The organism is Mesorhizobium sp. M0626 (genome assembly GCF_040320665.1).
In the GTDB taxonomy this organism is placed as follows: Bacteria; Pseudomonadota; Alphaproteobacteria; order Rhizobiales; family Rhizobiaceae; genus Mesorhizobium.
On record NZ_JAMYQD010000023.1, the window covers coordinates 1 to 98,494 of the forward strand.

Annotated in this window: 87 protein-coding genes and 5 pseudogenes; 25 read left to right on the forward strand and 67 right to left on the reverse strand. The window is 60.7% G+C overall.

All coding sequences use genetic code 11. The features are described from left to right. A pseudogene (locus tag NKI37_RS26470) lies at window positions 1–94 on the forward strand (transposase); the annotation flags it as partial. Between the two features lie 581 nt (window positions 95–675). Here the strand turns inward: NKI37_RS26470 and NKI37_RS26475 are convergent. The 3 genes and pseudogenes from NKI37_RS26475 to NKI37_RS26485 form a co-directional block, all read right to left on the reverse strand. After that, window positions 676–942 (reverse strand): annotated as a pseudogene (locus tag NKI37_RS26475) (Crp/Fnr family transcriptional regulator); the annotation flags it as partial. Next, window positions 911–1,111 carry a DUF1515 family protein gene (locus NKI37_RS26480; protein ID WP_023835548.1) on the reverse strand — a complete coding sequence of 67 codons (201 nt, stop codon included), beginning with the start codon at window positions 1,109–1,111 and terminating at the stop codon, window positions 911–913. The gene NKI37_RS26480 and the pseudogene NKI37_RS26475, both read right to left, overlap by 32 nt. A gap of 163 nt (window positions 1,112–1,274) precedes the next feature. Then, window positions 1,275–1,490, reverse strand: coding sequence for a glycosyl hydrolase 108 family protein (locus tag NKI37_RS26485; protein WP_348524287.1), 216 nt, complete (start codon window positions 1,488–1,490; stop codon window positions 1,275–1,277). Here NKI37_RS26485 and NKI37_RS26490 point away from each other — a divergent pair. Then, window positions 1,433–1,669, forward strand: coding sequence for a hypothetical protein (locus NKI37_RS26490; RefSeq protein WP_023835549.1), 237 nt, complete (start codon window positions 1,433–1,435; stop codon window positions 1,667–1,669). The two genes, NKI37_RS26485 and NKI37_RS26490, sit on opposite strands and share 58 nt — an antisense overlap. A 667-nt stretch (window positions 1,670–2,336) precedes the next feature. On the opposite strand, the gene NKI37_RS26495 is transcribed toward NKI37_RS26490, so the two are convergent. The 3 genes from NKI37_RS26495 to NKI37_RS26505 form a co-directional block, all read right to left on the reverse strand. Continuing rightward, window positions 2,337–2,711 carry a VanZ family protein gene (locus tag NKI37_RS26495; protein WP_245261419.1) on the reverse strand — a complete coding sequence of 125 codons (375 nt, stop codon included), beginning with the start codon at window positions 2,709–2,711 and terminating at the stop codon, window positions 2,337–2,339. Between the two features lie 711 nt (window positions 2,712–3,422). Beyond that, window positions 3,423–3,668, reverse strand: coding sequence for a hypothetical protein (locus NKI37_RS26500; RefSeq protein WP_352794605.1), 246 nt, complete (start codon window positions 3,666–3,668; stop codon window positions 3,423–3,425). 662 nt (window positions 3,669–4,330) lie between these two features. Next, on the reverse strand, window positions 4,331–4,564 hold the full coding sequence (locus NKI37_RS26505) for a hypothetical protein (protein ID WP_081726126.1): 234 nt from the start codon (window positions 4,562–4,564) through the stop codon (window positions 4,331–4,333). 753 nt (window positions 4,565–5,317) lie between these two features. Between NKI37_RS26505 and NKI37_RS26510 the strand changes: the two genes are divergently transcribed. Next, on the forward strand, window positions 5,318–5,503 hold the full coding sequence (locus NKI37_RS26510; RefSeq protein WP_023695045.1) for a nuclear transport factor 2 family protein: 186 nt from the start codon (window positions 5,318–5,320) through the stop codon (window positions 5,501–5,503). 68 nt (window positions 5,504–5,571) lie between these two features. Here NKI37_RS26510 and NKI37_RS26515 read toward each other — a convergent pair whose 3' ends face one another. After that, window positions 5,572–5,781 carry a DUF3072 domain-containing protein gene (locus NKI37_RS26515; RefSeq protein WP_023834287.1) on the reverse strand — a complete coding sequence of 70 codons (210 nt, stop codon included), beginning with the start codon at window positions 5,779–5,781 and terminating at the stop codon, window positions 5,572–5,574. Between the two features lie 245 nt (window positions 5,782–6,026). Between NKI37_RS26515 and NKI37_RS26520 the strand changes: the two genes are divergently transcribed. From NKI37_RS26520 to NKI37_RS26535, 4 genes are all read left to right on the forward strand, one after another. Continuing rightward, window positions 6,027–6,944 (forward strand): NADP-dependent oxidoreductase, encoded by a 918-nt coding sequence (locus tag NKI37_RS26520; protein ID WP_023834288.1) that lies wholly within the window; start codon window positions 6,027–6,029, stop codon window positions 6,942–6,944. Window positions 6,945–7,151: 207 nt separating this feature from the next. Beyond that, window positions 7,152–7,382 (forward strand): hypothetical protein, encoded by a 231-nt coding sequence (locus NKI37_RS26525; protein ID WP_023669678.1) that lies wholly within the window; start codon window positions 7,152–7,154, stop codon window positions 7,380–7,382. Beyond that, a complete protein-coding gene (locus tag NKI37_RS26530; RefSeq protein WP_031204261.1) occupies window positions 7,382–7,624 on the forward strand; it encodes a DUF982 domain-containing protein in 243 nt (80 codons plus the stop codon). Before NKI37_RS26525 ends, NKI37_RS26530 begins: the two co-directional genes overlap by 1 nt. A gap of 185 nt (window positions 7,625–7,809) precedes the next feature. Then, complete coding sequence (locus NKI37_RS26535; protein ID WP_023834289.1) at window positions 7,810–8,094, forward strand: PilZ domain-containing protein; 285 nt, start codon at window positions 7,810–7,812, stop codon at window positions 8,092–8,094. A gap of 397 nt (window positions 8,095–8,491) precedes the next feature. Here NKI37_RS26535 and NKI37_RS26540 read toward each other — a convergent pair whose 3' ends face one another. Next, window positions 8,492–9,238: a Crp/Fnr family transcriptional regulator gene (locus NKI37_RS26540; RefSeq protein WP_023699539.1), complete on the reverse strand. Its 747-nt coding sequence runs from the start codon at window positions 9,236–9,238 to the stop codon at window positions 8,492–8,494. 502 nt (window positions 9,239–9,740) lie between these two features. Between NKI37_RS26540 and NKI37_RS26545 the strand changes: the two genes are divergently transcribed. After that, a complete protein-coding gene (locus NKI37_RS26545) occupies window positions 9,741–10,130 on the forward strand; it encodes a patatin-like phospholipase domain-containing protein (RefSeq protein WP_155923573.1) in 390 nt (129 codons plus the stop codon). A 542-nt stretch (window positions 10,131–10,672) separates the two neighbouring features. Next, complete coding sequence (locus NKI37_RS26550) at window positions 10,673–11,983, forward strand: tyrosine-type recombinase/integrase (protein WP_023729047.1); 1,311 nt, start codon at window positions 10,673–10,675, stop codon at window positions 11,981–11,983. A 265-nt stretch (window positions 11,984–12,248) separates the two neighbouring features. Here the strand turns inward: NKI37_RS26550 and NKI37_RS26555 are convergent, their stop codons facing one another. The 24 genes and pseudogenes from NKI37_RS26555 to NKI37_RS26670 all read right to left on the reverse strand — a co-directional run bounded on the left by NKI37_RS26555 (window position 12,249) and on the right by NKI37_RS26670 (window position 41,502). Next, on the reverse strand, window positions 12,249–13,559 hold the full coding sequence (locus NKI37_RS26555; protein ID WP_352611462.1) for a type II toxin-antitoxin system HipA family toxin: 1,311 nt from the start codon (window positions 13,557–13,559) through the stop codon (window positions 12,249–12,251). 12 nt (window positions 13,560–13,571) lie between these two features. After that, window positions 13,572–13,865, reverse strand: coding sequence for a helix-turn-helix domain-containing protein (locus NKI37_RS26560; RefSeq protein WP_023689355.1), 294 nt, complete (start codon window positions 13,863–13,865; stop codon window positions 13,572–13,574). Between the two features lie 403 nt (window positions 13,866–14,268). Beyond that, window positions 14,269–14,547: a DUF2274 domain-containing protein gene (locus tag NKI37_RS26565; RefSeq protein WP_023689356.1), complete on the reverse strand. Its 279-nt coding sequence runs from the start codon at window positions 14,545–14,547 to the stop codon at window positions 14,269–14,271. A 13-nt stretch (window positions 14,548–14,560) separates the two neighbouring features. Next, a complete protein-coding gene (locus NKI37_RS26570) occupies window positions 14,561–15,778 on the reverse strand; it encodes a TraB/TrbI/VirB10 family type IV secretion system protein (protein ID WP_023729046.1) in 1,218 nt (405 codons plus the stop codon). A gap of 10 nt (window positions 15,779–15,788) precedes the next feature. Then, complete coding sequence (trbG, locus tag NKI37_RS26575; RefSeq protein ID WP_031245469.1) at window positions 15,789–16,817, reverse strand: P-type conjugative transfer protein TrbG; 1,029 nt, start codon at window positions 16,815–16,817, stop codon at window positions 15,789–15,791. Then, a complete protein-coding gene (trbF, locus tag NKI37_RS26580) occupies window positions 16,807–17,538 on the reverse strand; it encodes a conjugal transfer protein TrbF (RefSeq protein ID WP_023685994.1) in 732 nt (243 codons plus the stop codon). Before trbF ends, trbG begins: the two co-directional genes overlap by 11 nt. Continuing rightward, complete coding sequence (gene trbL / locus NKI37_RS26585; RefSeq protein WP_023776467.1) at window positions 17,539–18,861, reverse strand: P-type conjugative transfer protein TrbL; 1,323 nt, start codon at window positions 18,859–18,861, stop codon at window positions 17,539–17,541. A gap of 36 nt (window positions 18,862–18,897) precedes the next feature. Next, window positions 18,898–19,623 (reverse strand): P-type conjugative transfer protein TrbJ, encoded by a 726-nt coding sequence (trbJ, locus tag NKI37_RS26590; RefSeq protein WP_023669263.1) that lies wholly within the window; start codon window positions 19,621–19,623, stop codon window positions 18,898–18,900. Beyond that, a complete protein-coding gene (gene trbE, locus NKI37_RS26595) occupies window positions 19,620–22,070 on the reverse strand; it encodes a conjugal transfer protein TrbE (protein ID WP_023711817.1) in 2,451 nt (816 codons plus the stop codon). Before trbE ends, trbJ begins: the two co-directional genes overlap by 4 nt. After that, the gene (locus NKI37_RS26600; RefSeq protein WP_352789948.1) at window positions 22,064–22,336 is read right to left on the reverse strand and encodes a VirB3 family type IV secretion system protein; all 273 of its coding nucleotides are present in this window, start codon (window positions 22,334–22,336) and stop codon (window positions 22,064–22,066) included. Before NKI37_RS26600 ends, trbE begins: the two co-directional genes overlap by 7 nt. Further along, on the reverse strand, window positions 22,336–22,644 hold the full coding sequence (locus tag NKI37_RS26605) for a TrbC/VirB2 family type IV secretion system protein (protein WP_023689362.1): 309 nt from the start codon (window positions 22,642–22,644) through the stop codon (window positions 22,336–22,338). The genes NKI37_RS26600 and NKI37_RS26605 overlap by 1 nt, the downstream gene beginning before the upstream one ends. Before the next feature lie 11 nt (window positions 22,645–22,655). Continuing rightward, on the reverse strand, window positions 22,656–23,624 hold the full coding sequence (trbB, locus tag NKI37_RS26610) for a P-type conjugative transfer ATPase TrbB (RefSeq protein WP_023692455.1): 969 nt from the start codon (window positions 23,622–23,624) through the stop codon (window positions 22,656–22,658). Further along, entirely contained in the window at window positions 23,621–24,034 is a 414-nt protein-coding gene (locus NKI37_RS26615) for a CopG family transcriptional regulator (RefSeq protein WP_352789945.1), read from the reverse strand. The genes trbB and NKI37_RS26615 overlap by 4 nt, the downstream gene beginning before the upstream one ends. A 119-nt stretch (window positions 24,035–24,153) precedes the next feature. After that, the gene (locus NKI37_RS26620; protein ID WP_352789962.1) at window positions 24,154–26,184 is read right to left on the reverse strand and encodes a conjugal transfer protein TraG; all 2,031 of its coding nucleotides are present in this window, start codon (window positions 26,182–26,184) and stop codon (window positions 24,154–24,156) included. Between the two features lie 441 nt (window positions 26,185–26,625). Then, a pseudogene (locus NKI37_RS26625) lies at window positions 26,626–27,649 on the reverse strand (IS110 family RNA-guided transposase). 271 nt (window positions 27,650–27,920) lie between these two features. Continuing rightward, the gene (locus NKI37_RS26630) at window positions 27,921–28,985 is read right to left on the reverse strand and encodes a caspase family protein (RefSeq protein ID WP_352789943.1); all 1,065 of its coding nucleotides are present in this window, start codon (window positions 28,983–28,985) and stop codon (window positions 27,921–27,923) included. Window positions 28,986–29,018: 33 nt separating this feature from the next. Then, a complete protein-coding gene (locus NKI37_RS26635; RefSeq protein WP_352789941.1) occupies window positions 29,019–31,493 on the reverse strand; it encodes a GAP1-N1 domain-containing protein in 2,475 nt (824 codons plus the stop codon). 18 nt (window positions 31,494–31,511) lie between these two features. Then, a complete protein-coding gene (locus NKI37_RS26640) occupies window positions 31,512–32,342 on the reverse strand; it encodes a TRAFAC clade GTPase domain-containing protein (protein ID WP_352576259.1) in 831 nt (276 codons plus the stop codon). Continuing rightward, window positions 32,339–33,307: a TRAFAC clade GTPase domain-containing protein gene (locus NKI37_RS26645; RefSeq protein WP_352576257.1), complete on the reverse strand. Its 969-nt coding sequence runs from the start codon at window positions 33,305–33,307 to the stop codon at window positions 32,339–32,341. The genes NKI37_RS26640 and NKI37_RS26645 overlap by 4 nt, the downstream gene beginning before the upstream one ends. A 3-nt stretch (window positions 33,308–33,310) precedes the next feature. Then, window positions 33,311–34,651, reverse strand: coding sequence for a GTPase-associated system all-helical protein GASH (locus tag NKI37_RS26650; protein WP_352576256.1), 1,341 nt, complete (start codon window positions 34,649–34,651; stop codon window positions 33,311–33,313). Window positions 34,652–35,619: 968 nt separating this feature from the next. Further along, a complete protein-coding gene (locus tag NKI37_RS26655) occupies window positions 35,620–37,950 on the reverse strand; it encodes a UvrD-helicase domain-containing protein (RefSeq protein WP_352576255.1) in 2,331 nt (776 codons plus the stop codon). Beyond that, a complete protein-coding gene (locus NKI37_RS26660) occupies window positions 37,950–38,846 on the reverse strand; it encodes a hypothetical protein (protein ID WP_352776153.1) in 897 nt (298 codons plus the stop codon). The genes NKI37_RS26655 and NKI37_RS26660 overlap by 1 nt, the downstream gene beginning before the upstream one ends. 564 nt (window positions 38,847–39,410) lie before the next feature. Beyond that, window positions 39,411–40,625 carry an IS91 family transposase gene (locus NKI37_RS26665; protein ID WP_352789935.1) on the reverse strand — a complete coding sequence of 405 codons (1,215 nt, stop codon included), beginning with the start codon at window positions 40,623–40,625 and terminating at the stop codon, window positions 39,411–39,413. A gap of 10 nt (window positions 40,626–40,635) precedes the next feature. Next, window positions 40,636–41,502 carry a tyrosine-type recombinase/integrase gene (locus NKI37_RS26670; protein WP_352789932.1) on the reverse strand — a complete coding sequence of 289 codons (867 nt, stop codon included), beginning with the start codon at window positions 41,500–41,502 and terminating at the stop codon, window positions 40,636–40,638. Between the two features lie 331 nt (window positions 41,503–41,833). Here NKI37_RS26670 and NKI37_RS26675 point away from each other — a divergent pair, with 331 nt between their 5' ends. Then, window positions 41,834–42,247: a hypothetical protein gene (locus NKI37_RS26675; RefSeq protein WP_352789929.1), complete on the forward strand. Its 414-nt coding sequence runs from the start codon at window positions 41,834–41,836 to the stop codon at window positions 42,245–42,247. Between the two features lie 95 nt (window positions 42,248–42,342). Here the strand turns inward: NKI37_RS26675 and NKI37_RS26680 are convergent, their stop codons facing one another. Both NKI37_RS26680 and NKI37_RS26685 read right to left on the reverse strand, forming a co-directional pair. Next, window positions 42,343–43,758 (reverse strand): mannose-1-phosphate guanylyltransferase/mannose-6-phosphate isomerase, encoded by a 1,416-nt coding sequence (locus NKI37_RS26680; RefSeq protein WP_352776176.1) that lies wholly within the window; start codon window positions 43,756–43,758, stop codon window positions 42,343–42,345. 240 nt (window positions 43,759–43,998) lie between these two features. Next, complete coding sequence (locus tag NKI37_RS26685) at window positions 43,999–44,985, reverse strand: nodulation protein NodZ (protein WP_352789926.1); 987 nt, start codon at window positions 44,983–44,985, stop codon at window positions 43,999–44,001. Between the two features lie 974 nt (window positions 44,986–45,959). Here NKI37_RS26685 and gmd point away from each other — a divergent pair. From gmd to NKI37_RS26700, 3 genes are all read left to right on the forward strand, one after another. Then, window positions 45,960–47,030: a GDP-mannose 4,6-dehydratase gene (gmd, locus tag NKI37_RS26690; protein ID WP_023692482.1), complete on the forward strand. Its 1,071-nt coding sequence runs from the start codon at window positions 45,960–45,962 to the stop codon at window positions 47,028–47,030. Continuing rightward, on the forward strand, window positions 47,030–47,974 hold the full coding sequence (gene fcl, locus NKI37_RS26695; RefSeq protein ID WP_023689384.1) for a GDP-L-fucose synthase: 945 nt from the start codon (window positions 47,030–47,032) through the stop codon (window positions 47,972–47,974). Before gmd ends, fcl begins: the two co-directional genes overlap by 1 nt. 352 nt (window positions 47,975–48,326) lie before the next feature. Beyond that, the gene (locus tag NKI37_RS26700) at window positions 48,327–49,748 is read left to right on the forward strand and encodes a phosphomannomutase (RefSeq protein WP_352760256.1); all 1,422 of its coding nucleotides are present in this window, start codon (window positions 48,327–48,329) and stop codon (window positions 49,746–49,748) included. Between the two features lie 169 nt (window positions 49,749–49,917). On the opposite strand, the gene NKI37_RS26705 is transcribed toward NKI37_RS26700, so the two are convergent. The 4 genes from NKI37_RS26705 to pdxR form a co-directional block, all read right to left on the reverse strand. After that, entirely contained in the window at window positions 49,918–52,314 is a 2,397-nt protein-coding gene (locus NKI37_RS26705; RefSeq protein ID WP_352776163.1) for a transketolase, read from the reverse strand. 51 nt (window positions 52,315–52,365) lie between these two features. Then, window positions 52,366–53,316 carry a PDR/VanB family oxidoreductase gene (locus tag NKI37_RS26710; protein WP_023697831.1) on the reverse strand — a complete coding sequence of 317 codons (951 nt, stop codon included), beginning with the start codon at window positions 53,314–53,316 and terminating at the stop codon, window positions 52,366–52,368. A gap of 6 nt (window positions 53,317–53,322) precedes the next feature. Then, entirely contained in the window at window positions 53,323–53,814 is a 492-nt protein-coding gene (locus tag NKI37_RS26715) for an MOSC domain-containing protein (protein WP_352789959.1), read from the reverse strand. Between the two features lie 159 nt (window positions 53,815–53,973). After that, a complete protein-coding gene (pdxR, locus tag NKI37_RS26720; RefSeq protein ID WP_502896373.1) occupies window positions 53,974–55,470 on the reverse strand; it encodes a MocR-like pyridoxine biosynthesis transcription factor PdxR in 1,497 nt (498 codons plus the stop codon). A gap of 83 nt (window positions 55,471–55,553) precedes the next feature. On the opposite strand from pdxR, the gene NKI37_RS26725 reads away from it, so the two are divergent. From NKI37_RS26725 to NKI37_RS26750, 6 genes are all read left to right on the forward strand, one after another. Continuing rightward, a complete protein-coding gene (locus NKI37_RS26725) occupies window positions 55,554–56,786 on the forward strand; it encodes a trans-sulfuration enzyme family protein (protein ID WP_023697828.1) in 1,233 nt (410 codons plus the stop codon). A gap of 52 nt (window positions 56,787–56,838) precedes the next feature. Then, on the forward strand, window positions 56,839–57,741 hold the full coding sequence (locus NKI37_RS26730) for a dihydrodipicolinate synthase family protein (protein WP_352789923.1): 903 nt from the start codon (window positions 56,839–56,841) through the stop codon (window positions 57,739–57,741). A gap of 1,159 nt (window positions 57,742–58,900) precedes the next feature. Next, window positions 58,901–59,359, forward strand: coding sequence for a (2Fe-2S)-binding protein (locus NKI37_RS26735; protein ID WP_023689394.1), 459 nt, complete (start codon window positions 58,901–58,903; stop codon window positions 59,357–59,359). A gap of 3 nt (window positions 59,360–59,362) precedes the next feature. Further along, on the forward strand, window positions 59,363–61,573 hold the full coding sequence (locus NKI37_RS26740; protein ID WP_352546072.1) for a xanthine dehydrogenase family protein molybdopterin-binding subunit: 2,211 nt from the start codon (window positions 59,363–59,365) through the stop codon (window positions 61,571–61,573). A 357-nt stretch (window positions 61,574–61,930) separates the two neighbouring features. After that, entirely contained in the window at window positions 61,931–62,383 is a 453-nt protein-coding gene (locus NKI37_RS26745) for a hypothetical protein (RefSeq protein ID WP_352546071.1), read from the forward strand. 328 nt (window positions 62,384–62,711) lie between these two features. Continuing rightward, complete coding sequence (locus NKI37_RS26750; protein WP_352546088.1) at window positions 62,712–64,775, forward strand: carbamoyltransferase family protein; 2,064 nt, start codon at window positions 62,712–62,714, stop codon at window positions 64,773–64,775. Between the two features lie 181 nt (window positions 64,776–64,956). Here NKI37_RS26750 and NKI37_RS26755 read toward each other — a convergent pair. From NKI37_RS26755 to NKI37_RS26765, 3 genes and pseudogenes are all read right to left on the reverse strand, one after another. Then, window positions 64,957–65,625 (reverse strand): annotated as a pseudogene (locus NKI37_RS26755) (transposase); the annotation flags it as partial. A gap of 816 nt (window positions 65,626–66,441) precedes the next feature. Then, complete coding sequence (locus NKI37_RS26760) at window positions 66,442–67,080, reverse strand: FMN-binding negative transcriptional regulator (protein WP_023729033.1); 639 nt, start codon at window positions 67,078–67,080, stop codon at window positions 66,442–66,444. A 48-nt stretch (window positions 67,081–67,128) separates the two neighbouring features. Then, window positions 67,129–67,773: a helix-turn-helix domain-containing protein gene (locus NKI37_RS26765; RefSeq protein ID WP_023735791.1), complete on the reverse strand. Its 645-nt coding sequence runs from the start codon at window positions 67,771–67,773 to the stop codon at window positions 67,129–67,131. A gap of 89 nt (window positions 67,774–67,862) precedes the next feature. Here NKI37_RS26765 and NKI37_RS26770 point away from each other — a divergent pair, with 89 nt between their 5' ends. Further along, window positions 67,863–69,008 carry a trans-sulfuration enzyme family protein gene (locus tag NKI37_RS26770; RefSeq protein WP_023735792.1) on the forward strand — a complete coding sequence of 382 codons (1,146 nt, stop codon included), beginning with the start codon at window positions 67,863–67,865 and terminating at the stop codon, window positions 69,006–69,008. A gap of 549 nt (window positions 69,009–69,557) precedes the next feature. Then, complete coding sequence (locus NKI37_RS26775) at window positions 69,558–71,204, forward strand: MFS transporter (protein WP_023735793.1); 1,647 nt, start codon at window positions 69,558–69,560, stop codon at window positions 71,202–71,204. A 159-nt stretch (window positions 71,205–71,363) separates the two neighbouring features. On the opposite strand, the gene rlxS is transcribed toward NKI37_RS26775, so the two are convergent. The 8 genes from rlxS to NKI37_RS26815 all read right to left on the reverse strand — a co-directional run bounded on the left by rlxS (window position 71,364) and on the right by NKI37_RS26815 (window position 78,225). Further along, window positions 71,364–73,334: a relaxase/mobilization nuclease RlxS gene (gene rlxS, locus NKI37_RS26780; RefSeq protein ID WP_352789918.1), complete on the reverse strand. Its 1,971-nt coding sequence runs from the start codon at window positions 73,332–73,334 to the stop codon at window positions 71,364–71,366. Between the two features lie 184 nt (window positions 73,335–73,518). Beyond that, the gene (locus NKI37_RS26785; protein WP_352794607.1) at window positions 73,519–74,205 is read right to left on the reverse strand and encodes a lytic transglycosylase domain-containing protein; all 687 of its coding nucleotides are present in this window, start codon (window positions 74,203–74,205) and stop codon (window positions 73,519–73,521) included. Further along, on the reverse strand, window positions 74,193–74,741 hold the full coding sequence (gene lepB / locus NKI37_RS26790) for a signal peptidase I (protein WP_352789916.1): 549 nt from the start codon (window positions 74,739–74,741) through the stop codon (window positions 74,193–74,195). Before lepB ends, NKI37_RS26785 begins: the two co-directional genes overlap by 13 nt. Continuing rightward, the gene (locus NKI37_RS26795; protein WP_352789913.1) at window positions 74,738–75,007 is read right to left on the reverse strand and encodes a helix-turn-helix transcriptional regulator; all 270 of its coding nucleotides are present in this window, start codon (window positions 75,005–75,007) and stop codon (window positions 74,738–74,740) included. The genes lepB and NKI37_RS26795 overlap by 4 nt, the downstream gene beginning before the upstream one ends. 166 nt (window positions 75,008–75,173) lie before the next feature. Further along, complete coding sequence (locus tag NKI37_RS26800; protein ID WP_352789911.1) at window positions 75,174–75,497, reverse strand: DUF736 domain-containing protein; 324 nt, start codon at window positions 75,495–75,497, stop codon at window positions 75,174–75,176. Between the two features lie 429 nt (window positions 75,498–75,926). Next, window positions 75,927–76,190, reverse strand: coding sequence for a hypothetical protein (locus tag NKI37_RS26805; protein WP_352789909.1), 264 nt, complete (start codon window positions 76,188–76,190; stop codon window positions 75,927–75,929). A gap of 301 nt (window positions 76,191–76,491) precedes the next feature. After that, the gene (locus NKI37_RS26810) at window positions 76,492–77,454 is read right to left on the reverse strand and encodes an ArdC family protein (RefSeq protein ID WP_352789907.1); all 963 of its coding nucleotides are present in this window, start codon (window positions 77,452–77,454) and stop codon (window positions 76,492–76,494) included. 537 nt (window positions 77,455–77,991) lie between these two features. Next, the gene (locus tag NKI37_RS26815; protein WP_352544204.1) at window positions 77,992–78,225 is read right to left on the reverse strand and encodes a helix-turn-helix domain-containing protein; all 234 of its coding nucleotides are present in this window, start codon (window positions 78,223–78,225) and stop codon (window positions 77,992–77,994) included. Between the two features lie 104 nt (window positions 78,226–78,329). Here NKI37_RS26815 and NKI37_RS26820 point away from each other — a divergent pair, with 104 nt between their 5' ends. Then, the gene (locus NKI37_RS26820; protein ID WP_081731646.1) at window positions 78,330–78,611 is read left to right on the forward strand and encodes a DNA -binding domain-containing protein; all 282 of its coding nucleotides are present in this window, start codon (window positions 78,330–78,332) and stop codon (window positions 78,609–78,611) included. Window positions 78,612–78,705: 94 nt separating this feature from the next. Here the strand turns inward: NKI37_RS26820 and NKI37_RS26825 are convergent, their stop codons facing one another. The 13 genes from NKI37_RS26825 to NKI37_RS26885 all read right to left on the reverse strand — a co-directional run bounded on the left by NKI37_RS26825 (window position 78,706) and on the right by NKI37_RS26885 (window position 92,830). Continuing rightward, window positions 78,706–80,616: a putative bifunctional diguanylate cyclase/phosphodiesterase gene (locus tag NKI37_RS26825; RefSeq protein ID WP_352789905.1), complete on the reverse strand. Its 1,911-nt coding sequence runs from the start codon at window positions 80,614–80,616 to the stop codon at window positions 78,706–78,708. A gap of 289 nt (window positions 80,617–80,905) precedes the next feature. Next, window positions 80,906–82,087: a 5-demethoxyubiquinol-8 5-hydroxylase UbiM gene (gene ubiM / locus NKI37_RS26830; protein WP_352789954.1), complete on the reverse strand. Its 1,182-nt coding sequence runs from the start codon at window positions 82,085–82,087 to the stop codon at window positions 80,906–80,908. Window positions 82,088–82,502: 415 nt separating this feature from the next. Further along, entirely contained in the window at window positions 82,503–82,619 is a 117-nt protein-coding gene (gene ccoS, locus NKI37_RS26835) for a cbb3-type cytochrome oxidase assembly protein CcoS (RefSeq protein WP_352886926.1), read from the reverse strand. A 61-nt stretch (window positions 82,620–82,680) separates the two neighbouring features. Then, entirely contained in the window at window positions 82,681–83,448 is a 768-nt protein-coding gene (locus NKI37_RS26840; protein WP_352789904.1) for a CBS domain-containing protein, read from the reverse strand. A 66-nt stretch (window positions 83,449–83,514) separates the two neighbouring features. Then, entirely contained in the window at window positions 83,515–83,685 is a 171-nt protein-coding gene (ccoS, locus tag NKI37_RS26845; protein WP_023697810.1) for a cbb3-type cytochrome oxidase assembly protein CcoS, read from the reverse strand. Beyond that, on the reverse strand, window positions 83,682–85,970 hold the full coding sequence (locus NKI37_RS26850) for a cation-translocating P-type ATPase (RefSeq protein ID WP_352789902.1): 2,289 nt from the start codon (window positions 85,968–85,970) through the stop codon (window positions 83,682–83,684). The genes ccoS (NKI37_RS26845) and NKI37_RS26850 overlap by 4 nt, the downstream gene beginning before the upstream one ends. After that, on the reverse strand, window positions 85,967–86,464 hold the full coding sequence (locus NKI37_RS26855) for a FixH family protein (RefSeq protein ID WP_023750568.1): 498 nt from the start codon (window positions 86,462–86,464) through the stop codon (window positions 85,967–85,969). The genes NKI37_RS26850 and NKI37_RS26855 overlap by 4 nt, the downstream gene beginning before the upstream one ends. Next, the gene (ccoG, locus tag NKI37_RS26860; RefSeq protein WP_352789900.1) at window positions 86,461–88,020 is read right to left on the reverse strand and encodes a cytochrome c oxidase accessory protein CcoG; all 1,560 of its coding nucleotides are present in this window, start codon (window positions 88,018–88,020) and stop codon (window positions 86,461–86,463) included. The genes NKI37_RS26855 and ccoG overlap by 4 nt, the downstream gene beginning before the upstream one ends. A gap of 128 nt (window positions 88,021–88,148) precedes the next feature. Then, complete coding sequence (ccoP, locus tag NKI37_RS26865) at window positions 88,149–89,012, reverse strand: cytochrome-c oxidase, cbb3-type subunit III (RefSeq protein ID WP_023707014.1); 864 nt, start codon at window positions 89,010–89,012, stop codon at window positions 88,149–88,151. A gap of 2 nt (window positions 89,013–89,014) precedes the next feature. Then, a complete protein-coding gene (locus NKI37_RS26870) occupies window positions 89,015–89,164 on the reverse strand; it encodes a CcoQ/FixQ family Cbb3-type cytochrome c oxidase assembly chaperone (RefSeq protein WP_023707015.1) in 150 nt (49 codons plus the stop codon). An 11-nt stretch (window positions 89,165–89,175) separates the two neighbouring features. Continuing rightward, window positions 89,176–89,907 carry a cytochrome-c oxidase, cbb3-type subunit II gene (gene ccoO, locus NKI37_RS26875; RefSeq protein WP_023716338.1) on the reverse strand — a complete coding sequence of 244 codons (732 nt, stop codon included), beginning with the start codon at window positions 89,905–89,907 and terminating at the stop codon, window positions 89,176–89,178. Window positions 89,908–89,918: 11 nt separating this feature from the next. Beyond that, a complete protein-coding gene (gene ccoN / locus NKI37_RS26880; RefSeq protein WP_023750566.1) occupies window positions 89,919–91,529 on the reverse strand; it encodes a cytochrome-c oxidase, cbb3-type subunit I in 1,611 nt (536 codons plus the stop codon). Window positions 91,530–92,083: 554 nt separating this feature from the next. Beyond that, window positions 92,084–92,830, reverse strand: coding sequence for a Crp/Fnr family transcriptional regulator (locus NKI37_RS26885; protein WP_023708062.1), 747 nt, complete (start codon window positions 92,828–92,830; stop codon window positions 92,084–92,086). Between the two features lie 152 nt (window positions 92,831–92,982). On the opposite strand from NKI37_RS26885, the gene hemN reads away from it, so the two are divergent. Beyond that, complete coding sequence (gene hemN, locus NKI37_RS26890; RefSeq protein ID WP_023750565.1) at window positions 92,983–94,332, forward strand: oxygen-independent coproporphyrinogen III oxidase; 1,350 nt, start codon at window positions 92,983–92,985, stop codon at window positions 94,330–94,332. 236 nt (window positions 94,333–94,568) lie between these two features. Here hemN and queE read toward each other — a convergent pair whose 3' ends face one another. Genes queE through NKI37_RS26910 form a run of 4 tightly spaced genes read right to left on the reverse strand, consistent with a single transcriptional unit; the run spans window position 94,569 to window position 96,615 of the window. Beyond that, window positions 94,569–95,303, reverse strand: coding sequence for a 7-carboxy-7-deazaguanine synthase QueE (queE, locus tag NKI37_RS26895; protein ID WP_023708064.1), 735 nt, complete (start codon window positions 95,301–95,303; stop codon window positions 94,569–94,571). Beyond that, window positions 95,300–95,656 (reverse strand): 6-carboxytetrahydropterin synthase QueD, encoded by a 357-nt coding sequence (gene queD / locus NKI37_RS26900; RefSeq protein WP_023673552.1) that lies wholly within the window; start codon window positions 95,654–95,656, stop codon window positions 95,300–95,302. The genes queE and queD overlap by 4 nt, the downstream gene beginning before the upstream one ends. Further along, a complete protein-coding gene (queC, locus tag NKI37_RS26905) occupies window positions 95,656–96,354 on the reverse strand; it encodes a 7-cyano-7-deazaguanine synthase QueC (RefSeq protein WP_352515443.1) in 699 nt (232 codons plus the stop codon). Before queC ends, queD begins: the two co-directional genes overlap by 1 nt. A 15-nt stretch (window positions 96,355–96,369) precedes the next feature. Further along, window positions 96,370–96,615 carry a hypothetical protein gene (locus tag NKI37_RS26910; RefSeq protein WP_352544213.1) on the reverse strand — a complete coding sequence of 82 codons (246 nt, stop codon included), beginning with the start codon at window positions 96,613–96,615 and terminating at the stop codon, window positions 96,370–96,372. A gap of 300 nt (window positions 96,616–96,915) precedes the next feature. On the opposite strand from NKI37_RS26910, the gene NKI37_RS26915 reads away from it, so the two are divergent. Further along, window positions 96,916–97,305 carry a hypothetical protein gene (locus NKI37_RS26915; protein WP_352544214.1) on the forward strand — a complete coding sequence of 130 codons (390 nt, stop codon included), beginning with the start codon at window positions 96,916–96,918 and terminating at the stop codon, window positions 97,303–97,305. Between the two features lie 56 nt (window positions 97,306–97,361). Further along, window positions 97,362–97,526 (forward strand): hypothetical protein, encoded by a 165-nt coding sequence (locus NKI37_RS26920; protein ID WP_352544215.1) that lies wholly within the window; start codon window positions 97,362–97,364, stop codon window positions 97,524–97,526. A 235-nt stretch (window positions 97,527–97,761) separates the two neighbouring features. Here the strand turns inward: NKI37_RS26920 and NKI37_RS26925 are convergent. After that, window positions 97,762–98,494, reverse strand: a pseudogene (locus tag NKI37_RS26925) (IS1380 family transposase); the annotation flags it as partial.

The following is a 98,494-nucleotide window of genomic DNA, read 5'->3' on the forward strand; positions in this document are numbered from 1 at the left end:
CTTCCCCAAGGAACATCGCGCCAAGCTCCACTCGACGAATCCGATCGAACGTCTCAACGGCGAGATCAAGCGGCGCACCGAGGTCGTCGGAATCTCAGGCCGAAACGATTGTCAACCAGAGGCGCTGAGGGAGCTATACCTCACGTTTGGGTGTTGCTCTTGCGCAATAGCTAAGTCGCCAAACGAAAGAAGTCGCTCGGTTTTCAATAGCCGGGCGCTCTTGCTCATGGAACAATCAGACTCAGCGCGAGTTTGAATGCGACGATGAGCAAAGATTACGCAATAGAATCATCCGTTTGTATCGAAATGGCTCGGTCGCTCCGATCATGTTTGGCGGAAGAGCGAGCGCTCATGCACCATTTCCGGGAGGAACTCGCCTCGGCACGGAGTGACAGTGATTACTCCCGCCAGGACCGCATCAGATCCGAACAGCAAAAAGCCCCTGCCGTGGGCTAGGGCTTGATGGGATGGCCCGCGCCTGCTTCCGAGGCTGCGCGGGCCATCCCATGACGAGTGAGGGACGCATCTTGGTCACCGGCACGGACCGCTGAAGAACGCGCCGGCTGTAGCGAAACAGCCTCAGAGCGGGAATGTTCCCGCCTGGCGCAAAAACACCCGTGGCTCAGCCGGCGGGCTCTGTTGCAGGGGAACTGTGCACGGGGGCGGCGTCTGTCGTCAATGCAGTTTGCCGACTAGCCGAGCGTATTCGGCTTCAGCCCTGCCATATGACCCATCAGCCAGCGCAATTAGACGCGCGCGATCAAGAATGACTACCTCTCCTCGCATTGAGCGTATCAGACCTTGGCCCTCCAAGGTTTGCAGCGCTATGGTGACGCCGGGCCGCCTGACACCGAGCATAACTGATAAGAACTCGTGCGTAATCGCAAAGCTGTTCCCGTCGACGCGATCATCACACATCATCAGCCATCTTGAGAGCCTGTCGACTATGCCGCCTGCTCGTCATCCGCCGCGCAGCACGCGCCAGATAGACCAACAGGGCGTAACTAAGCGAGGCGAGCGCCGCCGCTGCCATGCCAGTGACGCCCAATGCGCCGAGGCCCATCAACTTCCACCGGGTCACCTCGGCAGAGACCGCCTCCACCTCGGTCATGTCTTCGCTGAGCGATTCACCGCGTCTTCAGTCTCGGCAAAACGCTCCGCCAGCTTATCGGTCTTGGCGTACATCTTCGATTGGCTGGCGGCTGGGCGCTGCTCGGATTGCTCGTAAGAGAGCGCGGCTGAAGCATCGCCGTCCTTTAATGTCGCGCCGAATCTCAGTTGCGTCTCGCTGAACGCCCTCCATGGACGCCCTTCATCGTTGGGCCACCAGGGTCTTTCTTGTTGTTTGAATAGCCGCCTTCGTGCGCGAGCACTTTGGCAGGCGCTTTCTTTTCGCGCGAAATTGCCACCGTTTTAAAGCGGGAGGGTCGGGATGCAGGTTTTCGATGACATCGAGGCGCTGCTGGATGCGGGTGAAGCCTCGACGGCACTTAAGGAAGTGCTGGCGCTGGTGCATCAATTTGGGCGCGGGTCCAGTGTCTTGGCGGGCGCGATCGACGACCTCATTATCGACCTGTCGACGCTATCATTGGCGCGCATGCTGGCTCGAAAAAGACTATTGAAGATCAAGTTGCTCGCACCTCGTCAGAGCGTCGGAGCGGCCAGCTAGAGATTGGTGGTCGCTATGAAAAACGTGTCGACCTGCTCGGTGCTCCGAGCGCATCGAAACCTCTCGCCATCATCGGTTCCGTACGGACGAAAGAGCCGCCTGACCCTGCGACCAGATGAAAGCTTGGACTTGCGGCAGACCGCAAGCAGTTGGAGCTTGAATTGCCGACACACTCTCAGGAACCGTTGCCGGGATCGCACTCCATTGGTCGTCGGCCCAGATCCGGCGCGCGTCGCTTAAGGTGCCGGTCGAATATGGCCAGCTTCGCTTCGTAGCCGATCCGCACTCTGGACCTGCAGCTATCGCAGCTGAAACCGGCAATCGTTTTCATCCAGGATCCCCTTCTCACCATTGGGCACGAACAGGAGGGGCATTGGAATTCTATCGGTACGTCGCGCAGTTCATTTGATAGAGGCACTGTGCATGTTCTCCTCAGCGGCATGGCCACTGCAACAAAGTAGAAGGAGAAATGTTTCCGGCTTCGGCCATTTGCGCGAAAGAATCGGACCTAAGTCTAAATGGTGAGCGGCCCAGAAACCTATTTCCCTTGCTATCGGCCTTTGCGTCGGAAATTGAACGGCAATAGCGAGGGTGATCGAAGGCGGCCCCGGGCGTGAGGCTGGCAAGTGGGGCCAAGACGGCGGCGGTAAAGCGGAGCCTGTGGCGATCAAATAACCGGTTCGCCTAGAATCTCGTTCACCCAGCTCATAGTTCTCAGCCCGTATGCCATTCCGGCGCAGTCGGCAAACCAGTCGAAGACACTCATGTCACGCCCTGTGACGCATTGAAGGATTTCAATCGCTGCGCCCGTTAAAGCAAGTAGAACCGCCAGCCGGACCACCTGTTGGGGCCAGCCGAGGCTACCCAAAGCTGACAAGGTGGCGAACGCGGCGGCGTGGTTGAGCTTGTCGTGATGAGACGTAAAGGCCAATCCGAGGGCGTGCAGCAGGTGGTCTGGCAATAGCGCGAGCAGCAGGACGACTGCCAACGTGGAGAGAAAGGCAGCCCTTGCCATGCTCTGATGAAAGCTGGACTGCGGCAATCTATTCGCAGCACTCCCGGTTCCTAGTTCTCGCTTCTCATACTGGTGCACTAGGAAGGGCTCCAACCTGCATCTGAGCTATGAGCGCGAACAACTGGCATGCTTAACAGGCCTCCTGATGTCATCAGGAAGTTCCATGAACAGCCTATGTCACTCTGGATGGTTCCATAGGGCGCTGCGAATGTCGCCCTCCATTGTGATGAGGCCGAGGGTTTCCTGCCGAAAAGGCGCGGCGGAATAGGCGAGCCGTTGGTACCGCTTGCGCCCAGGTGCGATGCGTATCGTGCTGGGCACGGCTGGGCGGGAGCGGAACTCTTCCAGCCTTGGCCCGGCTGTGCAGCCGGGCCGACGCCCTTCTGAATTCAATTATCGCCGGCGTCGCGGCGAACAGACGAAACCGCTGTTTAGTCTGGTCATTCCTGCCTTGGTGATCTCGCCTCTACATATTCCAATCCTAGACGCTAGGCCAGCAGCGGCCACTCGCGGCTGTCCATCAACAATCCCAAACATCAGGTCGCGGTTATATACAAAAAAGCCGGCCACCTTTCAGCAGCCGGCCAGTGCAAACAAGGAAGGGAACGTTGCACTGATGGGGCAGTGCACCGTCCGAAGCGTTTCCAGGCGACAATGTTCCCCCGATGAGAGAACAAAGAAGGCTTCACCGCCAGCGCACATTCCCCTTAGCCGCGCTGTATTGCCATCGGCTAGTCTCTAAAGGCCTTTAACCAGCCACGGATTGGTGTCGTATCCGAGGCGCGGCTTTTCCGGCGTTCGATCGGCCGGCAATTTGGCGGTTCCGGTCGGCCTGCAGTCCAGCTCGAGCACCTGCTTCTTGGCCGACTGCTTCGTAGAGCAAAGGTCCGTGGCGTCACTCACCACCACCTTCTTCTCCTTGGCAACAGCGACACCAGTCCCAGCGATCACGATCGCCGCACAAAACGCAGCAACTCTCATCATACTTCCCCACCGTTGCGCCTCCGCAAAAGGCTGAGCATGACGTTACGGCACTTTTAAATTAGCGCAAGCGAATATTAGCTGCCTAGTCCCTTCACATCGGCTCTGGTCGCCTCCCCTTGCTGCCGGCGCCTTGCGATACCGGCAGCGCGACATGCTAGGATGGGCGCATGCCTGCTCATGACCGGGCGGCCGCTGTTAATGACTTGAGCTTGACATGGCAGAAGGCTGCAACCGTCAAGTTTCCCAAGTCGTCGTGGCGATGAACGATCGCGTCGAGGATCGCTTACCAAGCGGCGTTTACTAAGTTCCGCTGGTCTAGCCCTACGCGATCACACCATAACCACGTGATGACAAATCAGCCATGTGTGTGGCGCGGCGGGCCTGTTCCGCTTGTGGCCGGCGCCTACCCACCCGGGTTCCCCAACCATGGCGTCGGCCATTTTCGCTCTCTCAGCGATTATAGACCCCTTGCTATAGGCCTATGTGTTGGCTGGATGGGGAGATCGCTGTTAGATCGCCTCGTTCGTTTGGATGTTTCGCTGGCGTTGGGAGGAGGCGCATATGTTCGCCAGCCGGCGGATACCACACCGCCCCACCGGTCAGGCCCAGCGCGCCCGCTGCAAAGTCCCGCAGACGGCTGCTGGGCCGCTGGCGGGCAGCGGCTACTTGCTGACGATCCAATCCACCAAGCCAGTTTCGATCAGCTCGAACCAATCGTGCACCAGGGCCTTGGCTAAATCGCGCCATTGACACTCAGGCGCACGGGAGACGGCAACAGTAGAAGGGTCGGCATCTTCCCAGCCTCGCGCCACGTCATCGCGATGACGTTGACGAAGGCGCATCAGCAAGGTGGCCGTAGTGGCCGCTTGAGCGATATCTATGGGCGTTGCAACCATCGCAGCCTCCCTCAAAGCGATGGCAAACCCCTCACTAGTAAGCCCGCTCAGACTCTCTCTGCAATCAAAAAAAGAGTTGTCCTCGCTCCCTGTTCTGTCATCGCAATGAAGGACGACATCTTCGAGCACCCGCAGCACACCTGTCGCATGGAAAAAGCTGTAGGCGTTTATAGGTGCTTGGGGAATCCGCCGTTTGTTTGCGTTGTGGAGCGGGACAAAGCAAGTTACTCACTCAGGCTGGCTACCGTGAAGCGGGGCACCAGCCCGACTTCCACGCGCTGCCGTGGGAAGCTGAACATCAGGGCCGTCAAAGAAAGGCAAGGTGGACGCGACGGCGCTCGCTGAACGCATTCGGGCGCCGGCTGCGTTCGCGTTCACACCCGGCGCTATGTCGCTTCTAGGCCCGCTCTGTCGCTATTTTGTGCGCAGCATATTGTGGGAACTCTGCCTCGGCCCACGCACTCAGTGGCTGACCAGAACGAGCGCATCATCGGCCTAACCGTTTAGGCTGTAGAATTTGTGTGTGCGCTCGTATCGAGATGCGGGTGATGTCGCAGCCGAAACGCGCTGCTTCCTTCTCGATCGCCCCATCAGTTTGGCGCCGATACCAGCACTGCGCATCTCGGCGTCGACAACCACATGGTCGGCCTACGCCCACTTTCCGCCCATACCCGGTTTGCTGATGGAGCGGGTAGATAGCCGCGATCTCTTCGAGCTCCATGGCTGAGTGTCGATGCCTATGTCGGCGAGGTGATGAGTGCGGCCTTGCCGCCGAACACCAGCCCCAACTGGGCAGTCGCATCGCTCGACATTACGGGCGATGCAGCCACTGCGAAGGTCGAGGACGAATTTGGAACCACAAGGTTCACCGACTATCTTTCTCTGCTCAAAATCGCAGGAGAAATGAAGATCCTTAGCAAACTCTACCACCTTCACTAATACGACCGTCCAGATCAGAGGCCAAATACCGCAAAACTGGCCAACCTGTCGTAGGTCTCCCAGCGCCTTTAGAGCTTGAGCTCAGTCCTTAGCGCGTCGATTCGCTTCGAGGCCTCGGCTTTGCTTAGATCTTCGGCGTAGCTTCTGTCGTCGCCCGCCTGCTCACATAATGTTTTCAAGTAGGAAGCTTGCGACGGAGTCATTGGCTCGTCTCCCGTCGTCCATTCGTCAGGATCCTTGCTGATAGTTTCGCTTTTGGCTCGGGGTGAAGTTTGCATGACGCTCTCCGTGTTGGGAACGGCACAACGTATTTGATCTGCTTTTGTTCCACATGCTTGAAGTGTGTGAAATTGCGAGGGCATAGGTGTTCACAACTGCAAGTTTACCCGTGCTGGAAGAATCCGACGAGATTGCTTAGCTTCCGCTCGCGGTCGCCAACGATGAACCCGACGCCAACTCTGCGCGAGACATCGAAAGATCCTCCGCGCCCGCAATTTACCCCAACGGTGAGGAGACAATCCCCATGAAAGCAATCGTAGCGACGGACCAGACTGCAGGAACGGCCGGGATGAAGTTGGTGGAGCTGCCCGAGCCTCAGGCGGCAATTAACGACGTGGTCGTACAGGTTCATGCGGCAGGATTCGTCAACACCGAACTGGAGTGGCCCTCGACGTGGGCCGACCGAGCCTTCCGTGACCGGACCTCTTCGATCCTGGGCCACGAACTGGCTGGTGTGGTCACTGCGCTCGGCTACGGCACCAGAGGGCTTTCTATCGGTCAGCGGGTGTTCGGCCTCGCGGACTGGCATCGCGACGGCACCCTCGCCGAGTATGTTGCCATGGAGGCCCGTAACCTCGCGCCGCTGCCCGGCGATGTCGACTTTACGGTGGGCGCTAGCCTGCCGATCTCCGGCCTAACCGCATGGCAGGGGCTGTTTCAGCATGGCCGCATCAAGGCCGGGCAGAGCGTTCTCGCGCATGGCGCTGCCGGTGCCGTCGGTTCGATGGTGGCGCAGCTTGCAAGGGAGGCCGGAGCCTATGTGATCGGCACCGGGCGGGCCGCCGACCGCCAGAAAGCGCTCGACTTCGGTGCAAATGAATTCCTCGACCTCGCAAAAGACACCCTTGAAGATGTAGGCAGCGTCGATCTGGTGTTCGATGTCATCGGCGGCGATATCCAGAAGCGATCCGCAACGCTCGTCCGCGCCGGAGGTATCCTTGTCACAGTCGTTGGACCAACGGACATTCGAGCTGCCGATGGCCTGACCGTTGACTTCGTCGTCGAGGCTGATCGCCCTCAGCTCTCTGAGATAGTGCAGCGGATCCGCGATGGACGACTGCGGACGAACATTGGCAAGGTTTCGAGCTTGGATGATGCCATCGGCACCTTCAACTCAACGGACCGACGCGCAGGAAAGACGGTTGTCCGCGTTCGTCCGTGAGAACTTGGGCGAGGAGGCCGGTCCTCTCTCCGTATGGCCGCCTCTGGCAGCTGACACGGTGAGGTGCAAATCAGCGCCTGTCGCGGGATTTAGCCATCGTAGGGCGGTGTTTGCGGGAACCTACTTTGTACGTTTCCGATTCTTGCCTTTTTCGGAAAGTGACCCACAGAATAGCTGATTGAGGTTCTATCTCTCTGGGAGGATGGGATGGACATTCAAGCACCTGTTCGGCCTACGCAGCAAACGGCCAAGGAGCTGGTCCGCGAGGTCCTGTTGGGCTCTCAACCCGGCGACATTATTTCCGTCAAAGCGACCATTGTAGCGGTCCGTGAGCGCGGCGGCGATCTTCTCGAAACTGACTGCCAGTTAGTCGAAATGATCGTCAAATCAGCCTCCGTTTGGGGACTGTTCATCGCCTTTGACGTTCGAGAGGCGTGATGCCCCACCGTTGGTTCAACCCTCCGGTTTATGTGAAGACTGAGCGCCCGGGGCTTCGCCTTGGTGTCAACCGGGTTGATGCCGCCGCCGAGGAGCTCCTAAAGTGGTCCAGTCGTGGCCCCAAGTGGCGGCTGGCGGCCGAAGCTTGCCTATCTGCGATGGATGGCAAAATGCCGGGTAATGACTTCCGGCTGCTGTTCGAAGCCGCGGCCGATGAAGAGGAGATGCTGCTGCCGGATTAACAACGCTATACGACGAGCCCATTCGGGTCTGTTCGCGTTGCGAATTCACCGGCGCAACGGGCATTTATGCTGTCCGTCTCCGTCGTCAAACTTTAAAGTGAGACACTAACGAGCGACGACCTAGATGGACAGTTATTCGCCGGTGCGCGTACCATATAGGGCCGCGGGTGACCGATGGAGGTCACATGGTTGATGAAGAGCATCGCCGCGAACGGAGGCAGCGGGTGCTGAAAGGCGCCTCAATCATCAGCGGAATCACAAACTCCGAGATCAGTTGCACCATTCGGAACCAAAACAGTGGCGGAGCTGAGCTCAAAGTCCCGGTGGAATCGCGTGTCCCTGAGCGGTTCGTGGTTTACGTGCCGACCGACGGCGTTGCCTACCAGGCAGTCCTGCGGTGGCGCAGGAACGACCGAATTGGGGTTCAATTTATAGGAACGTTGCCAAAGCCGCGTCTCCACTATGGCTGAGCTTGTGCCCGGGATGCACAGACCGGGGAATTGGACACTCTCCGGCGCTCGGCACGTGTTCCATGGCAGTCGCACTTTAGAGATTACCCCCCGGCGAAACTTCGCTTCAGGTCGACACGGTCAGAAGGCTTACAAAATCGCGGGAATATTCCTCGTCCAGATATTTAGCCGGAGCGCCCCACGCCTCGGCTGGTTGGCCAGTGAACGCGTCAAACACCGCTCAGGTTTCGTCGAGTCCCTCCTGAGGTCGTATCTTTGAGAAGCCATGCCGTCGCTAGGTAAGTCTGCGGTCCAGTTCTCAAGCGGTGATCGACATTCCTGTTGGAGTGCGGGTTCTACAGGAGATTCGGTTTTGAGGATCGCGAGGGCTCAACGGATCATGAGCGACCCAGCAGGATCAGAAACCGGCACCCGTCTGCGCAGCCCTTTGATGAAGATAGGTAGAGTCAAAATCTGCGGCGCGAACGAGCCCTGCCCAGTCGGTCGCATGAAAACGCGAGCCAACGGTGGATATCAGACCGTCGCGTCTAAGGTCCTGAAGCACTCGGTTCACGTGCACGGTAGAGAGGCCAAGTGCGTCGCCAAGTGCAGCCTGCGTTATGGGGAGATAGGCCACATGATCTTCAATGCGGCCTACCGAGCGAAGGCGAACAATGAGTTCGCAAAGAATGTGGGCCATACGCGAGTAGGCGTCGCGCCTACCGACGTTGGTGACCCACTCTCGATAGATCGCCGCATCGATCACCGTCGAGCGCCAAAACACTCTCGTTATCGAAGAGTGCTGGTCGCAAACGGCGCGAAGTTCGTCGTGCCGCATGAAGCCCACCCTAGCGGGCATGAGAGGGGTGAAAGTGCAATCCATGACCGACAAATGCAAACCATGCAGGTCGGGAATGTCGCCCGGAACAAAAAAGGAGGAGATTTGACGCTTCCCCTCCCCGGTTAGTTTGATCGACCCTATTAAGCCTTCAAGAACGACGAACGAAAGGCTCGGCTTATCGCCCTCGCGCAGAATGTCTTCGTTGGCCTGATATCTCTTCTCCTGAATCGAGATGTTCCCCAAGGTCGCAATGTCTGATTCTGCGAGTTCCGAGATGGCTTGGAGCTTGCGGATCAACATTTTGAAAGAATGATCATGTGCCATCAAGAACCTGTTCGTGTATGCTCCCAACTTTTAGTTGGCGCTAATGTTCCCGCTGCCTAGAGGAGACGAAGGCCAATGGTCAGTGCGTCGATGATGCGCGCAAAGTTCAGCTGTCCTCAATCCTTTTCGCCTGCCGCAACCTGTTCGAAACGGCTGGATCACAACCTGCTTTCCACCGGATTAACGAGTGCTATTGCGCGCCAGGAACCTTAAGAGTTCGCAGCCGTTCAACTGTTGGGGCGCACGAAGCAGGCTTTCAATGTCATCGGGTTTCGTGCTGATCGTGGAGACGTCGAGAACTCTCTCCGGGAGGCCGGGTTCGAGGTAGTCGCCGGCTTAAAGGGCCTTCAAGCGATTGCGACTTTCGATCGTGAGCCGGAGCGAGTTGTGGCTCTCCTGACAGATATCAGACTTGGGGACGGCCCAAGCGGGTGGATGTGGCCCGGCACCTCCGAGGCGCCGATCCTACTATGCCAGTTATTTGACAGCGTTGGTCGATGCCATGGCCTGCTACGCAATTGACCGACATCAAATCGACATCCTGTCTCTCGGCTGCGTTGAATTGGAGTTCGCCTTCACCAAGGGCCAAATCGCCAAGGGCGGTATCAGGCACTGGCGCGAGATCATTTCTGCCGCCATGCGCCTGCAAAGCCAGAATGCACCGGGCCAAGCTGGGCTGCTGGTAGGACGAGACCGTCTACTACGCATCGACGGAGCACCTATGAAGTCTAATCCGATCGACCTCGACGACTACACCGGTCCGCCGCAGAGTTACCTGTTATTGCTGCCTCACTGGTCAAGCAACATGAGGAACGGCTGGCCGCGCTTTTCGCTGCGCCGCGTCCACCCTACAAAGCGGTGTATGGGCCAAGGTCTCAGGACCCGTAAATAGCCACCTGTTCTTCGCACGATGTCGGCTTTCAGAAACCGCCTAAAGCGATCCCGATATTTGGGGCAATGGCCATCCGTTCTGATTAAGTCGTCTTGGCCAGCCGTGGTCTTCACTCGACCCCGCATGATGAGGTATGACCAAGAAGGATGTAGACTAAACCGGAAGAGACAAGGTGCAGGTGCAAGGCATTGAGAGAAATAGCAGGAACCGAACCAATCCACAGGAATATTTTGTTGGTATTTATGTTGGTAGCAGATGCGGCTAACATTGCCCTAAGTATCTGAAAGCAAAACGGGATTTTCTTCACTTGAATTCCGCCTCTGGGCACCATCCCCTCTTCTCCCGACACTCCGTTTAGCCGAACCGTCTACGCTGCAGCTTCTGCAAGCGACTGGAATTATTGATCTTTTGCTGTCGCATTGCGCAATTAGGCGTGACAGAGAGCGCTTCGGGCGCATTTGATCCAACGAGGCGGGGGGATGGTATTTCCGTTGGTATTCGACATCCTGATGGTATCGAAACAGCCAAGGGAGACCTGACGAATGGCCCTATCCGACGTGAAATGTCGAAACGCCCGCCCTGCTTCCAAACTCGCGAAATTGTCTGACGGGGGCGGGCTGCAGCTATGGGTACAGCCCACGGGCTCTCGCCTCTGGCGGCTCGCCTACCGCTTTGACGGCAAGCAGAAACTGCTCGCGCTGGGCAGCTATCCCCTTATCTCTCTCGCCGAGGCACGGGAGGCGCGCGATGATGCTAAAAGGCTCCTGCTAGCTGGCGTCGACCCTGGAAAGGAACGCAGCTTGCGGAAGGCCGATTCGGCAAAGGACTCCTTTCGCTCAATCGCGGACGAATATGTTGACAAGCTGAAGAAGGAGGGACGTGCCGACCGGACGATCAGCAAGGTCAAATGGCTGCTCGACTTTGCCTATCCGATAATCGGCGACAAGTGCATTCGGGAGATCGAGCCGGCCAGCATCCTTACCGCCCTCCGTCGCGTGGAGGTTCGCGGTCGATATGAGTCGGCCAGGCGACTGCGCTCCACCATCGGCAGCGTGTTTCGATACGCGATCGCGACCGCACGCGCCGAGACAGATCCGACCTTCGCCCTCAGAGGCGCACTCATCAGTCCGAAGGTAACGTCTCGCGCCGCGATTACCGATCCGAAGGCCTTGGGCGGTTTGCTGAGGGCGATCCATGCATTTGACGGACAGCCTACAACGCGAGCCGGTCTGAAGCTGATAGCGCTGCTGTTTCCCCGCCCAGGCGAGCTTCGCGCCGCTGAATGGGAAGAGTTCGATTTTGAAAGCTCGGTGTGGACGATCCCTGAAGCACGCATGAAAATGCGACGGCCGCACCGCATACCCCTATCAAAGCAAGCGATCAGCGTCCTGACTTCACTGAGAGAAATCTCTGGTGATGGATCGCTGCTGTTTCCTAGTGTTCGATCGGCTTCGCGTCCGATTTCCGACAATACCCTTAACGCCGCACTGCGTCGTATGGGTTACAGCAAGGAAGAAGCTACCGCGCATGGTTTTCGAGCAACGGCATCAACTCTGCTGAACGAATGCGGCAAGTGGCATCCGGACGCGATAGAGCGGCAGCTGGCCCACATTGAGAACAACGACGTTCGGCGCGCCTACGCCCGGGCAGAGCACTGGGACGAGCGCGTCGAGATGATGCAGTGGTGGGCCGATTATCTGGATGAACTCAAGAGCAAAAACCTGCGGGTGATCTCAATCGAGGGACGCCGCAAGCCTGCTGTCCACACACCAACGCGACCATCCACTTTGAAACCAACAGAGGCCGTTCATCAAACGCCGATACAAATCTCCAACCGCCGGAAATCATACTGACCGTCGAAAAACGCCACAACTCGACGCCAAATCGTAGGCCCGCATTTGTCAGATTTTCCGGAGAGAAAGTTGACCGCGTTCGGCGGGAAGCTGCCGTTCTGCAGCCGACCCCATTTCCGTCATTCAAGCTGCCGATGGCCGGTTCCGAAACCGGCCATCTACCCGGCCCGGGGCCGCGCGCTATTAGAGCGAGAATCCCGTGGGCAGTGTGCGGTCCGTCCGTTTCGCCGGCATTAGTCCGTGGATCCGCTATCCCCGCCCGACTTTAACCTCCACAACCTTCCTCTCCATAGATCCGGGACAAGCCCTTGATGCGCGTCGCGATCGCGTCGACGAGGCGACCAACGATCTCATGGATGATCCCCTCCTGGCGAAGCTCTTGGGCGCACTCCGATGCCATATCGGGCATCACCGCGAGCTGATGGCGGATCGTCCGCACCGTGTACTCGCCGCCAACCTTTGCTGAGGACGCACAGCGCCCCCAGTGGCGCGGCATGATCTCCTCGATGGGATAGACTCTGTCGATCTTCATCGCCAGTTTAAGGTCGCGCATCTCAGATTGGATCTCTCCCCCGAGGTGCGGCAGAATGGAGGAGATGTCGTAGAGCGGAGCTAGGCGGGCCTCGCCCTGGGCTCCGAGCAGCATCGAGTAGTTCTTTGCATGCGCGTCCGTGCCGGCGATGATCCAGTTGAAGACGTTCGCGGCCATGAAGATCTGACGGTCTTGGACGGGGTCGAGGGAGGCCGACAGCACCTTTCTGGAGATCGTCGTGATACCTGGCCCACCCTGGTTCTCGTACTTGAGCGTCGGCATCACCGACAGGGCCTGGCACATGTCCTCCTGATGGATGCGGATGGTCTTGCCCTCGTTGTTGCGGCGGTCGTAGCGCTCGATAACGATTGCCTTTTCGCCTGCGAAGTCGAGAACCTGGCTATGTGCAGCGTCCATGCCGAGCTTGGATGCAAGCTGCAGGCAGAAATGCTCGTTCTCGGTATGCCCGTGCAAGTGCGGCAAAGGCGGCTTGAAGATGTGTGTCGTGGGTGTGTCGCCTAGAGGGATCCCCCAGCGATTGCTGCCCTTATCGAAATGGAACGCCGTCTTTGCCTGCGCACCAGCGAGACTGAACTGACCAGGATCGCCGATTCGCCGGGTCGCTGCACCATCTTTGCGCAGATCGCGCAGGCGGTCGCCGATCTGCGCCTCGGTGAGCAACTCCACGTTCTCGCCGCGGGAAATCTGGTCGCCACGCGAAAGGAACTGGACGGCGCCGGCGCAGTCGCGGCCGACATTCTTGAGCAGGGCAAACGGGTTTCGGGCGGAGACCTGGAACCTCTGCGCCCATCTGGCGAGGGTCTGCTCATTATCCGGCAGTAGGCCCCAGAGGAATGCCTCGACGACCTTGCCCTCGTAGGTCCTGGTGATCGTCGGCATGGACAGGGAGAGCGGGATCGCCACCGGGCCTTCCATCCATGCCTCGTGATAGGAGAACGAAAGCTTGCCGCCCTGCAGGTGGTGGAGCCCCCCAACCGGTCTGCCAGCGATATAGACGTCGAGGGTGTCGATCGGGTTCATCATGATCATCGTCATCTAGAGCTTGTAGGGAATCTCGTCGTCGTCATCGTCGACATGCCGTTCATCGGCATTATGATGATGATCAGCCGACGTCGGCGCCGGCGGGATCTGAAAGTCCATCTCCACACCAAGCGTGGTCAGCGCCAGCAGCACGTTGCCGATCTCGGCGCTGGGCTTGCCGTTCTCGATCCACGACACCCACGTCTGCGTCGTGGTGATCATTTTGGCCAAGGCAGCCTGTGACAGGCCGCGCCGGGTGCGGGCCTCCTTGATCAGGATTCCAATGTCGCGAGCTGTTCTGATCTTCATGGCGTATACGATTTCTGTATGAGCTAGCCTGATATAGGCTCATATATGACGGGTGTCAATATACGTTACTATATCAATTTAACGCTATATAGGTTCACATATGGCAACCTTAATATACCAACCTATATAAAATCATTGCGCCACGCAACAATGTGCGCCGCTGGGAATTAGACATGCCTTCAGGCTCGTTTCAACACCGCGTGTGGCAATGGATTGTCGCGTGCTTTCCGACGCCGGCTCACCTCGATGTACAGGAGCGCAATCATCGCTTCCTTGAAGAGGCGCTCGAACTCGCTCAGGCGAATTCCTGCACAAAGGAGGAGGCACTCGAACTGGTGGAGTACGGACCGGCGGCAACGCGGTCAGGATCAAGAACTAGCGTGCTCCAAAACGACACCAAGCGCTAACCGTTGTCCAGTGTGGAAGATGATTGCCTTCGTGGTTTCTCCGACGCGCCGGCGCCCGGCAGACCTTCCTTTCTGGCCTTGGCAAACGCCCGGTCGCCTTCCAGGAACCCGACCAGCATAAAGGGGATCAGTTCCGCCACCGTTTCGGACTCGCCATAGGTCTCACGGTAAAGTGCGGCATAGTCGTTGAGTGCTTGGCTCAAGTCGGCGCCAACGGTGATGGTGATCTTCGAAGGTGTCCGGTCCGGAAGTTTTCCGAGTTTCAGGTTAGCCATGAAGTCCTCCTGTTCACCCCGTGTATGGCCGCAACACGAGGTCCTTGTGCACGATGACGCGCAACGGCCAACCAGGGCGCACGGTGATCGTGGGTTGGACGTTCAGGTTCTTTTCAGTGATCCGTTGGCCCGCTTGACTGACGTTCTGCTGGGTGGATTCACGAATTGCCTTGACCAAGTCGCTTTCATTTTCCCCAAAGCTCAACTCGGTACCAACCCCCAGCAATGTGGCTACCGCGACGCCCTTGATCAACTGCCAAGTATGGAAATCCACCTTGTCCTCGAGCCCGGCATAGCCGGCCGCGTCGGTCACGGGCAGATTGTCGATTTCGGTAGAGGAGCCGTCCGGCATCACGATGCGTTGCCACACCAACAGAGCGCGCCTTTGCCCAAAGGCTACAACGCTGTCGTAGGTGCCGATCAGCCGTGAGCCCTGCGGGATGAGCAGGATGCTGCCGGTGACGCTGTCGTGCACATTCTCGGTGATCTGGGCGACGACAAGGCCGGGCAGATCGGAATTGATGCCGGTGATCAGGCTTGCAGCGATCACGCTACCGGCCATGATCTGATAGGGCGAAGCCGGCGTCTGCAGTGCATGCGGGTTGTAGATCCCGCCGGTGTTCCGTTGATCGATGAAATCGAGCTTGCGCTGTTGATTGTTCTGGTCGCCCTCGGCCGGCGCGACGGAAGCTCGCTGGCCTTCGGTATCTGGCTGCGGAGACGCCGTCTCGAAAGGCGAACGTCCGCCCTGCCCATTGCCAAAAGCTTCCGTCTGCTGGGGCCGGTTTTCGATGCGGAAGAGGACTTGCGACTCGCGCGCCTCAATCGCTTGTTGTGCAAGCCGCTGCGCCTCGGCGGAAACGTCTTGCCCAGGTGCGATGCCAAGCTGGCGCTGGTGCTCGAGAATAGGACGGCCGAGATCCCCGGGCAGCGGCGGTCCAAGCACCGGAGCCTTCGGCTTGCTCCCGGAATAGTCCTTGGGCAGCGATTCAAGTCCCTCGGCGGTCGGGTTGCGGTCGGTGCTGTAAAGCTCTTCAGCCTGCTGCTTCAGGCGCAGTGCCGGCCCCTGCAGCGCCATCATCGTGACGCCAAAGATGGTGGCGGAGCCAACAGCTGCGATCGCGACGATTATGCCGCGCTTGAAGCGCACGGCCCGGCGCGGTGAGGCCCGCAGCTGCAGCTGTTCGGGATCGAGTTTGGGCGGAACATTGGGGCGGGACGTGTCGGTCATGAGCCTCCCCTCACCTGCCAAAACGCGAAAAGAGCGATATCCGCCGCGGCAGTTGCCGTCCGTCGGTCCTGGTGATGCGCACCACCTGCTGCTGCTTGGCGCCGAGACGGAGTTCAGCCGCGGCAAAGAGGCGCTCGACGATGTAGTAGTTGCCGTGCATCCGATAGTTGACGAGCTGGTTGTCCCCGTCAGCACCGACGATGAAGAGCGGTGGCGCCTCGCCCTGATCAATGCGCTTCGGGAACTCTATGTAGACCTTGCTGCCATCATCGAAGGCGCGCGTCGGTCTCCACGGCGGCGTGTCGCCGGTGATCGAATAGCGGAAGCGGATGTTTTCGAGTGCTACGTTCGAGGCCGCGGGCATTTCAGCCTCTGCCTGAGCGTTGCGCCGCCGAAGCGCCACGAGTTGGTCTTCGCTGTAAATCCAGGAGAGCGCCGCCATGGCAGTTTTCTCAGTGCTTTGAAGCTGCAGGTGATAGGATCGCCTGTCGGTCGTGATGACCAGATTGGTGGCAAGCCCCGGCGCGAATGGCTTCACCAGCACATGAGTGCGCTGGTCATCGCCTGAGCCACTAACGGTGTCACCGATCACCCAACGGACCGTATCGCCGGCTGAGACCGAGGTCAGCTTCTCGCCCCGCTGCAATGAGATATCGGTGACGCGCTCCGGCGCGGCGTAGAGCTGGTAGAGCGCGCCGTCGGCAAAGGGGTAAACCTGCACCGCATTGACATAGCCAAACTTGGTGGGTTGTTGCGTCGCCGCCTTGTTGGCATCGGCGACCTGTTCTTCCGGCGAGCGCTTATCTGGGGCGGGCTTGCCGGGTGCGGGCATCAACTGACCAGGCAACGGTAACGGTTTCGGCACTTCCACGACCTTGACCGGCTTCTCCGGCGCCTTCTCGATCGCGGCTGGTTTGAAGTCCTCGTGGTCATAGGAAATCTGAGGCGGCGGCACTGGCTTCGAGGCACAGGCCGAAAGAACCGCAACAGACGCCGACAGGATCAAGGCAGCACGAAGCAATGGGGCTCTATTTGTCATTGGCGGGCTCCTTAGGGGAAACGGGGGTTGGCGCGGCGCTGTCGAGCTCGCGCGACCAGTCGATGGCGTTGATGAAGACGCCGAGCGGGTTCTTGCGCAGCTGCTCGGTTGTCCTAGGCGGGCGGATGAGGATGGTGAGGATCCCGATCCAGCGCGTCGTGCTGGCGAGGCTGCCGCGCTCGAACACCTGCTCGGTCCATTTGACCTGGAACGAGCTGTCGGAAGCCCTGACCACGCTGGTCACCTGTACTGACACGCTGCGCGTGCCGATTTGGCCGAAAGGGTCGTTCGCCTTGGCATATTCGTTGAGGAAGAGCGCCGCTCGGTCGGTGGCAAAGTCGTAGGCCGACAGCCAATTCTGCCGCACCAGAACCGCATCGGTGGAAACCGAACGAACATTCTGGATGAAGCGGCTGAGATGCCAGGCGATCTGGGCATCGTCGGGCTGGTAGTTTTGGACTGCCGGCCCGACCGCGTGCGCCTCGCCAAAGCGGTCGACCTCGACGACATAAGGCACGACGCGGCCCTGCATCGACTGCCACAGAAGCCCACCGGAAAGCCCCGTCGTCAGAGCCAGGCAGCCAAAGGCCATGAAGCGCCAGTTCTTGGCCTGGACGCGCGCCGTGCCGATGCGCTCATCCCAGAGTTGGCTGGCCTTCTGGTAGGGTGTTACGGGTTCGGGCGTCTTTCCATAACGCTGAACGGGTCGCTTGAAGAGCATCTAGTCTTCCTTGTCATTGAGGGAGGGATTGGCGCCGCTTCCGCCCCGATCTCCATCGCGCACCGCCTGCGTGGCAGCATTGCGATGGGCGCGTGCGGTCTGTTCGGAACGCAGACGCCTTGCCCAGACCGGCGCGGGGTCAGAGGCTGCAGCGGGCGAGGTTCCTGTCTTTGACGCGGTCGGCATGCCGCCGGTCGCGGTCCAGCCGGCATCGCGACCGGCGTCGGCACTACGGCGGAATGGTTCTGCTGCGGATCGCATTCCCCGCATCGCGGCGCCGCTAGCGGCACTCGCAACCCCATGCAGCCCAGCAGCTACCCCGGACAGCCCGGACTCGGGCGATGTCGCGCGCCCCGTTTGCCAAGCGACGGTGGCAGCGGACCCCATGGCGGCGCCGGCACGGACTGCGGCGAGGCCGCCGCCTGTTGCCATGCGCGCGCCGGCAAACGCAGCGCCTCCGGCAACGAGCGTTGATCCAGCTGCGGCCGCCGTTGTTCCAAGTGCCGCGCCGGCGCCAAGCTGCGGCGCGCCGGAAACAAGACCCGAGGCAATCCCGGGGCCGAAAATGCCGAGCCCAAGCAGCGCCAGCGCACCCAGCACCTGAGACATTGCCGCCGCCAGGTCCGGCTCCTGGCCCTGCAGGGCGGAAGCGAACTCGCCAAAGAGCGTGGAGCCGATGCCGACGATGACGGCAAGCACCATCACCTTGATGCCCGACGAAATCACATTGCCGAGCACGCGCTCGGCCAGGAACGCCGAACGGTTCCAGAGCGCGAAGGGCACCAGGACGAAGCCGGCCAGCGTGGTGAGCTTGAACTCGAGGATGGTGATGAAGAGCTGGATGGAAAGAATGAAGAAGGCGATGAGGACCAGGAACCAGGCCAGAAGCAGCACGAAGATGGTGAGCGCGTTACCGAAGATCTCGGGGAAGCCTACTAGCTGGCTCGCTTGATTGAGGAGCGGCCAGGCGCCCTCGAAGCCGGCCGCGGCAATGCGGCCTGGCCGCAGGAGACTGTCGGCGGACAGGTTGCCGGCCGATGCGTTGATGCCGAGACCGGCAAAGGAGCGGTAAATTATGTCGGCGAGGTTCTTGAAATTGTTCAGGACGAAGGCGAAGGCGCCGACATAGAGCACTTTGCGAACAAGCCGGCCGAGAATGTTGGGCTCGCCGCCGAACGCCCAGACCAAGCCCGCGAGCGTGATGTCAATGCCGATCAGAATGGTGGTGAGAAAGGCGACGTCGCCCGAAAGCAGACCGAACCCACTGTCAATGTAGCGGGTAAAGGTCTCCATGAAGCGATCGATGACTCCGAGGTCGTTCATGTCGCCGCCTTCCTCGTTGTCTTGAAGAACTGCCGCTCAGTTTCCGGGATAAGCCGTGCCGGTGCCCAGGAAACGCTTCGTCGTCTCGCGAGCGGCTTCCTCAGACTGCGCTTTGCGCGCCGCATCCTCGGCTTCGGCCCGGAACTGGGTCGCAAGCAGCGTCTGGATCTGCATCTGCTGCTTGGTCGAAAGCGCGATCAGCTGATTGGTAGCCTGGCTTGCCTCGAGGGCACCTGCCGCGCCCTGACTGCGATTGACGAGATCGGTAAGCAGGTCGCCATCGGCCTGCACGTTCTCGACGATCTGCGACTGCGCGCTCATGGTCTGGCGGAACGCCTGCATGGCGCTCTGCCAGCGCTCGCGCGCGGCGCTCGCCACATCGCTGACCTTGATGGTGGCGTCGTAGCTTTCCGGATATTGCTGGCGCCACTGGTCCTGCAGCTTGTCGAGATCGAAGCTCAGGCCGCTCGCCTGGGTCATCAGACCGTCAATCCGTTGGAGCGAGCCGGTAAGCTGGCCCACGGAAGAGAAATCCAGGCGCTGAAGGTTGCGCGCCATGTTCTGCAGCATGGTCGCCTGGTTCTGAAGCGACTGGATTTGGTTGTTGATCTGCTCCAATGCGCGTGCTGCCGACAGCACATTCTGCGTATAGTTGGACGGGTCAAACACGATGAGCGCATAGGCCGGCTGGACGTAGTCAGCCATCGGTTTGGCAATCAGGGAAACGGTGACCAGGCTAGTAAAAAGGCGGCGTCCGATCATGACGATTGCTCCTTGTTAGGTTGAGGAAATTGCTGGAGAAGCTCGGCAGCCCAATCCAGGCCGCGCGCACTGAAGAAACGGGCGGCAAAGCTGCCCTGCCCTTCTTCGGAAAGAATATTGTCGATCAGGGTCTGCGCGGCCGGGTCGGAGGCGCCGCAAAGCGCAAGAGCGATCGGGCCTAGCCCGAGCTCGAAGAGGCGATTGCCGCGGCGCGACTGCAGATAGTAGTGGCGCTTCGGCGTGGCGCGGGCGACCAATTCGATCTGTCGCTCATTAAGACCGAAGCGCTCATAGGCTGCCCGTGCCTGCGGCTCCACCGCACGATCATTGGGGAGAAAAATGCGCTGCGGGCAGCTCTCGATGATTGCGGGTGCGATAGAAGAGCCGGCGATGTCGGCAAGCGACTGCGTCGCGAAGATGACGGAGACGTTTTTCTTACGCAGCACCTTAAGCCATTCGCGGATGCGGGCGGCAAAGAGCGGGTTGTCGAGATAGACCCAGGCCTCGTCGAGCATGAGCAGCGTCGGCCGCCCGTCAAACCGGTCCTCAAGACGATGGAACAGATAGGTGAGCACAGGCAGCACAGCGCCTTGGCTGTGCATCAGCTCCTGGGTTTCGAAACACTGCACATCCGAGATGGCCAGCCGGTCGTCATCGGCATCGAGCAGTCGGCCGAATGGTCCGTCGAGCGTGTAGGGCATCAATGCCGATTTGAGCGCATTGGACTGAAGCAGGACCGACAGGCCAGTCAGCGTGCGTTCCTGCGCCGGCGCGGTGGCGAGGCTGGTGAGCGCCGACCAGATTGCCTCCTTCACCTCCGGGGTGACGGTGACATTCTCGTGGGCAATGAGGCCGGCGATCCATTCGGCCGCCCAGCTCTGTGTGGCCGGGTCGTCGATGTGGCGCAGCGGCTGGAAAGCAAGCGCACCATTCGCACCCAACGCATGGTGGTCGCCGCCCATGGCAAGCGCGGCGGCGCGGGCCGAATTGCCTTTGTCGAAGACATAGATTTGCGCGCCAGCGTAGCGCCGGAACTGCAAAGCGATCAGGGCAAGCAGAACCGACTTGCCGGCACCGGTCGGCCCGACAATCAGCATGTGGCCGACATCGCCGATATGGGTCGAAAGCCGAAACGGCGTCGAGCCGCTGGTTTCGGCGAAAAGAAGCGGCGGAGCGTGATCGCCGGTGACCTCGGCAAGGTGCTCGTTCTCCGCTGGACCTGCCCACACGGACGACAGCGGCACGAGATGGGCAAGGTTAAGCGTGTGAACGAGCGGCTGGCGAACGTTGGCGTAGACATGACCCGGCAATGAACCAAGCCACGCTTCGACGGCATTGATGCTTTCGCGAATGGTGGTGAAGCCGAGCCCGTTGACGATCCGTTCGACGGCGCGAAGCTTTTCCGCGGCGGCTTTACGGTTCTGATCCCACACCGTCACCGTTGTGGTGAGATAGCCGAAGCCGACATGATCGCCGCCCAATGCCTGCAGTGCTGCATCGGCATCGAGCGCCTTGTTGTCGGCGTCGCTGTCGACGAGAGGCACCGGTTCGTTGGTCACCACCTCGCGCAGAATAGCCGCGATCGATTTGCGCTTGGCAAACCACTGCCGCCGGAGCCGAGTCAGCGTCTTCGTGGCTTCCGCCTTGTCGAGTGGAATGAAGCGCGTCACCCAGCGATAGGCGAAATCCTGGTTATTGAGCGCATCGAGGATTCCTGGCCGGGTGACGTTCGGAAAGCCGAGAACTGTGAGCGTGCGCAGATGCTGCTCGCCCAGCATCGGCTCTAGGCCGCCGGTCAGCGGCGCGTCAACCAGGACGCCGTCGAGATACATTGGCGTTTCCGGCACGGCGACCGGATGACGGCGTGTCGAGATCGTGCCGTGCAGGTACGTCAGGGTCTCGGCATCGTCGAGCGCGCGCACCTCGGGCACGAAGCCCGAAAGAAGATCAAGAACGCGGTCAGTCTCGTCTCGGAACCGGGCAAGCTCCTGGCGCCAGTCTCTTTCCCCTCCCAAGTCATGCGAGTCGACGAGAGCACTTTCCGCGCGCGCTTGGCCATCGGGCCCAGGCATGAAGACCAAGGTCAGATGATAGATGCTCTCGAAATGCGCGACCTTGCCCTCGAAGGCCGCGCGCCGTTCCTCATCGATCAGCCATGAGGCAGCATCGGGAAGGGCCGAGCTCGCATAGCCCAGCGCTTCGATGCGCTCGGCCTCGAAGAATAATGCCCAGCCAGAGCCGAGCCTTCTCAGCGCATTGTTTGCCCGCGCGCATATGCCGATGAGTTCGGCCTCCGTCGCGCTTTCAAGGTCGGGGCCACGAAACCGCAATGTCCGTTGGAAGCTGCCATCCTTATTGAGCACGATGCCGGGCGCGACGAGTGCTGCCCACGGCAGATGGTCGGCAAGCCGGTCGGCTTTGCCGCGGTATTCGGAAAGCTTCAGCATGCAAGCCAGCCCTTTTGACGAAGATGACGGACAAGCACGCTGGCAAAATCCGGATCACGCCGTGCGGCAAAGACCGCGAGCGTGTGGCCGGCGATCCAGAGGATCAGACCGGCAATCCACTGCTGCAGGCCTAGGCCGACGGCCGCGGCCACCGTGCCATTGAGGATCGCCACCGCCCGCGGCGCGCCGCCGAGCAGGATCGGCTCGGTGAGCGCCCGATGGACCAGAACCTCGAAGCCTTCGATATGCTGCTCTCCGGTGCTCATCAGACGACTGCCCCGCCGCCAAAGGAGAAGAAGGAAAGAAAGAAGCTCGAGGCCGCGAAGGCGATCGACAGGCCGAAGACGATCTGGATCAGCCGGCGGAAACCGCCCGCCGTGTCGCCGAAGGCAAGGGTCAGGCCGGTGGTGATGATGATGATCACCGCGATGATCTTGGCGACCGGCCCCTGCACCGATTCCAGAATCTGCTGCAGCGGCTGTTCCCACGGCATGCCGGAGCCGGCAGCGTGGGCCTGGGCCGTGAGAAGAAGCGCGACGGCGGCGAACGAAAGAAAGCGAAGCTTCTTGCGCATGAGGTGACCTTTCAGAGCTGCTGGAGTTGCGGAAGTGTGAGCGGGGTGACGGCGTAATCGCCGCTGCCGTCGAGACCCGTGACCTCGGCGATCGCGTCAACGCGGCGCGCGGGTCCTCTTCCGGCAATAAAGATGACCAAGTCGACGGCATCGGCGATCAGCCGGCGGGGAACGGTGACAACGGCTTCCTGGGCGAGCTGCTCAATACGATAGAGTGCGGAGCGTGCCGAATTGGCGTGAACCGTGGCAATGCCGCCGGGATGTCCGGTGTTCCATGCCTTCAGCATGTCGAGGGCTTCCGCGCCCCGCACTTCGCCGACGATGATGCGGTCGGGTCTAAGTCGCAGCGTCGAGCGCACGAGATCACCAAGCGTGACCGACCCCCGCCTCGTCCTCAAGGCAACACAGTCCTCGGCTGCGCATTGCAGCTCGCGGGTGTCCTCAATCAGGATCACCCGCTCATCGCATTCGGCGACTTCTGCCAACAGCGCATTCGCAAGCGTGGTCTTGCCCGACGACGTGCCGCCGGCGACCAGGATGTTGCGCCGCTCACGCACTGCCTTCCTCAGGGCATCAGCCTGCAGCGGGAGGATGATGCGATCGGCGACATAGTTGGCCAGCGTGTAGAGTTTTGCTGCCGGCTTGCGGATGGCAAAGCATGGCGCCAGCACGACCGGCGGTAGCAGACCCTCGAAGCGCTCGCCTGATGGCAATTCGGCACTGACAATCGGACTATCTGCATGCGCCTCGGCGCGTACATGGGAGGCGACGAGCCGGATGATGCGTTCCGCCTCGGAAGGATGCATATGCACGCCTGTATCGACCCGGCCTTCTCCCAACCGATCGAGCCTCAGCGCGCCGTCGGGATTGACCATCACCTCGATGACGGTCGAATCGGAAAGGGCCTCGGTGATCGCGGCGCCCATGGCTGTGCGCAGCATGGCTCGGCGGCGGTGGTCGGCTGCGGGATGAGAGCTCATCCTTCGCCTCCATTGCCATTGCCGTTGCCAAGCGAGCGCTTCCCGGAGGCGATCTGGCGACCGACCTGCTCGACGAATTTGTCAAAGCGCTCTTGGGCAATCGCCTGTGTCGCCCGATCCGGGACCGGCGTGTGGGAATGAAGCGTGATCGAAAAGCGTATGAAGAGTGCGAGGCTCTCCAGGATCACCTCGACATCGGTTCGGATATGGTCGAGGTCGCGGGAAAGACGGTCGAGCCGCATGCCATAACGATTGTCGAGTTCGTTCTCGCCACGCCGCTCGATGAAGGCCTCGACCGCTTTCGCGACGATCGCCGATTTTGTGGTCGACGGGTTGCGGCTGAGCGTTTCCAGCTTCTCGCTCAATTCGTGTTCGAGCAGAAACTGGTGGCGAATGCGATGGGGCTTCATGGGGCTCGTTCCGACTGGCCGGCGCTGATGCGCCGGCGGTGCGAACGAACATCGCCGATATCTGAAAAATCGCTTATGGGCGTTATCTACGCTGAGATACGCCTGAGCTGCCAAAGCGCTTAGAAGCCGGGGATGATGTCCTTGTCGTCGCCCCTTCCCTCGTTGATACCGTAGGCGTTGGCTGCGGTGGAAACCCGGTCCATGACGCGCTTGTCTGCGAGTGCCTCGGCGTCATCGTCCGCCAGATTGAAGAGGTCGTCTTGATCAGGCTCCTGAGAGACGACGACGTGTTCTTCAGGCAGGCCTGGATGACGCTGCTGTTGCACGCCGCCCTCTTCTTCGATTGCCTCGCCGGCGTTTTCGTCATCGGCAGCGAGACGGCGGTCAACACTGCGGACTTGTCCGCTCCAATCGTCGGGGCGCGACGCAGGACAGTCCGCGTACAGACCCTCCCGCAACACCGGCGCCGGCAGCACCCGTTCGGTGAAATTCGGATCCTGGTAATAGCGCAACTTCTGGGCGCGGATCGGCGGCAACCCGGAAACAAGGATTAATTCGTCAGCTTGCGGCAACTGCATCACTTCGCCAGGCGTCAGCAGCGGGCGAGCAGTCTCCTGGCGACTGACCATGACGTGCGAAAGCCAGGGAGCCAGCCGGTGGCCGGCGTAGTTGCGCATGGACCTGAGTTCCGTCGCCGTACCGAGCGCATCCGATATGCGTTTGGCCGTGCGCTCGTCGTTGGAGGAAAAGGCAATGCGCACATGGCAATTGTCGAGAATGGCGTTGTTCTCGCCATAGGCTTTGGAGATCTGGTTCAAGGATTGCGCGATCAGATAGGCGCGGATGCCGTAACCCGCCATGAAGGCGAGCGCGGTCTCGAAGAAGTCGAGGCGACCAAGAGCCGGAAATTCGTCTAGCATCATGAGCAGTTGGTACTTGCGGCTTTTCTTCGGGTCACCTTCCAGCCGCTCCGTCAGTCGCCTGCCGATCTGATTGAGCACCAGTCGCACCAGCGGCTTGGTGCGCGAGATATCCGATGGCGGCACCACTAGATAGAGCGACATCGGTCGTTCCGCATCCATGAGGTCGGCAATGCGCCAGTCGCAGGCCGATGTTGCCGAGGCAACCGTCGGATCACGATAGAGCCCGAGAAACGACATTGCTGTCGAGAGAACGCCAGAACGCTCGTTCTCTGACTTGTTCAGCACCTCGCGAGCCGCCGAGGCCACGACGGGATGGACCCGAGGTTTGTCCGCCGTGCCGAGGTGGTTGGTGGTCATCATCCGCAGCAGTGTCGCGGCAAACGAGCGTTGCGGATCCGACAGGAAAGTGGCGACGCGCGCGAGCGTCTTTTCTTCTTCCGCGTAGAGCACGTGCAAGATGGCCCCGACCAAGAGTGAATGACTAGTCTTCTCCCAATGATTCCGCCGCTCCAGCGCGCCTTCCGGATCGACGAGAATGTCCGCGATGTTCTGAACGTCGCGGACCTCATCTGAACCCCTGCGCACTTCCAGCAGCGGGTTATAGCGCGCCGATCTCGAGTCGGTCGGATTGAACAGGAGGCAGAAAGAGAACTTCGACCGCCAGCCGGAAGTCAGCTGCCAGTTCTCGCCTTTGATGTCGTGAATGACGGCCGAGCCGGTCCAGGAAAGAAGCGTTGGAACGACCAATCCCACGCCCTTGCCCGAACGTGTCGGCGCAAAGGCCATGACATGTTCCGGCCCGTCATGTCGCAGATAGTGATCCTTCAGTTTGCCAAGGAAAACGCCGGCCGGCTCAAACAGGCCTGCCTTCTCGGTTTCCCGAGCCGCGGCCCATCGTGAGGAACCGTAGGTGGTGACCAACCCCCTCTGCCGCGCGCGCCAGAGGGAGCCAGCTATTGCGGCCGCACACCCCAAGAATCCGCTGGCTCCGGCAAGCATGCCGGCCTTGTCGAAGACCTCAGGCGCATAGGCGTCGAAGTGAAACCACCATTCGAACAGTTTCCACGGCTTGTAGATCGGCCGGGCCGCCGCGGCAAACCATGGCGCGCCAAGCTGCGGCTGATAGTCCAGCATGTGGGCGCACCATTGCGTTGCCGCCCATACGCCAACGATGACGATGGCGAACACAACTACGATCTGGCCGACAAGGAGCTTCGTCGGTGTCACGGGCACAGCCTCCACTGTTTGGTAGTAGATGGAAGCAGCATGACGTGACGTTTCAGAATATCGAAGATACCCAATATACGCGCCCGTGCGATGCAGTGAACGTTGCAGACTTGGAAAACTGGGGCGCCAAGAAGTGTCATCGCGAAGGGCGACGAGCGAATGACTTGTATGGGGCCGTGTATGGACGGCTCTCCGTTGGCAAGGGATTTGTGAGCTTTTGCAGTTGCTGGTTGGTGTGGCCATGTATCCGACCTGTAGGTGCGGCCTTTCATGTGCCGCTGGCCATAATGCCATTCGCGCGTTTCAGGTGCCGATCGAAAGCTCGCACTTATAGTGCACGGCCCCAGTGGGTTTTCCTGATCCGGCGGTTTCAACCGGCTTTGTGCATTAGCTCCTGTCCGCCCTTTCCAACCTCGTTGGCGATCCCGCGCCTTGTTTCGTCTATGCGATGACCGGCTCCCTGTAGCGCTCGCCGCCGGTCATCAATGCCCAGACCATGCGGGCTGTCTTGTTAGCCAGCGCAACCGCCGCGACCTTGGTTGTTCGCCGCGCCATCAGTTGCACCAGCCATGGCCGCCTGGTCCCGTTCCGGTTCGGCATAGCGGATGACCGCCATGGCGCCGACCACGAGCAACTGTCGCAGGTAGCGATTGCCGGCCTTGGAGATGCTGCCGAGCTTCTCCTTGCCCCCGCTAAAGTTCTGCTTCGGCACGAGCCCGATCCAAGCCGAGAGGCATCGCCCCGACTTGAACGCGTGCGGATCGGCGACGGTCGCAACGAACGCACTCGCCAGCAGCGGGCCAACGCCCGGAATCTCCATCAACCTGCGACCCAGTTAGGTCTCTCGCGCACTCGCACGGACCCGGCGATCGTTTTCGAGGATCTGTTCCTTCACGACACGAAGCTGTGCTTCCAGCATCCTCAGGCAAAGCGGTGCGTCGGCCGGTATCCTGGCATCGTTCTCGTCGTTGATGACCACGAGAAGTTGCTCAATTCCATTACGCCCGATCGGCGCCACGACCCCGAACTCGGATAGGTGCGCCCGCAACGCGTTCGATATCTGTCTCCGCCGGCGGTTGAGCATCAATCGAACCCGGTGCAGCATCATCACACTCTGCTGCTCGGGCGACTTCACGGGCACGAAGCGCATCGTCGGTCTTGTCACGGCCTCGCAGATCGCCTCTGCATCTGCAGCATCATTCTTCTGCCGCTTCAGATAAGGCTTCACATACTGTGCCGGCAGCAGCCGCACATCATGGCCACGTGCAGTCAGTTCTCTCGCCCAATAATGCGACGAACTGCAGGCTTCGATTCCGACCAGGCAACGCGGCAGGCTCTCAAAGAACGGCAGCACACGCCCACGCGTCAACTTCCTGCGAACTGCAACCTCACCAGCCGCATCCACGCCGTGGACTTGAAACACGGACTTCGCAATATCCAGACCGATTGTGGTAACGTTGCTCATCATAGCGCTCCTCCAGCTCTAATCCCGCGATCATACCGCAGTAAGGGAGGAGAGCCGTCCACCGCATCAACTGCGGACTGTCCTCTTTCGGCTGTGAATTCGCGAATAGCTGCCATTAGATGCGGGGACCACCGCTTTTTGACCCACGTCGAATGGACGTGATCCTGCTCGTGGTATTCCCGCCAAGCTGCGCCATTTGCTTGAGCATGTCTGAAGCTGGACTTCTGTCACCCTGCCGATGGTATGCGACATTGGGTCTGGGCTGAGCGAATTAGCGCAACGCCTTGAGCTCGCGGTGGGCGGGGAATTCGTCCAGCGCCGCGTCGATCAGGCCCTGGCGCGAAATGCTGCCGCCGCCGCCCAGGGAGATAAGGCGGAGCGCGGCGAACCACTGCGCTCGTCCGTTGCCGCTCAGCCTGAGGCGCGAGACGTCGCCGCCCGCCCGCAGCCAGACGTCCTGGTCCGTCGGGCCGAGCGGGAAGAGGTCAGGCATGATCTGCTCAAGGTCTCTGTGGCGCTGATTGACGCCCGGAGAGACCGACTTGGTGCCTCCGAGCGCGAGTGCGACGGGGAAGTTCTCCTCAAGGTCGCTAGCCTTGAACACTGGGTGCTGTCTTCCGGGGACGGACTGCCTGACCGTTTCGGACACGTGGTTGAACAGGTCAAATACTCGAATGGTTCCGTCGCTGGCGGCGGTGGCGGCGCCCTTGAGGCCGGAGAGCATCGCGGTCGTGAACACGCTGTTCCGCTCGCGTCTGAGCACCAGAGACGTCTCGGTCGCTCGCGACGAAGCGAGCACAACCCGGCCGGTCCCCCGCGCCAGTTGCCGCAGCGACTTCTCGTCGAACCCTTCGCCGATCCCGTCCTCCCCATCCTCGCCCAGGCCGGACTTGAGCGTGGCGGTGCCGGCGGCATGGCACGCGTCGACGACGAGGATGACCCGCGGCGCCTTGATGGCGGCGATCGCGGCGGACAGCTCGGCCTCGCCGAGAGACGTTCCTGCGAGGTCCGTGAGCTTGCAATCGTAGGGGACGAGCGCGCTCTTCGCGTCGGCGCCACTGCCGATGCGCGCCCCGTGGCCCGAGAAGAAGATTGCGACGGTGTCGTCCACGGTCGCGGTCGCCGCGAGGTCGGCAAGCGATTTGCGGATGTTTTGGAGCGTAGACGCGTCGTCGGTGAGAACAGTGACGTTCGCCTCCGGATAGCCGCAGTACGCGGACGACTTGAGGGTCTCGGCGGTGTCGAGCGCGTCATTGAGCACGGCGGCGGGAAGACCCCCGACCGCCTCATAGTTGGCAACGCCAATAATTAGCGCTCGGCCTTGGTCGAATTTCATCAAGGACTCCATCGGGTGTCTTCCGCCGCCGACTCAGTTCCGGAACAGCGGGTCGTTGGCCATTAGCCTAAGGTTTGGATTCTCGGGGAAGTCAGCCCGCATCTGCTGGATCAGCCACGAGACGCGGGGTTGCCTTCCGTTTTGGATGTCGCGGATCGCACCACGCCAACGCTCCTTACCGGTACCGTGGTGACGAAGGTCGGCGTCCCGTCCGCCGGACCGCTCCCACAGCGCGTCCTGGTCTGGCCCGTTCGGAAAGAGCTCGGCGGCCAGCTCGGTAAGCACGTCCCACTTCTCACTGGCGCTGACGGGCGAGAGCCCGAGGAACCAGCGCTCGACGAGGCCTATCAGGCCGAGGCAGTGGCGGAGCACCGGTGCGACGTCGTTCCGGCCGGCCCGGTAGATCGAGATTAAGTCGTCGACGATGTCGCTTCGTCCGCGCGATGCGAGTGCCCGTCCGAGCAGGTCGGCATCGCGAGGGGTGATCGACCGAACCGCGCGGACCGCGGTCGAGACCCAATGCCGGAAGCGAGCGTGGTCGAGCCCGCCAAGTCCGTCGATCACGTGGAGACCTTCCGCGAGCGTCCCGGCTGCGAGGCGCGTAAGGAGCTGGTCGAGCCGCGGATCGCGGACGATCCGTTCAACCAGTTCAGGCTCGATCGTGGTGTTCTGCTGACCAGTTCCCGCGTTCGCGAACCAGGCGTCAGTCGTCGCCGCGAGTAAACGGTCCCGGGTGGTCGTCGGCACCTTATCCCAGATCTTGCTCCTCCGCGGGTAAGTCGTCAGGTCTGCAAGCGGCGATGCGGAAAGGAGGTGGAGGAGTTCCACCGGCGGCCTGACACCATCGATCTGCTCGTCGAGAAGCTGGTTGAACGCTTTCCGCGGGTCCTCAGGCCCCCGCCACGCTCCCATGTCAGCCTTGAGTGCTGCTAGCCAGATGCGCCGGTTAGGGGCGGTCGACATGTCCCGTGTTCCCAGGAGCGTCGGGTCCTTCGCCACCGCCTCGCCAGCGATCGTGAGCAACCGTGCGTCGGGAACGCTGTCCACCGCGTCGAGGATCTCGCCGGGCTTCGCGCGGCGCATCGCGAGCCGCATCGCGGTGACATCGGCACCCGGCTCCACGGCGCTCTGAGCGCTCGCCGCGTCCGTGGGCTTCATGCTCGCGCCGGCGGCGATGGCATGCAGCCGAAAGAGCTTATGCTTCGCTGCAGCAGCTATGATCGGCTTCGCGGTGGCGGTATCCAGGTCTGCAGGGGCCGCAGCCTCGAGCGCGTCCAGTCCCTTCCGGTCGCTCGCGATCAACGCGACGATCGGCGCGGAGACGCGGGGCTCGGACTTCGCCCAGCGCCAGAACCCAACGACAAACTGGCCACCCGTCGCAACGGCCGAGCGGTCCAGACCTCGCCTCGCGGCCTCGCGCCAGGGTAAAATGGCATCGTCGCCAATCAGCGCGTCGGCGACGATGGCCACTATGACGGCATCGTCTGAAGGAAGATAGTTGTTTTGTTCGAACCATAGCTCGAGCGCCTGCCAGACGACGACGCTCGTCTCGAGACCTGGGAGCGCGAGGTTGCGCAGCGTCAGGATCTCCGATGGCTGAGCCGTCGGGAGTACTTTGACGAGACGCTCGATGATTGCGCGTTTCTCGACCTGACCCTGCTTGGGATCCGGCGAGAGCCGCTCGATCAACCGGGCGGCGGAGACAAGCTGCGCGACGGTCTCGGGCGTCGCGGATGCGATGGCGTGCGCCTGCTCGAGCAGCTGGAGCTCCTGGAAATCGTCAAGGTTCGCGCCGATCCTGTCGCCGAACTCCCGCAGCTCGGCGCCGTCGGCCGAGCCGTCGATCATTCCAGCGGCCTGGGGCCGCTCGGCGCCGCTCCGGCCAACGATACGCTGCTGTTGCCACCGCCCGACGAGGGAGGCTGGCGTGCAGACGATCGTCGGCTCCGGCTTTTCCACCACGTCCTTCGGTCCGAAGCTCAGCCGGAAGTAGAGCTTGCGCCGTAGGGCGGGCCACAGGCATCCCCACAGCGCGACCATGAGCTTCTCGAAGCCGTCCGATCCGATGCGCACCACCGGGCCGGAGCCGCGGGTGACGAGCGCCTGCGCCGTGTCCGCAAGATCGGATGTCGCGGGCGGCATTCCCGGTACCGGAGTCACCTCAAGCGCCTCGACGGCTGCCGGTGCCGCGTCGAACGACGTGATAAGGTGCGCGAGCAGCGGGCGGAGGTCATCTAACGCGGCGATCTCATCCAGGTCGCAGATCAGCGCGTGGGTGACTACCATGCCCGACCGGCCAACCGACGGATCGCTGAACGTCCGAGCGACAACGTACCAGTCGCGAACGGGGAATCCCGACGTGACAGGCGACCAGTCGGCGCCTTGGGGCTCCGTGTCCGGCAGGTCTAGGCGCTGCGCCAGTTCGCCCGCGAGCTTGCGGTCGCCGCTCGCGTACCTGAGGGCGTGCCCAAGTCTGACGGTGCCGTAGATCGCTTGGTCAACGCGCATCCTCCGCTTCCCGTCCGCTCAGGCGCCAGCGTCGAGCAGGCGGTAGATAGGCAAGGCAAGGTCGCCGCTCTTCGTGCCGCTCGCCTCGACGACGTAGCCGAAGTGCTCGGGACCCTTACTGGCGTATTCCATGTCGCGAGTCGTGGGGCTGAGCGGGCGTTCGAGCGCGGAAAGGCCCATGATCAGCGGCTGCCGCCAGTTCGATTGCACGAACGCCGAGACGAGCGGCAGTCGCGCTTTCAGAGCCTCCGGAGGGGTCTGTGCGATCCCCGCCTCATCCCAGCAGGTGAGGAGCACGCCGAGGCGCGGGAGGCTGCGCGACCTGGACGTGGACCGATGGGAGAAGATGAGCATTTGGAGCAGCTCCACCAGCCTGGCCTGGTCGGAGGGATGGATCTCCCTGTTCTCGACCGAGACGCCCTTCAGACCGGCCAGTGGCTTGGAGAACATGTCGTCGCCGACACTCGTCTGCTGGAGCCGGATAAGCAGCAGCCACGCGTCGGCCTCGTCGATGCGCTTTTGCCAAGCGTCGGGGAGTCGCCGGTTCTCGATCACGGACTTGATCTGCTCGCCGCCATATTCAGGCCAGACCAGGTCGGCCTCGCGGCCGTTGGCATCAACTACCGGCCAGACGCTGTCGACGTTGACGGACCGTGCGGTGTGACCCGCGGCCCGTCCCTCATCGAGGCTCTCGAGCGCGGCCTCGAATGCCTCAAGGTTGGTGGCCGCGCCATTCATGCGCAGCGCTCCCGGGATCCGCATGAGGCGGCGGAGCAGCTGTGCCCCGTAGTGCGTCTTGCCGACGCCACTTTCGCCGACGAGGAGGATCGAGTTGGACGTCTGGCTCACGGCTTCCTATTCCCGTAGATGAACAGGGGGTCGTCGGATGTTGATGCCGGCGGCGGCAGCCGTACGCCGGGCCGTCTGACGCCAATCGCCCACTGGAGGAGCTCGACCAGCCCGGCGCCCTTATTCAGCAGCGGATCGCCGTCGGGCGCCCCAACCACGCTGACCGAGTGCTCGACCGCGTCGGACATCGCGTCGGTTACGGCACCGCGGACGGCCTCCTCCATCTCCGGAGAAATGTAGACGTCGGACTTGGTCCAGACGAGAGCGACGGGGCGGCCGTCTCGTTCCGCGCCAAGGCGCTTCGCGATGCGCTGCAGCGAGCCGCGCGCCGTGCCCATCGATTCGCCGGCGAGCGCATCGCGGTCGGCCACGATCATGAAGGCGTCGGCGTTATCCGACACCCAGCGCGCACCTGCCCCCTCGTCAGAATCCCTGTTGATAGCCCATCGCTGGAACCATTCGCCCGGCGCGTCCGTGAAGAGGTAGTCGATCGGCCGGTCGCCGTTCTCGTCGCGAAAGGTCACGTGCAGCAGTCCCGGCGCCCTTCCGCCGCGACTGGTCGTGTGGGCGGGAAAGCGCGGCGGCTGCCCCGGCGCCCACCGCATCGAACCCGCGACCGCCTCCCACCCGGAGAGCGTGTAGGATCCGGCGAACAGCTGGCCCTTGGTACCGGCCAGGCCTCGACCGAGCAGGAGGTACCATGCCGCGAGCAGGGTCGTCTTGCCAGCGTTCTGCGGCCCCACGACGCCGATGACGATGGGCTTGCCGCGCCCCGACACGAATCCTAGGTCCGCGAGGCCCAACGCGCTGCCGGACCACGGCATCAGCATCTCGCCCGAGAGGTCTTCGTCGGCTGTGTCGGTTACCTTGGCGCCATGCCAGATCGGGCACTTCGACAGGTTCGTGTGGCCAAGGTCGCAGCCGGTGTCGGGGACGAAGCACGTCGCCTGCGCGCACTTCTCCACGGGTCAGCCCTTCTTCGCGGAGCGACGCTTGGCAGGCGAGGCGTCTGTCGCCGCCTTCGAGGCCTGGAGCTCCCGGAAGAGCCATCCTGCCCACGCCACTGCGTCGAGCTCGGAACTGGCCGGGACGCCGGTGAGCCGCTGGAAGTCGTCCGCGTTCCGTGCGCCGGTGTGCGCAGGGTGGCCGATCAGGGCAAGCAGTGGCCCGCGCCCGTCCGGCGCCGCCGCGAGGTTACCGGCGGCGGCTCGGAGCGAGGCGAGTCCGTCGTGGTCCTGGGCCTCAGCGACGAGGTCCCTCACGGGCCGCCTCCCGCCATCCGCTGTACCCTTCAGGCGGAGGACCGTCTCGCCCAGGAACGCCGACACGCTCGCGGGCGAGAACAGCGGGACCGTTTCGAACAGGTCGAGCGCCATGAGCGCGGCGGCGACCGAGGGTGGGAGTTCACGGTAGCTCTTACCGGCCGAGGGCGAGTACAGCGCCTCGCGCCACCAGAGAAGATTGGTGCGCCGCTGGAGCCCGGCGGTGGCGGCGCTGATCAACTTTAGCGTGTCGTCAACGTAGCCGGAAACCGCTGTGGCCAACTTGCTGAAAGGCTCGGCCAAGTCCGGCTGGCTGACTTCAATCTCGGACACGGCGGCGTTGATCGCAGCGGCGATCGCCGTCCCGGACCGCTTCCCGAATTCATAGACCCACTGCTGTTGCTGTTGCGGGAAGTGCGGATTGCCACCTGTCGCGATGCCACCTTGCTGAGGGTGGTGATACGATGGGCCAGCGGCGGCGATCATTCCGTTCTGCAGGTCGGTCTGGGACGCCTCGCCGATCTTGACATCTGGTACGGTGAGGGTCGGTACAAGGTACTTCATAGGCTGGACAGAGATCGTCTCCGGCGTCGCCCACTCTTCTTCCGCCCGGGCATCGACGCGACGCTCGACCTGCTCGACGAGCCCGATCCAAATGTCGCGCTCGTTATCAACGGGCAAAAGCGGGAGCGCGTTGCGCGCCGACGCGATGAAGCACACGCCGACGCGGTCGTCCTCTGCGGCGGCATTGACCAGCGCGTCGAGCAGAATCGCGCGGATCACCGCGATCGGCGTCGCCGCGAAAGTGTTCCGGTAGGTTGTCCACCTGTTCTGGAGCGCCGCCAGCGCCTCTTGGACCACCGGATCGTCCTCGGGCGCATTAGGGTCGAACGCGATGAGGGAGTAGCTCAGCGCTTTTGCCGGGTTCTTTTTCAGCGCGTCGCCAAGGTCCTTTGCGGCCTGCGAGAGCTTCCCTAGCTTGGTATCATCCCCTCCTACGTCGATCAGCCCCTTGTTTAGGAACCCTTGAAGTGTGGCGTTGTCCACGCACTCATCCCCCTGTACCGATCTCACTTTCTTTTAGCGGACCGAGCGACCAAACCAATACGAAAATTATCTTCATTTCCAAACTAAAAGAGAGGAGCGACTCGTTCCGGGTCGCTTATTCGGATTAACGTCGTCTAGCATACTGCCAGCGTGGGCCGGTAGCGAAACGTCTACGGTGAAGTGACCAAATTAGTCGAGCATGAGCGAGTCAAGTCAACTCACAATCTATAGACTTGTTGAATCCGATATCACGAAATCATCTGAGCACGTGTTCGCGATCAATCACCCAATTGCCGACGGTCAAGCGTGACCTAGGTTAGCGACAGCTTTCGTCGGCGATCAATTGACAGCTGAACGGCCGCAATTGGGCGCGAACCTGACATCGACCCCTCGAGGTCAGACGTTGCGCGACATTGCGATGTCCGGCAATCGACCGTTTTCCGCACCTCGGCAAACAGGGTAGTCGTTTCGCTCCTTTTGCGCGAAAATATGGGGTCCCGATTCCGTGATCATTGACAAAATTGGGTTTTCACACTTAACCACCCTCCCCTGCGGACTTGACCTGACGCAATCGATGGCAGTTGTACCATTTGCCCAATAGCTCCCGTGGTTGGTAATCCAGCGGATGACCGGGTTTGGGGCCGCATGCGGACTGGCAGCTTCGAGGCTCGATTTTGAGAAGCGGACACTCCCGGCAGCCGCAGGCGTCGACGTGATCTGACCCGTTCCGGACCTTCTGTCACGCAAGGGCGTCTCCGAAGCCAGCGTTCAGCGGAACCGGAGATCCTGACCCTTTTAGCTTACCTTGAATATGTTCGCGCTGGGTACGGGACACGGTTTCACCTCAGCGTTCGGCTCTCGCCATCCGAATTGGCCAGCCTCGGTGTGATGCATTCGGAAAACTTTTTCTTTGCCTCTGACATCCCGTTCAGGTGGCGATCAGTCCGGAAGGGGCAGTTCGTAGGCCCCTAAACTATCGCACCAGGCGATATGAGACCTGCCGACTGAGCCGCCGCCATTATTGAGTTTGGTGAAGAGTTTTCGTTAAGTGCAATAACGACCCGAAAACGCGCGCGTGAAATGCTCAAATACGTCTCTCGCAACACCTGTTGCTCCAGCGCTGCTGCAAGTGGCGGGTTGTCTATTACACGGGGTGGTACTACGCCCTGTTCAAGGCCGACAAGCACGACCGCGTCAAACTCCTGTCCGCCTATGAATGCTGGGCGGCTAAGGACAACGAGTGGCTGGTCAGGGGTGATCTTCTCTCCGCGTTGTGTAATGACATGCAAAGGAAGTTGGGATTCCTGAAAGCTAGCCACCAGGTCGTTCCAATACCCTTCAGAATGACAAATGACAGCGATTTGACGAACGTTCCGGGAACGCAACTTCTGAACTGCCTTGACAATAAACCGGCCAAGGCTCCTCTGCTCGGGGTTCCTCACAATCAGCACAGGAGGACTGGCAAGCGCATGGCTAGAGTCTACGGTTGCTTTAGGGTTTCCTGTGAAGTCGGGGAACTCCGTGCCAAAAAGATCAGTGGTCTTTTGAATGATGAAAAAGGCGAACGAGATAATCTCCTTCGTAGACCTGTGATTTGAAGGAAGCTTTTCATTCTCGACATCTGAAATGCCTAGTGACGCTAGCCCGGCGGCAGACAGGCCAAAGGGCTCTTGAGCCTCGTCCAGGGCCAGGGCGATTGGAACGTGCCGCGTGGCACCCGTAGGAAGAAGTGAAAAAATTCTTCGCTCGTTTTCATTGAAAAGCTGGGCTTCATCGACGAGAACGATATCGAAGCCTTCGGAACGTCGCTTAAGTTCCCAGACTGGCGTTCTCAACCGACCAGCGAGTGAAAGAGCGATGTCGTCGGAGTCGAGCATCCCAAACTCCTCAAAAACCACCCTGTGATATGCTCGGAAACAGTCAAATACGACAGCGCGCTCGGCTGGTGTCAGAAGCCGGTGGAAACGGCTAAAAGGGACCTCTGCACCAACGTATCGCTCCTTCTCGTCCGTGAGGCCACGCCCTTTTATCACCGAGGATATCTCGGACATGGTCAGTACTGCAAACGCATTAAATAGTTCCTCTTGCTCCCAGACCTGCCGTAGCAGTGTACCGTCAGAGAAGAGTTGAGGCTGGGCGTCAAGTACCTCTCTCAGAGAATTCTTTATTTGCCCTAGCTGAAACAACTTTGTCTTCTGAGCGTCGCGATCAATGACCATGCGATCATCTATTTCGATCCTCTTTCGACCGTACTCGGATAGAGTCGTGACTACCAGTTGCCGGTCTACTCCGGTTAGGTACTCTTCACCGCCCAGTACTTTGAAACGGTCTGTGACCGACTGAGCCATCGCGGCGTTGTGTACGATGTAGGCTGCTTTGATAGCTCGGCTCGTTCGCTCAGCATCTCGGAGGTACCGCATTGCGAGTAGCTGCATCAGAAGTGTCTTACCCGATCCTGCAGGGCCTATTATCCGAACCGGATGGCCGTGAAGAACGTCACTTGCTAAGGCCCGACGCTGAGCTTCATTGAGTGCTCCGCTTGATATCCATTGCTCATAGTTCCAGTGAATCGTCTCATATGGGTTTACCGCAATGTCAGCAGATACTCCGTTGGTACTTACCGTTATCTCGCTGAGAAAATCCTGATCGACTTGAGCTGGTTGGACAGAAGCCCGAAGTTCATTAAACGCAGGGTCTTCCAAAGCAGGTCTTCTATTCTGCTTCTCCACGAGCGAATTGCACAATGTCACGAGAACTGCGATGCGGTTTATCTCAGACTCAATCCCACCCGTCAGCTCGTCAAAAGCATGTTCTGGCCCAATGCCGATGAGGCTTCTGGCGCTCAGGTCTTCGAATCCCGGCGATGCTTCATAATAGCAAATGGAATAATATCGCGCGTTCGAGCCTCGTCCGGCTAAGCAAGTATGCGAGCCATTGGCCTGAGTACGATGAATATAGTCTCCCTCAATGATGAGGCCCTGCAGACGCTGGCTTATCACATAGATGAATCTTTCGATCACCTGGGGAGCGATTTGCTCGTGGCGCGCGATAGACATCGGGCCGTTTAGTCGGAAAATTCCCCAACTCTCTCCTCCAGTATTAGAGAGATAGTCGGCATTCCAGACTGCTAGGATGCGATGGTCTTCACTAGCCGAGAGGCGCAGGGGACCGGCGTTAAAGTCGGCTTTTGAAAGTCCCGTCAGATCATTCTTAAGGAGGACGGTAGAGAGCGAGGACAGCGCAGTTGGGTGGGTTAGTAGCCACGAACAAGTCTCGCGTGTTAAACCAACATATTCCATCAGGCATCAACCTCGATTTCGAAGCGTCGTAAGGTGTCAGGGGAGAAGTCTGGCGAGCCCACTCTGTTATAGAGGCTAGAGAATCGGGTCAGGAGATCAGACAGAAAAGCAGGTCGCAACGATAGAAGCTTTATAGGATGGGCGCTGCTCAGAGCTGTTGTGAGATGCTCCGGAAAGCCGACTCGACGGATGCGATCTGGCCAACTGCCTGCTGGAGACTCCTGCGCAACTGTTAACACACTAACTGGCAGAGTGATCGGATAACGGAATAGTATAACAGAGTGCGCAGAAACACCGCTGAAGGTCACGTTTTGCTCATCGCAAGGGATAAAGTGCAAGGACGGAGAGTAGCTGTTGGAGATGATCCGCTGCTTTATCTTCGGCCACTCAGATCCGAATAGTTTCGAGAGGGAGTCTACGTTGACCTCGCCACCCGGATTGCTTCTCATAACACGTAATATCTCAAGCCCAGCCAGGGCGCGATCAACTGCGCCTCGTGCTTTTTCGCTCCGCTGTTTTTCTGACAGGAACATTCTTAGAGTTGCATCAGCGCCCAACAAGTCCTCTTCGGCTGGGGGAATGTACGTTTCAGCTGACCATATTGGGGTGACTTCGGCTCCGGTCGCCCTTAACGCACCGAGTAGCTTCTCGAGCACAGCCGGAAGAGCAGACCCCAGCGAGAAATAAGAGCGGATCGATACTATCGGCAGGTAGGTAACGGTTTCGGACTTATGCCAGCTGAGATCACAAGCCGGAGTGATGACAATCCCGCAGCAGCTCTCGCAGCCAAGTGAGCCGAATGTTGGAAGCCCGCGCCATATGTCACCACATTCGTGCGCGCTGTTAGGTAAGTAACTGTAGTAGCTTTGAGCGTTAATCCTGACTGTCGATAACATCCCGCTCCCCCACCTGTTGGAACGCTATGCCATGATCCTTCGGGAACAGGAAGAGAGGGATGACCACAATCTGCGTGGGCATCGGCGCGCAGCTGTCGCGAAATGCTGGGCCACCCATCGTACAGCGAGCATCTGGCTTAGGGGAACGGGTCATGAAGGCTCTGGGTCCGAGTCAGGCCGCAACGCAAAGGTCGGCTTTGGATAAGCGCCAGGAATGTCCGGAACTGTGTAGGGTTACGGATGCCGGCCAACAACGTGTTGGCTTGGCGACGGGCCGGCGTCCGAAAGCCTCCAGGGAAAGAACTCGCGGGATGGAGGCTCGGTTTCGGCGCTATGGGGATTTGACGGTTTCGCTTGGTCCGCGGTGGGTGCACTGATGCGCCTGACAGGTGGGACTGCTCAGGTTGACGGGCGCGCGCGGCCGGCCGAGGCGGCGCATGATGCGGTGTGGCGGTTGAAGAGCGGGCGATTTCGGTGCGGTTGGGCGGCGGCGCGTGAAGCCGTTCATCCGGGGACGATAAGGTCCCTCGGCAGAGATGATGCGCGGTGATGAGCGGGGCCCGGTCATGATGCTCGGGCTCCGCTTGTCGAGCTGCCGGACGGGGGTGCTCTGGCATCGCTGCCGCGCTCGAAGGTTTCGATGATGATCATGCGACCGCCGCAGCACGGACATGGCGGCCGCCAGTCGGTTGGGGCGGTCGCATCGGCGCTATTGGATCCGCCGCATTCGTCCTTGGGCTGGCGTGCGGCGAGCAGTTCGCGAGCGCGCGCGATGTTGGCCTTGCGGTTGGCGCTGGCAAGCAGCCCATGGTGGCGGATGCGGTGGAAGCGCTTGGGCAGGACATGGAGCAGGAAGCGGCGCATGAACTCGGCCGGCTCGAGCGTCATGGTCCGGTAGCGCTCCTCCCCGTTGCGGCGGTAGTCCTTGTATCGGAACGTCACGCTGGCCTCGTCGAGCGCGATCAGCCGGCTGTTGGCGATGGCGACGCGGTGGGTATAGCGCGACAGGTATGCCAGCACGGCCTCGGGTCCGGCGAAGGGTGGCTTGGCATAGACGAACCAGTTCTTCCGTCTGAGCGGTGCCAGGAAGGCAGCAAAAGCGCGGTGGTCGCAAAGGCCAGCATTGTCGCCGAAGAACCTCAGCCGGCCGGCGGCATGGGCATCAGTAAGCTTCGCCAGCAAGAGCCGCCGGAACAGTTTTGAGAGCACGCGCACGGGCAGGAGGAAGCCGGGCCGGCAGGACACCCAACGCTCACCATCGAGCGCGATGCCGCCGCCGGGCACGATCATATGGACATGCGGATGATGGGTCATTGCCGAGCCCCAGCTATGCAGCACGGCGGTGGTGCCGATGCGGGCGCCGAGATGTTTTGGATCGGCCGCGATGGTGAGCATCGCTTCCGAGGCGGCGCGAAACAACAGGTCGTAGATCACCGCCTTGTTGGGATAGGCGATATCGGCGATCTCGGCCGGCAGGGTGAAGACGACGTGGAAGTAGCCGACGGGCAGCAGCTCGGCCTCGCGCGCGGCAAGCCATTCCCTGGCCGCCGCGCCCTGGCATTTGGGGCAATGTCTGTCGCGACAACTATTAAAGGCGATCCGTCTGTGGCCGCAGTCCTCGCAGGCCTCGACATGACCGCCGAGGGCTGCGGTGCGGCAGGTCTCGATCGTCGACATCACCTTCAGCTGGCCGAGGCTCAAGTGGCCGGCCTGGGCTGCGCGCCAGGCGGCGCCGTGGCGAAGGAAGATGTCGGCGACCTCCAGGGACGGGCGGCGCACCGCCGCCGCGTCAGCCGTCCGGTCTCGTCTCCTCGTCTGCCTCTGCCTGCAGCGTGATCCGGTCGAGCGGGCTTATCACGGTGTGGATCGTCTTGGTGGCCACGTGGGCATAGAGCGCGGTGGTATTGAGCCGGGCATGTCCGAGCAGGACCTGGATGACGCGGATGTCGACGTCCTGCTCCAAAAGATGGGTGGCAAAGGAATGTCTCAGCGTGTGCGGCGTCACCCGCTTCTTGATCTCGGCGGCCTCGGCTGCGGCATGAACCGCGCGGTTCATCTGCCGCGTGGAGAGCGGCGTGATCGGGTTGCGGCCCGGAAACAGCCAGCCCCGCGGCAACATCACGCCGCGGCGTTTGCCCTCACGCCACCAGGTGCGCAGCAGGCCGAGCAGTTGCGGCGACAGCATGGCGTGGCGGTCCTTGCGGCCCTTGCCTTGTTCGACGCGGATCAGCATGCGTGTGCTATCGATGTCGGTCACCTTGAGCGCCACGATCTCCGACACCCGCAACCCGGCGCCGTAGGCCGTGCCGAGGGCGGCCTTGTACTTCGGACCCGGTGCGGCTTCGAGCAGCCGCGCCACCTCCTCGACGCTCAGCACCAGCGGCAGCTTGCGCGGCTCGTGGATGATCGTGAGAGGGCGGGAAAGATCGGGCCGGTCGAGCGTCACGGTGAAGAAGAAGCGCAGCGCCGAGACCGAGCTGTTGATGCCGGGCGGCCGCATGCCGGCTTGCGTCTGGTGCAGTTGGAAACGGCGAAGATCCTCAGTCGTTGCCGTGTCGGGCGAGCGCCCGATGAAGGCTGCAAACGCCTTCACGCAACGGATATAGTCACGGCGCGTATCCTCGGTGAAGCCGCGCATGGACATGTCTTCGATCATGCGCTCGCGAAGCGCGCTGCTGGATGGATGCGTAGGGACGGTCAAGCTGAAGGTTGACACTTCATGCTCGGAGGCCGATGGCCGTCCGTCACCCCTGATCGATCAAAGCCTCACCGACGCTGCCGACGAAGCACACACCCCAAAGCCCGCGCCCCTCCCGCGAGCGGGTTCGTTCTCTGGCGCAACTGCGACCTCCAGGTTGGCCGCTTGCAACATCCGCTTTCAGGCGGTGGCGAAGCTGACTTCAACGGCCGAAATAGGGCGGTGGGTTCAACCGGTCGCCGCAACACCTTTAATCTGAGAGGATTGGGAGGTGTCGCATGGTGCGGCGATGGCTGTGCCGTTTGAGCCGCTCGCCGCGTTTGTTGGCCAGCCCCTCCGTTCCTTTTATCAGCAGGTTATCTGCGGCGGCCTGGTGTTCCAGCTTAGCGATGGAAGTCGTCTCCTTCGAACCGTGGTTCCGATGGCCTTTCAATCAGCGCTTGCCGGGATCATGCTTGCCGCAGACCTGGTCAAGCATAGTGCGGGTTTTCCGATGAGTCCGACAACCAGCACTCGCGTGAATCTACTGCGCCCCCTTGGTTCTCACCTCCATGATCCGAAAGCCAAAGATTCCAGCGGCCGCTGCATCTGCAGCGATGAGGATTTCGTTGCCGCCTTACCGCGGACGGCGCGCTGTCAAGCAATCACCGATGTTTTCGACCACGATCGAGTGCCTGATGAGAGTGCGGGGCGGATACTATGACACGCTCGGCCCGCTGCTTGCCAATGTCAGGCCCAGAACCCACGACAGAGATCCTTGAGCGACGGCTCGCCGTTTAACGTTTTTTGTACTGTTATCTACGTTCGACCATATTCGTCGTCGAAGCGAACGATATCATCCTCGGCGAGATAATCGCCGCTCTGCACTTCAATGATCACCAGGTCAATTCTGCCTGGGTTTTCCAGCCGGTGTTTATGGCCGCAGGGGATGTAGGTCGATTCGTTTGTCGCCAGGAACAACTCCTGCTCGCCATTGACGATTTTGGCGGAGCCGCTGACCACGACCCAGTGCTCCGAACGATGATAGTGCATCTGCAGGCTCAACTGGCGACCGGGCTTCACCTCGATGCGTTTGATCTTGAAGCGCTCGCCTTCCTCCAGAACCGTATAGGTACCCCAGGGCCGGTGTACCGTGCTATGGACCAGATGAGCTTCATGTCCCGAAGCCTTGAGGCCCTCGAAGAGCTTCTTAACGTCCTGAACGCGGTCGCGGGATGTGACAAGCAAAGCGTCCGGGGAATCCACGATCACCAGATCGCTTACGCCCACCGTGCCGATGACGCGCTTGTCGGAGCTCACATAGGTGCCGGTCGTGTCGACCATGTGCACATCGCCGCGTATCCTGTTCCCGCTTTCGTCGGGGGCGATCAAATCGGCCATTGCGTTCCAAGATCCGATGTCGTTCCAATCCATGTGGCAGGGAATCACGGCAAGTCTGTTAGTCTTCTCCATGACAGCGTGGTCGAGCGAGATTCGCGGCGCGGAACCGAAATGCTCAGGCGCGAGTTCGATTTTGGCAAAGCCTTGGCATTGACTGGCGCGGCCGTTCTCGTAGCTGTCGGCGACCGCCTGGAGCACCTCGGGACAATGCAAAACCATCTCGTCGAGCATGGTTTGCGCACTGAAGCAGAAGATGCCGGCGTTCCAGAAGAAGCGTTGAGACGCGACATAGGCTTTGGCTGTATCCAGATCCGGTTTTTCAACGAAACGGACGACGTTCTCACCATCTGCTTCGATGTAGCCGAATGCTGTGTCCGGTCTGGTTGGGGTGATGCCCAATGTGGCGATCCGCCCGAGCTTGGCATGTTCCATGGCCAGGCCCATGGCGTCTAGAAACGCAGGCAGGTTGCTAATCAGGTGATCGGCCGGGAAGACGCACAGGATCGCGTCAGGGCCTTGCGTTGCCCTCGCATGGATCGCGGCTGCAGCCACGGCGGCGGCCGTATCCCGGCCTTCGGGCTCGAGCAGAAAGGTGCGTGGCAGGACCACGGAATCCAGCTCGTCAAATTCGTCCTTGGTCAGGAAGAGGTGTTCCCCGGATGTCACAGCGACGAGTTCCACGACACCTTCTATCGAAGCGGCGCGCAGCACAGTGTGCTGAATGAGAGAATATCCATCCGCTACTTTGAGGAAAGGTTTGGGGTGCGATTGCCTTGAGGCGGGCCATAGCCGCGATCCGGCTCCGCCGCTGATGATCACGGGAATCACTTTCATAACCAACCTCAATTTCGTCTCTGGAGTGATCGCCCGCGTTCTTTCGAGCGTCAGCGTCACGATCGCCGTCGCTCTGGCGTGTCTGCGGCCCCCGCGTAACAGCGAAGTTCTGGCGCGTTGCAGGCGGCGTCAGATGACGACGCTATCGGTAATGTACGACGCCTCCACTGGCGTCGGTGAGAAATGCGCATTCAATTATGCCTGTTGGTTGCGTCTGCCGAATTGCGCAGGTGGCGGGTCTTAACTGAGATCAGAGACTTGGCTGCCTTCTATCAAAGTCAAACGACTTGGCTCTTTCAGATCGAATTCAATTACCCGTGGTGCTAAAAGGCGTGCATATCGTGTAAAGGCGCTCGTCGGGGGAAACCGAATTACGGTATCGCAGCGCCCGAGAAGATACATCTCAACGAGGGCGGAAATTCCGCCGTCAATCCCGAGTGCTGCAGTGTGTAAGGGGCCACCTTGATTGGATCCGAAGTGCTTCGGGACAGTGAGCAGATCGGGAAACCTGGCCGACAGAAGATCCAGTATACGCGCGCTGTCCGTGCATAAGAACAGCCGCACAGGCCTAGGGTGCGGTAACGCCTTAGCCTTGTCAATTGCAGCGCACACTTGCCGAACGGCGAGCTCCGGATCGGCCCAGTAGGGCGCATGCTCCATGATGTCTTCACCGTTACCGTGCCGAACATGAATCCCGATGATGCTGTGCCCCTCAAAACATTCCTGATAAATGGCATCTATGCGGGCTTGAATTTCTGGCCGAGGCTGGACACTCTGGAACACCTGCCGCTCTGCATCCTCATCGCACCGCCACATCAGACAAGCGTCACACACTACTGTGTTCGCTTCGACATCGTGTTCGGCCTGAAAGAGCTCGCCCAACTCATCGCGCTCTTGGAAAATCTGCTCATCTGGCCGGTAAAGGCACTCGATCGCCGGCCTGTTCCACCACTCCGGGAAGAATGGACCAGGGAAGGAAACGTCGTTGATCCGGTCGTCGGAAATAGCCGGCACGCCAGCGATGTCATTGATCGGCTGGAAGAACACCGGAAACGCATTTGTGAAGGGTTGGTCGAGGTAGCAGGCCCCCCGCCAGTCGATGACTAGAGTTCGTCCCGACCGCTGCGCGTAGCGCCAAGCGGCCGCCAATGACCACAGACAATCACCGAACCCCGTACGCCTCCGAGAGACGACGAACCGGCGCTTTTCCAATCCACTAACATGCATTTTCGGAAATCTCGTTTCGGAGAGGAGGTTGCATCCGGCTTGGAATCCTTAGTCGACACTAGTAGACCCTGACGCCGGGCGCTTGGCAGAGGCCGGGCCGTAGGGCAGAAGAGCTCCCTCAGCACTGCCCACTTATCCCTCTCGCACAGCTTGAAGCCGATGCCCTCGCTTCCGGTTCAGCCTTCTCTAATGGGCTTCCGCGGCATATGTAAAATCTATTGAGTGGATGCCGGCCATCCATGTGTTGGATGCCATGATGAAGGGGCTCGGCTGACGCGGGCCCGGCCAATAGAGCCGAAACAGCCGGGAAACGCTGCGACACTGCCTGCCGAAGCAAATCATTCCGTCGACGCCAGACGCCAAGGGTGCAAGGCTGCATACAGCAACCGGTACCGGGCGAGATGAGGTCGACAGCTCGACGCGCCTGGAACCAGCTGATCGACAGAATCTGCAGTCTGCTCCCAAAGTTCTGCACGACCTGTGCCGGATGCTGTGGTGAGGGCTCGCGGCCACGAACTTTGTCCTCGCCCCGAACGGAAGCTCGGGACCTACGACTCCGGGCCGGCGATGCGCCCCGGCTGCTCGGTCAGACCATCCATTCTGTGGATGCACTTTATCCAAACAATCGATTTCACTGATCCAAACAATTCCCATTAGAAGACGCTGAAGCAAGAAAGAAGGGCGTCCTCACTCGCTGATAGATGAGCAAATCAGCTGCAAGGTGCTTGGAGTACAGTCGCTCGCGGCGTGAGCTGAGCGGCACTCTGACCGCATGTACGAATCCCAGTTAGCGGCGCAACTCTATTTTGCTGTGACTCCAAGCAAGAGCAGGTGTGCTCGGCTGGCAGACTGTCAATGACGAGCTTCGCGCCGCATCTGTCGAAGTGCTCCATAGGGCACGGGGCGGGCCGCACATTGTGTCGGCGTGGCGAGCCGGAGCCGAAACTTTAAACTTTAGATAGAGCAGGAATAGAATGGGCGATAGCAGAAAAGTTGCTCTTATTACGGGCATAACTGGACAGGATGGTGCCTATCTTGCCCGTCTTCTTCTCAAAAAAGGCTACATCGTTCATGGGATTAAGCGACGTTCCTCTTCCTTCAACACGGGTCGTATCGAAGACCTCTACCAAGACCCGCACGAATCCGATCCGCGCCTGATCTTGCATTACGGTGACCTCACTGATTCGACTAACCTCATCCGCGTGGTTCAGGAATCTCAGCCAGACGAAATTTACAACTTGGCTGCTCAGAGCCATGTGCAGGTGTCGTTCGAAACACCTGAATACACAGCAAACGCGGACGGTATCGGTACATTGCGACTTCTTGAGGCGATTCGCCTCCTCGGTCTGACGGACAAGACCCGCTTCTATCAAGCCTCGACTTCGGAGCTATACGGCCTCGTGCAGTCCGTACCGCAGAACGAAACGACGCCCTTTTATCCGCGCAGCCCTTACGCCGCCGCCAAGCTCTACGCCTACTGGATGGTCGTCAATTATCGCGAGGGCTATGGTATGCACGCTTCCAACGGCATTCTTTTTAATCACGAAAGCCCCCTTCGTGGCGAAACTTTTGTGACGCGCAAGATCAGCCGCGCTGCCGCTGCTATCTACCTGGGCAAGCAGGACAAGCTTTATCTCGGCAATCTCGATGCTCAACGCGATTGGGGCCATGCGCGTGAGTACGTGCGAGGTATGTGGATGATGATACAGCAGGATCAACCGGATGATTACGTGCTGGCTACGGGCAAAACGACTCCTGTCCGCCAATTCGTCGAGTGGGCTTTCGAAGATATCGGCGTCGAGATCGAATGGCGTGGCAAGGGTGTCGGCGAAAAGGGCTATGATGTAGCGAGCGGCAGATGCCTAGTCCAAGTGGACCCACGCTACTTCCGCCCCACGGAAGTCGATCTTCTCCTGGGTGACGCTACCAAGGCGAAGGAGAAGCTCGGCTGGGTGCATGAGACATCCGTGCGCGAGCTTGCTGCGGAAATGGTGCGCGAAGACCTGAAGGTCATGCAGACATCTGTAGTCATGAAGGAAGCGTAATGTATGATCTGAACGGAAAAACCGTGTGGGTCGCTGGCCACAAAGGTATGGTGGGCAGCGCTGTTGTACGCCGACTCGCGTCTGAAGACTGCAAAGTTGTGGCCGCCCCTCGGGGAGAGCTAGACCTCAAGCGACAGACCGAGGTTGAAAACTTCGTGGCAGTGATGAAACCGGACGCTATCATTATGGCGGCGGCAAAGGTAGGTGGTATTCTCGCGAACGCCACCTATCCGGTCGACTTTCTTTACGACAATCTGATGATCGAGGCCAATATCTTCGCGGCAGCCCACGAAAACAATGTCGACCGCGTCCTCTTCCTCGGCTCGTCTTGCATCTATCCGAAGATGGCACCACAGCCCATTCCTGAAAGCGCGCTTTTGACCGGGCCACTAGAGCGCACCAACGAATGCTACGCCGTCGCCAAGATCACCGGCATCAAAATGGCTCAAGCCTATCGCCAGCAATACGGCCGCGACTACATCTCCGCTATGCCGACGAATCTCTACGGGCCAGGCGACAATTATGACTTGCAGTCAAGCCACGTCATCCCAGCGCTGATCCGGAAAGCGCATGAAGCTAAGCTCATAAGTGATAAGCAAATCACCATCTGGGGCACGGGCACACCACGTCGGGAATTCATGCACGTCGACGACTGCGCCGACGCATTAGTCTTCCTTCTGAAGAACTACTCTGACCATGATCACGTCAATCTCGGCTGCGGACAGGACATCACGATCCTAGAGCTGACTAGAATGATCTGCCGTGTAGTCGGATTTACTGGGGAGATCGCGCATGATCACTCTAGACCTGACGGTACACCGCGAAAGCTGATGAGCGTCGACAAGCTGCGCACTTTGGGATGGGCAGCAAAGATCACTCTCATGGAAGGCATCGAGAGTGTCTATCATGCATTTCTAAACGGGAGCTACACCGAACGGCGGTAGATAAGAGGATTTGCTGCGTCTCAGGCCTGTACGCGCTTTCGGGACCCAGAGCTAATGTAGACTGAGACAATCACTCGATGGCGATAGCGCTCATGTGAGCCAGCCGCGAGGAGCCCCGCCGGACCCGGACCCCATCCGCTCCAACCTCGTCGCCGTGAAGGTCACGGTGCGCTGCCCACGCCGACGCCGACTGCGTCAATCCTCACAAGGGTAACCGTCGATAACCGAACGCGTCTACGGTAACCGAATGTACTTCTTGTTCTCGTCCGAGGGATCTGTCGATGGGCATTCCGGACGAGCCAAAGTTTGAGCATGTTACCTTCAAAACCCGGTTAGCAACGTCGGATTTGGTATGAAATTCGGAACAAGTGGATTACGGGGCCTGGCGACAGAATTGGCAGGAGCCGCCTCTGCCCTATATGCAACGGCATTCGCGACATTCCTGCTGGAATCCGGCCTGGCCAGAATTGGCGACGAGATACTCATAGGGCGCGACTTTCGCGCCTCGAGTCCGGCCATCGCCGCCGTCTGTGCGGCGGCACTGTCCGCGCTCGGCTTCATCGTAGTCGATTGCGGCGCAGTCCCCACCCCTGCCCTGGCACTGTATGCTCAGGCGCGTAAGAGTGGTTGTTTGATGATCACAGGCTCGCACATTCCGGCCGACCGTAATGGAATAAAATTCTATCGACCCGACGGTGAGATCGACAAGGATGATGAGCGGGAGATAACGCGCATCGCCTTGCAGCTGGAGAAGCGCGGATACGTCCTTGAAGGTGCTGTTGCACGTCGGCAGCACCGGGAGGCCGAATGCAAGGCCTTTTTCATGGCGCGCAATCGAAAGCTTATGGAGATTAATGCTCTAAAGGGCTTAACGGTGGGCGTATATCAGCACAGCACAGTCGCGCGCGATCTCTTGGTTGACATTCTCTCATATCACTGTGCGACGGTCGTAACCCTGGGACGTTCGGAAGGTTTCATTCCTGTCGACACTGAAGCGGTCTCTGACGAGACTGCTCAACAGTTCAAGCTCTGGGCCAAAGAGCATCGGCTTGATGCGGTCGTCTCGGCAGATGGCGATGGTGACCGCCCACTGGTAGCTGACGACCACGGAGACCCCCTTCGCGGTGATTTGTTAGGCCTGATTACGGCGAACTTCCTGCAAGCGAAGGCAGTCGTCACGCCGGTCACATCAAACTCTGGTATCGAGACCGCAGGTTCTTTTAAAGTCGTGCGTACCAAGGTTGGATCGCCATTTGTTATTGCTGCCATGCTCGATTTGGTTGCGTCGGGTCACGAGCGCGTGGTTGGTTTCGAAGCAAACGGTGGTTTGTTGACCGGCACGGACTTTGACCCGAACGGAACTAAACTGCCAGCGCTACCTACACGCGACAGTTTTCTCCCCATCCTCGCGGCACTTTCCCTTGTTAATACAAGTGGGCAGCCACTGTCGGAGATTGGCAGTTCCTTTCAATTGCCGGCGGCGGCGGCGGATCGCTTGGAAAATTTTTCCGTCGAAAGCAGCACTCGCCTCATGACATACCTTCGTACAGCGGAAACTAACATCGCCGCCTTCGTCGGGTCGATTGGAGTGGTAAGCAAGGTTAGCGATGTTGACGGACTTCGTATCACTCTCGCGGATAAGCGTGTCTTGCATTTGCGTCCATCCGGAAATGCCCCGGAAATGCGGTGCTACGTCGAAGCCGAAAATCGGGAGGACGCGGAGCTTTTGCTCCGGACTGGATTGGATCGAATTCGTAATTGGGCGCAAGGCTAAATAAAAGCCGCCTCCCTGCGTATTCCCAGGTGACCCTGGGGGTCGCACAAGCTACTCAAGCGCGATCAGAACGTCCACAGTGTCCCGGCCCTGTCCGCTTTGAAGCGAACCGGAACGCCCGTGGAAACAGCCGATCCGTACCAGCCACGGAGCATCCGGTCGCTCATGGTCAAGGCAGCGCCTTCCGGTAGCGAACAGCCGGTCCCGCACTGACCGCCTGCGCCGCATGTACGATGGCGTTGGTGTCCAGGCCGTGGTGACGGTATAGGTCCGCAATAGTCCCCGTCTGGCCGAACTGCTCGACCCCGAGCGCCTTCACGCGATGCCCGTTAACCCCACCGAGCCACGCGAGCGTCGCCGGGTGGCCGTCGATCACGGTGACGATGCCGCAGTCACGCGATAGCGGCGCGAGCAGCCGCTCGATATGACTCAGGGCGCCAATCGCGCCACGCTGCCGGGCACGTTCCGCCGCCTGCCAGCCCGCATTAAGCCGGTCCGCGGAGGTGATCGCGAGCAGCCCGACATCGCGCCGGTCCTCCGCCAGAAGACCCGTCGCGGCAATCGCCTCCGGCGCGACGACGCCTTGATAAGCAATGACGACACTCGCGTTGGGCCCAGGCGGACGCAGCCAATAGGCGCCATTGACGATGTCCCGCGCGAGCGCCGGGTTCATCTCGCGCAGCGGCTGCTCGAGCGGCCGGGTTGACAGGCGAAGATAGACCGATCCTCCGGTCTGATCACGCAGCCACGTCGTCTCATCCGGATCCCCCTCGCCATTACGTTGCATGTAATCGAAGGCAAAGCGCATGATCACGGACAGTTCGTCGACGAAGGCCGGTTCGAAGGCGCAAAGCCCATCCTGCGCCATGCCGATCAATGGGGTGCCGATCGACTGGTGTGCTCCGCCCTCGGGCGCTAGCGTCACGCCCGAGGGCGTTGCGACCAGCATGAAGCGCGCATCCTGATAGCAGGCGTAGTTTAGCTGGTCGGCCGATCGGTAGATGAAGGGATCATAGACTGTCCCGATCGGCAGCAGGCGCACGCCATTGATCGAGTGCGAGAGACCGAGTGCCCCGAGCATGATCATCAGGTTCGACTCGGCGATCCCGAGCTCGAGGTGCTGCCCCTTCGGCCCAAATTCCCAGGTAAAGGTCGACGGAATGCGTTCGGCCTTGAAGGTGTCCGCCATGGTCTCCCGGGCGAAAAGGCCGCGCCGGTTGACCCAGCCACCGAGATTGGTCGAGACCGTCACATCGGGCGAGGTGGTGACAATGCGGTCGGCAAGCAGACTGCGCTCGCGTGCGATGTCGTTCAGGATCTGGCCGAACCCCATCTGGGTCGAGAGCGGCTTGCCGGGCTGCCCCGGTGACGGAAGGGTTTCAGGCACCGGCACCGACGGCGCAGACAGCCTCCTATGCCCCTCACTGAAGAACGGCGCCTTTGCGAAGAAGGCGTCAAGTTCCGCTTCCGGCAAGGTGGCGGCCGCCCATTTGTCCCACTCCTCACCCCGCTTTACGCCCATTTGCAGGCGGTAGTCTTCCATCTGCGTGGGCGTCATCTGCCCCGCGTGGTTGTCCTTGTGTCCGGCAAGCGGCAGACCGTAGCCCTTGATGGTGTAACAGATGAAGCAGACGGGACGGTCATGCCTGGACGCCGCCTCGAAGGCTTCGAGGAGGCTCGGCATGTCATGCCCGCCAAGGTTCGTCATCAACGCCTGCAACTCGTCGTCGGAGCGGCGTTCGATCAGAGTGGTGACCGGCCCTTGGTCTCCGATCTCGTCGAGCAGCCGCTTGCGCCAGGCAGCACCCCCTTGGAAGGTCAGCGCCGAATAGAGCTGGTTCGGACAGCGCTCTATCCACTCGAGCAGCTTCTCGCCCCCCGGCTCGGCAAAGGCAGCCTCTTGCAGAGCGCCGTGGCGCAGGACCATCACGTCCCAGCCGAAGTTGCGAAAAATCTGCTCGAAACGCTGCCAGAGGCCCTCCCGGATCACGGCGTCGAGCGACTGGCGATTGTAGTCGACCACCCACCAGCAGTTCCTGAGCCCGTGCTTCCAGCCTTCGATCAGGGCCTCGTAGATGTTGCCCTCATCCATCTCGGCGTCGCCGATCAGGCTGACCATTCGGCCCTCGGCACGCTCCTTCATCCAGCCGTGACCCGAGACGTAGTCCTGCACCAGCGACGAGAACAGCGTCTGAGCAACGCCGAGACCCACCGACCCGGTCGAGAAGTCGACATCGTCGACATCCTTCGTCCGCGAAGGGTAGCTCTGCGCGCCCTTGTAGCCGCGGAAGTTCATGAGCTTTTCGTGGGTCTGGTTGCCCGCCAGATACTGAAGTGCATGGAAGATCGGCGCCGCATGGGGTTTGACCGCCACCCGATCCTGCGGGCGCAGGACCGAACCGTAGAGCGCGGTCATGATGGTACTCAGCGACGCGGACGAGGCCTGATGCCCCCCGACCTTGATCTCATCGCCCTCGCGGACGTGGTTGGCGTGGTGGATCGTCCAGGCTGCGAGCCAGGAGACGCAGCGCTCGATCTCGTTCAGATATTCCAGTTTCCTCGTCATTCAGTTTCCCGCAAATCAGCTGCCGGTCTCACAGGACCCCCGCCCAAATGGTCAAAGATCGAGTTTCAACACACCTGTCGCGCGCGACACACAGGGGATGAAGCGGTGGCCGCGTGCCTCCTTGGACAGGACGGCATCCCGATGGATCGGCTGTCCCGCCAGCATTGCGCATTCGCAGGTCCCGCACACCCCGTTCTCACACGAGGCCATCAACGGCACACCGGCCGCACGCAAGGCGGCCAGTGCCGTGGTCTCAGCCGAAACCTCAACCACCCTGCCCTCAGCCAGTTCTATGACGAACGGTTCCGGTGGCGCGCCATCAAACTCGGGAGGCTGGAAAGTTTCGAAATGAACAGTACCCTCGGGCCAGTGTTGAGCCGCGCGCCCCACAACCGCCATGAAGCCAGGCGGTCCGCAGTAGTATGTCTGCGCGTCGTCCGAACGGTTCGCCAGCAGCGCGGCGATGTTCTGCCGGGTCTGAGGCTCGTCGTCGAAATGGATCCGCACATTGCCGCCAGGAAGATCGCTCCCGATCGCCGCCAAGAGTGGCGTGAGCGCCCGGCTGCGGGTGAAATAGTGCAACTCGAAGGGCTTGGCCTGCCGGGTGAGCGCGCGCGCCATGGCCAGAATCGGGGTGATCCCGATTCCCCCTGCCAGCAGCAAAGTCGGCCCCTCGCCTGGCTTGAGCGCAAAATGGTTGCGTGGCGCGGAGACAGGCAGTGTGGAGCCGACGGCAATGGTTTCGTGGATCCACGCCGAGCCGCCACGGCCGTCATTCTCGCGCTTCACCGCGATGGTGTAGCGGCCAAGCTCGGTCGGATCGCCGCAAAGTGAATACTGACGCACCTTCCCTTCAGGCAGATGGACGTCGACGTGAGAACCCGCTTCGAACGCCGGCAGCACAGGTTTACGTGGGTGTTTCAGGTCGATGACCAGCACGTCGCCCGGCTCCTTGCGGGCGGCGGTCACGGTCAGCTTCATGATGATGCGCGGCGAGGCCATGGCGTTTCACTCGTCGATGGGCAAGATCAGATCACCGGGGCGGATCACGCCCCCGACCTCGATTGTGCAGTTCAGGCCGGAGCGGTTCAGAAGCCCCTCGTAGAGACCCGGAAGCCCGAGCAACTCCTCGATATACTTGCACGGCACATTCATCCGGGCGCCCCTGAGAATCGTTTCCCCGACCCGGAAGCGTTTGCCGACAAGATGGCTAAGCGGAACGCCTCGTGTCGTCAGATTGCGCCGGTGATCTTCGGGTGCGAGCTTGGCCTTGAAGCCCGGAATTCTGGGTTCGCCCTGCGCGATGGCGTCCAAGACTTCAGCTTCGATCAGCGTCACTTCGCGAACGTCAGGACGCGCGGAATAGGTCCCCGTCCCCAGGTAGTAGCGGTCTCCGACAACGCCTTGGCCGGCAATAAGCTGCGCCTGCGCCAGTTCCTCCATTTCATAGGAGGCGGCAGGCGCGATGTGGACGTGAAGCAGCTTTCCTCGCCAGGTCATCATCGCTCTCGGAAATTCGTCTCGTGGAAACCTGCTGCAAAACTGGCCTGATCAACAGCGCCAGTTGCATGGCATTTTCCCGGTCCAGTTGGCTGTTTGGAAAGAAATACGGGGGGCCCTCGGACCGTTTTCAGCGCCAGCTTTCGGCGTCGCCCCGGCTCAGTTGTTCCGCGCCGGCATCGCGTCTTGCACCTGCTTGACAACCTCTCGCAGGACCTCAACGCCCTTCCCGATCTGCCGAATGCTCAAGGCGGCATAGCCCATGACAAGTCCGACGCGATCGGTGCGGCCTTCGTCCGATGGCCGCTCGTAGAGCGGCGAGATCAGGTGTAGCCCCAGGCCAGCGTCGCGGGCGGATTCGACCAAGGCCGTTTCCCGCGATCGTGGCAGGTCATTGAACCAAACCGCGACGTGCAGTCCCGCATCTGCTCCCTGGATAGTGATGCGATCCCCGAAGCTGTGCTGCAAGGCACCCAACAACGTTTCCCGACGCTCGCCGTTCAGCCTGCGCACACGGCGCACATGGCTTTCGTAGCCGCCGCTCTCGATCAACGATGCCAGCGCTTCCTGTTCAGCGACCGGCGAATGCCGGTCTGCGAATTGTTTGGCGGTTGCGAAGACCTCCTGCAATTCGGGCGGGACGACGAGGTAGCCGATGCGCAGCATCGGCGAGAGCGTTTTGGAGATCGTGCCGAGGTAGATGACAGCCCCGTGGTCCTCGAGACTGTGCAGCGGAGGGACCGGATTGATGTCGTAGCGATATTCGCTGTCGTAGTCGTCCTCGATCACATAGGCGTTGTTGTGCCGCGCCCATTTCAGAAGCTGATGGCGGCGCGCGATCGGCATGACGCCGCCCAGCGGAAACTGATGCGATGGCGTCACATAAGCCAGTCGTGCTCCGATCCCCGCCAGCAACTCGGTCCTCATCCCGTCTTCGTCGACGATGACCGGGATGGGTGAGGCACCCGTACTGGCAAAGACCTGACGCGCCATCCTGTAGCACGGATCCTCGATGACGAAACGGTCGGCGGGATCGAGAAGCAGGCGCGCGCACAGATCAAGGCCCTGCTGCGAACCGTTCACAACTATGATCTGGTCGAGGTCGCAGCTCAGGGTCCGGGCGCGCCAGAGATAGCCCTGAAGCGCCTGGCGAAGCCGGCGCGAGCCGCGAGGATCGTCATAGGCAAGACGCAGCGGGCGCTGCCCCATCGCCTCGTTCATCGCGCGTTTCCAGACCAATGAAGGGAAATCCGACGGCGCGAGGTCGCCATAGCGGAACTCGACCTTCAGCCCAGTCGGCAGATAATCTGGCCAGGGTGACGTCGCGCGCAGCCGCTCGCCATATGCGGACAGGTGGATTGGGCCGACCCGTTGCGCGTGAGTGCGCCCCGTCCCATGGCCCATCAACGAAGACGCAACGCGAGGTCGTGCGCCTTGACGGACTTCGATGAAACCCTCCGCAGCCAGTTGTTCATAGGCGACCGTCACCGTGGTTCGCGAAACGCCGAGGTCATTTGCCAGGGCCCGGGAGGATGGCAACTGACTGCCGGTTTCGTAGACGCCGCCGAGGATTTGCTCGCGAAGGGCTTCGTATATCTGGCGTGCACCCATCGCGTGCGAGCGCGCTGCAGACCCGGCACTTGAAGACTGGACCATCTCTTTCATCGCCAACTGGATATTTCACATTGGCCAGGTTGCCGTCAATCTTTCGGAACCCCAAGAGAGATCGCAGAGGCCGAATGACCAGCTCCCATCAATCCGAAACCGATGCTCCCACGGGGTCGCTCAACCGCACCAGCCCCGGATTTGCCACCCGGGCGATCCATCATGGCTACGATCCGGCCGGCTTTTCCAATGCCGTCCAGCCGCCAGTGTTCCTGACGTCAACCTATGGGTTCGAAAGCGTGGCAGCAAACGATGCCGCCGCCGCCCTTGGTGGAAGGCTCTATGCGCGCGAATACAATCCCACGACCGAGATCCTCGAGCAGCGGCTCGCCAATCTGGAAGGAGCCGAGGCGGGGCTGGTTGTTGCCTCGGGGATGGCGGCCTTCGGCACTCTGATCCTGTCGCTCCTGTCCCAGGGCGATGAACTCATCGTCCACAAGACGCTTTATGCGAACACGCTTGCCATGGTCGAACAGGCGGTCCCCCGCTTCGGCATCAAGGTCGTCGCGGTCGATCTGTCAAATCCCCACAATCTCGATGCTGCGATCACCGAGCGGACGCGGCTGGTTTTCTTCGAGACGCCGGTGAATCCGCTGAGCCGCATCCTCGACATAGCGGCAATTGCCGAGCGCGCTCACGCGCGCGGTGTAAGGGTTGCAGTCGACAGCACCTTCGCCTCGCCCGCGCTCCAGCGACCGCTTGAGCACGGGGCGGACATCGTGCTCCATTCGATGACCAAGTACATCAATGGTCATGGCGATGCCCTTGGCGGGGCGCTTCTCGGCGACGCCCAAACGCTCCGTACGCTGCATGAAACGGGCCTGCGCTACATCACCGGCGCAGCGCTCTCGCCCATGTCAGCTTTCCTAATCCTGCGCGGTCTCAAGACGCTGACGCTGCGTATGGAACGGCACAGCGCCACAGCCCTTGCGGTGGCTCGGGCGCTGGAAGCGCACCCGGCGGTGGCATTTGTGAGTTATCCGTTCCTCGACTCGCACCCTGATCAGGTGACGGCGCGAAAACAGATGTCCAACGGATCGGGCATGTTGGCCTTTGGCCTCCACGCTGGATACGAAGGAGCGCGCCGGATGATGGACCGGCTCAACCTGATCATTCGCGCCGTCAGCCTCGGCGATGCCGACAGCCTCATCTATCATCCAGCAAGCCTCACCCGTGCTCGGCAGCCGATCCGCAAGGATGCCCATTTGGCCGATGGAGTCGGCGAGGATCTCATGCGTCTCTCGGTGGGGCTTGAAGACGCTGATGACCTGATCGCCGATCTGCGGCGGGCTTTGGACGTCTTGTAATGACCTGGCGTGCGGCCGCCTCTGCGCTCACACATAGATCTGGAGCCTTGCCATGGCATTCCTGAGCGGTCTTTCCGCGTTCCCCATCACCCCGACCAATCGTGACGGCCGCGTCGATAGCGTTGCCTTGCGCAGGCTGATTGCTCGGCTTGGCATTGCTCAGGTCGATTCCATCGGTCTTCTCGGCAGCACCGGCACATACATCTATCTGTCGCGCGAGCAACGGCGGCGGGCGCTCTCCGAGACCTTGGACCAAACGGCGGGGCAAATGCCGGTCGTGGTGGGTGTGGGCGCGCTGCGCACCGATGAAGCCGTGGGGCTCGCGCAAGACGCCAAGGCCCTTGGAGCAGCTGCGGGTTTGCTTGCCGCCGCCTCCTACACCCCGCTTACTGATGACGAGGTGTTCGATCATTTCTCCACTGTGGCGCGCGAAAGTGGCCTGCCGATCGTCGTCTACGACAATCCAGGAACGACGCATTTCCATTTCAGTCCACCCCTTGTCAGCCGCCTGGCAAAGGTGGCTGGGATTGTCGCCATCAAGAATCCGACAGACAAAAGCGATGCGATCAAGAACCACCTGACCGCCCAGAGGCGCACACTGCCGGAAGGGTTCTCGATTGGTTACAGCGGCGACTGGAACGCCGCCGAGGCCATGATCGCCGGCGCCGACACATGGTACAGCGTCCTCGCGGGCATCCTGCCCGAGGTCTGCATGACGATCGTCACAGCGGCGCAACAGGGCGATGCGGCCGAAGCGCGACGGATCAATGCCGCGCTGGTCCCGATCTGGAGCCTCTTCAAGGAGTTCTCGAGCCTTCGCGTCGTCTATGCACTCGCTGAATTGCTCGACGTTTGCAGTGCCGAACCCCCGCGTCCCATCCTGCCTCTGCCCCCAGCAGCGAAGCGCCAGATCGCCGCCGCGTTGAAAGGTTTGCCATCGAATGCCAGCCGGTGAACAGCAAACCCCGTTCGGCAAGTGAAAGGTATTTACCCGCTCATTTCGAGAACTTATCGAAAACAACGCACTCGGCGTGCTGATAGCCATGGCTGGAGCGGTCTCGACGCCAATCACACCCCCTTCGAACTCGACAATCGACTGCGGAGGTACAGACTGCGCAGGGCACTCCGCCCATGCCGCACCGTTCGCCTTCAAACTAGGAATCGGTGGTTTATCCATTGGAATGGCATCGAGCCGGCGCTTTACTTCCGGCCCGGTGCGCGCATTGAAGCCGGTGCCAATGCCGCCGGCGAACACCAGATTTCCGTCCTCGACATTCGCCAGAGCACGCTTCCCGACCGCCGTAACTGTTGCCGGGTTCGCAGCCGATGACGATGAACTCATCACTCAGCACGCATTTTGTCTCACCCATTCTTGGCGCCGGCCGGATCGATATGGACTGACACGCAGCTTGGAGACGATGCCCTCGAGGCCGAACTGGGAGACTTGCGCGAGAATGTCGCTGCCGCCGCTGATCTCGTCGCTCAGAACGATGCCGTTTGGCGGCGTCTCAGCAGGTTAACTAGCGCTTTGCGCCGATCGACAGTGGCCGATCGCGAAGACCCTCGCCGTCGATCTTGAGCAGGTCGAAGCCGGCAAGCACGGTCCTGACGTCTCCCGCCGCGGCCAAGAGCCCGCTGAAGACTGGGAATGCGCGACAAGCCTTCTGGTCAACGACGAACGCCTCACCGTCTATTATCGTGTCCGAGGCGCCGAGCTCGGCCACCGCCCGGGACGATAGCCGGGAACCTGAGGGTCCAGTCGTGGAGGTTGCGGGTCGAGGTAGGCCCCCATCGATAGTAGTCCCATTTCATTTCGTGTAGCCAATCAGGGCCCTGCCGGACGCGGCCGACCAGCGGTCGATGTTCGCGACGACCCGAATGTCCAGTCTCGTGTAACCCAGCCTAAAGCGGCCTGTCGGCCCAAAAATGACATTCAGTTGCCTCCAGCCTTTCGACACGACCCACTTCACGATCTCGTAACTCGCCAACCTAGGGCTTGTTGCTTGAGCTGCGCGTTCCTACGGTGTGGTCGCTAGGCCTCAGCAACAAGAGCTCGGTTGCCAGGCGGGCGGAGGCTCAACGAGATAGCCAGCTCAGGACAAGGAGAGCAAGCAATGGTCGCTTTTACCCTCAATGGCGAGGCGCGAACACTCGACGTCGATCCAGAGATGCCGCTGCTCTGGGCGGTCCGTGACGTCATCGGACTCACGGGAACGAAATTCGGTTGCGGGCTTGCCCAGTGCGGCGCTTGCACGGTTCACGTTAACGGCATGCCGACGCGCTCGTGCCAGACCGCAGTCGGCGACATCGAAGGAGCCTCGATCACCACCATTGAGGGTGTGTCGGGCAAGATAGGCGAAACGGTCCAGGCCGTGTGGGCCGAGTTCGACGTACCTCAATGCGGCTATTGCCAGTCTGGCCAGATCATGTCGGCCGTGGCCCTCCTTACAGAAACGCCTAAGCCGACGGACGATGATATTGATTCGGCGATGAGCGGCAACCTCTGCCGCTGCGCCACCTATCATCGCATCCGCGCGGCCATCCACGAGACCGCCAACCGGCTGGAGACTTGAGGCATGTCGCAGTTTCTCTCGAAGCATACTGCCGTGCGGCCCACGCGCCGGTGGTTCCTCGTCGGCGCGGGCGTCACCACCGGCGGCCTCGCAGTGGGCTACCGGCCAGTGCTGGCCGCGCCCGACATCGCACAAACGACCCCTGCAAAGGTTCAGGCGAACCCCTTCCAGACCTATGTCGAGATCACAAAGGAGAACCGAATCATCATCCACTCCTCGCAGTTCGAGATGGGACAAGGCTCCTATTTCGGCATCGCCACCCTGGTTATGGAAGAGCTCGACGGCGACTGGGCGCAGGTGGACGTGGTCGGCGGATATGGCAATACCGCGTTCTACGGCAATCTCGCCTGGGGCGGGGCCGCACAGGCAACTGGGGGCTCCACGTCGATGGGCTCGTCGTGGGAACGCTACCGCAAGGCGGGTGCTGCCGCACGGGCCTTGCTGGTGGCGGCCGCGGCGCAGCGGTGGGACGTGCCAGCCGGCGAGATCAAAGTCGCTTCCGGGGTCGTGTCGCACGCCTCAGGGATGCAGGCGCGCTACGGTGACCTGGCTGAAGCCGCAGCGGGAATGCCGGTTCCCGACGACGTGCCGCTAAAGCCGCGCGACAAGTGGGCCCAGATCGGATCGGACAGCCTCAAGCGCTACGATTCCGCCGGCAAGACCAACGGCGCGCAGACCTACACGATCGACCTCATGATGGAGGGACTCCAGACGGCCGTTATGATCCATCCGCCGAAGTTCGGCGCCGAGATCGAGAGCTTCGACGCAACCAAGGCCAAGGCACTCGACGGCATTGTCGATGTCGTCCAGACGCCGCGAGGCATTGCCGTGGTTGGCAGGGACACCTGGACGGCGCTGAAGGGCCGCGACCTCGTGGAGGTGACCTGGAACGAGGAGAAGGCCGAAGAGCGCGGCACGGCCGAGATCATGGCCGAATACAACAAGGCAGCAGACGATCTGGGCGCGGCCACCGCGCGCGACGACGGTAACACTCCCGCAGCGTTCGCCAGTGCTGAGAAAATCATCGAGGGGCACTACGAATTCCCCTATCTTGTCCATGCTTCGATCGAGCCACTCAACGCGGCCGCCCGAATCAACGAAGACGGCACCATCGACGTCTGGGGCGGACACCAGATGCCCGACCTTTATCAGGCGGCTGCCGCTCAGGTAGGCGGCACCACGCCGGACAAGGTGAGGCTGCACGTGATGAAGACCGGCGGCAGTTTCGGCCGCCGCGCGGTCTTGGATGCAGATGTCATTATCGAAGCTGTTTCCACAGCGCGTGCACTGGGACGCGGCAAGCCAGTGAAGGTGCAGTGGACCCGCGAGAATGACATGCGGGGTGGGCGGTACCGGCCGGCCTATGTGCACGCAGTCAAGGCGGGGCTCGACAAGAAAGGCAATGTCGTCGCTCTCCATGACCACATCGTGGGCCAATCGGTCTTGGGCGGTTCGACCTCTGCGGCGATGATCAAGAACGGCATCGATCCAACCTCCGTAGAGGGCGCCACCAACCTGCCCTATGCGATCCCGAACCTGAAGGTCCAGCTGACCACCACGGACGTGAACATCCCGGTGCTGTGGTGGCGTTCGGTAGGCTCCACCCACACCGCTTACGCGGTGGAAACCCTGATCGATGAGCTCGCCGCCGCTGCGAACCGTGATCCGGTCGACTTCCGCTTGTCAATGCTCGGTCACCATCCACGGCATGCCGCCGTGCTTAAAGTGGCTGCTGAGAAGGCAGGCTGGGACAAGCCTCTGCCGGAAGGCCGTTTCCGCGGCGTGGCCCTGCATGAAAGCCTCTCGACCTATGTCGCCGATGTGGTGGAGATCACCCTCAATGATGAAAATGGTTTCAAGGTCGACCGCGTCGTCTGCGCGGTAGATTGCGGCACCGCGATAAATCCTGACCAGATTCGCGCTCAGATGGAGGGCGGTATCGGATTCGGGCTAGGTGCTATCCTCCAGGAGGAGCTGACCCTGAAGGGCGGTGTCGTAGACCAAGAGAACTACGATACCTATACACCGCTCAGGATCGAGCAGATGCCGCGAGTCGAGGTGCACATTGTGCCGTCCGAGGAGCCGCCCACGGGAGTTGGTGAGCCAGGTGTGCCGCCGATCGGCCCGGCCGTCGCCAACGCGCTACGGGCGGCGACGGGCAAGACTATCCGCAAGCTGCCGATTATAAAGAACATGTCAGGAATGACACCATGAAACAGCCGCGATGAAGATCGCGCCGTTTTCGAACGCCTCCTGACAGGCGCTCATTTCCATTGGTCAAATTCCGGCGGCTGCCCGCTCCAATATCCGGTTTGGAGACGGCACCCCGTGTTCTGAACGACCACAGACGGGCCTTGGCGCCGGTTCCACTGAAGAACCGCTTTCGAGACGCAAATGCGTCCACTCCATGAAGAGCACAACCGTATAGCACCAGGAAGGCTAGCTACCTCCATCGCTTCGGAGACCCAGGAACCCTCAGAAAACCGAACCTCCCGAGCTCAGAGGCGCTCGTGATCACAATCGCGCTGGTGCGTGGATCATTGTTCAAGGGTTTGTCAATAGGCAGGCGAGATGGCCGATCGACATGATCTTCGCCCGATGCCCTACAAACACAATGCCAGCCGCTGTCACGGAGTCGCGAAGACGAAGGCAATGAGGGTCGACGCCGATACTCATCGTTTGGTTGACAGAGCGCTTGGAATGCCATGCGCTTCACATCGGAGTAGCCATCCGGGAAGCCTGAAGCGCTTTGAAAACGCATGTGCTGCGGCTGTTATTCATAGCGTGGATGACTTTGATCAAAACAATCGATTTCATCACTCTTCCGGAATCGTGCATGGACAAAAAAGAGCCTCACGCACCAATCACACGCTGCTCTATCGCGTGACGAAAGCTGCCTTAGGAACAATCCAAAGGAGAAAATCTTCGATGCGCCCTGACGTGCAGTGGAGGTCGTGCCGAGAAAGTGAGTTGCAACTGGCCGACAATGTCGGGCGGTGCGACCATGGTCGCTTCGGAGAATGAAATCGGGCCAGTTCACGGGGGCGGTACTGTTATTCGTCGACGGCCGCCCTTCCCAAGACAGGCGGCATCGCAAGTTGGTTCTGCCGATGAAAACAACATCGCCGGATACATGTCAGCAGCCGCTCAGGATTGGATGATCCAGCCAAGCTCTCGGCGTGATGGCACCGTAGGCGTCACAGTCGAAGCATCTCATTGATCGTTTATGAGGCTTTCTTCGATGCCGCTGATGCCTGACGGGCGGTCGCAGCTGCAGGCGACAACACGGCCTATTTAGTGGAAACAGTCGAGGTAAGCCAATTTGGCTTCCCGTTACTATCTGGAGAAAGAAATGCTGTGCCTAGGAATCAGCGGCGGACTTGACCAAGTCCATGAAAACCGATTCGAGCGTCCGAACGCCTTTATGCACGATGGCGCCGCGGTGCTCGTCCGAGACGGAAAGGTGATAGCCGCCGTAGAAGAGGAACGCCTCAATCGAATCAAGCACTCGAACAAGCTGCCAAGTGGTTCGATTCAATACTGTCTCTCGACGGCCGGGGTTCAGCTCAGCGACATCGATCGTGTCGCGGTCTACGCCAGCGAGCCCTATGCCAACGCCATGCTTGAAGGTATGTCCGCTTCCCAACCGGACATTCTCTCCACTCCGTTGGATGCTAAAATGTTGGTGCAGAACCTGTTAGCGCGTGAGTTCGGCACTAAGTTGGACAGTTCGCGTATTTCATTCGTAGGTCATCATCAGGCGCACGCCGTGAGCGCCTTTGCAATGTCGGGCTTCGAACAAAGTCTCATTCTAGCGATTGATGGCTGTGGTGATTTCCTGTCGGGCCTTGTGGCGATAGGGTCTGGCACAGAAATTACGCAAATCGAGGCTTTCCCGGAGGACAATTCTCTTGGGCTGTTTTATCTCGAGACGATCCGCTGTCTCGGCTACGGCATGTTCGACGAGTATAAGGTAATGGGACTCGCGCCCTATGGCGACCCCGCTCCCTATCGCGAGCTCTTCGAGCAGTTCTACGAGCTCTCCGCCAACGGTGGCTACCGTGTTCACCTCGACCGCATCGGTCCGGCGTTGCTCCGCAACATCGAGATCAGGCGAAAGGGAATGCCTTTCACCCAGCAGCATCGAGATGTGAGTGCGTCACTGCAGGAAGCGCTTGAGCGGATCGTGTTCCACATTCTCCGGCACCACCGTGAGGCCACCGGCATGAAGCGGTTGTGTCTGGCGGGAGGGGTAGCCCACAACTGCACGATGAACGGCAAGCTGCTGTATTCAGGGCTTTTCGAAGACATCTTCGTGCAACCCGCGTCTCACGACGCTGGCTGCGCATTGGGAGCTGCGCTGATAGTCTCTAACGAGATGGGCCGCCCCGCGCCGCGTGAGCGACTGCAGGAGGTCTATTGGGGTCCTGATCTCGGGAGCGACCGCGCCGTGGAACAGGAACTGAATGCATGGTCCGGACATCTCGAGGTTGAGCGCTCTTATGACGTAGCGAGCAGTGCAGCCCACTGGATCACCAACGGCGCCGTGATCGGCTGGGTGCAGGGTCGTTCGGAGTTTGGGCCACGTGCGCTGGGCAACCGCAGCATTCTTGCCGACCCTCGGCCCGCTGCAAACAAGGACCGGATCAATGCCATGGTCAAGAAGCGCGAAGGCTATAGGCCTTTCGCACCATCTGTGCTGGAAGAGGATGCGAGCGAATTTTTCGACCTCCCGGACGGTAAACACGAATTTCCATTCATGAATTTCGTCGTTCGCGTGCGTGACTCAAAGCGCGCCTTGTTGGGTGCCATTACGCACGTCGACGGTACGGCTCGGCTGCAAACAGTATCGCGCGATGCCAACCCCGCTTACTGGGAGGTCATCAATGCGTTCAAGAAGCGGACAGGCACTCCAATTCTGCTCAATACGTCCTTTAACAACAATGCTGAACCGATCGTGGATACGGTTGCAGACGCGATTGCCACATTTTTGACGACAGAGCTGGATGGACTTGTGGTCGGGCCCTTCCTGGTAAAAAAACGGGCTGCAACGCTGCAGGATTGGACTGCGCTTTCGATTTCATTGCCTCCCTCAGTCTCCCTCCATCAAACCCGTGCTTACACAGCGCGAGATCATCAGGAGACTGTCTGCGAGATTATTCCGAACCACTCCAGCATTGACAGTGTGCGAATTTCAAACGACCTGTTTAATCTGCTGATGCGGATTGAGGGCGAAGCCGTGTTAAGCGATCACCTCAATATAATTGCGCCGGATCAGGCTGAGCATGAAGCTCTGATGGAGGACCTGCGAAGACTGTGGGAGCAGCGCCTGGTTCGGCTGCATCCCTCACAAGCTGCTCGGATGGATCATGGGTCCGATCAAACGCCGGACCAGCCTAATAGGCTATCAATGTGATAGAGATGCCGCTCAAGCTCGGCCTCAATAGTGTTCATCGACCCCGCCTGCGAGCTCACCGCTGTGATTAGGGGGGTCGAGGTCGCCCTGGTCAGTATGCTTAGGAATGCTGAATGGGTCGTGTGCTTGCTGTGAGTTTTCGGGAGGTTGTCCATTCAGACCGAACCGGGGAGACTGGGTTGGAAAGGCGGGTCTGGCCTCGATATTGACCGGACTTCTGTGTCGAGAGGTCCAGCCCGCAGAACTTTAAAAACTGGCGATGATGACCTAAGCGGCGAGGATCGCCGACTTCGGCAATGACGGTCAATGCCTTGATCGGTCCGATGCCCGGGATTTGTCGCAGGAGCTGATAATCCTGGCTGTGCCGCAGCAGATCGTCGGCCTGTGCTTCGATCTCATTGCGTTGCCGGATCAGGCTGCGTGCTTCGTCAATGACCATCCGGAACATGCGAACGGCAGGCGCATCAAGTGGCAGCGGCAATCCGATCGATGGGCGCGCCGTCTCGAACATCCATCAGAATCTCGTCTTGCTGACCTTGCGGCCGACGACATCCCAAGCTGCTGCCACAAACTCCTCCTTCGTCAGCGCCGTGATGCTTGCTGGGGTCGAAAAGGCATCGAGGAAGGCAAAGAACCGATCGCTGCGGCTGTTCCCCCGGAAGTCGATCGATCTCGGGAAAATACAGCGGCAGGTAGTTGTCAGGATGCGGTGCTGGATCTCGGTCTAGGCCCTGGCGATCGCTTCATGTGTCTTCGACAGTTCCTGCACGTCGTTGATGCCGGCTCGCAGCGGATCATGGTAGACCTGCGTCGCCTGGATCCTGAGCATGTGTAGGATCACCTGGGCATCGATCTTCTTGCCGAATATGACGCCGAAGGCGTTAAGAAGCCCAGGCATCTGTTCTCGATTTTGCCTACTAGGCTGACGAGAAGGTCGCGTGCCGACAGCAGCACCCGCACGACACAGGTGCCGTGGCTCTTGGTGCGAACCTGCTTAAACCATCCGGCCGTCCGATCTGGCAAGGCCCGCCGCTCGTGGGGGCCCGATTTGTCCGGCATCATCGAGAGGGCGGCGCTTGACACGATCGGAAGTCCGCGCTTCGTTAACTCGTTCCAGAGCCAGACCGCAAGCGGTCACGGCTCCATGCCGATCCGCTCCGTCTCCGCAGTTCCACAGTCCCGCCCGCATCTCCCGGTCGGGCCCGGGTAGCCATTGCGCTGCAAGGCGGGTCTGATCGCTACGGCGGCGCCCGCCACCATCTCCATCATCGGTTCGGCGACATAGCCAATCATCTCCCGTAAGAGAAGTGCTTTCAGGCAAGTTCCGCAGGTTCAAGGAGATCGTTGACGGCGCCGCCACTTGGGAGCTGCGTCGAGTGCATGGTCGAGCTTGCCGCCCAAGGTACGTGGCTTCGAAACGCGTGGAATGCGCCTCATTCAAGACCGGTAGCGGATGGTCGCCGACATACAACGGGGCGCAGGCGACTGAAACGAACCCGTCGGCCGCTACGGAGCAATCCTGCCGCCTGACCAGGCGCGTGGGAAAGTATCACAACGGTGACCACAGCGTCGCTTGAGGCCGTCAAAAGCTATTGCCGTGCGTCAAGGCGGGCTAGGTGACCCGTCGGAAGCCGGCACCAGCGGCTTTGTCGGGACAAGACACATGCTATTGGGATTTGGCCGCCGCAGCCGCGAGCATCGCTTCTCCCATCGCAATGGCCCCTTGGGCACGCAGCATTTCACCAGGGTTCTGAATGTCGCGCACCTCTTTGTTCTGGCTGAGTTTTGATTTTCCAACCAGGCCGGTGATCTCGATCTCCAGGGCGACGATTGCCTTGACCATCGTGTCGATGAAGTCCCTCGGCGCGTCGCCCATCTTCCATGGGACCGGCTGGGAGGTTTCTTGCATATGAGTGAGCTTCGCCACGTTGCGGCGCACATACCGCTCATCATCCCGGACAGTGATGCGTCCGTGGGCATGGACGACGAGATAGTTCCACGTCGGCACCTGCTTGTGGAATTCATGCTTGCTTGGATACCAGTTCGGCGAGATGTAAGCGTCGGCCGCACGGAAGATTACGAGAACCTCATCGCCATTGGCGACTTCCTCCCAGACTGGATTCTTGCGGGCAACATGGCAATTGAGGACGCCCTTGTCTCCCTTCGAGCGGTCGAGCTCAAAGGGGACGTGGTTCGCGTCGAGGATGCCTTTGCTGTGGGTGACCAGGATACCGAGCGGGTGTCTCTCGATAAGCTCGAACAGGGCGTTCTGATCGGGGACGGCAAAATGTGGCGGAACGTACAACGCTAAATCTCCTGTCGTGAATGGCGGCTGTTAGTGATCGGCGAAATCTTACGGAACGGGCCCCTGAATCTTCGCTGCCGTCGACGAGTGCCCCGGATCTCGATGTCCACTACGCTCAAGCACCGCCATCGTGAAGTGGGCGGGCACATCAGATGCCGCCGCATATGAGTGCGGTTGGTCAGTGACAAGCCGCGCACTCTCGCCTTCGCTTAATATTACCACATGGGCACCTACCACAACGCTCAGGGCACCCTGACTGACCGAGATCAGCTCGCGCGTATCCGGACTATGAGCGTCCGCGGAAAACACGTCGCCCGGCATAATGACCCAGCTCCACAATTCGAACATCGTGCGCCCCGAGGTCGATGAATGAAGTTGTGCAAAGCTTCCCTTGGCGCTTGTCCAAAGTGTCCTTGTCTCTGTCCGCTCAATAGGAAGGCGAACTGTGGAAGCCTCGTCATTCAGCAAATCGGCCACGGAGAGCGAAAACGCCGCCGCCAGTCGGCAAAGTATGCCGATACTAGGGTTCGCCTTGCCTTGCTCCAGCGAGACGACGGTTCCTTTGGACAAGCCGCTCAGTTTTGCCAGTCGATCCAGGGTCAGATTTTGGTCGCGCCTCAAGTCTCGGATTCGAACCGCTATAGCTTTGCCAAGCACCTGCTCGGAACCCATCGCTGTCGTAACATCGGTCATTATATTGACTTAGGACCTCGGCTCACCTATTGTGGTCAGTATAATGACCAGGCCGAAATTGCAACTGCCCGTTAGGAAGGAAATGACCGATGCGTTTTGAGACGAAGGCGATCCACTGCGGCCGAGGGGTCGACGAGTCCACGGGGGCCGTATCCATGCCGCTGCACACCAGCACGACGTTCGAACGCGGGGTCAACGGGTCATTTCCGTCCGGCTTCGAATACACAAGGGATGGAAATCCTACACGCAATGCGTTCGAGGCGGCCATGGCGATGCTTGAGGGAGGGGAAGACGGCATCGCCTTCGCTTCGGGCATGGCCGCAATCGCTGCAGTTTTCGAGAGCCATCCGTCGGCGGGTCGGATCGTTCTGCCGGATGACATGTATTTCGGCATTCGTTCGCTGATCGAAGAGACCGACATTGGGTCTCGCTTCGACTTTGCCCCAGTCGACATGCGCGATTTGGACGCTTTGCGCGCCGCGGTGACATCGAAGCGGACTGGCCTCGTCTGGATCGAGACGCCGTCAAACCCGATGATCCGCGTTGTCGACATTGCGGCCATCTGCGCAATCGCGCACGAGGCCGGTGCCTTGGCGGTGGTGGACAACACCTGGGCCACCCCAGTGCTTCAACTGCCACTCGAAATCGGGGCAGACGCGGTAATGCACTCGGCGACAAAGTACATTGGCGGCCACTCGGATTTGATGGCCGGAGTAGTCATTGTCCCAAACGCGTCACCCCTCGGTCGCCCATTGCGGATGGTCCAGAAACACAAGGGCAGCGTTGCAGCGCCCTTCGACTGTTGGCTGGCGTTGCGGGGCCTGCAGACATTGCCGGTCCGCATGCGCGCCCATTGCGAAGGCGCCCAGAAAGTGGCCGAGGCCCTGGCGTCTCATCCGCGCGTCGAAAAAGTGCTCTTTCCTGGTCTGCAAACTGATCCGGGACACGATCTTGCTACGCGGCAAATGAGCCATTACGGAGCGATGCTATCCTTTATCGTCGAGGGCGGAGCCGATGCTGCAATGGCCGTGGCCGGCCGCCTGAAGATTGTTGTCCGGGCGACAAGCCTTGGCGGGACGCATTCTCTGATAGAGCATCGCGCATCCGTTGAAGGTGCGAAGTCCAAAGCGCCAGGCGGATTGCTGCGAATTTCTGTAGGGCTTGAACATCCTCAGGACATTATCGATGACCTGATGCAGGCCCTAGGCGAAACCTGCAAAGCGGGAGTCCAATGACGCGTGCAAGAACTCTGGCGCCGCTTTATGTGGCTGCTGGCGCAGCCGACGATCGGCAGAACAATGTTCCTGCTGAGCAGAACGCACGTCCTCTGGTGAACCGCTATCGCCGTGTCGCATCGTCTCGGGCGCGTGGTCGCATGGGTGATGAACGTCTTCGGGTTTCTGGACGATGGCCACGCGCTCGACCGGAAGCGGAAATACCCAGATTTGCCGTTGACCTACTGCTGCTCGACCTCGTCGGAGATCGCGTTCAACAGATGGGATGGATGTGCTGGCACTACGGCAGTTTGACAAGCCGGCCATCGGGGCGCTAGCACCGTCCAAAGCCAAGAGTCGCAGGGCAGAACCGACCGCACCAAGCGGGCTGCGGGACCCATCAGCTAACGGCCAGGTTGGTACCTCAACGCGCATCAGCACCGTGGATGCGACATTGTCCTTGTTGCGAGCGCGATCTCGGAACTTCGTTGTGACGCAGTCTGTGCAGAGAGCGCACCGCTGGTAAGCAAAATGAGCGGAAGAACGACACCCAGTGGAGGTGAAGAAGTGATGCGGCGTCAAGATCCTCCGCGCTTTGCGGCAAACACACTGATCCCTCTTCACAACCCGGTCTTTCGTTCTATCTGGACAGCCACGCAGATATCCAGCCTTGGCTGGCTGGTGCAGAGCGTGGCTATAAGCTGGCTCATGGCCACGATTTCAGCCTCCGATCTGATGGTTGCGCTCGTACAGGCTGCATCGACACTGCCCGCGTTCTTCTTGTCGATCCTTGCTGGAGCCATTGCAGACAGCTTCAGCCGCCGTGGCGTGATGCTTGCCGGACACTGCCTGATCGCACTGGCATCCACGGCGCTGGCACTCTCTGTGGGACTGGGCTTTGCTAGTCCATGGCTAATCCTGGGACTGAGTTTCTTGGCCGGATGCGGCTTTGCCTTGAACGATCCAGCCTGGCACGCCTCGGTCGGCGATATCCTGGAAAAGCGCGACATACCCGCTGCAGTGACGCTGATGTCGGTGGGGTACAACGTGGTTCGCAGCATAGGACCGGCGCTGGGCGGTGTAATCTTAGCTTTGCTGGGCCCCCTTACGGCTTTCGCCCTCGCTGCGCTAAGTGACCTGGTCCCGTTGAGCGCTGTTCTGCGCTCACAATGGCAAGTTCGCTCTTCGCCTCTTCCGCGCGAGCGGATGACCACGGCCATTCATGATGGCATGCGATTCACGGCGATATCCTCAGAGATCAGAGTGGCGATCGTGCGTGCAACCCTGTTCGGGCTATCAAGCATCTCGATCCTTGCTTTGCTCCCCCTCCTGGTTCGCGACCAGCTGGCGGGAGGGCCAATTGTGTACGGCGTGCTATTGGCCGGCTTCGGCACAGGCGCCTTCATCGCCGGCATTGGCAGCAGCTACTTGAGACGCATCACGTCCCAGAACCGATTGATCACGCTCGCATCCGTTGCTTGCGCAACGTGCTGCCTTTTGATGGCCCTCACATCGTCGGTGGCTGTGGCGGCGATCGCGCTTGCAATCGGTGGCGCTGGCTGGGTTGTCACCTGGACCGGAACCGACGTGTGTGTGCAGTTGGCAAGCCCAAGGTGGGTCGTTGGTCGCACCCTGTCCATCTATTACGCCCTGACCTACGGCGGCATGGCAGCGGGTAGCTGGATCTGGGGTGCTGTCGCGCAGTACTATTCGCTGACGTGGGCTTTGGAAGGTGCTGCAGCGGCACTGTTGCTGGTCGCGGCTGTGGGAAAGCTATTGCCGGTGCGGCTATGGGAGGAATCGGATCAAGCGGCCGTCGACTTCAGGCCACCAGAACTGGCCCTCCCTTTGAAGCCCAGGAGCGGTCCGATCGTGATCAAGATGGAGTACTCGATACTCGAGGAGAGTATCGATGAATTTCTGAGCTGCATGCGCGAAAGGCGGCGCGTTCAGAGCCGCGCCGGTGCGCGGGACTGGACCCTCCAGCGCGACCTTCAGAAGTCGACGCTTTGGACCGAGACATTCCGCACGCCGACATGGACGGACTATCTTCGTCTAAACCATCGGCTAACGGTGAATGACAGGGAGGTAGGCGAGCGCCTTGCCGCTCTGCACATGGGTGATTCTCCGCCTCGCATCTCACTTTCCATCGAGCGGTCGACAAGCCCCGCCTCCGACAGCCAAGTCCAGCCTGTGCCTTTTGTATCGCGCCCGTGAGAAAACCAAGGCTTGTCTGGGCTTGGACACGGAACGAGCTACTCCTTAATGCAGAACACTGACTCTCCGCCAAATGAATGCTGCGAGCAAGCAGCAGGCGGAGGAACTCCGTCTGGGCTGAGTATGTGTTTCAACGCGGACAAATAAATTGTAGCCAGTTCACGAAACGCCGGGCCCGCTCCTCTGGCGTCCGATCGTCCAGGAAATCCCCTCGGCGCGCACCACGCCAGACACCTCCTTACCGATATGATGCTCAAGCACCGGCCGCCAAGGCACCAGCGTGAACTCGCGCGATTTCTCGATGACACCGTATTTTCCGCCGGCGAGCTCGACGCAGCGGCGCAGCGTTCCGTCTATTCGATTGCCATGCTGCGCTTCAGAATACGAGAGCCCGAGTTCGTCCGAGAGCTGACTGGCAACACGGTTCAGCTCTCGTTGGCGCAGCATTGAAAGCATGTTGGCGCGATAGATGACCCGATCCTGCGCATCATGGGCAAGACCTTGCGCGATCAGCCACTGCTGTCGGCGGGCCTGGACCTGACGTACTTCGCGACCGAAGCCAGAGTCGCGCAAGGACTCAGGGTGGGCTGATACCAGCTCCTGGTCGATCCAGGTGGCGCCGTCGAAGCCTACTTGGCTCTCCAGCGGCATTGATGAGAGCTTGTCAACGACAACAGGCTGGGCCCTCGCTCGCTGACGCTCGTAATCCGCGACGCGGTTGAGATGGTCGGGCGCGACTGTCCATGTGCCGTCCGGCTCGCGCTCGACGCCACCGGTCGCACGGCGGATCGCCTCCAGTCGCCGCACGTGCGTTTCGGCAAAGCGTTCGGTGGCCGAGTGGTCATGCTTGAGATGTATATCGATGCTGTAGCGCCCGTCGTTGACCGTGGCGATGCCGGCAATTGTGCGGTCGACTTTTCTTGGCCCGGTGTCCCTCGGCCTGACCCGCACTATGCAGCCCTCTGGTGTCGGTTGGGTGGCCTCGCCTTTGCCGATATCAAAATAGTGGCTTTTGCCGTCCACGCCGTCGACGACGAGGTAATGGCGGTCAGTCATTTCGTCGGCCAGCCCGCGCCCGACGACACGTCCGACCACGGTTTGAGCCGACCCGTCGCATCGATCGTGGATAAGATGGTCGGCGGCACTGCGGACGAGCCCCTTGCCGGTCAGCTCGCGATGGATGGTCTTGACGATGTCGCCGCGCGCGCCGATGCGGCGTAGCGTGGCTTCGAGCTCATCCTCCAGGCGCCAGCGACCGGCAGGCATCTCCTCGGCGAGGCCCATCCGCTCGAGCTTGCGCAGGCGGCCCTGGTGCAGCGTCTGGCGAAAGGTGTCTCGGCTGGCCAGTGAGACACACCCCTCATCGTCGCGCATGCGCATCAGCTGCCGGTCGATGCTGGTGAAGCGTTCCTGCTCCATCTCCTGGCGCAAGCGCTGCTCGATCTCGCGGTCGGTGCGCGGGCCAAGGTCGAGGCTAACCAGTTCGGCTGCGCGCTCGCGCAAGCCAGAGGAGATGTAGTCCCGCGCTATGACGAGGTTTTCGCCGTGATTGTCCCTGCCGCGCACGATGATGTGGGTGTGGGGATGGCCGGTGTTGAAATGGTCGACGGCCACCCAGTCTAGCCTGGTGCCGAGGTCTTCTTCCATTTGCGCCATGAGGCGACGGGTGAGCGGCTTCAGGTCATCATACTCGATACCGTCTTCAGGGGCGACGATGAAGCGGAACTGATGACGGTCACCGTTCGCGCGATCGAGAAAGGCCCTGCCGTCCGCGCGGTCATTGTCGGCAGCGTAGAGCTCGCCACGCTCGCCTTCCCGGGTGACGCCGTCGCGCTGGAGGTAGCGGAGGTGCGCACGAGCCCCGTCGACTCCCTTGCCGGCCAGCTTGACGATGCGTGCCTTGACGACTGCGCGCCGCTGCCGAAACGCCGCGTGGCGGTCGCGCGCTCTAAGAACGGCGGCAGCGGCCCCGCCGCGCCCCACCCGGCTTCCGATGAAGCGGCTGCCACGTCCGCTCCTGCCGCCTGCTCGGTTGACCGCGGCCTGCACCTGGCCAGCGTAGCGTTTGCCCGCCTTCGAGCCGCGCGAGCCAATTTTGCCGAGCTTCGGCGTGAATTCGTTATCCTGCATGCGGCCTCCGATGAACCAGCAGCAAAATCAGAAGCTTGCCCGCCACACCCTCCTGGACTCGGAGGCAACCTCCGGGGAAAACGATGTGCAGACAGACACTTCGCCGCCTCCAGGAGGCGCTGCCTTTATCTTGCCTTCCGCGGACCTGCCCCTGGCCCCCGCCCGAACCACGGTAGCCGCTCCCTCACCTGCGATCCGGCCGGCCTGACCTTGCTCGCTCCGATCCGAGCGGCACCAGGAGTTGGCCATTCGGGCCGGTCACGGAAACACCGTTTCGGAGAAAAAACAGCGACTGCCCGGACGGGATTTCCGGCGCGATTTTGGAACGGGATTTGCCGGTGAGCGCGTCCATATCGCCGGCCGAAATGCCCGCCGCCTTGATCTCTTCCAGATACGAAACCGTCTCGCTAGGCAGCGGTCGCCCGCGCTGCAAATGCTGCTCGTAGCGCTCCGGCCCGGCGTTATAGGCTGCAAACAGGCCTGGAAATCCGAAGCGGTCATACATGGCGCGCAGATAGGCAGTGCCTGCCAGAATGTTGTCGCGAGGGTCGTGCGGGACGGCTCCGAGGCCGAGCTCTGCGCGCAACTCCTCGTAGGTGCCTGGCATCACCTGCATGAGGCCAATGGCGCCGGCGCTCGACGTGACCGGCCGCCCATTGAGCGTCGTCTGCCCCCGGCTTTCGGCGTCCATGACGGCATAAATCCAGGTCTGTGGAATGCTGAAACGCCGGCTTGCTTCGGCTACGAAGGGCTGCCATCTTGCAAGCTGCGGACTATGGGAGATGACGACCGGCTTCGTGTTGGTCGCGGCGGAACAGGAGCATGGTGCGAGACACGCCATGCTCAGCATAAGGAGGGTCACTCGGTCCATAGCGGCACGAGCCTCCCGATGATGTTTTCGGCCGGCACCGGCCCGAAATAGCGGCTGTCGAACGAGCGATCTTTATCGCTGCCGAGCAGGAAAACCTCGTCGGCGGCGAGTTTTCGGCATGCATTCCACCAAGGCAGCGGACGGTGCTGCGTGTCGGTTGCAAGCCGGCGCGCGGCTATCTCGCCGCCGATGGTGATGGCGTTGCCAAAGGTGCAGACATGCTCGCCGGGCAGCGCCGCAAGGCGCTTGATCAGCGGCACGTTGCTGGGCAGATAGAAGCGTTCGGCGGCGAGATCGGCAACCGGTCTTGGTGGGCGGACGAGTACGAAATCACCACGAGCGGGCGATCTGGATGCGACGCGATAGAGGCCGACCGGCGCACTCGCCGAGGCGTTCCAGACCAGCCAGGGCGATGGTTTGCCGAAGGCGGCGAAGCCGATCAGGCCAAGTCCGATTGTGGCAACGACGATCGTCTTGCGGGCTCGAATGCGCCGCAGATGGCTGCCGATCAGACGGATGGTGGGACGCCGGCTCATGAGCGGCCTCCCTCACCGGCCGAGCCGGATTCGTGCGCGCCATCCTCGGGCGCGGTCTCCTGCGTGTGCCCCTTCGACCAGTCGTCGAGTTCGTCGATGTGATAGCGGACATAGCGGCCGTGCTTGCGGAATTGTGGGCCACCGCCTTTGAGGCGCATCTTCTCCAGCGTGCGCTGGGACAGCCCGATATAGAAGGCCGCCTGCGCGGTGTTGAGAAACGGACTGCCCTTCTTGGCGCGGGCTGCGCGTTCGTTTTCGTCGTCCATGATGATCCTCGGTTCGTTACGGGCAAGCGAGGCGAGGATCGGCGAGCGAGATCGTTTTGGGGACGGGCGAAGAGTGGGGGGCGAGTTTTCGCCGCTTCGGCGGCCTCACGGGTCCTGAGAGAGGCCCTGCGCCGGTGGGCGGCGCAGGGCTTTGCGGGTCGGCCGGTCAGTCGACCGGGTTCCAGATGATGGCGTAAGTGTCGTCGTCATCCTGGCCGGCGGCGCGGCCCAGATTGGCGTAGAGCTTGCGCTGGCCAAACTCGGGGGCCGCAATCGACAGGCTCACATAGTCCTTGCCGGAGGTCTCGCCGGTGCGGATCCAGGCCGCACCCACTTCGACCCCTTGCGTCAGCACCCGGAAGTCGGGATGGGTGTCGGCGCTCTTTGCCTGATTGGGCACGATGTCGATGTCGGCGCGGACGCTGAGCGTCTTGAGCTGGCCCTTGTAGCCGCCGTTTTCCTGTTTGGTGACGTATCCGATTGCGGTCATTTTCAGTCTCCTCTTGGTGCTCGCAGGGGACCATTCCCCTGCGATGGCGGACCGTGATGGGCGCGTCCGGATCGCCGGAACCGGCACGGCCGCAGCGATAGCGGAGGACCCGAGCGGGGAGTTTTTTTGAAGCGAAGCGGCGCGAGGAAGCCGCCGCAGGCGGCGGGGAAAAAGCTGCCGGCGAGGGTTTCGGGCCGGCCGGATCCGCCCATAGGTCGTCAAGCCAGGCGCAGGGGAATGGTCCCTGAGACACAATGGAGACAGGTTGCGCGATCGGGGGCACAATAAGCAGGCGGCACTATGCAGGGGGCCGGCGGCGCGGGCTCTCTCGGCAACCGGATGTACAATGGGCGCCATGCGCCTGGCGCCTCAGCAAGCAATCCGGGGCGGTGCGGGGCTGCCGAAATGGGGGCGAATTGGCGTTGGAATTTATCGCACGCGGCACTGGCTCGGCAAGACGATCAATCGGAGCCGGCGCGGCCCGGATTGCGCACAGATCGGCGAATAGGAAGGCCTCGCAGCTGGGTAGCTTTCGGCCGGGAATTTGATCCAGCGCGGCAGCCAGGCCCCAAGCTGAGGCGGCTTCTCGATGTTCTTGCCGCCGATCTCGGCGAGCATCGAATCGGCGATTTCCTTGTCGCAAGCGATCGAAACGCCATTGTCCGGTTGCCGCCATATGCCGACGACGCGCACGAATTGTCGTCGCCAAGCGCCCACCTTGCGCGCGAACATGCCGGCGGCAGCAAGGGGTCGCGATTGCCGCTGGCCACCACCGGGCAGGCCAACAGCTTGTGCCGCATATTGCCGAATGCGGCGTCAGCCTTGCAGCCGGCAAGGCTGGCAGTCACTGTCTCGTTGGCTGCGCGCTGCGGCTCGGGGCGCACCTTGGCGATGCAGATCGGCATAGTTCAGCATCGGGCCGGTGAGTTCCGGCGCCGTCAGAAATGGGCATCTGCTCGCTTTGCGGCGTCGGCCAGTTGAGCATGGTGCATCGTCATGCCGCAATCCCTTCTTGCGCCTCGCCTTCGTCATCGGCCTGAAGGCCAAGCAGGAAATCGGCGGCCTTCGAAGCGAGGCTGGCGGCACGGAATATTACGCGGTTTTCCTCGCGCAGCACCTTCAGCCATGAGCCGATGTAATCGGCGTGACGCACGGTCGGCTCGATGCCGAGATTGCTGCAGACGAAGGCGGCAGTGATTTCGGCGACCAATTCTTCACGCGCGTAAGCCTTGGAGCCGAACGAGCCGGAGAGGTCGCGAGCAAGCCGCGTCGGGTGGCCGGTCCAGTGGCCAAGCTCGTGAAAGCAAGTCCGGTAATAGTCGATCTGCTGATGGAACGCCGGCTGCGGCGGCACCTGAATGTGGTCGCTGCCCGGCATGTAGAAAGCGCGATCGCCGCCGACCCTGAAATCCGCACCACTGGCGCGAATCAGCGTTTCGGCCTGCGGCACGATCTCGCACTGAGGCAGCGGCTCGGCGGGGGCATGGAGGTGTTCCGGAAGATTGTCGCACTGCGCGACATTAAAGACGGTAAAGCGCTTCAGAAAAGGCACGGCCTGTGGTGCATCGCCCTCGTGGCGTGCGCGCTCCTTCTCGTCCTTGGGGACAAAGCGGTCGGCATGCACGATGGTCGTGCCGCGCTCGCCTTTCCTGACATTGCCGCCCAGGGCAAGCGCCTGCCGGAAGGTCAGCCAATTCTGGCTGGGATAGCTGCGCTCGATGACGGCGCCCCACAGGATGAGGATATTGATGCCGGAATAGCTGCGCCCCGTGGACGCATTCCTCGGCAGGCCGAGGCCTGCTTTTGCGCTGCCCCATGGCTTGACCCATGGCACGGTACCGCGCTCCAGCTCGGCAATGATGCGGTCGGTGATCTCCTGATAGAGGCTGGCGCCCGGGCGCCTGCCCTTGCCTGCGCCAGCCTCTCCGCTGGTGGTACGCCTGCTGTTTGCACGCATGTGTTATCCTCCGCTCACCAATCGCCGCGCCTTTCCCCGGAAGCGGGGTGGGCGGCGAGTCGCGACCGGAAGGGCCCGCCCAGTAGGCGGACCGCATCCGAAGGACCGGAACGAAGAGGAGGACCCTGAGCGGCACGCGGAGGGTTGCGGGCTGCCGCAGCGGGTCTAGAAGGGAGTGCCGCCCGCCCCGCGCCACCGGGAAAGGCCAACAGACAAACCGCGCCGCCCGCAAGGGCGGCGGCCGTCACAGCCCGAAGGGCTGCCCACGCCAAGGGGCGAAGCCGAATGGCCGAGACCGCCTGAGCTTGCCGAAGAAAAGCGGGCTCGGTTCACGAGCACCTGGTGCGCGTCGTCAGGCGCGCGGGCGCAGCCAAGTTTTTTCGCACATGGTCAGGCGCCGCAGTTACGTCGAGAACCAAAAGGCATCGGCGCCGTGCGCGCGGCTTCCTCCGAAAACCAGCGCTCGCCTTTCAACAAATTGAGGCGTTGTCCCACTCAATATTCCTGTCCGTGATCATGATAGATGCGGCGCGCCCGCTAGGACCGGAGGCTGGAGAGAATCTCGCACGGATCAGCGTCAAGGGCCGCAGTTATGTCGAGAAACTCGATGACATCGAGACGCCGCTCTGCGCCCTCGTACTTGGCCACGAAGGATTGGGGACGACCAAGCTTGTCAGCCAGCTGCTTCTGGGTCAGGCCTTTGGCCTTGCGCAGCAAAACCAGCCGGGCCAGGAACCGCTGGTGGCGGAGCGATCGAAGGGATTTGGGCATGGAGGCGAACCGGTCGGGTAAAGACCGGATCAGCGACTAATCCCGGTTTCGGATTATCCCATTTTGGGATATACTGCCTGCGCTCACAGGCGAGGTTCGCAGGCATGAATGGACCAATGGGAACAGATGAGACTCGAAGCTCAAGTTTGAGCGATGAAGTCCCCTGGTCGGAGAACCTCACGAGCTACGACAGGGAGCATTTCACGATCTACCTGCGGATCCTGGATGCCTGCGCCGAGAATGCCAGCGAAAAGGAGATGGCCGAGCGCATCCTCGGCATCGACCCGTCCATTGACCCGGTCCGCGCCCGCAAAGCTCTTCGCAGCCATATCGACCGTGCGAACTGGATGGTGACGACCGGCTACAAGGAACTGTTCGCCGGCTGATGCACAGCGCCCAATGCCACGTGTTTCGAGTAGGCAAGTCTCTGTAGCCAAATTCGGCAGCGCACGGCCGCGACAGCGGGCGCTGCGGGAGCGGTCACAACTGGTTCGCGTACTGTTTGACTGCCATTTCCAGTGCTTGCATCAAAGGCACAGCCTTGGAGAAGAGGAAGCCTTGAGCGGTTCGGCAACCAAGCTTGTGCAGGGTTTGCCGATCCGCCTCTGTTTCGACGCCCTCGGCCATGACCTCGATCCCGAGCATGTCACCGAGTTCGATGACGGATTTGACAAGCAGTCGGTCCTCTCGGGACTTGGCCAAGCCGCGAATGAAGCCTTGGTCTATTTTCACCTTGCGTATCCGACGGTCCTTGAGAGATGCCAAGGTAGAAAAGCCGGTGCCGAAGTCGTCGAGCGCGATGGAAATACCGGCATGCGAAAGCCGTCCGAGCTTTTCATCCACTCTGTCCGGATCCACCGGCGATTCTTCGGTAATCTCGATTTCGAACATCGTCGCAGGCAGGCCTCTTGCGGCCAGACCATCCAGAACCATGTCGTCGATATCGCCGGCTTCCAGTTCGCGCGGGGAAACATTCATCGCCACACGAATGTTACGACAGTCAGCTTTCACCAAGCCGTCGATAAAAGCACAACAGTCGGCGAATACGGTTTGCGTCAGCAGCTGAAGCATTCCGGTTTCGCGTGCGGCTGTGATGATTTCGGGTGGAGAGATGGCACCATGTGTCGGATGGGACCATCTCAGCAAGGCTTCAAAACCGACCACGGCCTCGGTGTCGAGTTTCACGATCGGCTGGAACCAAGGTTGCAATCTTCCCGTCTTTATCGCCGAATGAAGGTCCCGTTCGATGGACTGGCGGCGTTGGAGTTCCCGGTCGAGTTCGGCATCGAACAGGCAAAATTCGTTCCTGCCATGGCGCTTGGCCGTATAAAGGGCGATATCGGCCCGCAACAGCATTTCAGTCAGGCTCGACGTCTGCGCCAAGTATATCCCTATCGATGCCCCGACGCGCACGGACGCGACCCCGATATAGGGGCGAGCAATTTTGGCTATGATATTGGAGGCGAGATCACTGGCAGAAAGCGAAGCTCTCGTTGAGGGAAAAACCAGCACGAATTCATCGCCGCCAATACGAGCTAGCGTTGAGCCTTCCGGTGCTTCCTGCTCTATGCGGCGGGCGATCATGACAAGCAGTTCATCACCGGTCCTGTGACCGTAGGTGTCGTTGACAGATTTAAAGCCGTCCAGATCAATCAGCATTGCCACGAAGGGGCCATCCGCGGTCTTGAACCGACCGATGGCGTGTTCAAGGCCCCGCCTGTTGAGAAGGGCGGTCAAATGGTCCTCCCTGGAGTTGCGCTCCATTTCCGACGCAAGTCGCTCTGCCTCATGTCTCAGGCGGCTTGCTTCGCGGAAGCGCGCCTGCCCAACAAACGAAGCTCGGACCAAGCCGCCCATGAAGAGCAGAACGGTGAAAGCCAGAATGTAGCGTTCAAAATTGCCTTTCGCCAAAAGGCACGCCACCGTGATGAGGAGTGGAGGTGTGATGAAGCTGGTCGCCGCGGCGGCATACGAGCTGCCATATGTAACCGCACCAGCTGAAATGCCCGCCAGTATGACCAGATGCATCGGTGCTTGAGGTGTTGTGTATCCAACAGTCAGCACGGCCGGGAAGGACCAGGCAAACCCTGCCAGAAGGGCAAGGACGCCAAACATGCGAAGGCGCGGCAAAACGCCAAGCAAATCCTGATTGCGCCCCGTTTCCTTTAGCTGAAAACGGGCGAGTGCAAGCCGGGCGGCATTTAGCGCATTGACGACCAGGAACCAGCTTGCAGCGGCAAAGCCGCCGCCAGAAAGGGCCTGCACCCCGCAAATCAGGCCTGACAGGATCGCGCTTATCGGCATCGACACGAAGAGCCCGGCCCTCAGGTCAGCAAGCTGATCCTGACGGATTTTGGCCTCCAGCGATTCTTCTTTCTTTAGGGGTGCCATGAATGGACCAGCTTGCTTCCGTCATTGTTCGCGAGGACCAAACCTATGCAAGCCCACTGAAGGACGGGTTAACTACCCAGCGAGGGTAACCAGTGCGCTCACCATGCTTCGGGTCACACCTTTGGCTTAGCATTGCCGAATCATCAAGCGCCCGCGCGCGTGCCTTGATCCGAATCATGCCATGATCGGCAACGTCACCAGGAAGCAGCCTTGCCCGCGACGCTGCGAGCCAGCAAGACAAAGAAGCCGCGCCGAGACAGCGCTCCAGAGCGGTAGCGCTCTGTGCGATTCACCGCCTGAGCATGGCCGAAATGCCATGGCGGACAAAGGGAAGATGTTGGGCAAAGCGGAGCCCAGCATGTCTTGCAAGCCGTGCCGCCGGGTGCTCGCTTGAGTAAAGACCGACAAGCATGTTGGTGGCATGATAGAGCGGCGCCGCCGACAGCCGCAGCCGGCTTTCGTATCTGCCGAGCATGTCGGGATCGGCAATGTCGCGGCGGGCGCGACATGCTGTCAGTATTTTATGAGCGAGTTGCTTCTGGCCGCTGAGGCCGATGTTGAAGCCATGCGCGGTCACCGGGTGCATGCCGATGGCAGCGTCTCCTATCAGTGCCGCACTCGGTGCCGAGAACTTGTGAGCCCAGGTCGTGACCAGCGGATAGGCATGGCGGGTGCTTGCCAGGGTCATCTGCCCGAGGCATCCTCGACACCGGTTCATCAATTCCATGAGGAACAATTCGTCATCGAGAACAGACAGTCTATCGGCCTCGATTGAGCGCAAAGTTAGAAGCAGCGACGACACGCCTTCCATGAGCGGCAACATCGCTATGGTCTGATGGTGGTCGAACCATTCGACCGCGATCTGGTGATGGAAGCGCTCGTGCCTCACTCGGCAAATCAGCATTGAGTGGCCAAGCGGATGGATGTTGGCGCCAATGCCGAGCAGGTCGCGCATCGCGGACAAACGCGAATCCGCTGCGACGAGCAGCCGAGCGGCCACTTGCCTGCCATCAGAAAGCGTTATGACCGCCTCGTCGTCGCTGGTTGTTGCATTGACGACCGAGTTGCCGCACAGCAGCCGGGCATGATCCTGGAAGTAGACAACTTTGAACAGGGCATCGCGGATCCGACAATTTGGGACCAGAAATCCGAGTGGTTCCCCAGATCCGCTGGGAGTATCGAAGCACAGGGCGAAAGGGCTCGATCCGTTGAGCACGCGCGCGCCATGAAGCGGTGATTTGTCCGATGCGGGGATGGCATCCCAGGCGCCGAGCTCGCGAAGGATTCTCACTGATGCGTGGGTCAGCGCGATCTCGCGACCGTCGAAAGCCGGATTCGCGAGGCTGTCGAGCGACTGCCGTTCAACCACAGCTACCTTGAGTCGGCTCCGGGCGAGCGATGCTGCGAAGGCAAGTCCGACCGGCCCAGCTCCGACGACAATGATGTCGAATGTCTCGACAGAGCCGGCCATCAGCGTGCCGCCATAGCGGCTATCTGCGATACGAAGCGCTCTTGAAGCATCGCAATCACCCACGGTTTGCCGCTCATCTCCCCAGCGTCGATAGACATGCGTTCTCCGTTGGAAGCCTGGTCAATGAAACCATGCCGATGAAGAGATAACGCTGATCTGGATCAACCAGGCTCGACAAACCCGGCAACTGCGGGTTCACGGTCGAGTGGTCGATTGCCGCGAAAACGTTGCATGTCTAGTCATTCTGAATGGTCGGCTTCCCAATCGCGTGCCTCTCCTACCCAAAGGTTCGGCAACGTGTTGTGGCTGATCCGTTCTTCGCACGCGCGCCGATATCATCATGACGAGGCAATCCAGCTAAAGATTCGGTCGATGACGACCAGCATCCGCACAGTCGTTGACGCCGCCGACCGGTTCAGCCTCGCGGCTCTTCCCGATCGATAAGGATCCGCTGGGCGGAGCCGTCGAGATCTTCGTATTGGCCGCTCGTCAAGATCCACAGGAAGCCCCGGTCCAAGCCCCACCAAAACAGGCAGCGGCCATCGCATTCCCTCAGGACGGGCGTCTTCGCTGCCGACAACTCGCCGACGGCCTCATGTCCAAGTGATGTGGGAAGGGAGCAGAACCAAAGGGACTCTGCTCCGCGTCCCCGCTTTTTCCGCAGCTATGAAACCGTCACCGAACGGATCCGTACTGAGGAGGAGGCCGTCCTTGACTTGCCCGACGCCGGCAACCTTCTCAGCCGCAACGATCGCTGCCTTCCGCTGACGCTCGTCGACAATCGCCCCCTTCAGTTCGACAAGGCCGTCGCTGACCCTCACATCGATCGCGTCACCACCGCTCCAGGTTTGTGACTGCAGTTCGGCAAGTATCGCGTTGCGGATCAGGTCGTCATCGGGTGGCGTAGTGCCGTCTTTCGGCATTGCGCGGATCAGGACAGGCAGCAAATCAGTTCGCGTGATGATGCCGACGACCCTTTCCTGATCGACAATCGGCACATTGTTGATGCGGTGTTGCATCATCAAGTCGACAATATCTGCAATCGAGGCGCCAGGAGGCGCCGAGATGACGGGTGTGGTCATCACCTGATGGATGATCCGTCCGTTCGAGCGCACATAGTCTTCGGCGACTGTGCCCGGGCCAAGATCAAACTCCAGCCAGCGCGGACGCACACGCTGGGTCCCAAGTTCCTCTCGGCGCAAGAAGTCGCTTTTGCTTACAATGCCAACCAGGGCACCGTCGCTGTCCGTTACCGGGAGGCAGCTGACTTTGTTTGAAAGCATGAGCTCGGCCGCTTCGGCGATCGTCGCGTTCGCATCCGTCGTGATGACTGGCTTCGTCATGATGGCTTCGGCTTGCATCCTCACCCTCCTGATCTTACGTCGGACGACGATGGGGCATCCCGACGCGCGGCGCTTTGATCTAAGTCACTTGGAACGAGGAGGATTCTCCGCGCCGTCGTCGCGGTCGATAAGAATGCGCTCCGCCGCGCCATCGAGATCGTCGTACTGGCCGCTTCTCAATGCCCACAGGAAGCCGGACAGGCCGAGTGCGCCAAGGAACAGCGCCACCGGAATGAGATAGGCGAGCGTCGTCATGAGGATCGGGCCAAGGCGCCGGCCCGCGCGGGCCTGTCCTGCCGCGCAGTTTCGGACGACGCACCCGTTGGGAAGCCTTGCAGACGCATCGCATTTCCAATCACAAGCAATGACGAGGCAGACATCGCGACCGCCGCGATGAGAGGCGTAACGTGGCCCAGAATGGCGATCGGCACGGCCACAGCATTGTAAACGATCGCAATTGTTATGTTCTGTCGGATCAGGCTTCCCGCCTTGCGCGACACGTCCAGCGCCAGCGGGATCGCCAAAAGGCTTTCGCGCAGAAAAACGAAGTCGGCTGCATTGCGGCCAATGTCGGCTGCCGTGGCGGGTGCGATCGAGACATGCGCGGCGCTCAGCGCTGGTGTGTCGTTGAGCCCGTCGCCAACCATCAAAACCTTGTGCCCGTCTCTCGCCAGGCTCTCGATGCGTTCAACCTTGCCGGACGGTAGCAGGCAGGGAACGAAGTCATCGACACCAAGCATGTCGGCAACCTCGGCGCAGGCTTTCGCAGTATCGCCCGACAGCATTTCCACGCACATACCAGCGTTGCGCAGTTGATCGATCGCTGCCCTGGTGTCGAGGCGCAGCGCATCCTCGAAAACGAAGGATGCGACAATCATGCCGTTTTTCGTCAGGACTGTTCCGCCGTAGCCATGTTTGCCTTCGCCGCCGGTTCGAGCCTTCCAGCCAGCCCATCCGCGTCTACCCAGCCGCCAGATGCTACCGGCGGCTGTGGCTTCGATCCCGAAACCCGGGTGCTCGGTCACCGCGTCGAATTTGTGCTGGCTGCTGCTGACGGAAAAGCTGGCAATGGCCTTTGAATATGGATGACGCGAATGCGCGGCCAAGTCGGCAGCGATTGCCAGCATGGCGGGATCAATCGAAGCTGCGTTGACGAGCCGTGGCTTCCCAAGCGTGAGCGTCCCGGTCTTGTCGAACACGGCTGTATCGATCGTCGCCAGGCGCTCCATGGCCGACCCATCCTTGACCATGATGCCGTTCTCGAACAGGCGCCGCGCGGCGACTACCTGAACGATTGGAACGGCGAGGCCAAGCGCGCACGGGCATGTGATGATGAGAACAGCGATGGCGATCGTCATCGCCCGGTGCCAGTCGCCAGTCACCGCCATCCAGCCCAGGAAGGTTGCCAAGGCGGTGAGATGAACCACGGGCGCGTAGAGTGCCGACACGCGGTCGGCGATACGGCGATACCGGGCGCGACCACCTTCGGCGGCCTCCATCAACCGAACCATTTCCGCCAGGAATGAATCCTTGGCGGCCGCTGTCGCCTCAATCGTCAGCGGACCGGTGAGGTTGAGGACACCGGCCTGCACAATCTCCCCTGGCGCGACGTTTCGCGGCGTGCTCTCGCCAGTGACCAGTGAGCAGTCAAGATCCGACGCCCCATGAACGATCGTGCTGTCGACGGGGATTCTCTCGCCGGCTGCAATGAGCAGTTGCATCCCCGGTTCGATTTCGCCAACCGGCAAATAGTCCCGAGCGCCATCGCCGCGCAGCACCATGGCACCGCGTGCGGCCAACTGTGACAGGTTCTTTACCGCGGTCCGCGCGCGTTCCCGCATCACGTGATCGAGCGTGCGACCGATCAGGAGAAAGAACAGCAGGGATACCGATGCGTCGAAATAGGCGTGGTCGCCGTGGGTGATCGTCTCATAGAGGCTCATGGCGTAGGCCAGCGACACGCCGACGGCGATCGGCACGTCCATGTTCATGCGGCCGTGGCGCAGCGCATTCCACGCCGACTTGAAGAAGATGCCGCCGGCGAAGGCCAGCGCAGGAATGGCGATCAGGGCCGAGACCCAGTGGAACAGGTCGCGGGTGGCGCCCTCGGCGCCGGACCAGACCGACACCGAGAGCAGCATGATGTTGCCCGCAGCAAAGCCGGCAACAGCGACGGCGCGGATAAGCTCCGAAAGCATCTTGTCCTTTGCATCAATCACGGTTTCGAACAAATGCGCCTGATAGCCGAGCCGGCCGAGCACAGCGACCAATGGTGGAGCCTCGTCGCCGCGCCACTGGACCGAGACCCGCTTCGTTGAAAGGTTGACGCGGGCGGCCTGGACGTGATTGAGCTTTCCCAACGCGGTCTCGATCATCTGGATGCAGGCGCCGCAATGAACGGTCGGTACCGACAGGTCGGTCTGATGAAGGTCGTCGCCAAGCGATCGGCTGGCCAGCCTGACCTCCTGGCTGGAGGGCAGGACCGAGGTGCCGCTGACCAGATCCAGCGCTATTTCAGCGCCCGGTGCACAACAGCTCATTTCAGCGCTCCATTGGAAATCATGACCCTGCGCACGTCGCGATAAGGTCTTGCCAGGCCGGCATCGGCGTCTATTTCGATGATCCAGACACCATCCCTTGGCACGTGTTGTGCTGCAAACTCCTGGCCCGAGACCAGGGCGAGCGTGACGGACTCATCCTCTTTCTCGTAAGCCGGATGGCGAAACAGCACCTTCACGCCATGCAGGGAAACCGGTTTGCCCGCGGCGTCGATGATGCAATAGCGGACTTCGCCCCATGCGATGGTCAACTGGCCGGTCCAGCCAAGCGCTGCCTGCGCACGGCCTTCCTCGGCCTTCTTGTTGAATTGTTGGCTCGCCACATAGGTATTTTCGACGACAAGGCCGGTCCAGCTTGTGTTGGCAAGCGTCGCCATCGTGAGATTGACCGCGATGACCACGCCGAAAAAGGCAAGGATCGTGGCCAACATGTGCCTGCCGGTGAACTCGCGGGGGTTTCGCGTGGTGGCGTTCATCTGGCGATCTCCGGCGAGTTGAAGGTGGCGGTGTATTCGTTGGACTCGAAGCTGACCTTGTCTTCGACCCGGAATGTGAAGGTCTGCGCCTGGCCATGAATCTGGTCGGCGGGCAGGCGCACGAAAACCTTCAACATCTTCAGCCGGTCGGGTTCGACCTGGACTGCAAAGGAGCGATCGGCGGGGAGATCGACGCCAACGATGCTCATCTCCGCGCCTGGCAAACCCCCGAGGGTGACGATAATCGTTCTCGGTTCGGGGATCATGTTCAAGAGCTTGACGGTATAGCCATTGCGGATCGAGCCGTCCGAGAGCGTCACGAATTGCGGGTTGCGGTCGTGCAGGACATTGATTTCGAGCCGGTCGCGCGTCAGCAGCGAAAAGAGCAGGCCCAGCCCGATCAGCGACCACATGGCCATGTAGACATAGGTTCGTGGCCGAAAGATCTTGCGGATATGGAAATGCGCCACCCTGTCCGAAAACAGGCCGTCATCCGTCCTGACCAGTGATGGATTGACCGAGCTGGCGCCGCCGGCGGTGGCCAGGATCATGTTGGCGTTGTAGTCGGAGAGCGTCGCGTAGGAGATCAGTCCTCGCGCTTTGCCGAGCTTGTCCATGACGCCCTCACAGGCATCGATGCAGAGCGCGCAGGTGATGCATTCGAGTTGCTGACCGTCGCGTATGTCGATCCCCATCGGACAGACGGCGACACAGGCATTGCAGTCGACGCAATCGCCGACGGGATGCCCTGCGGCAAGAACCTTCTTGGCGTGACGCGTGCGCGGTTCGCCGCGCCAGTCATTGTAGGTGACGGTGAGCGAGCTCTCGTCGAGCATGGCTGCCTGGATGCGCGGCCATGGGCACATATAGGTGCAGACCTGTTCGCGCATCAGCCCGCCAAACGTGTAGGTCGTCGCCGTCAGGACCGCGACGGTGATGTAGGCGACAGGCGCTGCCGTGCCGGTGAAGAGTTCGCCGAGCAGCGTCGGCGCATCGGCGAAATAGAAGATCCATGCGCCACCAGTCGCTGCGGCTATGACCAGCCAGATGACGTGTTTCGATGCCCGCAGCACGAGCTTACGAGTGGTCCAAGGACCGGCATCGAGCTTGATGCGTGCGTTGCGGTCGCCCTCGATCGCGCGCTCGACGACCAGGAACAGATCGACCCATACGGTCTGTGGGCATGTGTAGCCACACCAGGCACGGCCAACAGTCGATGTGATCAGGAAAAGACCGACGCCGGCCATGACCAGAAGGCCGGCGACATAGTAGAATTCCTGGGGCCATATCTCGATGAAGAAGAAATAGAAGCGCCGGTTGGCGACATCGAGCAGCACGGCCTGGTCCGGGCTAAACGAGCCCCGATCCCAGCGCAGCCACGGCGTCAGATAGTAGATGCCGAGCGTGATCGCCATCACGATCCATTTGAATCGGCGAAAGCTGCCCGAGGCCCGCTTCGGGAAGATCTTCCTGCGCGCGGCATACATTGGCTGGCGCACCTTGGCGGAGTTGAACGTCGTGGGTTCGATCCGTTCTATTTGCGTGTTATCGAGCACGAGAAGCTCCAGTCACCAGCGACGATTTCGCCGGAAGCCGACTCATCGGTTCTGGATGATGCCGAGGCCCGGCTTGCGCCGGGCCTCGTCGCTTAGCGGGAGGGGGAGGACGAGAATAGGCTGCTTTCCTATTCTCCGCCGCCAAGCGAATGGATGTAGACCGCCAGTTCCTTGACCTTGATCTCGCCGAGGCGCGCGCCCCAGGCCGGCATCACGCCGTGTTTCGGTGCGGTTACCTGGGCGGCGATGGCCGCTTCGCCTGACCCGTAGAGCCAGATGGCGTCGGTCAGATCTGGAGCGCCGAGTTCCTTGTTGCCTTTTGCATTGTCGCCATGACAGGCCACGCAGTTTTCGGCAAAGACCTTTGCGCCCGGCGCGACCAATGCTTGATTGACGACGGCCCCCGACAGACTGGCGACGTAGGCGCTGACCTGTTTGATCTGGTCGGCGGTGATGATGTCGGCAAAGGCGGGCATTTCCGACAGGCGCGTATCCGGATCGGAGGCGAAGCGAATGCCATGGGTGATCGTCTGCTGAATCTGGTCCGCCTTGCCGCCCCACAGCCAGTCGTCGTCGTTAAGGTTGGGGAAGCCCTTGGAGCCCTGGGCGCCGGAACCATGGCACTGCACGCAATTGAGCTTGAACGCGGCACCGCCGGCGGCGACGGCGAATTCGCGCAGCGTGTCGTCCGCCGCGATCTCCGAAACACTTTTCGCTTCTATCGCGGCGACATATTTGCCCTTGGCTGCTTCAGCCTTGGATAACTCGTTCCCGACATCGTTGCGACTGGAATAGCCGAGCACACCCTTGGTTGTCGTGTGTAGCAGAGGCCATGCCGGATAGGCGATCGTGTACCCGATCGCCCAGACTATGGTGATGTAGAACGTCCAGACCCACCAGCGCGGAAGCGGGTTGTTGAGCTCCCGGATGCCGTCCCACTCATGACCGGTGGTTGAGATGCCGGAAACCTCGTCGATGTGATCGCTGCTCATGATCAGTCCTCCTTCAGAGGAATTTGAGCTGCTTCGCCGGCTTGCCTGCGGCTTCCGGGACGAACTGCAAAGGCAACAGATCCGATGAAGAAAAGAGCCATGGCAAGTAGGCCCCAGCTGTCGGCAATTTCCCGCATGAAATTGTACGTCATGGCCATTGTCCTCAGCGGTAGCCGGCGGTCTCATCGTAGTTCTTGAAATCGACCAGCGTGCCCAGCATCTGGAGATAAGAAACCAGCGCGTCCATTTCGGTGACTTGCTGCGGGTTGCCGTCGAAGTCGCCGATCTTGGCCTTGGGGTAGCGGGCCTCGAGGCCGGATGTGTCGGCGTTGGGATCAGCCTGCGCCATCAAATCGGCATTGGCGTTGGCGATCATGTCGTCGGAATAAGGGACGCCGACGCGCCTGTTGGCGACCAGATGCGTCGAGAAGTCCTTCACCGCGATCGGCTTGTCCTTCAGGAAGGCATAGCTCGGCATGATCGATTCCGGCACCACGGACCGTGGATCTGTCAGGTGATCCACGTGCCACAGGTTGGAATACCGGTCGCCAACGCGGGCGAGATCCGGTCCGGTGCGCTTCGATCCCCACTGGAAGGGGTGGTCGTATATCGACTCGGCCGCCAGGCTGTAGTGGCCGTAGCGCTCGACCTCGTCACGGAACGGCCTGATCATCTGGCTGTGGCAGAGGTAGCAGCCCTCGCGGACATAGATGTTTCGCCCGGCAAGTTCGAGCGGCGAGTAGGGGCGCATGCCTTCCACCTTCTCGATCGTATTATCGAGATAGAAGAGCGGCGCGATCTCGACGATGCCGCCGATTGTCACGACCAGCAGCGACCCGAGGAGGAGAAGTGTAGCGTTCTTCTCGATGACCGCGTGTCTGTTCATCAACCTCATTTTCCGTCTCATCATCGCGCAAGCTGGAGGGCGGGGGTGGAGCGCGGCATCGGATCCTGCTCGCGCCGGTAGCCGAGGATGGTCATGGCGATGTTCCAGGCCATGATCAGGGTGCCGGAGAGGTACATGGCCCCACCGATGGCGCGCATGATGTAATAAGGGTGCATAGCGGCCACGGTTTCGGCGAAGGAGTAGACCAGGAAGCCCTGCTCGTCGTATTCGCGCCACATCAGGCCCTGCATGATGCCGGACACCCACATCACCGCGGCGTAGACAACGATGCCGAGCGTCGCCAGCCAGAAATGCCAGGTGACGAGCCTGAGCGAATAGAGGCGTTCACGGTTCCAGAGCTTCGGCACCATGAAGTAGATCGCGCCGAACGAGATCATGCCGACCCAGCCGAGTGCGCCGGAATGGACGTGGCCAATGGTCCAGTCGGTATAATGCGACAGCGAGTTGACCGTCTTGATCGACATCATCGGGCCTTCGAAGGTCGACATGCCGTAGAAGGCGATGGCCATCACCATCATGCGGATGATGGGATCGGTGCGCAGCTTGTCCCAGGCGCCCGACAGCGTCATCAGGCCGTTGATCATGCCGCCCCATGACGGCATCCACAGCATGATCGAGAACACCATGCCGAGCGTCTGCGCCCAATCGGGCAGGGCGGTGTAGTGCAGGTGATGCGGCCCGGCCCAGATGTAGAGGAAGATGATTGCCCAGAAATGGACGATCGACAGGCGGTAGGAATAGACCGGCCGGTTGGCCTGCTTGGGCACGAAATAGTACATCATGCCGAGGAAGCCGGCGGTGAGGAAGAACCCGACGGCATTGTGGCCGTACCACCACTGCGTCAGGGCGTCCTGGACTCCGGAAAATGCGGAATAGCTCTTGGAGCCGAGAAAGGAGGCCGGCATCGACAGGTTGTTGATCACATGCAGCATCGCGATGGTCACGATGAAGGAAAGATAGAACCAGTTGGCGACGTAGATGTGCGGTTCCTTGCGCTTCAGGATGGTGCCCAGAAACAGGATCAGGTAGCCGACCCAGACGATGGTCAGCCAGATGTCGACATACCATTCGGGTTCCGCATATTCGCGGCTCTCGGTGATGCCGAGCAGATAACCTGTCGCGGCCATGACGATGAAGAGCTGGTAGCCCCAGAACACGAACCAGGCGAGATCGCCACCGAACAGCCGAGCGCGGCATGTGCGTTGGACGACATAGAGAGACGTGCAAAGCAACGCATTGCCGCCGAAGGCGAAGACGACGCCCGAGGTGTGCAGAGGCCGCAAGCGGCCGAAGTTGAACCAGGGCTGGATGTTGAGATCGGGATAGGCAAGCTGCAGCGCGATGACCACCCCGACCACCATGCCAACCACACCCCAGAACATGGTGGCGATGGCGCCGTAGCGGATTGGCCCGTCCATGTAAGCGGACGGGTCGATCGGAGCGGCAGGCTTGAACTCAGTGTTACGCAGTAGGATCGCAGTGAAGCCAGCCAAGGCGAAGAACAAGACCCACATATGCTGGCGAAAGGGTTCATCCACCCCAGCGCCAGCCGCCACCAAAGCCGCGAATGCGAACAGGCTTAGAAGCACGATTTCTTTGCCGAATTTCATCGCAAGCCCCGATTTCCAATTCCGGCGGATGCCAAACCGCGGTGCCTTATTGCGCAGCCGTCGCCTGCTCGCCCTGATCCATGTCAGAGCCGCACCATTTTGCTCGAGCAGCATCGAGTTCGGTGCGATCAGACTGCGACGATCGAATGTGGAAGCGCACCACCGGCCGCCCGTTTATGGATGGGGCCTGGCGTCCCCGGTCGGGCCCCGGGTGCGGAGGCGACCGCGGGCGTGTGGGGGAGCGCACCTTCTGCGACGCTGGAAAGCAGGTCGACGCCTTACCGAACCCCGCGTTCAATGCCTTGGAACAGCCAGCGCCAGCGTTACGCTGCCGTCGTGACATTCATGGCTTGGGGAGACGGCGATTTTCCCCTGCGGATGAGGCGTATTGACTTCGGCCAAGTGTGGATGCTTCGCCGACGAGCCGAAAGGCAACTGGCGCATACGATCGGATGGAGAACGGGCTGTCGCTACGCGACTTCTTCTGAGCCCAACGCGAGCATGCCCTGCCCCGAATGAAGTAAGTGACGGGGGCCATGCAGCTTCTGCGTCATTCAAACGGCTGTAGCGCCTCGGCCGCCGCAGCGCCGTTCCAGCCGGCTCATGCTGTCCACGGTGACGCGGCGGTTGTTCTCGATCCGAATCACGCCGTCCATTCTCAGGCTGGTCAGCTGACGGCTCACGGTCTCGTTTGTGATTCCAAGGAAATCAGAAATGTCGGCACGCGTCATCGGCAGCTCGAAGCACGTCGAGCTAGCCGTCGGGTCAACATTGGAGTCGATGTTCCGGGCAATCATGAGGAGAAAGCTCGCCACCTTCTCTGGTGCGGTCTTGCGCCCCAGAGTCACCATCCATTCGCGTGCCTCGTCAAGTTCGTTCAGCGCCTGCTTGAGCAGGCGATGCACAAATTCGGGTGACTGCTTCATCATCCGTTCGATGGCCGCTCTGGGAAACGAGCATAGCGAGACAGCTGTTGCCGCTTCCGCATTAATCGCACTTTTCATCTTGAAGGGCCGACCCAGAAAATCCGGGGCGAACTGCAGGCCGACAATCTGTTGGCGTCCATCTGACAGGCTCTTCGTGAGCTTCACCACGCCTGAAAGCACGTTCGAATAACAGTCGACCGCCTCGGCGTCGCCGATCAGTTCGACCCCCGGCTCGATATTGTGCCGCGACGACGTCTTGGCGAGCTGAGCCAAATGGTCTGGCTCTAGCGCGCCACAGACACCGCGGCGCCGTGCCTCGCAAGACAGGCAAAGAACGGGGATGCCGGAACTGTGAATATCCTGCCGTAATGTCATTCGATCGCTCTACCGCTCCGTGCGGGCAGGATAGCATCCACGGTAGAAAAATCCTTGCGGCAGTTTGTCCGTGCTGAAGGTTGATCGAAATCAGGGCTTAGGCTCATCCAAGCATCCACAGTTCGGGCGAGGCAAACACGGTGGACCACGACATGCGACAAAAGCTAGTTGCCAGATTTGGCGAGAACGTCCCGCGCTACACGAGCTACCCGACCGCGCCGCATTTCAATGCAAGCGTTGACGCTACCGTTTGTCGTGGCTGGCTACAGCGGCTCGATGAGGGCGACGAAATCTCGCTCTATCTGCACATCCCATACTGCGACAAGCTTTGCTGGTTTTGTGCCTGCCATACCAAGCAGACACGCCATTACGAACCGGTGACGATCTATCTCCGCTCACTGCATGCCGAGATCGCTACCGTCGCCGGTCTTGTTGGAGGCAAAGGTCGTGTGCGTGCCGTCCATTTCGGCGGTGGTTCGCCGACCATGCTCAAGCCCGAAGATATGGTGGCGCTGGGAACCGCCCTGCGCAACAGCTTCGGCTTTCTTCCCGGCGCCACGATCAGCGTTGAAATCGAACCCAACGATATGGACGATGCCCGCCTCGATGCGCTTGCCGAAATCGGCATGACCCGTGCGAGCCTCGGCGTTCAGGATTTCGATCCGAAGGTGCAAAAGGCGATCAACCGCGAGCAGAGCTTCCTGCAGACCAAGACGGTCGTCGACGGCGTTCGTTCGCGCGGCGTCGAATCCGTCAATCTGGACCTGCTCTATGGTCTGCCGCACCAGACCAGGGAAAGCGTCGCTTCTACGGTCACGCAGGCACTGACCCTGGAACCGGATCGGATCGCACTGTTTGGCTACGCGCATGTACCGTGGTTCAAGAAACATCAGACGATGATCGACGAGGCCTGGTTGCCGGGTCCCGCGGAGCGCTTTGCCCAGTCGCAACTGGCTGCACAGGCGATTGTAGACAATGGATACGAGGCAATCGGGCTCGACCATTTCGCCAAACCAGGCGATGCGCTGGCGATTGCGGCACACACCGGGACTTTGCACCGGAACTTTCAGGGCTACACGGACGATTGCTGCGAAATCTTGATCGGGCTCGGCCCGTCATCCATTAGCCAGTTTCGGCAAGGCTATGCGCAGAACATGCCTTCAACTAGCGAATATAGACGCATGGTTGATGACGGCGGGCTGGCCGCTGTTCGGGGTATCGCACTTTCCAACGACGACCGCGTTCGCGGCTGGATCATCGAACGTTTGATGTGCGACTTCGCCTTCTCGGCCATCGATCTGGTGGAACGCTTCGGCGAGGCCGGCCAGAGGCTCCTCCTTCAGTCAAGTTCCATGGCCCTCCACGATCCGGTTCGATTGCTTGAACTTGATGGCGACAGATTCGTTGTGCCGGCTGAAAGTCGCCCTTTCGTCCGAAGCATCGCGGCCAGGTTCGACAAATATTTCGAAGCTGGAACGGCCAGGCACTCGGCGGCAGTCTGAGCACTCAGAGGAACGGTCATGCCTCTCAGTCGATCATGGACCGCGGTACGTTTGTTGATCGGCGACCGTCTATCGAGACAAGATTCTGAGCGGACCAGACGCGTCTTGGCGCAGCGACGATATCGTCCGCTCGAGCCCTGCCTGTCGGATCATGGTTGTCGGCGACAGCTCCCTTCGACCTGAACCACCCGTTCACCCGAATTCTGCCGGCGCAGTTCCAGTGGAAAGGGCCTGGGCTAGACGGCTCTCTTGTTACCCCAGAGCACAACGTGCAGCTGCGGCAGCACGCGGGCCTCGAACCATCTGTCGCGGGTCACGCTGTCAACCAGCCACTCCATGCGCTTCAATATTCCGTCAAGGTCGACAGGCGCGTCATCATTTGTGGGGTGTGGCGGCGTGTGATTGCCGGGCTGCAGATAGATCGGAAGTTGCGGAAATTGCGCAGCGGCGTCTTTCGCGTAGGTGTAGTCCCTTTCGTCGAAAACAATGAGCTTGAGCACGACTTGGGGCTTGCCTTGTGCCGCCTGGAGGCACGCCTCGACAGCGGCCCAATCTGTCGTCATTCGGCTTGACGGCGGCTTTGGGCTGAGGATCAGCACGTCAAGCTGCGCAAACCAGTCCCTGGCAAGCGACCCTTGGGTTTCCAGCGCAAAACGGTAACCGTCACCATGGCCCCGGTCGATGAGCGCGCCGAGCGGCTGGATGGCCGGATTGCCGCCTGATAGCGACACCATCACCGGGCGGCCACCGGAAAGGGCAAGCACATTTTTCCACACCGCCCCAACGGACATCATCTCCCATTCATGCCGGAATTGATTGTCCACAGCATGGAGGCTGTCGCACCAGGAACAGCGATAGTCACACCCGCCGGTTCTGACGAAGATCGTCGGCAAACCTATGAGCACGCCCTCGCCCTGGATCGTCGGCCCGAAAATCTCGCTAACGCGGATTGCGGGATGAGTATTCGTCATGGCCGGTATTCCGCCCAGGTTTTCGGCGTTTCGCTCACCCGCACGGCCGCGGTTTCGCTCAGGCGTGCCTTGCACCAGTCGTAGAAATGTCTGGCCAGATATTCCGCCGTGACTTGCTCGTGTCCCAGCACGTCGTTGAGATGCCGGTGGTCGAAGCTCTCGTCGATGTAGCGTTTGAATGGCGCCAAGTCGTGGTAGTCGCGCACGAAGCCGTGATCGTCCAGTCCATCCGCTGAAAGCTCCACTTCGACGATGTAGTTATGTCCGTGCAGGCGCGCGCATTGGTGATCGGGTGGCAATGAGGTGAGCTGATGCGAGGCTGAGAAGTGGAATTCCTTGGTGATGCGGAACATTACGCGGTAGTCCTTCGCAGCGCTCCGAGCCAGAAGTCGGAGTCCTCATACTCGGTTGGGTCCGGGTGCCCAGCGATGTGAAACGCCTCACGCCGCTCGACGCAGGTCCCGCACCTCCCGCAATGACGCTCGGCGCCCTTGTAACAGGACCAGGTCTGCGCAAACGGCGTGCCGTATGTGGCTCCATCCGTAACAATGTCCGCCTTCGTCAGGTTCACATAGGGTGCATAAAGGCGAATCTGCGCGTAGCCGTCGAGCGCGTGGTCCTGCATCATCTGGAAAGCGTCGATGAAGGCCGGACGGCAATCGGGATAGACAACGTGATCCCCACCATGCACGGCCGTCGCCACTGCGTCAGCGTCTTGCGCTGCGGCGAGGCCGAAGGCAATGGCCAACATGATGGCGTTCCGGTTGGGCACCACCGTTATCTTCATAGTGTCTTCGGCATAGTGCCCGTCGGGCACGTCCACATTGTCGGTCAGCGCGGAGCCGGAAAGGCCGCCGCCGATCTCGTGGATATCGATGATTCGCTGCGGGACACTCAGGCGCTCCGCGCAGAGGGTGGCGAAGCCCAATTCCTTCCTATGCCGTTGGCCGTAATCGAACGATAGCAGGCCGGTAAGCTGGTGCTCCGCTGCCACCTTGTGGGCAAGAGTAACGGAATCCAATCCGCCGGAGCAGACGACGAGAGTCTTCATCGTTGGGTCCTTGTTTTAACCGGGTAGGCTGCGACCGGAGATTTCTCTGCGCTCCAGTACTTCAGGAAAACCATTTTGTGAAGTGAACGGAGACCAGTTCGTGCGCTTGCGTGCGATGCGCAAAAAGCCCTCGCGGTGAGCTGCAAGGACACAGACTGGCGAGACGTCACCCTTCAGCGGAATGCTCAAAGTCGAACGCTTCTCGGGGACAAAGTTCTCGACGAGCAGAGCCTGGCGGTCCCGAGCGCCGAGCGACGCCATTGCAACGGTTTCGGGGTAGAAAGCCGAGATGGGCTTGCCGCAAACAGCTCACTTACCAGGGATGTTCAGCGATGCCGAAATCCAGATATCGGGATGGATTATGAGGTCAATTGTCGCGACAGCTTTGGCTGGCCTGCTCCTCGCGTTTCGTAGATGCAGCGCATTCCACTTCAGGATCATTTTGATGAGCGCGCCCTCGATGGATGACCGGCGAACCCTGAATAACCGGTCGTGAGCCGACATCTGTGAACAAGCGGTGTGGTCGATTGCAATCACCCATGTCTTGCGCACAGGTACCTTATGGCAGTGGATGAACTGAACTTGATGGTTTTACAGATGGCAGTCGAAAGCGTCCGCTCGCTCTCGTTGAGCTTCGCTGAAAAAGCCGCCGAGATAGCCACCAGGAGCCGCGGCAGCCTGCTTTTCGACGCGCGGATCGACGGTGACGCGCAGGTCCAGCGGGTCGCAGCCATCCGATATCACGGCGGCCAGTTCGGCGTGCTGGCGTTAGACGGACACGGCCTAGTTACCCACTATTGCATCGTTAACGGTATGTTCTCACATTACATTGCGGCCTTGGAGAGCTGGCACAGGATGCCCCTGTCGATGCAGGCCAAGATGGATGCCAACGGCAATGCCCGTCTCTTCGTAGCGGCGTTGCGGGATGCCGGACATATGCTGGGCACCTAGCATTTGGCCAGAATGCATCTCTGAATTTGCAAGTGCATCACTGCGATGGCGCCGGCATGATCGTCATGCTCGAAAAGGGCTGCGGCGGCCGCGGCAAAGCGGTCGCCGCGATGGTGGTGTCAACGGCGTTGCATCGATGCGAGCGTTTAGAACAGAGGTCTCCTCCTGGCATCGAGCGCATGCAAGGAGCTACGCAAGCGCAAATGTATCAAGTATTTTGAAGGGACGACCCCTCATGCATACTTAGCTGCGATGCTCGGGCGGCATAAGCCTCGTTGCCATCTAGCCGCCTTGATGCACGGCGATAAGCTTTGACGGCCTGAAGCGACGCTGTGGTCGCCGTTGCGGTGCTTTTCCACGCGCCTCGTCATGCGCCGGGATTGCTCCGGCGTGATGGCAGGCGGGGGTTCGCAGGTTCGGGTCGGCGGTTCGGTTCGGGGCGTCTGCGCCCCATCTTTATGTCGCGAGTTGGGGGATGCGATCGGGACGATGCGCAGAATACGCTGGCCGGGGCAGAATGTCGGCAGGTGCAGGCGGATTTGCGATTTCATCTCGACCACCCGCGCAGCGATTTTGATGAGGCGCAATCGCAGCGTGTCGAATTGGGCGACGGCAAAGCTCGAGAGCCTCGGCGTCGCTGCCCGCAAGCCCCACATCAACCAGTAAGCACCGGCATGCAGGAATAGCCGGAACTGGTTGGCCGTCGCTCTGGTGCAGGATGTGCGGTCGGCGGCAAGATGCGCCTTCCACGACTTGATGTGGTTCTCGGCCGCGCCGCGCCGGCAGTAGACATCCTCGTAGAGCGCCTTCGCCTTCCCACCGGCAACGTTGGTGACGACGAAGCGGATATCGCCACCGTGGGCGCCGACCTCGACCCGCGCGATGATGCGCTCGACGCGGCTCCAACTAGCGGCGCCGTCAACGAACTTCTTGAACCTGCGGACCTTGCCTGTCTTGGCCGACGCTTCGAAGCGCGCGGTCGTGCTGGCCTCCAGATCCGCGACATGCTTGCGCAGGGTCGTGGTGGGCGCGAGGCCAAAGATGAAGTCGACATCGTTGGCGCGGCACCAGTCGATGACCTGCGGGTTGCAATAATGGCTATCGCCGCGGAGCAGGATTCGAATGTTCGGCCAGTTGATCCGGATCGCCCGCACCAGACGGCGCAGGTGGGGGCGGATCTCAGCACCAC

Excerpts from the sequence above, each read along its gene's own strand:
- NKI37_RS26480 (WP_023835548.1), bottom strand. The coding sequence starts at position 1,111 with ATGACCGAGGTGGAGGCGGTCTCTGCCGAGGTGACCCGGTGGAAGTTG.
- NKI37_RS26490 (WP_023835549.1), top strand. The coding sequence starts at position 1,433 with ATGCAGGTTTTCGATGACATCGAGGCGCTGCTGGATGCGGGTGAAGCC.
- NKI37_RS26500 (WP_352794605.1), bottom strand. The coding sequence starts at position 3,668 with ATGATGAGAGTTGCTGCGTTTTGTGCGGCGATCGTGATCGCTGGGACT.
- NKI37_RS26505 (WP_081726126.1), bottom strand. The coding sequence starts at position 4,564 with ATGGTTGCAACGCCCATAGATATCGCTCAAGCGGCCACTACGGCCACC.
- NKI37_RS26510 (WP_023695045.1), top strand. The coding sequence starts at position 5,318 with ATGAGTGCGGCCTTGCCGCCGAACACCAGCCCCAACTGGGCAGTCGCA.
- NKI37_RS26515 (WP_023834287.1), bottom strand. The coding sequence starts at position 5,781 with ATGCAAACTTCACCCCGAGCCAAAAGCGAAACTATCAGCAAGGATCCT.
- NKI37_RS26520 (WP_023834288.1), top strand. The coding sequence starts at position 6,027 with ATGAAAGCAATCGTAGCGACGGACCAGACTGCAGGAACGGCCGGGATG.
- NKI37_RS26525 (WP_023669678.1), top strand. The coding sequence starts at position 7,152 with ATGGACATTCAAGCACCTGTTCGGCCTACGCAGCAAACGGCCAAGGAG.
- NKI37_RS26530 (WP_031204261.1), top strand. The coding sequence starts at position 7,382 with ATGCCCCACCGTTGGTTCAACCCTCCGGTTTATGTGAAGACTGAGCGC.
- NKI37_RS26535 (WP_023834289.1), top strand. The coding sequence starts at position 7,810 with ATGGTTGATGAAGAGCATCGCCGCGAACGGAGGCAGCGGGTGCTGAAA.
- NKI37_RS26540 (WP_023699539.1), bottom strand. The coding sequence starts at position 9,238 with ATGGCACATGATCATTCTTTCAAAATGTTGATCCGCAAGCTCCAAGCC.
- NKI37_RS26545 (WP_155923573.1), top strand. The coding sequence starts at position 9,741 with ATGGCCTGCTACGCAATTGACCGACATCAAATCGACATCCTGTCTCTC.
- NKI37_RS26550 (WP_023729047.1), top strand. The coding sequence starts at position 10,673 with ATGGCCCTATCCGACGTGAAATGTCGAAACGCCCGCCCTGCTTCCAAA.
- NKI37_RS26555 (WP_352611462.1), bottom strand. The coding sequence starts at position 13,559 with ATGATGAACCCGATCGACACCCTCGACGTCTATATCGCTGGCAGACCG.
- NKI37_RS26560 (WP_023689355.1), bottom strand. The coding sequence starts at position 13,865 with ATGAAGATCAGAACAGCTCGCGACATTGGAATCCTGATCAAGGAGGCC.
- NKI37_RS26565 (WP_023689356.1), bottom strand. The coding sequence starts at position 14,547 with ATGGCTAACCTGAAACTCGGAAAACTTCCGGACCGGACACCTTCGAAG.
- NKI37_RS26570 (WP_023729046.1), bottom strand. The coding sequence starts at position 15,778 with ATGACCGACACGTCCCGCCCCAATGTTCCGCCCAAACTCGATCCCGAA.
- trbG (WP_031245469.1), bottom strand. The coding sequence starts at position 16,817 with ATGACAAATAGAGCCCCATTGCTTCGTGCTGCCTTGATCCTGTCGGCG.
- trbF (WP_023685994.1), bottom strand. The coding sequence starts at position 17,538 with ATGCTCTTCAAGCGACCCGTTCAGCGTTATGGAAAGACGCCCGAACCC.
- trbL (WP_023776467.1), bottom strand. The coding sequence starts at position 18,861 with ATGAACGACCTCGGAGTCATCGATCGCTTCATGGAGACCTTTACCCGC.
- trbJ (WP_023669263.1), bottom strand. The coding sequence starts at position 19,623 with ATGATCGGACGCCGCCTTTTTACTAGCCTGGTCACCGTTTCCCTGATT.
- trbE (WP_023711817.1), bottom strand. The coding sequence starts at position 22,070 with ATGCTGAAGCTTTCCGAATACCGCGGCAAAGCCGACCGGCTTGCCGAC.
- NKI37_RS26600 (WP_352789948.1), bottom strand. The coding sequence starts at position 22,336 with ATGAGCACCGGAGAGCAGCATATCGAAGGCTTCGAGGTTCTGGTCCAT.
- NKI37_RS26605 (WP_023689362.1), bottom strand. The coding sequence starts at position 22,644 with ATGCGCAAGAAGCTTCGCTTTCTTTCGTTCGCCGCCGTCGCGCTTCTT.
- trbB (WP_023692455.1), bottom strand. The coding sequence starts at position 23,624 with ATGAGCTCTCATCCCGCAGCCGACCACCGCCGCCGAGCCATGCTGCGC.
- NKI37_RS26615 (WP_352789945.1), bottom strand. The coding sequence starts at position 24,034 with ATGAAGCCCCATCGCATTCGCCACCAGTTTCTGCTCGAACACGAATTG.
- NKI37_RS26630 (WP_352789943.1), bottom strand. The coding sequence starts at position 28,985 with ATGAAATTCGACCAAGGCCGAGCGCTAATTATTGGCGTTGCCAACTAT.
- NKI37_RS26635 (WP_352789941.1), bottom strand. The coding sequence starts at position 31,493 with ATGCGCGTTGACCAAGCGATCTACGGCACCGTCAGACTTGGGCACGCC.
- NKI37_RS26655 (WP_352576255.1), bottom strand. The coding sequence starts at position 37,950 with ATGGAATATGTTGGTTTAACACGCGAGACTTGTTCGTGGCTACTAACC.
- NKI37_RS26660 (WP_352776153.1), bottom strand. The coding sequence starts at position 38,846 with ATGTTATCGACAGTCAGGATTAACGCTCAAAGCTACTACAGTTACTTA.
- NKI37_RS26670 (WP_352789932.1), bottom strand. The coding sequence starts at position 41,502 with ATGATCGAAGACATGTCCATGCGCGGCTTCACCGAGGATACGCGCCGT.
- NKI37_RS26675 (WP_352789929.1), top strand. The coding sequence starts at position 41,834 with ATGGCTGTGCCGTTTGAGCCGCTCGCCGCGTTTGTTGGCCAGCCCCTC.
- NKI37_RS26680 (WP_352776176.1), bottom strand. The coding sequence starts at position 43,758 with ATGAAAGTGATTCCCGTGATCATCAGCGGCGGAGCCGGATCGCGGCTA.
- NKI37_RS26685 (WP_352789926.1), bottom strand. The coding sequence starts at position 44,985 with ATGCATGTTAGTGGATTGGAAAAGCGCCGGTTCGTCGTCTCTCGGAGG.
- gmd (WP_023692482.1), top strand. The coding sequence starts at position 45,960 with ATGGGCGATAGCAGAAAAGTTGCTCTTATTACGGGCATAACTGGACAG.
- fcl (WP_023689384.1), top strand. The coding sequence starts at position 47,030 with ATGTATGATCTGAACGGAAAAACCGTGTGGGTCGCTGGCCACAAAGGT.
- NKI37_RS26700 (WP_352760256.1), top strand. The coding sequence starts at position 48,327 with ATGAAATTCGGAACAAGTGGATTACGGGGCCTGGCGACAGAATTGGCA.
- NKI37_RS26705 (WP_352776163.1), bottom strand. The coding sequence starts at position 52,314 with ATGACGAGGAAACTGGAATATCTGAACGAGATCGAGCGCTGCGTCTCC.
- NKI37_RS26710 (WP_023697831.1), bottom strand. The coding sequence starts at position 53,316 with ATGGCCTCGCCGCGCATCATCATGAAGCTGACCGTGACCGCCGCCCGC.
- NKI37_RS26715 (WP_352789959.1), bottom strand. The coding sequence starts at position 53,814 with ATGACCTGGCGAGGAAAGCTGCTTCACGTCCACATCGCGCCTGCCGCC.
- pdxR (WP_502896373.1), bottom strand. The coding sequence starts at position 55,470 with ATGGTCCAGTCTTCAAGTGCCGGGTCTGCAGCGCGCTCGCACGCGATG.
- NKI37_RS26725 (WP_023697828.1), top strand. The coding sequence starts at position 55,554 with ATGACCAGCTCCCATCAATCCGAAACCGATGCTCCCACGGGGTCGCTC.
- NKI37_RS26730 (WP_352789923.1), top strand. The coding sequence starts at position 56,839 with ATGGCATTCCTGAGCGGTCTTTCCGCGTTCCCCATCACCCCGACCAAT.
- NKI37_RS26735 (WP_023689394.1), top strand. The coding sequence starts at position 58,901 with ATGGTCGCTTTTACCCTCAATGGCGAGGCGCGAACACTCGACGTCGAT.
- NKI37_RS26740 (WP_352546072.1), top strand. The coding sequence starts at position 59,363 with ATGTCGCAGTTTCTCTCGAAGCATACTGCCGTGCGGCCCACGCGCCGG.
- NKI37_RS26745 (WP_352546071.1), top strand. The coding sequence starts at position 61,931 with ATGGCCGATCGACATGATCTTCGCCCGATGCCCTACAAACACAATGCC.
- NKI37_RS26750 (WP_352546088.1), top strand. The coding sequence starts at position 62,712 with ATGCTGTGCCTAGGAATCAGCGGCGGACTTGACCAAGTCCATGAAAAC.
- NKI37_RS26765 (WP_023735791.1), bottom strand. The coding sequence starts at position 67,773 with ATGACCGATGTTACGACAGCGATGGGTTCCGAGCAGGTGCTTGGCAAA.
- NKI37_RS26770 (WP_023735792.1), top strand. The coding sequence starts at position 67,863 with ATGCGTTTTGAGACGAAGGCGATCCACTGCGGCCGAGGGGTCGACGAG.
- NKI37_RS26775 (WP_023735793.1), top strand. The coding sequence starts at position 69,558 with ATGCGGCGTCAAGATCCTCCGCGCTTTGCGGCAAACACACTGATCCCT.
- rlxS (WP_352789918.1), bottom strand. The coding sequence starts at position 73,334 with ATGCAGGATAACGAATTCACGCCGAAGCTCGGCAAAATTGGCTCGCGC.
- NKI37_RS26785 (WP_352794607.1), bottom strand. The coding sequence starts at position 74,205 with ATGGACCGAGTGACCCTCCTTATGCTGAGCATGGCGTGTCTCGCACCA.
- lepB (WP_352789916.1), bottom strand. The coding sequence starts at position 74,741 with ATGAGCCGGCGTCCCACCATCCGTCTGATCGGCAGCCATCTGCGGCGC.
- NKI37_RS26795 (WP_352789913.1), bottom strand. The coding sequence starts at position 75,007 with ATGGACGACGAAAACGAACGCGCAGCCCGCGCCAAGAAGGGCAGTCCG.
- NKI37_RS26800 (WP_352789911.1), bottom strand. The coding sequence starts at position 75,497 with ATGACCGCAATCGGATACGTCACCAAACAGGAAAACGGCGGCTACAAG.
- NKI37_RS26810 (WP_352789907.1), bottom strand. The coding sequence starts at position 77,454 with ATGCGTGCAAACAGCAGGCGTACCACCAGCGGAGAGGCTGGCGCAGGC.
- NKI37_RS26815 (WP_352544204.1), bottom strand. The coding sequence starts at position 78,225 with ATGCCCAAATCCCTTCGATCGCTCCGCCACCAGCGGTTCCTGGCCCGG.
- NKI37_RS26820 (WP_081731646.1), top strand. The coding sequence starts at position 78,330 with ATGAATGGACCAATGGGAACAGATGAGACTCGAAGCTCAAGTTTGAGC.
- NKI37_RS26825 (WP_352789905.1), bottom strand. The coding sequence starts at position 80,616 with ATGGCACCCCTAAAGAAAGAAGAATCGCTGGAGGCCAAAATCCGTCAG.
- ubiM (WP_352789954.1), bottom strand. The coding sequence starts at position 82,087 with ATGGCCGGCTCTGTCGAGACATTCGACATCATTGTCGTCGGAGCTGGG.
- NKI37_RS26840 (WP_352789904.1), bottom strand. The coding sequence starts at position 83,448 with ATGCAAGCCGAAGCCATCATGACGAAGCCAGTCATCACGACGGATGCG.
- ccoS (WP_023697810.1), bottom strand. The coding sequence starts at position 83,685 with ATGACGACGCTCGCCTATCTCATTCCGGTGGCGCTGTTCCTTGGCGCA.
- NKI37_RS26850 (WP_352789902.1), bottom strand. The coding sequence starts at position 85,970 with ATGAGCTGTTGTGCACCGGGCGCTGAAATAGCGCTGGATCTGGTCAGC.
- NKI37_RS26855 (WP_023750568.1), bottom strand. The coding sequence starts at position 86,464 with ATGAACGCCACCACGCGAAACCCCCGCGAGTTCACCGGCAGGCACATG.
- ccoP (WP_023707014.1), bottom strand. The coding sequence starts at position 89,012 with ATGAGCAGCGATCACATCGACGAGGTTTCCGGCATCTCAACCACCGGT.
- NKI37_RS26870 (WP_023707015.1), bottom strand. The coding sequence starts at position 89,164 with ATGACGTACAATTTCATGCGGGAAATTGCCGACAGCTGGGGCCTACTT.
- ccoO (WP_023716338.1), bottom strand. The coding sequence starts at position 89,907 with ATGAGGTTGATGAACAGACACGCGGTCATCGAGAAGAACGCTACACTT.
- ccoN (WP_023750566.1), bottom strand. The coding sequence starts at position 91,529 with ATGAAATTCGGCAAAGAAATCGTGCTTCTAAGCCTGTTCGCATTCGCG.
- NKI37_RS26885 (WP_023708062.1), bottom strand. The coding sequence starts at position 92,830 with ATGACATTACGGCAGGATATTCACAGTTCCGGCATCCCCGTTCTTTGC.
- hemN (WP_023750565.1), top strand. The coding sequence starts at position 92,983 with ATGCGACAAAAGCTAGTTGCCAGATTTGGCGAGAACGTCCCGCGCTAC.
- queE (WP_023708064.1), bottom strand. The coding sequence starts at position 95,303 with ATGACGAATACTCATCCCGCAATCCGCGTTAGCGAGATTTTCGGGCCG.
- queD (WP_023673552.1), bottom strand. The coding sequence starts at position 95,656 with ATGTTCCGCATCACCAAGGAATTCCACTTCTCAGCCTCGCATCAGCTC.
- queC (WP_352515443.1), bottom strand. The coding sequence starts at position 96,354 with ATGAAGACTCTCGTCGTCTGCTCCGGCGGATTGGATTCCGTTACTCTT.
- NKI37_RS26910 (WP_352544213.1), bottom strand. The coding sequence starts at position 96,615 with ATGGCGTCGCTCGGCGCTCGGGACCGCCAGGCTCTGCTCGTCGAGAAC.
- NKI37_RS26915 (WP_352544214.1), top strand. The coding sequence starts at position 96,916 with ATGGCAGTGGATGAACTGAACTTGATGGTTTTACAGATGGCAGTCGAA.
- NKI37_RS26920 (WP_352544215.1), top strand. The coding sequence starts at position 97,362 with ATGATCGTCATGCTCGAAAAGGGCTGCGGCGGCCGCGGCAAAGCGGTC.